Origin of the sequence: Kitasatospora aureofaciens (assembly GCF_001188955.3) — a bacterium.
GTDB lineage: Bacteria > Actinomycetota > Actinomycetes > Streptomycetales > Streptomycetaceae > Kitasatospora > Kitasatospora aureofaciens.
In genome coordinates this window covers 56,866-172,208 of sequence record NZ_JPRF03000012.1, presented here as the reverse complement: position 1 = coordinate 172,208, position 115,343 = coordinate 56,866, and the positions used below count along the sequence as shown (strand labels likewise).

At 72.4% G+C, this 115,343-nt stretch carries 97 protein-coding genes, 3 pseudogenes and 1 riboswitch (2 of these 101 only partly in view); of the genes and pseudogenes, 40 read left to right on the top strand and 60 right to left on the bottom strand.

Annotated elements, in window-relative coordinates; genetic code table 11:
- The 5 genes in view from HS99_RS05740 to HS99_RS05720 are tightly spaced (at most 58 nt apart) and all read left to right on the top strand, a layout consistent with a single transcriptional unit that may run on beyond the window.
- Nucleotides 1–2,435, top strand: partial view of a helicase-related protein gene (locus HS99_RS05740; RefSeq protein ID WP_030556364.1) — the 3' portion only. The gene continues 415 nt to the left of window position 1, outside the view; only the last 2,435 of its 2,850 coding nucleotides appear in the window; the start codon falls outside the window, past its left edge; the stop codon is at nucleotides 2,433–2,435.
- An 18-nt stretch (nucleotides 2,436–2,453) separates the two neighbouring features.
- Nucleotides 2,454–7,541: a hypothetical protein gene (locus tag HS99_RS05735; RefSeq protein ID WP_030556362.1), complete on the top strand. Its 5,088-nt coding sequence runs from the start codon at nucleotides 2,454–2,456 to the stop codon at nucleotides 7,539–7,541.
- Nucleotides 7,487–8,758, top strand: a complete 1,272-nt coding sequence (locus tag HS99_RS05730; RefSeq protein ID WP_141763673.1) for a DUF262 domain-containing protein — start codon at nucleotides 7,487–7,489, stop codon at nucleotides 8,756–8,758. The genes HS99_RS05735 and HS99_RS05730 overlap by 55 nt, the downstream gene beginning before the upstream one ends.
- On the top strand, nucleotides 8,751–9,884 hold the full coding sequence (locus HS99_RS05725) for a DUF3696 domain-containing protein (RefSeq protein WP_030556360.1): 1,134 nt from the start codon (nucleotides 8,751–8,753) through the stop codon (nucleotides 9,882–9,884). The genes HS99_RS05730 and HS99_RS05725 overlap by 8 nt, the downstream gene beginning before the upstream one ends.
- 58 nt (nucleotides 9,885–9,942) lie before the next feature.
- On the top strand, nucleotides 9,943–10,866 hold the full coding sequence (locus tag HS99_RS05720) for a hypothetical protein (RefSeq protein WP_030556356.1): 924 nt from the start codon (nucleotides 9,943–9,945) through the stop codon (nucleotides 10,864–10,866).
- Between the two features lie 15 nt (nucleotides 10,867–10,881).
- On the opposite strand, the gene HS99_RS05715 is transcribed toward HS99_RS05720, so the two are convergent.
- The 4 genes from HS99_RS05715 to HS99_RS05700 all read right to left on the bottom strand — a co-directional run bounded on the left by HS99_RS05715 (nucleotide 10,882) and on the right by HS99_RS05700 (nucleotide 14,563).
- Nucleotides 10,882–11,094: a DUF397 domain-containing protein gene (locus HS99_RS05715; RefSeq protein ID WP_030556353.1), complete on the bottom strand. Its 213-nt coding sequence runs from the start codon at nucleotides 11,092–11,094 to the stop codon at nucleotides 10,882–10,884.
- Nucleotides 11,091–11,903 carry a helix-turn-helix domain-containing protein gene (locus tag HS99_RS05710; RefSeq protein ID WP_030556351.1) on the bottom strand — a complete coding sequence of 271 codons (813 nt, stop codon included), beginning with the start codon at nucleotides 11,901–11,903 and terminating at the stop codon, nucleotides 11,091–11,093. The genes HS99_RS05715 and HS99_RS05710 overlap by 4 nt, the downstream gene beginning before the upstream one ends.
- Before the next feature lie 115 nt (nucleotides 11,904–12,018).
- Entirely contained in the window at nucleotides 12,019–12,903 is an 885-nt protein-coding gene (locus HS99_RS05705) for a helix-turn-helix domain-containing protein (RefSeq protein ID WP_050366898.1), read from the bottom strand.
- 127 nt (nucleotides 12,904–13,030) lie between these two features.
- Entirely contained in the window at nucleotides 13,031–14,563 is a 1,533-nt protein-coding gene (locus tag HS99_RS05700; protein WP_030556347.1) for a hypothetical protein, read from the bottom strand.
- A gap of 127 nt (nucleotides 14,564–14,690) precedes the next feature.
- Here HS99_RS05700 and HS99_RS05695 point away from each other — a divergent pair, with 127 nt between their 5' ends.
- The 6 genes from HS99_RS05695 (at nucleotide 14,691) to HS99_RS05670 (ending at nucleotide 26,565) form a co-directional block, all read left to right on the top strand.
- Entirely contained in the window at nucleotides 14,691–15,140 is a 450-nt protein-coding gene (locus HS99_RS05695) for an ATP-binding protein (RefSeq protein WP_072655536.1), read from the top strand.
- 165 nt (nucleotides 15,141–15,305) lie between these two features.
- Nucleotides 15,306–15,626: a type VII secretion target gene (locus tag HS99_RS05690; protein ID WP_030556343.1), complete on the top strand. Its 321-nt coding sequence runs from the start codon at nucleotides 15,306–15,308 to the stop codon at nucleotides 15,624–15,626.
- A 2-nt stretch (nucleotides 15,627–15,628) separates the two neighbouring features.
- Complete coding sequence (locus tag HS99_RS05685; RefSeq protein WP_030556341.1) at nucleotides 15,629–16,891, top strand: amidase domain-containing protein; 1,263 nt, start codon at nucleotides 15,629–15,631, stop codon at nucleotides 16,889–16,891.
- A 4-nt stretch (nucleotides 16,892–16,895) separates the two neighbouring features.
- Nucleotides 16,896–17,369 carry a hypothetical protein gene (locus HS99_RS05680; RefSeq protein ID WP_030556339.1) on the top strand — a complete coding sequence of 158 codons (474 nt, stop codon included), beginning with the start codon at nucleotides 16,896–16,898 and terminating at the stop codon, nucleotides 17,367–17,369.
- Nucleotides 17,370–17,440: 71 nt separating this feature from the next.
- The gene (locus HS99_RS05675) at nucleotides 17,441–24,322 is read left to right on the top strand and encodes a DEAD/DEAH box helicase family protein (RefSeq protein ID WP_030556336.1); all 6,882 of its coding nucleotides are present in this window, start codon (nucleotides 17,441–17,443) and stop codon (nucleotides 24,320–24,322) included.
- On the top strand, nucleotides 24,319–26,565 hold the full coding sequence (locus tag HS99_RS05670) for a UvrD-helicase domain-containing protein (protein ID WP_030556334.1): 2,247 nt from the start codon (nucleotides 24,319–24,321) through the stop codon (nucleotides 26,563–26,565). Before HS99_RS05675 ends, HS99_RS05670 begins: the two co-directional genes overlap by 4 nt.
- A 487-nt stretch (nucleotides 26,566–27,052) precedes the next feature.
- Here HS99_RS05670 and HS99_RS05665 read toward each other — a convergent pair whose 3' ends face one another.
- The 3 genes from HS99_RS05665 to HS99_RS05655 all read right to left on the bottom strand — a co-directional run bounded on the left by HS99_RS05665 (nucleotide 27,053) and on the right by HS99_RS05655 (nucleotide 30,475).
- A complete protein-coding gene (locus HS99_RS05665) occupies nucleotides 27,053–28,303 on the bottom strand; it encodes a ferredoxin reductase family protein (protein ID WP_232543298.1) in 1,251 nt (416 codons plus the stop codon).
- A 403-nt stretch (nucleotides 28,304–28,706) separates the two neighbouring features.
- The gene (locus HS99_RS42305) at nucleotides 28,707–29,603 is read right to left on the bottom strand and encodes a hypothetical protein (protein ID WP_030556331.1); all 897 of its coding nucleotides are present in this window, start codon (nucleotides 29,601–29,603) and stop codon (nucleotides 28,707–28,709) included.
- Between the two features lie 326 nt (nucleotides 29,604–29,929).
- On the bottom strand, nucleotides 29,930–30,475 hold the full coding sequence (locus tag HS99_RS05655; protein WP_030556329.1) for a hypothetical protein: 546 nt from the start codon (nucleotides 30,473–30,475) through the stop codon (nucleotides 29,930–29,932).
- A 79-nt stretch (nucleotides 30,476–30,554) separates the two neighbouring features.
- On the opposite strand from HS99_RS05655, the gene HS99_RS05650 reads away from it, so the two are divergent.
- Nucleotides 30,555–31,256: a response regulator transcription factor gene (locus HS99_RS05650; RefSeq protein WP_030556327.1), complete on the top strand. Its 702-nt coding sequence runs from the start codon at nucleotides 30,555–30,557 to the stop codon at nucleotides 31,254–31,256.
- 8 nt (nucleotides 31,257–31,264) lie between these two features.
- Nucleotides 31,265–32,626 carry a sensor histidine kinase gene (locus tag HS99_RS05645; RefSeq protein WP_240520904.1) on the top strand — a complete coding sequence of 454 codons (1,362 nt, stop codon included), beginning with the start codon at nucleotides 31,265–31,267 and terminating at the stop codon, nucleotides 32,624–32,626.
- Between the two features lie 177 nt (nucleotides 32,627–32,803).
- Here the strand turns inward: HS99_RS05645 and HS99_RS05640 are convergent, their stop codons facing one another.
- Complete coding sequence (locus HS99_RS05640) at nucleotides 32,804–33,934, bottom strand: lytic polysaccharide monooxygenase auxiliary activity family 9 protein (RefSeq protein ID WP_272868949.1); 1,131 nt, start codon at nucleotides 33,932–33,934, stop codon at nucleotides 32,804–32,806.
- A 619-nt stretch (nucleotides 33,935–34,553) separates the two neighbouring features.
- Between HS99_RS05640 and HS99_RS05635 the strand changes: the two genes are divergently transcribed.
- On the top strand, nucleotides 34,554–35,879 hold the full coding sequence (locus HS99_RS05635; protein WP_030556321.1) for a choice-of-anchor A family protein: 1,326 nt from the start codon (nucleotides 34,554–34,556) through the stop codon (nucleotides 35,877–35,879).
- A gap of 286 nt (nucleotides 35,880–36,165) precedes the next feature.
- On the opposite strand, the gene HS99_RS05630 is transcribed toward HS99_RS05635, so the two are convergent.
- Nucleotides 36,166–38,046 (bottom strand): AfsR/SARP family transcriptional regulator, encoded by a 1,881-nt coding sequence (locus HS99_RS05630; RefSeq protein ID WP_050366897.1) that lies wholly within the window; start codon nucleotides 38,044–38,046, stop codon nucleotides 36,166–36,168.
- Nucleotides 38,047–38,231: 185 nt separating this feature from the next.
- On the opposite strand from HS99_RS05630, the gene HS99_RS05625 reads away from it, so the two are divergent.
- Nucleotides 38,232–41,039: an AfsR/SARP family transcriptional regulator gene (locus tag HS99_RS05625; protein WP_063737787.1), complete on the top strand. Its 2,808-nt coding sequence runs from the start codon at nucleotides 38,232–38,234 to the stop codon at nucleotides 41,037–41,039.
- Here the strand turns inward: HS99_RS05625 and HS99_RS05620 are convergent.
- Nucleotides 40,967–43,864 (bottom strand): helix-turn-helix transcriptional regulator, encoded by a 2,898-nt coding sequence (locus HS99_RS05620; protein ID WP_030556315.1) that lies wholly within the window; start codon nucleotides 43,862–43,864, stop codon nucleotides 40,967–40,969. The genes HS99_RS05625 and HS99_RS05620 overlap by 73 nt on opposite strands.
- Before the next feature lie 609 nt (nucleotides 43,865–44,473).
- On the opposite strand from HS99_RS05620, the gene HS99_RS05615 reads away from it, so the two are divergent.
- The 3 genes from HS99_RS05615 to HS99_RS45755 are packed head-to-tail and all read left to right on the top strand — an operon-like array spanning nucleotide 44,474 to nucleotide 46,729.
- Entirely contained in the window at nucleotides 44,474–44,881 is a 408-nt protein-coding gene (locus HS99_RS05615; RefSeq protein ID WP_030556313.1) for a hypothetical protein, read from the top strand.
- The gene (locus HS99_RS05610) at nucleotides 44,878–45,663 is read left to right on the top strand and encodes a hypothetical protein (RefSeq protein WP_043389394.1); all 786 of its coding nucleotides are present in this window, start codon (nucleotides 44,878–44,880) and stop codon (nucleotides 45,661–45,663) included. The genes HS99_RS05615 and HS99_RS05610 overlap by 4 nt, the downstream gene beginning before the upstream one ends.
- Before the next feature lie 40 nt (nucleotides 45,664–45,703).
- Complete coding sequence (locus tag HS99_RS45755; protein ID WP_030556311.1) at nucleotides 45,704–46,729, top strand: AMP-binding protein; 1,026 nt, start codon at nucleotides 45,704–45,706, stop codon at nucleotides 46,727–46,729.
- Between the two features lie 234 nt (nucleotides 46,730–46,963).
- Here HS99_RS45755 and acs read toward each other — a convergent pair whose 3' ends face one another.
- The 3 genes from acs to HS99_RS44650 form a co-directional block, all read right to left on the bottom strand.
- On the bottom strand, nucleotides 46,964–48,913 hold the full coding sequence (gene acs, locus HS99_RS05600; protein WP_050366895.1) for an acetate--CoA ligase: 1,950 nt from the start codon (nucleotides 48,911–48,913) through the stop codon (nucleotides 46,964–46,966).
- Between the two features lie 79 nt (nucleotides 48,914–48,992).
- Nucleotides 48,993–50,627 carry a monocarboxylic acid transporter gene (locus HS99_RS05595; RefSeq protein ID WP_030557916.1) on the bottom strand — a complete coding sequence of 545 codons (1,635 nt, stop codon included), beginning with the start codon at nucleotides 50,625–50,627 and terminating at the stop codon, nucleotides 48,993–48,995.
- Entirely contained in the window at nucleotides 50,624–51,061 is a 438-nt protein-coding gene (locus HS99_RS44650; RefSeq protein ID WP_063737786.1) for a DUF485 domain-containing protein, read from the bottom strand. Before HS99_RS44650 ends, HS99_RS05595 begins: the two co-directional genes overlap by 4 nt.
- A gap of 327 nt (nucleotides 51,062–51,388) precedes the next feature.
- Between HS99_RS44650 and HS99_RS05585 the strand changes: the two genes are divergently transcribed.
- A complete protein-coding gene (locus HS99_RS05585; protein WP_078958728.1) occupies nucleotides 51,389–52,261 on the top strand; it encodes an AAA family ATPase in 873 nt (290 codons plus the stop codon).
- Here the strand turns inward: HS99_RS05585 and HS99_RS40720 are convergent.
- Together HS99_RS40720 and rpe are read right to left on the bottom strand one after the other, a co-directional pair.
- A pseudogene (locus HS99_RS40720) lies at nucleotides 52,217–52,796 on the bottom strand (pirin family protein); the annotation flags it as partial. The gene HS99_RS05585 and the pseudogene HS99_RS40720 overlap by 45 nt on opposite strands.
- A 130-nt stretch (nucleotides 52,797–52,926) precedes the next feature.
- The gene (gene rpe / locus HS99_RS05575) at nucleotides 52,927–53,610 is read right to left on the bottom strand and encodes a ribulose-phosphate 3-epimerase (RefSeq protein WP_030557910.1); all 684 of its coding nucleotides are present in this window, start codon (nucleotides 53,608–53,610) and stop codon (nucleotides 52,927–52,929) included.
- Between the two features lie 238 nt (nucleotides 53,611–53,848).
- On the opposite strand from rpe, the gene HS99_RS44645 reads away from it, so the two are divergent.
- Entirely contained in the window at nucleotides 53,849–54,793 is a 945-nt protein-coding gene (locus HS99_RS44645; protein ID WP_030557909.1) for an SCO6745 family protein, read from the top strand.
- 184 nt (nucleotides 54,794–54,977) lie between these two features.
- Nucleotides 54,978–55,829: an SCO6745 family protein gene (locus HS99_RS05565; protein WP_030557907.1), complete on the top strand. Its 852-nt coding sequence runs from the start codon at nucleotides 54,978–54,980 to the stop codon at nucleotides 55,827–55,829.
- A 120-nt stretch (nucleotides 55,830–55,949) separates the two neighbouring features.
- Here HS99_RS05565 and HS99_RS05560 read toward each other — a convergent pair whose 3' ends face one another.
- From HS99_RS05560 to HS99_RS05535, 6 genes and pseudogenes are all read right to left on the bottom strand, one after another.
- A complete protein-coding gene (locus HS99_RS05560; protein ID WP_305953098.1) occupies nucleotides 55,950–56,645 on the bottom strand; it encodes a C39 family peptidase in 696 nt (231 codons plus the stop codon).
- Nucleotides 56,646–56,776: 131 nt separating this feature from the next.
- Nucleotides 56,777–57,310, bottom strand: a pseudogene (locus HS99_RS05555) (DUF4188 domain-containing protein); the annotation flags it as partial.
- Nucleotides 57,311–57,405: 95 nt separating this feature from the next.
- Nucleotides 57,406–58,023, bottom strand: a complete 618-nt coding sequence (locus tag HS99_RS05550) for a TetR/AcrR family transcriptional regulator (protein WP_030557903.1) — start codon at nucleotides 58,021–58,023, stop codon at nucleotides 57,406–57,408.
- Nucleotides 58,024–58,112: 89 nt separating this feature from the next.
- Nucleotides 58,113–59,099 (bottom strand): aldo/keto reductase, encoded by a 987-nt coding sequence (locus HS99_RS05545; RefSeq protein WP_030287303.1) that lies wholly within the window; start codon nucleotides 59,097–59,099, stop codon nucleotides 58,113–58,115.
- 60 nt (nucleotides 59,100–59,159) lie between these two features.
- Nucleotides 59,160–59,981: an ABC transporter permease gene (locus HS99_RS05540; protein ID WP_030557901.1), complete on the bottom strand. Its 822-nt coding sequence runs from the start codon at nucleotides 59,979–59,981 to the stop codon at nucleotides 59,160–59,162.
- On the bottom strand, nucleotides 59,981–60,952 hold the full coding sequence (locus tag HS99_RS05535) for a daunorubicin resistance protein DrrA family ABC transporter ATP-binding protein (RefSeq protein WP_030557900.1): 972 nt from the start codon (nucleotides 60,950–60,952) through the stop codon (nucleotides 59,981–59,983). The genes HS99_RS05540 and HS99_RS05535 overlap by 1 nt, the downstream gene beginning before the upstream one ends.
- 179 nt (nucleotides 60,953–61,131) lie before the next feature.
- Between HS99_RS05535 and HS99_RS05530 the strand changes: the two genes are divergently transcribed.
- Nucleotides 61,132–61,824, top strand: coding sequence for a TetR/AcrR family transcriptional regulator (locus HS99_RS05530; RefSeq protein WP_030557898.1), 693 nt, complete (start codon nucleotides 61,132–61,134; stop codon nucleotides 61,822–61,824).
- 38 nt (nucleotides 61,825–61,862) lie between these two features.
- Here HS99_RS05530 and HS99_RS05525 read toward each other — a convergent pair whose 3' ends face one another.
- Complete coding sequence (locus HS99_RS05525) at nucleotides 61,863–63,248, bottom strand: pyridoxal-phosphate dependent enzyme (RefSeq protein ID WP_030557897.1); 1,386 nt, start codon at nucleotides 63,246–63,248, stop codon at nucleotides 61,863–61,865.
- A gap of 85 nt (nucleotides 63,249–63,333) precedes the next feature.
- Here HS99_RS05525 and HS99_RS44640 point away from each other — a divergent pair, with 85 nt between their 5' ends.
- The 4 genes from HS99_RS44640 (at nucleotide 63,334) to HS99_RS05510 (ending at nucleotide 66,114) form a co-directional block, all read left to right on the top strand.
- On the top strand, nucleotides 63,334–63,480 hold the full coding sequence (locus HS99_RS44640; protein ID WP_157846659.1) for a hypothetical protein: 147 nt from the start codon (nucleotides 63,334–63,336) through the stop codon (nucleotides 63,478–63,480).
- A gap of 213 nt (nucleotides 63,481–63,693) precedes the next feature.
- The gene (locus tag HS99_RS05520) at nucleotides 63,694–64,164 is read left to right on the top strand and encodes a hypothetical protein (protein ID WP_050366893.1); all 471 of its coding nucleotides are present in this window, start codon (nucleotides 63,694–63,696) and stop codon (nucleotides 64,162–64,164) included.
- Nucleotides 64,165–64,393: 229 nt separating this feature from the next.
- Entirely contained in the window at nucleotides 64,394–65,536 is a 1,143-nt protein-coding gene (locus tag HS99_RS05515; RefSeq protein WP_030287322.1) for a serine hydrolase domain-containing protein, read from the top strand.
- Complete coding sequence (locus HS99_RS05510) at nucleotides 65,533–66,114, top strand: hypothetical protein (RefSeq protein ID WP_050366892.1); 582 nt, start codon at nucleotides 65,533–65,535, stop codon at nucleotides 66,112–66,114. Before HS99_RS05515 ends, HS99_RS05510 begins: the two co-directional genes overlap by 4 nt.
- Before the next feature lie 92 nt (nucleotides 66,115–66,206).
- On the opposite strand, the gene HS99_RS05505 is transcribed toward HS99_RS05510, so the two are convergent.
- The 6 genes from HS99_RS05505 to HS99_RS05480 form a co-directional block, all read right to left on the bottom strand.
- Nucleotides 66,207–67,604: an alpha/beta fold hydrolase gene (locus tag HS99_RS05505; protein WP_094743075.1), complete on the bottom strand. Its 1,398-nt coding sequence runs from the start codon at nucleotides 67,602–67,604 to the stop codon at nucleotides 66,207–66,209.
- 382 nt (nucleotides 67,605–67,986) lie between these two features.
- Nucleotides 67,987–68,796, bottom strand: coding sequence for an alpha/beta fold hydrolase (locus HS99_RS05500; protein WP_030557893.1), 810 nt, complete (start codon nucleotides 68,794–68,796; stop codon nucleotides 67,987–67,989).
- 96 nt (nucleotides 68,797–68,892) lie between these two features.
- Complete coding sequence (locus HS99_RS05495) at nucleotides 68,893–70,392, bottom strand: outer membrane protein assembly factor BamB family protein (RefSeq protein ID WP_030557891.1); 1,500 nt, start codon at nucleotides 70,390–70,392, stop codon at nucleotides 68,893–68,895.
- A 142-nt stretch (nucleotides 70,393–70,534) separates the two neighbouring features.
- Nucleotides 70,535–71,104, bottom strand: a complete 570-nt coding sequence (locus HS99_RS05490) for a uridine kinase family protein (RefSeq protein WP_030287331.1) — start codon at nucleotides 71,102–71,104, stop codon at nucleotides 70,535–70,537.
- Between the two features lie 22 nt (nucleotides 71,105–71,126).
- Nucleotides 71,127–71,948 carry a DUF6215 domain-containing protein gene (locus tag HS99_RS05485; protein WP_141763671.1) on the bottom strand — a complete coding sequence of 274 codons (822 nt, stop codon included), beginning with the start codon at nucleotides 71,946–71,948 and terminating at the stop codon, nucleotides 71,127–71,129.
- A 94-nt stretch (nucleotides 71,949–72,042) separates the two neighbouring features.
- Nucleotides 72,043–72,414 (bottom strand): VOC family protein, encoded by a 372-nt coding sequence (locus HS99_RS05480; protein ID WP_030557888.1) that lies wholly within the window; start codon nucleotides 72,412–72,414, stop codon nucleotides 72,043–72,045.
- 168 nt (nucleotides 72,415–72,582) lie between these two features.
- Between HS99_RS05480 and HS99_RS05475 the strand changes: the two genes are divergently transcribed.
- From HS99_RS05475 to HS99_RS05430, 10 genes are all read left to right on the top strand, one after another.
- Nucleotides 72,583–72,900, top strand: a complete 318-nt coding sequence (locus HS99_RS05475) for an ArsR/SmtB family transcription factor (RefSeq protein ID WP_030287337.1) — start codon at nucleotides 72,583–72,585, stop codon at nucleotides 72,898–72,900.
- A gap of 274 nt (nucleotides 72,901–73,174) precedes the next feature.
- Complete coding sequence (locus tag HS99_RS05470) at nucleotides 73,175–73,504, top strand: SH3 domain-containing protein (RefSeq protein ID WP_030557887.1); 330 nt, start codon at nucleotides 73,175–73,177, stop codon at nucleotides 73,502–73,504.
- Nucleotides 73,505–73,553: 49 nt separating this feature from the next.
- Entirely contained in the window at nucleotides 73,554–74,243 is a 690-nt protein-coding gene (locus HS99_RS05465) for an alpha/beta hydrolase (protein ID WP_046386142.1), read from the top strand.
- A gap of 192 nt (nucleotides 74,244–74,435) precedes the next feature.
- Nucleotides 74,436–75,053 carry a hypothetical protein gene (locus tag HS99_RS05460; protein ID WP_030557883.1) on the top strand — a complete coding sequence of 206 codons (618 nt, stop codon included), beginning with the start codon at nucleotides 74,436–74,438 and terminating at the stop codon, nucleotides 75,051–75,053.
- 333 nt (nucleotides 75,054–75,386) lie between these two features.
- Entirely contained in the window at nucleotides 75,387–75,743 is a 357-nt protein-coding gene (locus tag HS99_RS05455) for a DUF6204 family protein (protein WP_030287345.1), read from the top strand.
- 70 nt (nucleotides 75,744–75,813) lie between these two features.
- Nucleotides 75,814–76,374: a MarR family winged helix-turn-helix transcriptional regulator gene (locus tag HS99_RS05450; protein WP_232543178.1), complete on the top strand. Its 561-nt coding sequence runs from the start codon at nucleotides 75,814–75,816 to the stop codon at nucleotides 76,372–76,374.
- 111 nt (nucleotides 76,375–76,485) lie between these two features.
- Nucleotides 76,486–76,827, top strand: coding sequence for a hypothetical protein (locus tag HS99_RS05445; RefSeq protein WP_030557882.1), 342 nt, complete (start codon nucleotides 76,486–76,488; stop codon nucleotides 76,825–76,827).
- Nucleotides 76,824–77,189, top strand: a complete 366-nt coding sequence (locus HS99_RS05440) for a sulfurtransferase TusA family protein (protein WP_063737785.1) — start codon at nucleotides 76,824–76,826, stop codon at nucleotides 77,187–77,189. The genes HS99_RS05445 and HS99_RS05440 overlap by 4 nt, the downstream gene beginning before the upstream one ends.
- Before the next feature lie 57 nt (nucleotides 77,190–77,246).
- Nucleotides 77,247–78,188, top strand: coding sequence for a polysaccharide deacetylase family protein (locus HS99_RS05435; protein ID WP_050366890.1), 942 nt, complete (start codon nucleotides 77,247–77,249; stop codon nucleotides 78,186–78,188).
- Between the two features lie 34 nt (nucleotides 78,189–78,222).
- Complete coding sequence (locus HS99_RS05430) at nucleotides 78,223–78,684, top strand: hypothetical protein (protein WP_084768256.1); 462 nt, start codon at nucleotides 78,223–78,225, stop codon at nucleotides 78,682–78,684.
- A gap of 33 nt (nucleotides 78,685–78,717) precedes the next feature.
- Here HS99_RS05430 and HS99_RS05425 read toward each other — a convergent pair whose 3' ends face one another.
- The 4 genes from HS99_RS05425 to def all read right to left on the bottom strand — a co-directional run bounded on the left by HS99_RS05425 (nucleotide 78,718) and on the right by def (nucleotide 82,880).
- Nucleotides 78,718–79,719: a MerR family transcriptional regulator gene (locus tag HS99_RS05425; protein ID WP_078938744.1), complete on the bottom strand. Its 1,002-nt coding sequence runs from the start codon at nucleotides 79,717–79,719 to the stop codon at nucleotides 78,718–78,720.
- Between the two features lie 46 nt (nucleotides 79,720–79,765).
- Nucleotides 79,766–81,253: an RsmB/NOP family class I SAM-dependent RNA methyltransferase gene (locus HS99_RS05420; protein WP_046386157.1), complete on the bottom strand. Its 1,488-nt coding sequence runs from the start codon at nucleotides 81,251–81,253 to the stop codon at nucleotides 79,766–79,768.
- 105 nt (nucleotides 81,254–81,358) lie between these two features.
- On the bottom strand, nucleotides 81,359–82,297 hold the full coding sequence (gene fmt / locus HS99_RS05415) for a methionyl-tRNA formyltransferase (RefSeq protein ID WP_030290285.1): 939 nt from the start codon (nucleotides 82,295–82,297) through the stop codon (nucleotides 81,359–81,361).
- Nucleotides 82,298–82,334: 37 nt separating this feature from the next.
- The gene (def, locus tag HS99_RS05410) at nucleotides 82,335–82,880 is read right to left on the bottom strand and encodes a peptide deformylase (protein WP_030553699.1); all 546 of its coding nucleotides are present in this window, start codon (nucleotides 82,878–82,880) and stop codon (nucleotides 82,335–82,337) included.
- A gap of 301 nt (nucleotides 82,881–83,181) precedes the next feature.
- Between def and HS99_RS46295 the strand changes: the two are divergent.
- Nucleotides 83,182–83,619: pseudogene (locus HS99_RS46295) on the top strand (hypothetical protein); the annotation flags it as partial.
- A gap of 261 nt (nucleotides 83,620–83,880) precedes the next feature.
- Here the strand turns inward: HS99_RS46295 and HS99_RS05400 are convergent.
- From HS99_RS05400 to pyrR, 14 genes are all read right to left on the bottom strand, one after another.
- Entirely contained in the window at nucleotides 83,881–85,965 is a 2,085-nt protein-coding gene (locus tag HS99_RS05400; RefSeq protein ID WP_030553697.1) for a primosomal protein N', read from the bottom strand.
- Between the two features lie 109 nt (nucleotides 85,966–86,074).
- Complete coding sequence (metK, locus tag HS99_RS05395; RefSeq protein ID WP_030290280.1) at nucleotides 86,075–87,283, bottom strand: methionine adenosyltransferase; 1,209 nt, start codon at nucleotides 87,281–87,283, stop codon at nucleotides 86,075–86,077.
- A 150-nt stretch (nucleotides 87,284–87,433) separates the two neighbouring features.
- Nucleotides 87,434–88,663 (bottom strand): bifunctional phosphopantothenoylcysteine decarboxylase/phosphopantothenate--cysteine ligase CoaBC, encoded by a 1,230-nt coding sequence (coaBC, locus tag HS99_RS05390; protein ID WP_030290274.1) that lies wholly within the window; start codon nucleotides 88,661–88,663, stop codon nucleotides 87,434–87,436.
- Between the two features lie 200 nt (nucleotides 88,664–88,863).
- Nucleotides 88,864–89,130, bottom strand: coding sequence for a DNA-directed RNA polymerase subunit omega (rpoZ, locus tag HS99_RS05385; protein ID WP_030240625.1), 267 nt, complete (start codon nucleotides 89,128–89,130; stop codon nucleotides 88,864–88,866).
- Nucleotides 89,131–89,167: 37 nt separating this feature from the next.
- Complete coding sequence (gene gmk, locus HS99_RS05380) at nucleotides 89,168–89,725, bottom strand: guanylate kinase (RefSeq protein WP_030290272.1); 558 nt, start codon at nucleotides 89,723–89,725, stop codon at nucleotides 89,168–89,170.
- A 49-nt stretch (nucleotides 89,726–89,774) separates the two neighbouring features.
- Nucleotides 89,775–90,101: an integration host factor, actinobacterial type gene (gene mihF, locus HS99_RS05375; protein WP_030290269.1), complete on the bottom strand. Its 327-nt coding sequence runs from the start codon at nucleotides 90,099–90,101 to the stop codon at nucleotides 89,775–89,777.
- Nucleotides 90,102–90,462: 361 nt separating this feature from the next.
- Nucleotides 90,463–91,296: an orotidine-5'-phosphate decarboxylase gene (pyrF, locus tag HS99_RS05370; protein ID WP_030553695.1), complete on the bottom strand. Its 834-nt coding sequence runs from the start codon at nucleotides 91,294–91,296 to the stop codon at nucleotides 90,463–90,465.
- Between the two features lie 65 nt (nucleotides 91,297–91,361).
- Nucleotides 91,362–92,465 carry a quinone-dependent dihydroorotate dehydrogenase gene (locus tag HS99_RS05365; protein ID WP_030553694.1) on the bottom strand — a complete coding sequence of 368 codons (1,104 nt, stop codon included), beginning with the start codon at nucleotides 92,463–92,465 and terminating at the stop codon, nucleotides 91,362–91,364.
- A 140-nt stretch (nucleotides 92,466–92,605) separates the two neighbouring features.
- A complete protein-coding gene (gene carB, locus HS99_RS05360) occupies nucleotides 92,606–95,914 on the bottom strand; it encodes a carbamoyl-phosphate synthase large subunit (protein WP_030553692.1) in 3,309 nt (1,102 codons plus the stop codon).
- On the bottom strand, nucleotides 95,907–97,064 hold the full coding sequence (carA, locus tag HS99_RS05355) for a glutamine-hydrolyzing carbamoyl-phosphate synthase small subunit (protein ID WP_030290264.1): 1,158 nt from the start codon (nucleotides 97,062–97,064) through the stop codon (nucleotides 95,907–95,909). The genes carB and carA overlap by 8 nt, the downstream gene beginning before the upstream one ends.
- Nucleotides 97,061–97,627 carry a PH-like domain-containing protein gene (locus HS99_RS05350; protein ID WP_030290263.1) on the bottom strand — a complete coding sequence of 189 codons (567 nt, stop codon included), beginning with the start codon at nucleotides 97,625–97,627 and terminating at the stop codon, nucleotides 97,061–97,063. Before HS99_RS05350 ends, carA begins: the two co-directional genes overlap by 4 nt.
- On the bottom strand, nucleotides 97,627–98,961 hold the full coding sequence (locus tag HS99_RS05345; protein ID WP_223886116.1) for a dihydroorotase: 1,335 nt from the start codon (nucleotides 98,959–98,961) through the stop codon (nucleotides 97,627–97,629). Before HS99_RS05345 ends, HS99_RS05350 begins: the two co-directional genes overlap by 1 nt.
- Nucleotides 98,958–99,950 carry an aspartate carbamoyltransferase catalytic subunit gene (locus HS99_RS05340; protein WP_030290261.1) on the bottom strand — a complete coding sequence of 331 codons (993 nt, stop codon included), beginning with the start codon at nucleotides 99,948–99,950 and terminating at the stop codon, nucleotides 98,958–98,960. Before HS99_RS05340 ends, HS99_RS05345 begins: the two co-directional genes overlap by 4 nt.
- Nucleotides 99,951–99,955: 5 nt before the next feature.
- Nucleotides 99,956–100,579: a bifunctional pyr operon transcriptional regulator/uracil phosphoribosyltransferase PyrR gene (gene pyrR, locus HS99_RS05335; protein WP_030290260.1), complete on the bottom strand. Its 624-nt coding sequence runs from the start codon at nucleotides 100,577–100,579 to the stop codon at nucleotides 99,956–99,958.
- A 334-nt stretch (nucleotides 100,580–100,913) separates the two neighbouring features.
- Between pyrR and bldD the strand changes: the two genes are divergently transcribed.
- Complete coding sequence (bldD, locus tag HS99_RS05330; RefSeq protein ID WP_030056198.1) at nucleotides 100,914–101,417, top strand: transcriptional regulator BldD; 504 nt, start codon at nucleotides 100,914–100,916, stop codon at nucleotides 101,415–101,417.
- A 92-nt stretch (nucleotides 101,418–101,509) separates the two neighbouring features.
- Here the strand turns inward: bldD and HS99_RS05325 are convergent, their stop codons facing one another.
- The 6 genes from HS99_RS05325 to HS99_RS05300 form a co-directional block, all read right to left on the bottom strand.
- Nucleotides 101,510–102,436, bottom strand: coding sequence for a DUF8829 domain-containing protein (locus tag HS99_RS05325; RefSeq protein WP_030290259.1), 927 nt, complete (start codon nucleotides 102,434–102,436; stop codon nucleotides 101,510–101,512).
- Between the two features lie 179 nt (nucleotides 102,437–102,615).
- Nucleotides 102,616–103,443 carry a thioesterase family protein gene (locus HS99_RS05320; protein WP_030553689.1) on the bottom strand — a complete coding sequence of 276 codons (828 nt, stop codon included), beginning with the start codon at nucleotides 103,441–103,443 and terminating at the stop codon, nucleotides 102,616–102,618.
- Nucleotides 103,444–103,566: 123 nt separating this feature from the next.
- Nucleotides 103,567–104,004, bottom strand: a complete 438-nt coding sequence (nusB, locus tag HS99_RS05315; RefSeq protein WP_030290257.1) for a transcription antitermination factor NusB — start codon at nucleotides 104,002–104,004, stop codon at nucleotides 103,567–103,569.
- A gap of 4 nt (nucleotides 104,005–104,008) precedes the next feature.
- Nucleotides 104,009–104,572, bottom strand: coding sequence for an elongation factor P (gene efp / locus HS99_RS05310; protein WP_030290256.1), 564 nt, complete (start codon nucleotides 104,570–104,572; stop codon nucleotides 104,009–104,011).
- Nucleotides 104,573–104,651: 79 nt separating this feature from the next.
- A complete protein-coding gene (locus HS99_RS05305) occupies nucleotides 104,652–105,758 on the bottom strand; it encodes a M24 family metallopeptidase (protein ID WP_030290254.1) in 1,107 nt (368 codons plus the stop codon).
- Nucleotides 105,759–106,006: 248 nt separating this feature from the next.
- Nucleotides 106,007–106,579, bottom strand: coding sequence for a helix-turn-helix domain-containing protein (locus HS99_RS05300; protein ID WP_030553687.1), 573 nt, complete (start codon nucleotides 106,577–106,579; stop codon nucleotides 106,007–106,009).
- Between the two features lie 178 nt (nucleotides 106,580–106,757).
- Between HS99_RS05300 and HS99_RS05295 the strand changes: the two genes are divergently transcribed.
- Entirely contained in the window at nucleotides 106,758–107,609 is an 852-nt protein-coding gene (locus HS99_RS05295; protein WP_030553685.1) for an EamA family transporter, read from the top strand.
- Between the two features lie 10 nt (nucleotides 107,610–107,619).
- Here HS99_RS05295 and nicT read toward each other — a convergent pair whose 3' ends face one another.
- Nucleotides 107,620–108,735 carry a Nickel transporter NicT gene (gene nicT, locus HS99_RS05290; protein ID WP_030290252.1) on the bottom strand — a complete coding sequence of 372 codons (1,116 nt, stop codon included), beginning with the start codon at nucleotides 108,733–108,735 and terminating at the stop codon, nucleotides 107,620–107,622.
- 32 nt (nucleotides 108,736–108,767) lie between these two features.
- Nucleotides 108,768–108,961: riboswitch (cobalamin riboswitch) on the bottom strand.
- 81 nt (nucleotides 108,962–109,042) lie between these two features.
- On the opposite strand from nicT, the gene HS99_RS05285 reads away from it, so the two are divergent.
- Nucleotides 109,043–109,426 carry an ArsR/SmtB family transcription factor gene (locus HS99_RS05285; RefSeq protein ID WP_046386961.1) on the top strand — a complete coding sequence of 128 codons (384 nt, stop codon included), beginning with the start codon at nucleotides 109,043–109,045 and terminating at the stop codon, nucleotides 109,424–109,426.
- A 424-nt stretch (nucleotides 109,427–109,850) separates the two neighbouring features.
- On the opposite strand, the gene HS99_RS05280 is transcribed toward HS99_RS05285, so the two are convergent.
- The 7 genes from HS99_RS05280 to HS99_RS05250 form a co-directional block, all read right to left on the bottom strand.
- Nucleotides 109,851–110,660, bottom strand: a complete 810-nt coding sequence (locus HS99_RS05280; RefSeq protein WP_030553683.1) for an Fpg/Nei family DNA glycosylase — start codon at nucleotides 110,658–110,660, stop codon at nucleotides 109,851–109,853.
- A 78-nt stretch (nucleotides 110,661–110,738) separates the two neighbouring features.
- On the bottom strand, nucleotides 110,739–111,437 hold the full coding sequence (locus HS99_RS05275; RefSeq protein ID WP_030290248.1) for an AAA family ATPase: 699 nt from the start codon (nucleotides 111,435–111,437) through the stop codon (nucleotides 110,739–110,741).
- Between the two features lie 351 nt (nucleotides 111,438–111,788).
- Complete coding sequence (gene aroQ / locus HS99_RS05270; protein WP_030553681.1) at nucleotides 111,789–112,217, bottom strand: type II 3-dehydroquinate dehydratase; 429 nt, start codon at nucleotides 112,215–112,217, stop codon at nucleotides 111,789–111,791.
- A gap of 8 nt (nucleotides 112,218–112,225) precedes the next feature.
- Nucleotides 112,226–113,317 carry a 3-dehydroquinate synthase gene (gene aroB, locus HS99_RS05265; RefSeq protein WP_030291270.1) on the bottom strand — a complete coding sequence of 364 codons (1,092 nt, stop codon included), beginning with the start codon at nucleotides 113,315–113,317 and terminating at the stop codon, nucleotides 112,226–112,228.
- Entirely contained in the window at nucleotides 113,310–113,831 is a 522-nt protein-coding gene (locus tag HS99_RS05260) for a shikimate kinase (protein WP_030553679.1), read from the bottom strand. Before HS99_RS05260 ends, aroB begins: the two co-directional genes overlap by 8 nt.
- Entirely contained in the window at nucleotides 113,828–115,012 is a 1,185-nt protein-coding gene (aroC, locus tag HS99_RS05255; protein WP_094742959.1) for a chorismate synthase, read from the bottom strand. The genes HS99_RS05260 and aroC overlap by 4 nt, the downstream gene beginning before the upstream one ends.
- Nucleotides 115,013–115,156: 144 nt before the next feature.
- On the bottom strand, nucleotides 115,157–115,343 hold the 3' portion of the coding sequence (locus tag HS99_RS05250) for a shikimate dehydrogenase (protein WP_030286396.1). Its footprint extends 674 nt past the window's final position; the window shows 187 of its 861 coding nt (coding positions 675–861); its start codon lies beyond the right edge, outside the window; its stop codon occupies nucleotides 115,157–115,159.

The window sequence follows — 115,343 nt, the reverse complement described above, 5'->3', positions numbered from 1 at the left end:
CCCGGATGCTGATCGCCGACGTGGTGGGCCTCGGCAAGACCCTGGAGATCGGGCTCACCCTCGCCGAGCTGATCCGGCGCGGACGCGGGGACCGCATCCTGGTCGTCACCCCGCAGCACGTGCTGGAGCAGTTCCAGCACGAGCTGTGGACACGCTTCGCGATCCCGCTGATCCGACTGGACTCGGTCGGCATCGAGCGGATCCAGCGCGAGATCCCGGCGGGCCGCAACCCCTTCACCTACTTCAAGCGCGTGATCGTCTCGATCGACACCCTGAAGAACACCGACCAGTACAAGCACCACCTGGAACGGATCAGCTGGGACGCGGTCGTCATCGACGAATCCCACAACCTGATCAACCGCGGCTCGCTCCGCAACCAGCTCGCCCAGATCCTGGCCCCGCGCACGGACGCCCTGATCCTAGCCTCCGCCACCCCGCACAACGGCGACGCGAAGTCCTTCGCCGAACTCATCGGCCTGCTCGACCCGGCGGCCATCCGCGACCCGGAGAACTACCGGGCCGAGGACATCGAGCACCTCTTCATCCGCCGCACCAAGATCAGCCAAGAGGTGCGCGAGCAGATGAAGGGGCAGTGGGCGGACCGCGGCCCCTCCCACTCGGTGCGCTGCGCGGCCACTCCGGCCGAGGAGAAGGTCTTCGAGGAGCTGGCCGAGGTCTGGCTGCCGTCCAACGGCCGGAAGTCGGTCAGCGATGTGCCGCTCTTCCCCTACACCCTGCTCAAGTCCTTCCTGTCCTCGCCGGCCGCGCTGAAGGCCACCGTCGAGACGCGGATCAAGACGCTGGAGAAGAAGGAAATCCAATCCGCCGTGGCGGCGGAGCGGGAGGCCCTGCTCCGGCTGCGCGACCTCGCGGGCGCCATGTCCGACACGGACTCGGCGAAGTTCTACGCGCTCGTCTCCGAGCTGCGGGCGATCGGGGTGGGGCCCGGCTCCGACACCCGCGTGGTCGTCTTCTCCGAGCGCGTGCAGACCTTGGAATGGCTGCACTCCGTCCTTCCCGCCGCCCTCGGCTTCAAGGGCCGGGCAGCCCAGGGCGCCGTCCGCCTCATGCACGGCGGCCTCAGTGACGAACAGCAGATGCAGTGCGTCGAGGACTTCGGCCTCGCCGACACCCCGGTGCGTGTGCTGCTCACCGGAGACGTCGCATCCGAAGGCGTCAACCTCCACCGCCAGTGCAACCAGCTGGTGCACTACGACGTGCCCTGGTCGCTGATCCGCATCGAGCAGCGCAACGGCCGCATCGACCGCTACGGCCAGGCCCGTTCCCCGGAGTTCCGCGCGCTGATCCTCACCAGCGAGGTCGAGGGCGCCAAGGACGACATCCTCGTCGCCGAGCGCCTGCTCGACCGCGAGCGCGAGGCCCACCAGAAGCTCGGCACGGCGGAGGCCGTCACCGGTCTCTACCGCGCGGAGGCCGAGGAGAAGTCGCTCATCCAGGACCTGCTGCGCGGCCGCACGGTGGAGGAGTCCCTGGAGGCGCACCGCCCGCAGGCCGACGGGCCCGACGGAGGCGGCGGCATGGACGACTTCCTCGCGGACTTCTTCGGCTCGGTCGGTGAAGAGCCCACTGGCGAGGACACCTCCGTGCCGCGCGCCGACGTGCCCCGCCTGTTCGCCTCCACCCGGGAGTTCCTCGACGAGGCCCTGCGGGAGGTCTTCCCGGATGCCCAGAGCACCCTGGAGATGGACCGCGACGAGACCTCCGGCCTGATCTCCTTCCGCCCGCCGGCCGACCTCGTCCACCGGCTCAAGGCGCTGCCCCTCGACTACGTGCGCGAACAGCGGCTTCGGGAAAGGCTGTTGGTCACCCTCAACCGGCGCCTCGCCGAGCACTCCCTGCAGCGCGCCCGCGAGTCCTCCACGTCCAGCTGGCCGGAGATCTCGCTGCTCACCGACCTCCACCCGGTGGTGGAGTGGCTCACCGACAAGGTGCTCGTGCGCCTCGGGCGCCAGGAGGCGCTGGTCATCACCGCGGACGTCGCCGAGCCCACGTACCTGATCCAGGGCGTCTACTCCAACGCCCTCGGCCGGCCCACGGTGGTCAAGTGGATGGCGGTCACCCGGGACGGTGCCGTCGACGACGACATGGTGGCGATACTCCGCCGCTCCGGTGTCGGGCCCACCATGGCCAACCCGCTGAAGCACTGGCCCGTCGACCGGCTGCAGGACGCCATCCCGGCCGCGCTGGAGCGGGCGGAGGCGTTCCTGGAGCACCACCGGGAGGCCTGGGACGAGCCGCTGCGCGAACCGATCGAGAACTACCGGCTCCGCCTCGGCGCCTGGGAGCAGCCGACCCTCGCGGGCGAACGCACCAAGGAGCGCCTAGCCGGCATCGCCGACTCGCTGCTCACCACCGGCCGCCCGCTGCTCCGCGTCCTCGCCGTGCTCGCCCCCACGCCGCCCCAGGCCGTCTGACCCCTGAGAGAAGCAGTTATGACGTACGACTCCCTGGTGAACCGCGGCGACTACTTCTCCGCCCACTACCTCGCCGAGGTGCTGCCCAAGGACCTCAAGTCCGGGCTGCTGGCCGTGTGGAAGGAGCGCGAGGAGGCGGCGAAGGCTGCCACTGTCGCTGACGACGCGGAGCAGGACCCGGACGCCCTGCCGGTCACCCCCCGGGCCGGCCTGCGCGCCCTGCGGCGGCCGTACTTCCGCTCGCGGGCCGGCTTCGCCCTGCCGGAGGCGGCGGAGGACGGTCGGACGTCGGCGGATGACGACACTGCCACCTACGGCTCCCCGGCCTGGTGCGAGCGGGTGCGGGCGCTCAACGCCCGGGTGCTGCTGGCCCTCGGCTACGACGCCAAGCCCGGCACCATCACGGTCGAGCGGGCCGACCAGGCGTACCAGGTGCGGGTCGCGCACAGCGAGAAGGGCCTGATCGCCCTGGACTGCGGCTGGGCCGCCGAGCCGGACGCCGCCCTGGACCCGGACGGCCCCGGGCGCCTGCTCGAACCGCTGGTGCTCGACGGGCAGCACTGTCTCGTGACCGGCTCCAAGCTCGCGTCGTTCCTCTTCGCGTGCGAGGACGCGCCCCGGTACGTCCTGCTGCTGGTGGGTGGCGTCGTCGTTCTCGCCGACCGGATGACCTGGGGCGAGGGCCGCTACCTCGCGGTGTCGCTGGACGGCGCGCTGGAGCGCAACGACACCAAGGTCGGCGGCGAACTCGACACGGTGGCGGCCCTGTTCGGCGCCGACTCGCTGCGCACGCCGGAGGCGGGCGGCGAGAACCCGCTCGCGGAACTCGTCGACAAGTCCACCAAGCACGCGGTCGGTGTGTCGAGCGACCTGCGCGACGGGCTGCGGCTGAGCGTCGAGCTGATCGCCAACGAGGTGCTGGACCGCATCCGCGAGAACGAAGGCGTCCGGCCCGAAGACATCATGGAACTCCCCGAGCTGGGAAAGCAGCTGACCCGGGAGTCGTTGCGGTATCTGTACCGGATCCTGTTCCTGTTGTACGCGGAGGCCCGGCCGGAGCTGGGCATCCTGCCCGCGGACTACCCCGAGTACCAGCAGGGGTACGGACTCGGACGGCTCGGTGAACTCGTCGCCGAGCGGGACCTGGTGGACGAGAAGTCGCGGCGTGGGTTCTACCTGTACGAGTCGCTGGACCTGCTGTTCGGCAAGGTCCAGGACGGCTACCGGCCGCGGCGAACGCATGGTGTGGTGGAGGAGAAGGCCTCGGAGGACGTGGGGCTGCGGTTCGAGCCGCTGCACTCCAAGCTGTTCGAGCCCGAGTCCATCAAGCTGATCGGCGCCTCTTCGGTACCCGATCCGCGCTTCGATGCGGACGAGACGGGCGAGGAGCGCTACCTCGACACCAGGCTTCGGAATGCGACGCTGTACAAGGTGCTGCGCCTGCTGATGCTCACCAAGGGGCGGAAGGGCGAGCGCGGTGGCTTCATCTCGTACGCGCAGCTGGGCATCAACCAGCTCGGTGCGGTGTACGAGGGGCTGATGTCGTACAGCGGCTTCGTGTCGGACAAGGAGCTGTGGGAGGTCGCCAAGGGTGGCGACCCGAAGGACGGCTCGTGGCTGATCCCGAAGTCGAAGGTCGACGAGTACCCGGACGACGTGTTCGTGCGGACCAGGGACGAGGACACCGGCGAGGAGGTGCCGGTCCGGCACAAGCCGGGCTCCTTCGTCTACCGGCTGTCGGGACGGGACCGGCAGACCTCGGCTTCCTACTACACCCCTGAGTCGCTGACCAAGGTCACCGTCCAGCTCACCCTCCAGCACCGCCTGGACCAGGACGGGACGGTGACGCCGGCCCGTGAACTGCTGGACTGGAAGATCTGCGAACCGGCCCTCGGGTCGGGCGCGTTCCTGAACGAGGCGATCAACCAGGTCGCGGCCGAGTACCTTCGGCGGCGGCAGGACGAGCTGGGCGTCGCTATCGACACCGAGAAGTACCCGGTCGAACTGCAGAAGGTGAAGGCGTACATCGCCCTGCACAACTCGTACGGGGTCGACCTCAACGAGACGGCGGTCGAACTGGCCGAGGTGTCGCTGTGGCTGAACACCATGCATCCGGGGATGGAAGCGCCCTGGTTCGGCCTGCACCTGCGGCGAGGGAACTCGCTGATCGGCGGACGGCGGGAGGTGTACCCCGCCGAGAAGCTGAAGAAGGGCGGATGGCTCGGGACGACGCCGGAACGGTTCCCCCTGGCAGACGCGGTGAACGGGGCTCCGCTGCCGGAGGGCGCGGTCCACCACTTCCTGCTGCCGGCGAAGGAGTGGGGCGCGGTCGCCGCCGAGAAGGAGGCCAAGGCGCTGGCGCCGGAGGAGGCGAAGGCGCTGGGCGCGTGGCGCCGGGCGCTCACCAAGTCCCCCGACGCCAAGCAGATCGCCCGTCTGCAAGGCCTTGCGCGGCGCGCCGAGTACCTGTGGAGCCTGGTCGTACGGCGCCTGGAGATCTCCGAGCGCGACATTTCACGTCGCATCGACGTGTGGGGCGCCGAGGAGGAATGGCTGCGCCGCCCCGAGGCCGCTGTGCAGCGAGAAGACGTTCTGGCGGATCTGCTCGCGGTCGACACCCCGTACTGGCGTCTCAAGACGCTGATGGACGCCTGGTGCGCGCTGTGGTTCTGGCCGGTCCAGGAGGCTGCGCTGCTGGACGGCAGCGCCGACCGGTACAAGCGCGTACAAGACAGTCCTGTCGCTGTGGCTGCCGAAGAGGACTCATCGCAGGTCCTCCTGTCCTGGCAGGCGGAAGACCTCTTCGGAGGCATCGGCGAGTCCGGCGAACTGACCAGGCAGGCGGTCGAGCGCCGCCGCAATACCGGCCGCCGCAAGGAGGCGATCCGCGAGGTACGGCGCTCGGTGATCGCCCTCACGTCTCTGGACGATTGGCTCGACTTCGCCGAGGCCCTGCTCGGCACCCACGAGGTGCCGGCCGAGTCCCTGGTGTCGGCCTTCGAGACCCTTGAGGAGCTGACCCCCTACGAGGACACCCTGCCCGACCTCATGGGCATGGACCGCGCCCACTGGCTGGAGTCCCGCTTCCCGTGGGCCTCGGTCGCACGGGATGTGGCGGAGGATCAGGGATTCTTCCACTGGGAGCTGGAATTCGCCCAGGTTTTTGCCCGAGCCGGCTACGACATCCAGGTGGGAAACCCGCCCTGGGTGCGCCCCCGCTGGCAGGAAGATACGGTTCTCGCGGAGAAGGATCCATGGTTCGTCCTTGACGACAAGCCGAGCCCTGCCGAATGGCAAATCCGAAAGAATGAGCTGTTCTCAAATCTCGGAACTTCCTATTACTTGGCCGAGCTTGCCTCGAACGTCGGCATAGTCTCCGTGTTGAGCAGCACAGCTGCTTATCCCATCCTTGTAGGCACTCAACCCGACCTATACAGGGCTTTCATGTGCCGCGCCTGGACAAACCAATCGTCACCAGCCGCAACGGGTCTCATTCATCCTGATACTCATTTCGGTGGATCCCGAGAAGCACAGCTTCGCGGCTCCGCATATCGCCATCTGCGAGTACACGCAAGCTTCATCAATGCTGCAAATTGGGCTTTTGAAGACCTCAGCCGAAACCAAGAGTTCGGCCTCCACATCTACGGTCCGCCGCGTGAAATTGAATTTCTACATCTGAGCGAGTTGTACGGGGCCGAGGTCGTCCCCGGCTCGCTTAAGCATGACGGAACAGGCGCCACTCCGGGGATCCGGCACGAGGGAGCCTGGGACATCAGACCTCATCGCGACCGAGTCATCCATGTTGACGCTCACCTGCTAACGAGCTGGCATCGTCTGTCAGGCGAATCTGGCGCGATCAGCCAGACGCCCCTCCTCTACCCAATCACTTCGCTTGAACAAGGAGCAATCGAGGCCATAGGGCGGGTCGGAACTCGGCTTGACGCTCAGGATCCACTAATCAGTGCAGGCTATCACGAGGCAAATGGAAAGAAGGACGGATACATCCGCTGGGAGAACCGTGAGGTCGACTCCCTAGATGAGGTGATCTTGCAGGGCCCCCACTTTGGAGGCGCAGTTCCGTTTGCCAAAGAGCCCAAGATTCCATGCCGCAACAATAACGACTGGATCCCGCTATCTCCATCCAATCTAGAGCAAGGTTTCATCCCTAAGACGAATTACGTCCGTGCATGCAGCATGGAGCGATATGAAGAGCGACAGGATTCATGGCGCGGGCGCAGGTACACCCGCTATTTCCGCCTAGCGTGGCGCGCAATGATTCCCTTCAATAGCGAGCGCAGCCTGTTTGCGTCGATCATCCCCCCGGGCCCAGCGCACATCCATGGCGTTCATTCGATGGCGCTCTCGGATAATTACCTCACTGTCCTAAACTCCGGATTTTGGTCAGCTCTCCCTCTCGACTATCTCCTACGCATTACAGGCCGCACCAACCTCATGGCAGGCGAAGCCCTGAAGATGCCTGCCGCCACAGCCGGGCACCCTCTCGCCACACCGCTCCTCATCCGCTCCCTGCGTCTGAATTGCCTTACTGACGCATATTCACCGCTCTGGGAGGAATTGTTCCACCCCGCCTGGCCAGAGTGCGAGAATTGGGCGTACGAGAAATGGCGGAACCTCCAGCCCCTCACCACACAACTCACGTCCACCTGGAAGTACGAGACCCCGCTCCGCAGCGAGGTCGAGCGCCGCGCCGCACTTGTCGAGCTTGACGCACTTGTTTCCGTCTGGCTGGGCATCACGGCTGACCAGCTCGTCGCAATCTACAAGTCCCGCTATCCGGTGCTCTCTGACTATGAAGCCAATATGTATTTCGATTCAGCCGGGCGCAAGATCGCCCGAAATCACAATACGTACGGCTATGGACAGACTAAGGATGCCTACCCGACCCTCCTTGATCATCTGGCTAGTCCCGCGACCGTCCCGCCATCGGAGGGCTACACCGCGCCGTTCTACAAGGCCGACCGCGAGACCGAGATGCGCGCTGCCCACGCGCACTTCCAGGCGCGCCTCGATGCGGAGATCGCTGCCGGCCGGTGGGCCCCACCGACGCCGACGTCCCCGCTGACGCCCGACGAGGATGGATCATGACCGACAGAAACAACCTCCCGGGCGGGAAGTCCAAGTACTCCGCGCCGGAGGCACTCTTCGCGCTCGATGAGCCCGGCACCCAACTTCCCGTCGAGTTCGACGACGGCGGCAAGAGTTCCGGCGTCGAGTCCGAGGACATCGGTGAGCGGATCGCCAGCCCCTTCGATCCCAGCAAGATCGAGGTGCAGACCCGGACCCCCACGGTCTCGCTCCTCATCAATCGCATCCGGCGCGACACCATCGACCTCGCCCCGGACTTTCAGCGCCGTGCCGGCATCTGGACGGCGCAGGCGCAGAGCCGGCTCATCGAGTCGCTGCTTCTGCGGATCACGCTTCCGACGCTCTATGCCGCCGAGGTGGACGAGGAGTCGTGGGCGATCGTGGACGGCGTTCAGCGCCTCACCACCATCGCGCGCTTCGTCGACGCCGCCGCCATCGGTGCCGAGCCCCTGGTCCTCACCGGCCTGGAATACCTCACCGAGTTCAACGGCTGCTCCTTCGCCGACCTCCCCGGACGCCTTCAGACCCGGATCGAGGAGACCGAACTCGTGGTCCTCCTCATCCGTCGCGGCACTCCGGAGGAGGTGAAGTTCAACATCTTCGCCCGCATCAACACGGGCGGCCGTCCCCTGACCCGTCAGGAACTCCGGCATGCACTCATCCCCGGCCGGGCCCGTACCTTCCTCTACGAGCTCGCCAATACCCGACCGTTCCTCAGTGCGACGTCCTACAGCGTCTCCCCCGAGCGGATGTCGGACCGCGAGATGTGCCTCCGCTTCCTGGCGTTCAGCCTCAACTCGCCGGATTCCTACGCCTCGCAGGACTTCGACGGCTTCCTCCGCTCGGCCATGCACACCATCAACACCTTGTCCCCCGAGGAGCTCTCCGATCTGGAGGGACGTTTCCTCCACGCCATGAGCGCAGCGGAACGCATCTTCGGTATCCACGCCTTCCGGAAGCGGTTCCCCGGCTACAACCGCCGTTCTCCCGTCAACAAGGCACTGTTCGAAACCGAATCGGCGTGCCTGGCCAACCGGACTCGCGCCGAGATCGACGCGCTCGCCGCCCGCCAGTCGGTCGTGGAGAAGAAGTTCATGGAGTTGATGGACGACCCCACCTTCGTCGGCGCGGTCTCGGCCGGCACCGGTGATGTCGGTAAGGTGAGGCTTCGTTTCCGCGAGATGGACCGGATCTTCCAGGAGACGCTTGATGCTTGAGCACATTGGCATCACCAACTTCAAGGCCTTCGCCCACCAGGACATTGCCCTGGCCCCGTTCACACTTCTCACCGGGCTGAACTCTTCCGGCAAGAGCACCGTTCTCCAGTCCCTCGCGCTCCTCCGCCAATCCCACGGGCTTCTCCATCTTTACGACGACAGCGGCGGTTTCCTCCTCAACGGTGAACTCGTCGAGCTCGGCACTGGTCAGGACGTGCGACACGACACGTACGTGCGACACGAGTCGGCCACCGGGGACGCTCGCAGCATCACGCTCGCCGTGACGTCCGACGGAACCCGCTACGCCTGGTCTGCCGCATACGGCCGTGAGGACGACCTACTGAGGATGACCGACTGCCCGATGGGTCCGGACGCCCACGACGCGGATGAGTGCTCGCTTTTCCAGCCCGGGTTCCAGTACCTCAAGGCCGACCGGATCGTCCCGGCCGTCAGTTACCCGCGTTCCCACCAGGCCGCCGTGGGCCGTGGATTCCTCGGCTCACGGGGCGAACACACCGTCAACTTCCTTCGGGCCCACCAGGACGACCTCGTCGCGGCCGGCCCGCTCCGGCTGGACGACACCCGTTCCGCTTCTCTCCTCTCCCAGACCGACGCGTGGATGCAGCGGCTCTGCCCGGGCGTCAACCTCCAAGCGGTGGGCATCGACGGCACGGACAGCGTGCGCCTCAGCTACGGTTTCGGCTCCGGGATCTCCGCCTCCAACCGCTACCGTCCGACCAACGTCGGCTTCGGGCTGACCTACGCCCTGCCGATCGTCGTCGCCTGCCTGTCGGCCCAGCCGGGTGCCCTGATCCTCCTGGAGAACCCGGAGGCGCACCTCCACCCGCAGGGGCAGACCTGGCTGGCGTACCTCGCGGTGGCCGCCGTCGCAGCCGGAGCCCAGGTGATCGTGGAGACCCACTCCGACCACGTCCTCAACGGGCTGCGCATCGCCGTGAAGGACGGGCGCATCCCGGCAGCGTCCACGGCCGTCCACTTCTTCCGGCGCCACGAGCAGACCGCCGAGGTGATCAGTCCTGTCATGGGCGAGGACGGCATGCTTTCGGAGTGGCCGACCGGGTTCTTCGACGAGTGGGAGAACTCCCTGGAGAAGCTTCTCGACTGACCTCCGGCACCCGCGCACGTCCTGACAGTCGATCCACAACAGAAACCCAGGGGTGGGAGTGTCACTGACACTGTTTCTCAACGAGCTGTCCTGCGAGTCCGAGTCCGGTCCGCGGGAGGTGGACACCGCGATGGCCGGCTTCGTGGACACGCTCCGCCACCTCAAGAGCTGGCAGAGCATCGCATTGGTCACCAAGAGCCCTCTGCCAGCCGCCGAGCTGGCTCGCGGGTACCTCTACCAGCAGTGGGTGAACGCGAGCGGGCAGAACCGCGACCGGCACCGCTACCTCCTCGCGCTGCGCAGCCGCTCGCCCTTCCGGGACGCCGTCCAGTTGACGCTCGACCCGGACGAGGTGGAGTACCAGCACGACGGCCGCACCGTCGAAGGCGTCGCCTTCGCGCACCTCACCGATGGCCTGGCCGTCAGTCTTCCGGTATCGGCGAAGTGGGCTACCGCGTGGCTGGACGTCGACATCCAGCACCTCACCGAGGACGGCATCGAAAGCAGCCGCGACCGTGCGCGGCACTGCTCAAGCCCGGACGAGGCCGACGCGCACAAGGCCTGGGCCCACGAGGCCGGTACGACCTCACTCACCACCCCTGCCGAAATCCTCGACGCCTGGGACGAGTTCTTCCCGCACCTCCAGAAGATCCCCCGTTTCGAGCGCTGCCTCCGCCGCCTCGACATGAAGTGGCACCGGCCGGTCCGCAAACTGCTGATCGACCTGGAGGCGACGGCCGCCGGCTGGGACCCGGCAACCTCGCCCGAGCCGAAATGGCAGCACCCGCACATCACCCCGGAGTCCCAGAGCCGGCAGCACCTGTGCACCTTCACCGACCTCGACGGCGAGAACCGCTGCTTCTCGTGGCACGGCCGCTTCACCCCGGGGAAGGGACGGCTGCACTTCCGTCTCGTCCCCGAGGAGCGGGCGATCCGTCTCGGCTACGTCGGCGACAAGCTCGGTAGTGACGCAGAGTCCTGAAAGGAGGCCGTCCGGTCAGATCCGACGCGCGGAGGCGAACCGGACGAACGCCGCCCAGTCAGCCGGCTCGATGCGCAGGACCGGCCCCTCCGGGTCCTTGGAATCACGGACGTGAACAACAGCTCCCGTCAGGGCCACTTCCACGCATTGACCGCCTTCCGCGCCACTGTGACTGCTCTTGAACCAGGCCAAGGCCTGCGATACTCCGGTGCTCTCGTCGGCGTTCATAGCTCTCCCAGCAACTTCTCGACGTACGCCAGCGACTCACGAGGGGTCAGCGCCTGTGCGCGGATGATCCCATGACGTGAGGCGAGGGCGCGGACTTCTTCGCGATCAGTGACCAGTGTGCTATGGCCCTGCGTCTCCATGTAACCGACCTGCTCACCACCCTTGCGGGTGAACAAGGTGAAGCCGCCGTCGATGCCCGCATTGTCCTCACGATCGAGGGGCATGACCTGCGCCTCCACGTTGCGACGTTGCCCAACGAGGAGGATCTGCTCCAACTGGCCACGCATCACCGCAGCACCGCCAAGCCGCCGCAGGAGCACGGACTCCTCCATGACGAAGCTCATCAGGGGGGAGATCCGGGCTGCGAACAACTCCTGTCGAGCCAATCGAGCAGCCACTCGTTGCTCAATGACGCTTTCTTCCAGCAGAGGTCTGCGCATCGCGAGCAGCGCCCGCATGTATTCCTCGGTCTGAAGCAGGCCGTTGACGACATGGGTGTCGTAGGACTGCAATTCGACCGCCTCCGCCTCCAGCTTGGCGGCATCCCGGAAGAACGCGGGGTACCGGGCCCGCGCGACTTCGTCCTTCATCGCGATCAGCACGCCGGCTGCGTTCAGCTCGTGATCCGCCCTGTCGATCAGTTCCGGCCGGGGGATTCGCCGCCCGAGCTCCACCGAGGCGATCAGGTCCTCGCCGTACCCCAATCGTGCGCCCAACTGGGCCCGGGACAGCCCGGCCCGCTCCCGCAGGAGCTTCAACTGCCGCCCGAAGGCACGCAGGAGGCCTACCCCGTCGTCCTGTTCCGCCATATCGACCACCTCCGGCCCACCACACCCACCTGGGGACACCCGCACACGATCAGCTGGCGGAACGATACGGAACGCGACCAGCCCGAGTGTCCGGAATCCAGCGAATTCACCCGCGCTACGCCGCCGCTGTAACCATCGCGCCACGCAGCAGGCTGCGTGCGCGTTCCGCGCCGCGACGATTGCGTTCGACGGCGGCCGTGTCAGGCCCGCCCTCAAGAGGTGCAACTCCCGTGCAGCGTCGGCAGACCACGCCGCCCCCCTCCACCGGATCCGCGCAACTCGCGCACTCCCGCATGCCACCGGCGGCTGCACCAGGCCCGGCGACGGCCTCCGGCATCCGCCGCTCCAGACGTGCCCGTACGAAGCCAGCCGGGGCCAGCACATGCGAGGGCAGGCCACCCAACAGTGCTTCCCGCAGCCGCCCCATGTCCGGATCCCGGGCGAGCCAGTCCGCCACCAGCGGTGCGAGATCCAGGACTTCGGCCGCCCCCAGCCGCAGGCGACGGTCCCGGGCGGTCAACCGGCCGAGCAGTCCGGCCGCCTCGCCCTCCGCTGCCCCCGCCACCGTCACCGTCGCCGCGCGGGAGGAGGTCTTTCCCTCGTTCTTCTCCCCCTTGGGGGAAGTGCCGGCCTCCCGACCCTCCCCCTCACCGAGTGCCGGGTTTCGGACCGAACCGCGCCAGGCCGTCTCGATCTCGTCCGGCTCTGTCAGCGGCACGCTGCTGACCAAGACGCGAGTCGTCCACGTCCCCTTCGTCGGGTGCTGGGACCGCCGGACGTGCAGGTAGCCCTCCTCGATCAGCTGGGCCCGCGCACGGGCGACCGCCGTGCGCCCTTCGGGCATCCGCTTGCCGATGGTGAGGATGGTGTCCCGGCTGCCGGGCGGCAGCGAGAGCGCCCACAACAGCAGCGTCTTCGCCGTGGCCCGCAGACGCGGGTGGCGGACGATCTCGTGTGACGCCCGTACGTAGCGTGCGGGCGCGATAAAGTGCACGTGCATGAGGAGGCCTTACTCCTTGTGCCTGACCCCGGGGTGTTCCAGCACCGCCGGGGTCACCTATTGATCTGTAGCCGGACGGTAGCACGCGGTGACCACTCCCCGCCTCCGAATCCGCGAAGCGCCCGCCTCAGCCCCCTGCACCACAGACGGCACCGGACTCCGCCGGTACCAGCCGCACCTGGCGCGCCGTCAGCTTGAGAGGCTCGCCCGCCGCCCGGTCCCAGAGCACGGCCATGCCCTGCGCGACGCCGAAGGAGAGGTACGGCCGCTTGGGGTCGAACCGGGGGCCCTCTCCCGAGAGCCGCTCCACCGGCTCAGCCGGTTCGACGCAGACCCACTTGGGCTCGACACCGAAGTAGGACGGAGTCTCCTCACCACGCGCCGCAGCGGCAATCGTGCGCTCGGCCGCGCGCCCCGCCGAGTGCAGCGCCAAGGTTGCGACACCGGCCAGGATCGCGATCAGCAGCAGGGCATAGATCGCCACGTTGAACCCCTCTCCCGTGCCCGCATAGCTGTGATGCCGGTGCCTGGCGAAGCCCCACCAGGCGGGGAGCACCAGCGCCAAGCTCAGGAAGGTCAGCAGTTTGACCGCCGAGACGACCTGCCAGATCGGTGGCACGTCCAGGTCCCCGGGGCTGAGCGACAGCCTGTCGGCGTACAAGGAGTGCAGCACCGAACCCGACGCCAGAAGCGTGGCACCGGCCAGCGACGCGACCAGCGGTACCACCCATGCCGCCCACTCCGCCCAGCTCCACTGCCGCATCAGGAGCCACAGCCCCGCGACCACCGCCATGATGCCTGTGGACACGAGCACCGGCTGCCCGCTCCAGCTCTGGTCCGCCGACTGCAAGGGGCCGAGCCCCAGCAGCAGCATCGCCCCGGCCGCAGCCGCAGCCATGCCGGCCCCGGCCGCCCGGCCCTCCCGGAACAGACGTGCCCCGGAGAGCACCGCGGCGACACCGGCCAGCGCTGCGAGCACGACCCAGAAGCCCCGAACGCCTCCGGTGGCCCCGGCCGCGAACACCGCGGCCATACCTACTGCCATGCTCCAGCCGATCACCCGGTCCTTGCGTCGTTCCGTCTCCTCCTCCGGCCAGTAGCGCACGGTGCCGCGCCACCGCCCGTCGAGCGGTCGAACCGAAACGGCGGTGGATGCAACGCCCCCTCCCGAGGTCGAGGGCATGCGCGCGAGGCCCGGCGCCTCCCCCCGCGTTCCGATGACGCGCACCCGGATGTCATGACGGCCCAGGCGGGACGCGAACCGCCGCACAGCGTGGCGCAGTCGGGGGAAGCGGGTGATCGACGGCGAGGACGCGTCGTACGCCTGCCATTCGGTCAGCATCTCGCGGTCCCGTACCAACGGCTCGGCCCGGCGCACATAGGTTTCCAGGCGCGCCCTCCGCAGCACCTTCTGCACTCTCCGGCTCGCCCCCCGCTCGCAGTTGTGGAGAGCGCCCGGCAGCCGCACCTCCACCTCGTACACGCGCGAGGACGGATCTGGATCCAGTACCCCCTGCAATGGCCCTTCCCCGCACACATGATGGCCGATCACCGGCCAGCCGTGCCCTTCGAAGACCTGCTCGGCCTCCGCCCAGTCCCGCGCACCACCGCGCACCTCGATCAGCGTCAGAACCCGCTGGTCGTACACCTTCGTTCCCATGCCGGCGGCCTACCCGCAAGGATCTTCTCGACACCCGTGTACACCGCCGCCCAACCGCCGTACACGGCTCGGCCGTACGCGCGTCGCCGCTGGTCACGGCCTCTCCGGGCCCGGCACGCTCCTGCCCATGACATCCCTGCGCAACCCGAACACTCCTGAAGCGATCGCTCCCCTCCGGGAGTTCGCCATGCGGTTCAGCTCCACCCCGCGCGGCGCCCGGCTCGCGCGCCGGCTCGTCTGCCACCGCCTCGACGAGTGGGGGTACGGCTACGACTCCCCGCTCAACGAGACCCTGACGCTGATCACCGCCGAGCTCGCCTCCAACGCCGTCCGCCACGGCCGCGTCCCCGGCCGGGACTTCGCCGTCCGGCTCGCCGAGTACCCCGACGCCCTGCGCATCGAGGTGTCCGACACCCGCACCGAACGGATGCCGCCGGCCGCCCTCCCCCGCCCTGCGGCCGATGCGGCGTCCGGCCGCGGCCTGCTCCTGGTCGCCGCCCTGGCCGACGGCTGGGGCACCTCCCCACACTCGGCGGCCCCGGGCAAGACCGTCTGGGCGGAGTGCCGCCCTCGGTGACGCTTCCTGCTGACCAGTCGGATTGCCTCGTGACGGATCGCACGCTCCCGCAAGGCCAAGGCACCGTCGATGAGTCCTTCCACCCTCCCGACCCAACCAACCAACCAGTAAGATGACCGTACGTACGCCGGTCGTCACGGGCGTATCAAGGGGGTAGGGGGACACATGAACGACATCCACATCCGTACGGACGTACTACGGCAGTCCGCAGCCGGCCTCCAGGCGGCCGCCGCGGCCGTCGGACCCGCCGGGCACTGGCTCGACACCAGCTTCACCGCTGCGGCCACCATGACCGCCTGGGAGTCCGGACCGGCGCTCAAGGACTGCGCGACCGCGTGGCAGACCCACATGAAGTCGGCGCTCGACCAGCTCCACGTCTATGCGGAACAGCTACGCAACTCGGCGCACTCGTACGACAAGGCCGAACAGGAGGCCGCCCGTCGCCTCACCGCTGCCGTCACCGATCTCCAGGGGACCGGGCAGTGAGCATGAACATCGCGGCACTGCGGGCCGCCCGCAGCATCGATGTGGACGCCGCCGCCAACTCCTGGCTCGCTCTCTCCAAGCAGGCCTGGCAGGCCGTCAACGACATCCATGCGAACGGAGTCGACCCGCTCAAGGAGAACTGGAAGGACCGCGTCGGCGAGGCCGCCGGCCGCAAACTCGAGGAGCACGCCCGGATCCTGGAGGCCGGCGCGGACATCATGCGCGGCGTCGTCATGGTCCTCGACGCCCTCAGCGCCACGATCACCCGGGCGAAGCTGACCATGAACTCGGCCCTCGACCTGGCCAAGCAGTACGGCCTGACCGTCGACGAGACCACCGGCACGGTCCGCTCCGCCTCCGGTGGCGCGGACGCCTCCACGGACAACGCGGTCCAGGAGATCAACGCGATGCTCCAGGAAGCCCTGCGCGAAGCGGCCCAGGCGGACAAGCTGGCAGCGGCGGAGCTCCGCAAGCTCGCTGCCGCCACCTGCGAGACCGACCCGCGCAAGGCGCTCGACGCCCTCCAGCGCGAGGCCTCCCAGACCGAACTGGCCATGTACACCGGCGGCATCCCCAGCGGTGAGGATCCGCGCCTGGTCGCCGACTGGTGGAAGGCGCTGACCGACAACCAGCGCAAGCAGCTGATGCTCTCCGACCCGGTCACGCTGGCCAACCTGCCCGGCATCCCCGACGACGTGAAGGTCGGCCTCCGCGGAGGCCCCAACGCCAAGTACGACCGCGTCAAGACGGTGCAGTGGGCACTGGACCACTGGGACGACACGAGCATCGACGTCTTCGGGGACAACTGCACCAACTTCGCCTCGGAGGCGCTGCGCCAAGGTGGCCTCCGTGCCAAGGGGGACGGGCTCTGGGGCTGGCGGGGAGACGACACCTGGGGGCGCAGCGAGGACGCCGGCGGTGACTGGCTGTCCCAGCGCGTCGACTACTCGAAGAGCTGGGCCGGCGCGCAGAACATGCACGACTTCCTGATGCGCCACGGCAGTGAGGAAGTTCCGCCGGATCAGGTCAAGCCCGGGGACATCGTCTACTACGAGGAGGACTCCGACCAGGACGACCAGGACAAGAAGGGGGCCGTGCACCACACCGCCGTCGTCACGGCCGTGACCCCGGACGGGGACATCCGGTACACCCAGCACAGCGGCGGCCAGAAGAACGCCAGCGTCGGCGGGCGGATCGACGCCTTTCAGGAACAGCGCGGCCACCAGAAGCTGCACTTCGTCCGCGTCAACCCGGACTGGTACTAGATCGATGTCGGACGAACAGCGCTCCCCCCACCGGTTCCGGGCCCGCGGCCCACTGCTTCTCGCCTGCGCGAGCTGGCTGTGCACCGTGCCCACGGTCATCGCGGACGGCGACGTCCATGCGCTCGTCAGCCGGTGCCACGACAGTCCCGGTGCCCCGGCCTACGTCCTGCCGCTGGCCTGGGCCGGCCTGGCGTTGGGAGTCGGCGCGCTCTGCTGGGGTGGTTGGCAGGTCTTCACTGCCGTGCGGCGGAAGGCACTGCGGCTCACCCTCGGGCACGGCCTGCTCTGCGTCCTCCTCCCGGCGGCGGCCATCGGCCTCCCGTTCCAGTACGCCCTTGCGCAGACCGCCGCCCACGACACCGGCCCGCAACGGAGCAGCTGCTTCGGGAGCGGTCCACTGACCGTCACGCTCTCCGACGAACCGCTCCGGCCGGTGGTCACGCTTGGGCAACCGGCTGGTGGGAACGGGCTCCGATAGGTCGGTGCCGCACTATACGGTGTGATCAAGTGATCCACGCTCCGTCAAAGCGCACGTCGAAGGAGTCCGCCGTGAGGCCCACCCTGGCCGCCGCGCAGCTGCGCGGCAGTCTCACGCAGTACCTCACGACGACCTACGCCCTCGCGGACGAGGACACCCGCGGCGCGCTCGAACGCTTCCTCGGCCACCCGGAGTCCGGCATCTTCCGCGGGCCCTACCTGCGCATCAGGACGCCGTTCCACCTCGCGGACGAGGGCTGGCAGCGGCACCTCGAGTGGCAGCCCGGCTTTCCGCCGTACCGGCACCAGGCCAAGGCGTGGGAGCGGCTGAGCACCCTGCACGGCCCGGCCCGTCCGACGCTGGTGACGACGGGCACCGGCTCGGGGAAGACCGAGTCGTTCCTCGTCCCCGTGCTCGACCACTGCCGGCGGGAGAAGGCCCGCGGTCGGCGCGGGGTCAAGGCCGTGCTGCTGTACCCGATGAACGCCCTGGCGACCGACCAGGCCGGACGCATCGGGGACTACCTGGCGCAGCCGGAGCTGGCGGAGGTCACGGCCGGGCTCTACATCGGCGACCGGCCGGACACCGACTTCCGGCGGGTGATGACGCGCCGTGAGGAGATGCGGGTCTCGCCGCCGGACGTGCTGATCACCAACTACAAGATGCTCGACCTGCTCCTCCAACGCGGCGAGGACCGCGCCCTGTGGGAGGGCGCCGAGATCACCCACGTGGTCCTGGACGAGTTCCACACCTACGACGGGGCACAGGGCACCGATGTCGCGATGCTGCTGCGCCGACTGGCCGCGGTCGTCGGCGCCACCCGCCCGGGCAGCCCGCTCGGGTCCATCTGCCCGGTGGCCACCTCGGCGACCCTCGGCGAAGGCCGCCCCGGTGCGCAGGCCGGCGGGATCCTGGACGTCGCCGCCCAGGTGTTCGGGATGCCCTTCACGCCGGACACCCTGGTCGGCGAGGAGCGGATGACCGCCGACGAGTTCACCGGCGCGGTGGACTACGAGCTCCCCGAGCCTCCGACTCCGCAGGAGGTCATCACGGCCTCCGGCGGTCCAGGCGTGGAGTCCAACCCCAAGTTGCTGGACCTGAACGGGCTCGCCTCCCGCATGCTGGGACGCTCGGGGCTGGACGCCTTCCAGATCGGACGGATGCTCCGGCGCCACGACTTCACCCACGGCGTCCTGACCCTGCTCAACGGCGAGCCGCTCGACGAGTGGGGCCTGCGGGACCGCCTGGCGCGCTTCGGCTACACGTGGGGCCGTACCGCGCGGGAGAACCCCCGGCTCGTGCTGCAGGCGCTCTCCCGCTTCGTCGCCCTGCTGTCCGCCGCACGGGACCCGGACTCCGACGAGCGACGACCACGCCCCCTGCTCCACGTGGAGGCCCACCTGTGGGTCCGGCCGGTGACCAGGGTGCTGCGCGGCCTCGGCGGCGCACCGGAGTTCCGCTGGTACGAGGACGACCGGACGGCCGCCCGCCGGAGTGCGGCCGCGGCCCTGCCGGTGGACAGCGAGGACGGCGAATCCCCGTCCGGCGGCTGGCCGTCGAGCGGATCGCAGCGGCCCGCAGCGCTGCCCGGCTCGGACACCGCCGTCCGCCCGGCCCAGGTGCACCTTCCGGCCGTCTACTGCCGCAACTGCGGGCGTTCAGGGTGGGCCGCGCTCTCCCCGGAAGCCGATCCGCAGCGGTTGGTGATGGCCCACGACAAGATCTGGCGGGCGGGCCTCGGGCGGGATAAGCGGCGCATCCGCTACTTCATCTCCGCCACCCGGGCGGAGAAGCAGGAAGCACTCGCCGCGCTCACCGGCTCCCGGCCTGCGAGCGGCGGGGTCGACCCGCTCTCCGTCGTCGTGCTCGACGGGGCGCAGGGCACCTACCGCATGCCGGTCGCCGCCGACGACGGCGACCTGCTGGACGCCTGGTTCGCCCTGGCCGTCCTGGACAAGAAGACCGCTGACAAGGCGGCCGTGGACGACCGTTGCCCTGCGTGCAACACCGACAACGGCATCCGCTTCCTCGGCACGGCTCTGGCAGCCCTCGCCTCGGCGACCGTCACCCAGCTGTTCACCGGCGGAGACATCGCCCTCGTCCCCGAAGAGCGCAAGACCCTGGTCTTCAACGACTCCACCCAGGACGCGGCCCACCGAGCCGGGTACATCGCCAACGCCTCCTACAAGTTCTCCCTCCGGTCGCTGCTGGCGCACAACCTGGAGGACTCCGGAGCACCGCTGCCGCTCAACGACCTGATCGGGAACGTCCTGGACTCGGTGGACGACCCCGGCACGCTCGTCGCCGTCGTCCCGCCCGACCTGCACGACGAGGCCGGCGTGGACCGGCTGCTGTCCGGACGCGGCACCGGTGACGCCCGCACCTGGAAGCTGATCGGCGAGCGGCTGGCGTTCGCCACCGTCATGGAGTTCGGCCTCCGCTCCAGGCTGGGGCGCACCCTGGAGCTCACCCGCACGGCCGCCGCCGAGGTCGTTCTTGAGGACCCCGAACGCGTCGCCGCTCTCGCCCGTGACCTGCACCTCGCCCTGCCCGGACAGCTGATCGCCGCCGACTCGATGCCGACCTCGGAGCGCTACGTCGCCTACGTGCGCGGCCTGCTGGAACGCCTGCGACAGCGCGGCGGGGTGCGGCACCGCTGGCTGGAGCCGTGGATGAAGGACGCGGGCGTCACCCGGTTCAAGATCTGGGGCGGCCGTCCCGACGGCATGCCGGCCTTCCCCGACGGGATGGCACCGCCCCGGTTCCTGCTCGACGGGCAGAAGGACAAGTCCCACTTCGACACGGTGTCGGGCCGCGGAGGCTGGTACCAGGACTGGACCAGGCGGTGCCTCGGGCTGGACTCCGCCGGTGCCACCGAGTACCTGCACCGCCTGCTTCCCGTGCTCGCCGACGAACAGGTCCTGGCCGTCCGCACGGCACAGGACCGCAGCACGCGTGTCTACGGACTGCAGCCGGGACACATCGAAGTCCGGCTGCTCAGCGACTCGATCGTCAACAAGGCCTTCGTCAGCTGCGATGACTGCGGCTGGCAGCAGGTCGTGCCGCCCGAGCGGCGCACCCGCTGGTACGGGCACCCGTGCCCGCGCTACCGCTGCAAGGGATTCCTGACCCCGCCCCGGTACGGCGCCTCCCGCACCGGTGGCACCACGTCCGGCTTCGGCGGCGTCCAGGAACGCGACTACACCGACGACTACTACCGGCGTCTGTACCTGACCGGCGGCACCTTCCGCGTGGTCACCGCCGAACACACCGGCATGCTCACCCGCCCCGAGCGGGAGCGGGTCGAGCGGGCGTTCCGCTCCGGCACGCACTACACCGACCCCAACGTGCTGTCCTGCACGCCGACACTCGAACTCGGCATCGACATCGGTGACCTGTCCGCCGTCCTGCTCGGCTCCCTGCCCGCCGGGCCGGCGAACTACGTCCAGCGGGCGGGCCGCGCGGGCAGGAAGACCGGCAACGCGCTCGTCGTCGCGTTCGGCGGCCGCAGGGCCCGCGACCTGTACTACCTCGACGATCCGCGCGAGATGATCGCCGGCGACATCGTGCCGCCGGGCTGCTACCTGTCGGCCGTCGAAATCCTCCGCCGCCAGTACACGGCACGGCTGCTCGACCTGGCCGCCGCCGGGAAGCTGACCACGGCCGACGGTGAGCAACTGCCGCCCGTGCCCAGGCTGGTGTCGGCACTGTTCGGCACCACCGGCTGGTGCCAGGACCTGGCCGACGCGGCGCTCACCCACGGAAAGGCCCTGGTGGAGGAGTTCCTGGCACTCTTCCCGCGCGGCACCGGCCGGGACGACGACGCCGGCGTATCCGACCATGCTGCCGATGAGTTGCGGTCCTACGCCACCGGTGGCATCGCCCGCTGCCTACAGGAGGCCGAGGAAGCCTGGGTCCTCCGCCGCGAGGAGCTGAAGCGACGCCTCGCGGCCATCAACACGGCCGTCGACGCCCTGGTACCGACCGACCCGGAACAGGACCGCGAACGGCGGGAACTGCGCGCCGAACTGCGCAGCACCGCCGATCTCCTGGGCACGCTGAACCGGGCGAGCGCCCACGGCACGCTGGTCGAGCTCGGACTCCTGCCGAACTACAGCCTCGCCGACACGACCACCAAGCTCGAAGCCACCCTCTACTGGCGGGAGGACCCGTCCGAGCCGGACGGGTCCACCGCGACCCCGGGGGACTCGGCGAACGGGACTCCCCGGGTCTACCGCAGCGAGGTCCGCAGCTACGACCGCTCCCGTCGGCTCGCCCTCACCGAACTCGCGCCCGGCAGCAGCTTCTACGTCAACGGCTACCGACACGTGGTGCGCGCCCTGGACATCGGCAGCCCCGAGCGACGGGCCTGGTCCGTCTGGCGGCTCTGCCCGTCCTGCGGATTCGTCCGCACCGAGAACGCGCTCACCGACACCGACCCGTGCCCGCGCTGCGGCAGCCGTGCGATCGCGGACGCCGGGTGCGTGCAGTACGTGCTGCAGCCGCGGCAGGTGGTGGCCCGCGACAAGCGGGACGACGCCCGGGTCCGCGACGACAGGGACGAGCGGGAGCGTCGACGCTACTCGGTCCTCACCGCCGTCGACATCGACCCGGACCAGCTCGCCCCCGGTTCGTGGCGCCACGACAAGGCGACCTTCGGGGTGGACTTCGCCCGCCGTGCCGTCGTGCGGACGCTCAACCTGGGCGTCGACCGCCAGGACGGCAGCAGCACCGTACCCGTCGCCGGTGAGGACGTCCGTCTCAACCCGTTCTTCGTCTGCACGAGTTGCGGAGGTGCGACGGCCGACGGCCGTCCCGTCGTCGACGCCCCGGCCGACGCCCTCACCCAGTCCCTGAGCGCTCCCTCCAGGGCCGGCGCCCATCACCTGCTCTGGTGCCCCCGCCGCAGGGCGCAGCAGCCCGCCGGATCCGGCCGGGCCGAGCCGCAGGACGTACCCCTGCTGCTCACCCACGAGTTGACCACCGAGGCCGTGCGGATCCTGCTGCCCGCGTCCGTGGCGCGTGCGAAGGAGCGCTTGGCGTCCTTCACCGCGGCGCTGTTCGTCGGCATAGCCGCACGCTACGGCGGCGATCCGGACCACATCGACATCGCGCCCGCCTCGATGCCCGACGGCAGTGACTCCGACTGGCCCCAGCGCTTCCTGGTCGTCTACGACCGCCTTCCGGGCGGTACCGGCTACCTGCACCGGCTGGCCTCGGCGGAAGGCTTCAAGGAGGTCCTGCTCAGGGCACGCGACGTCATCGAAAGCTGCCCCTGCCGGGAGAAGGGCCAGGACGGCTGTCACCGCTGCCTACTGCGCCGCGTGCCGGCCACGGACTACGACAAGGTCAGCCGGAGCGAGGTCCGACAGATGCTCGACGACCTGCTCGGTGCGGACGGGGAACGCTGGCAGACGTCGCCGGTCGCGACCACGCGCCACATCTCCCTGGAGCAGCAGGCCGAGAGCGATCTCGAGATCATGTTCGTCGACACCCTCAGGGACTGGGCACGGTTGCCCGAGTCACGAGCGAGCGCGGACGCCTACACGACCTCTGCCGGGACGTACTCCCTCGAACTCCGCCTGACCGGCGACGACGGCTCCACCGTGAGCTGGCGGGTCTCCCAGCAAAGGGCTCTGGACGGCACCCGCCCGGACGTCCTCTTCGAACGGCTCGACGCCCCGGGTCCACGCCTCGCGGTCTACCTCGACGGCTACGAGTACCACGCCGGCCCGCGGCACAACCGACTGGCGGACGACGCCGTGAAGCGCGCCCGGCTCCGGGCGGACGGCCTGCGCGTGTTCCAGCTCACCTACTTCGACGTCAAGGACTGGCGTCGCCGCGTCACCGACCACGGCCACGCCGGCGGCGGCCCGACCGCTCCGGTCCGGCGGCTCTACGGGTCGGGCGGTGACGGGGAGGAGAGGGCACGGAAGTACTACGCCAACGTTCGCGGCGGCCTCCCCGGTGAACTCTCCGAGACCGTGTGGATCAACCCGGCGAACCTGCTGCTCGCCTACCTGCGATCGCCGGATGCCACCCGGTGGCAGTGGCGCGCGGAGGCCGCCGCAGCAGGGCTTACCGGAGTCAAGGGGGCCCGCGCCGCAGCTCTGGCGGCCGATGCGGTCGGACCGCAGGTCCGTGCGGCCCTCGACGGCGGAGCACCTGCCGGTCCCCGGGGACCGGTGCAGGTCATCACCGTTCCGGACGGCTCGGGCCTCCGGCTGGTCCTGGTGGCCGACGGACGCCACAAGCCACCGGTCTGGAGCGCCCTCGCCGTCCTCGACGACGGCGCACGTGCGCACGATGACGAGGTGTCGCACAAGCAACGCTGGCGCTCCTGGCTGTTCTGGACCAACCTGCTGCAGTTCCTGGAGCACGGCGGCGGCGACAGCGTCCAGCTCACGACGAGCCTCCTCGGCGGTTTCTCCGTCGAAGTCCTCGCACCGGGCGGCGGCCAGGGATGGCTGGCGGCCACCCGACAGGCAGCCACAAAACAGGCACCGGGTACGGAGGTCGTCCCTGAGGGTCCGATTTCTGCGCCTCCAGCTCCCGTCCCGGCTGCCGAGCCCGATGCGGCATGGACCCGGGTGATCGAGTTCCTCGACCCGGACGAGGCCGGAATCGCCGAGCTCGCACACCTCCTCGCCGAGGCCGGCGCCCCTGCCCCGAAGGACGGCTACGAGCTCGACAGCAACGGCTGGCAGGCCGAACTCGCTTGGCCCGAACAGCGGATCGGCGTCGTCCTCGCCCCGCGCTCGGCTGGCGGAGAGCCGGACTACGAAGCCCAGGACCGCGACAAGGCCTTCCGCGCCGCAGGATGGGACGTCCGCCCCGCCGTGAGCTGGGATTCCCGGGATCTCGTCGAGCGGCTCGGCCCGCAGGGCGGCACCCTCACCGAGCCACAACACCGACGAGACGGAACGACCAACGACGGAGAGTCAGAACGATGAAGACGCCGGGAATCACCCTTCGCCTGCTGGACAAGGCGGACAAGGAGATCCTCAAACTCCCCCGCTCGGTCAAGGGCGCCCTCTACGACTTCCAGCACAAGTTCAAGGCGAACCCACACGCCACCGGCCTCAAACTCCAGCAGCTCAAGGGCGACAGCAGGCTCTGGTCCGCCCGGGTCAACGACGATCACCGTGCCCTGCTGCTACGCCTGGCCGACGACGACTGGCTGATCGTCGCTGTCAAGCACCGCAAGGACGTCTACGAGAACCTCGACCGGCTCGCCTACGGGATCAACCACATCACCGGTGGCATCGAGTACGTCGACCTCCAGGTAGTGGAGGAGAGCATCCTTCGCGGCTTGGCTCCGGGCCGGCCCCCGGCGGTTCCGCACACGGGCGAACCGACCGCGCCCCGGGGGCTCTTCGCGGAGTGGTCCGATGAACAGCTGAGCGACCTCGGGGTCGCCGCGCCGCTCCTCCCCGTCATCCGGACGCTCACGACCGAGGACCAGCTCCTCGGTCTCGTCGAATACGCCCCGCAGCTCACCGGTGAAGTGCTGCTGGCCATCATCGACGGCAAGGACTTCGACAGCATCCTCGACCAGGTCACGACGCCGGTCGCGGCTCCCGAACCGGTCGACCCGGAGGACTTCCAGGCCGCCGCCGAACGGCCGGCAACCATGGTCACCACCTCCGACGCGGCCCTGGAGGAGGTCCTCAGGGGCGGCGACTTCGGGCGGTGGAAGGTGTTCCTCCACCCGACCCAGTCCAAGCTGGTGGAACGCACCTACTCCGGGCCCGCCCGGGTGAGCGGCGGCCCTGGAACGGGAAAGACGATCGTCGCCCTCCACCGCGTCAAGCACCTGGTCGACCGGCTTCCTCCGGGCCACACCAAGCCCGTCCTCCTCACCACCTACAACAAGAACCTCGCCGCGGACCTGCGTTCGCGACTGCTCGAACTCGGTGGAGAGGATCTGCTGGCCAGGGTGGACATCAGCCACGTCGACCAGCTCGCCCTCCGGATCGTCCGGGAGGCCGAGCCCGGCAACTCCAAGCAGACGATCGACGACAACCAGGCCGTGCGGGAGTGGCAGGCGCTGCTGGACGAACTCGGAGAGACCGCGTGGGACGCCGAGTTCCTCCACGACGAGTGGACGCAGGTGATCCTCGGGCAGGTGATCGGATCGCGCGCGGACTACTTCAGGGCCCGCCGGGCCGGTCGGGGCAACATCGGCCGTGTCGAGCGCGCCGAAATCTGGCAGCTCGCCGAGCGGTTCACCCAGCGTTTGGACCGCTCCCGACGACAGACGTGGGACCAGGTGACCGAGCGGGCGGCGCGCCTGGAGGTGGAGCGCGAACAGCGGATCGCCGCGATCGAGGCTCATCGCACCGAGGTCGGCGGTCTGGACAACATCCATCTCCAGGACGGCTCCGCCGGCTGGTTGCGGCACCGATACCAGCACATCGTGGTCGACGAGGCACAGGACCTGCGACCGGCTCATTGGAAGATGCTCCGGGCGATGGTTCCGAGCGGCCAGGACGACATCTTCCTGGTCGGTGACACCCACCAGCGCATCTACCGGAACCAGGTGACCCTCGGAAGTCTGGGAATCCACATCCGAGGGCGCTCGTCGAAGCTCACTCTCAGCTACCGCACCACTCGCCAGATCCTGCGCTCGGCACTGGACGTCCTCACCGGGGAGTCCTTCGACGATCTCAACGGTGGTGAGGAGACCCTGGCCGGTTTCCGGTCCGTCCTCAACGGTGCCGCTCCGCGGCTGCACCCCTACGCCGACTGGAATGCGGAGCGGGTGGGCATCGCCGAGCACATCGCGGCCTGGAGCGCCCGCCCTGACGAACGGATCCCCCTCGAACAGATCGCCGTCTGCGTCCCCACCAACCAAATGGCGGGAGAGGTCGCCTACACCCTGGCGCAACACGGAATTGCCGCTGTGGAGATCGGCCCCGACGGCCCCAGGAACGGCAGCGGTGTCCACATCGGCACGATGTTCAGGTTCAAGGGCCTGGAGTACCAGCGGATGATCATCGCTGGCGTCCGCGACGGGTTGGTGCCGCGCGACAACGTGAACCGCCTCAAGGGGGCGGACCTCGCCAGGTACCGTCGGGAGATGCAGCGTGCCCGCTCGCTGCTCTTCGTCGCGGTGACCCGTGCCAGGGACAGCGTCGACATCTTCTGGCACGGCGAGCCGAGTCCCTTCCTGAAGCCCGTTCTCGCGTCCTGAGCCACCTCACGACGCCGGGCCGGTCGGCGGCTTCGCCCTCGGGGCCGCCGACCGGCCCGTCCGCCACCCAGGCACCCGGCCCCGCCACACGGCCGCGATCGGGAAGGCGCCCGGGACTGCCACTGTCAGGCGAAGGCGCAGAGCCCCTTGCCCCCCACGGTCAGGAACGCCGAGGGGTGACGCAAACGGACTGATGCGCCGTCGGGGCGGTTCGGTCCGGTGGGGGCGGCGCCGCCGGCCTCACCGTGAACAGGAGTGACCCGGTCAGCAGGCCCGCGCAGGCCAGGCCACAGGCGGTGTTCAACCTGTGCCGGCGGATCCGGAGCGGGCGAGGCGGCGCATGGAGTGCGGTGGCCGTCATGTGCGTGGGTTACCTTTCGGGCCCGGGCGTTCCGGCATCGGACCGGCTCGGGCGATGGAATTCGACGGGGATGGACGTCAGGAAGCGCGTACGGGCTGCCGCACCCCTCAGCGAACCGGCGCCGGATCAGAAGGCGAACGTCTCGGAGTGGATCCGGCTCTTCGGCACCCCGGCCTTCTGCAGAGCCGTGACTGCGGCCGTGGTCATGCCCGGTGGTCCGCAGAGGAAGACGTCACGTTCGGCCAGATCGGGCACGAGCCTGCTCAGCAGGGCGGGCGCGAGCGGGTTGTGTTCACCGAGCGAGGAGCCCAGCAGGTAGTGCAGGCCGGCCTGCCGCCCGACGGCGATCGCTTCGAGTTCGTGACGTAGCACCAGTTCGTCCGGGCTGTTGGCGCGGTAGAGGAGAACGATGTCACCCGGCCCGCCGGGCAGCGTCTCGAAGAGCGCTCGCATCGGGGTGATTCCGACCCCTCCCGCCAGGAGCAGCACCTTGCGACGGGTGCGCCGGTGAGCGGTCATCGCCCCGAACGGTCCGGTGGCGACGACACGTACCCCAGGGCGCAGCCGCCGCACGCGGCGGGTGTGGTCCCCCAACGCCTTGACCGTGATGCGCAGTGTGTCGGCCTGTGGGGAGGCGGACAGTGAGAACGGGAGTGCCGTGGCCCACAGTCGGCGGGTGAGGAAGCGCCATCGGAAGAACTGTCCTGCCTGCGCGTGGAGTTCGTTCACGCGGTCACCGGCGATCACCACCGAGACGACCCCGGGCCCCTCGGTGCGGATGTCCACCACTCGCAGGCGGTGCCGCAGCGTCTGGCGGATCGGCACCACGCAGCGGTACCACAGCAGCAGTACCACGACCTGGGCGTGGATCGACGACCAGAGCCAGGCGAGGATCGGCAAACCCGAGACGTCCGGACCGACCACCTCGTGAGCGAAGGCGAGGCTGGTCGCCAGGTAGGTCAGCAGGTGGACGGTCCGCCAGGTCTCGTGGCGGACCCGGTGGCGGACGATCCTGGCGGAGACCACGCCGACCAGGAGGAGCAGAAGGGTGCCCGCGGTGGCCGCGGCCAGTGCGGGGTAGCCGAGGACGGCTCTGCCGGCGGACACCACGTCGGTGCCGGTGTAGACCGTGAATCCCAGCAGGGCGAGCAGGACGTGCGCCCCGACGAGTGTGAGGACGTAACGGCCGCCGAGGGCGTGCCAACGGGCCAGCACGTCCGCGCCGACGCCGTGCTCGATGGCGGGCACCCGCGCCATCAGCAGCAACATCACCACCATGCCGTATCCCGCGAGCAGCCCGCTCAGGTGGGCGCCGGTGGCCAGCAGGGCGTCGAGCCGGGTGGACGGCATCGCCTGGACGGCCCACGCACCGGTCACGACGCAGGCACCGGTCAGGATGCCGCGGCCCAGTGCCCGTGGACTGAGACGTGGTGGAGCGGTCGCGCTCAGGGCCCGAGCGCGGTGCCGGGCCGCGTGATGGGCCGCGTGATGGGCTGCGCCCGTCGCGGGCGGCCGGGCAGGCGCGAGTGACGTGACGGGACCGGAAGTGCTCATCGGTGGGGCGCCTTTGGTGCGATGGGAGGGGTGGACGGTCGCCGGACCGCGGTGACGGGGGTGTGTTCTCGCCGCGCTGCGGCGCGCGGTCCTTCCAGGCGTCGGGTCGCGCCCGTGTCGGCGGCCGCAGCGAAGTCGGCCTTCGGGCCGTTCGAGGATGCTCACCCCCGGACGCCACCGGGGTCCACGCGACGGCGGCCGGACGGGTACGGTGCGCGGCGGTGCGCTACCGGAGGTGATCCGGGACGGCGGGCAGCCGGGAGTCGTGCGGGCGCGCAACCGCGAGGATCTCCAGGGCGTGCGAGGTCCAGCGGTCGACCTGTCCGAGCGCCTGTTGCGCCTCGGTGCGCGCCGCGTCGCGTTCAGCGGACAGCAGGGTCACGACGCCGCGCAGTTCCGCGACCATGACCTCCAACGCGGCAGCCTCCTGCTGGCACCTGGCGGCGTCGGCGCATGCTGCGTCCCGGGCGATATGGGTCTGGTGGGCCCACGCGAGAGCCGCCTGGGCGGCCTGTTCCGCTTGCTCTCGGTGTGCGAACAGCCGCGCCGCGCGAAGCTCCGCGTCGTCCCGGGCGCGTTCTGCCGCAGCCCGCAGGGCGTCCGCCCGCTCGGCCAGGTCCAGCGCCCGTTGCCGTTCGGCTTCGCTCGACCGCAGGTCCCGGCCGAGTTCGTCGTTCCGCTGTACGGCACGGGCCGTCTCCTGTCGCGACGCGTCCAGATCCGCCTGCACCCCGGCGAGACAGTCGCGCAGCCGGAATGCTTCCGACCGTGCCGTGCCGAGAGCGCGCCGGAGTTCGCCGATCTCGCCCGGGCCCGAGCCGGGCTGCTCCGGGGCGGCCCGGTGGCCCACCGGCTCCTGCTCGAGGCGATGCGGCCGGGTGGGGTGACCCGCCGGGACGGCGGGTACGGCGCGTTCCGGCTGGGGGCGCGCGTGGCCGAGATGACGTTCCGTCAGATCCGCCCCTGTCGGGGCGGCGTGCGGGGCCGGCGCCTGTCGATCCGTCTGGGCCTCGCGCAGGCGCAGTCGGGCCTCCCGCGCGGTGATCGTGACCGTGTTCACAGCCACCCGCTCAAGCAGGTGCGCCGGCGGTGTGGAGGCCTCGGTGCCGTGTTCGACGTACAACGCTGCTCCTGTCCTGAGTTCGTACGGCGCTTTCCGGGCAACGCCGGTGGCCGTATCGGCCCGGCGGACGCGGGGTCTCGCCGCGAAGCCCTGCGGCAGGCCGGCTGCCGTTCCCGCTCGTGGCATCGGAGTTCGACTCCGGGAAGTCGGAGCCGGCCGCACCGGCCGACACGACTCTAATCAGGCGGCTTTTCCGAGGGAAACCACGGAGATTAAGGAAGAACTAAGGAACGGTTATTCTTTCCGGGCCACCGGCCGGCACGCTCCGCGGCATCCGCGTTCGACGAAGGAACCTGTCGGCCGTCCCGCGGAGCGGGGGCCCGCGGTCAGGACTCGTAGGTCTGCACCATGGGCGGGTGCCCGTTCCAGGTCGCGAAGACCGACGAGGTGCTCCCGTCCTTGGTGAAGTCCACCCGCAGCCACCCCTGGGCCCGCCAGACCTTCACCGCGTAGCCGGACGCGGGCGTGGCCGACACGAGCGAGGCCGAGTCCGCGCCGAGTGCCAGTGCGACCTGTCCGCCGTGAACCGTGTAACCGCGGACGTCCGACGCGGCCGCGGCCGGAGAAGCCGCAGGTGGAGAAGGTGCGGATGTCGGAGCCGACGTCGTGGGCGCGGGCGTCGACGCCGATGCCGCGGGCGCGGGCGCGGCGGCGGTCCTCGGATTGGCCGGGGGGCTCGGGGGCCGAGTCGCCGTCGGCGGGTCGGCAGGCGGCGAGGGCGCAGGGTGAGCCCCGCCGCGGTCGGGCATCGCCATCGCCTGCGGCGGGCCGAAGATCGCCTCGCGCATCACCGTGCTGACGCCGAGCCAGCCCACGGCGGCGGCGGCCACGGTGGCGACGAGCCACGCTATTGCCAAGGTCCAGTTGCGCACGGCTCCATAATTGCCCGGCTTCGCGCATTGTCCCAACAGTGGCGGCTTGGCCCACGGGTGGCGTACGGTGACGGGCATTATGGCAAGCGTGCTCCTGGTCGAGGACGATCCGTTCGTCAAATGGGCCGTCATCCGCGATCTCACCAACTCCTCCCACACGGTCCGCAGTGTCGGCACGGCGCTGGAGGCCCTGCGCGAGGTCTCCCGGAACCCCCCGGACATCGTCGTCCTCGACCTGGGCCTGCCCGATCTGGACGGCGCCGAGGCGCTCAAGATGATGCGGAGCGTGTCCGACGTACCGGTCCTCATCGCCACCGCCCGCGACCAGGAGGCGGAAATCATCCAGCTGCTGCACGAGGGCGCCGACGACTACGTGACCAAGCCGTTCTCCGGCGAGTACCTCAACGCCCGGCTTGCCGCGCTGCTGCGCCGCACGAGTGGCGGCAAGCGCTCCGAGACGCTGGTGGTGGGTGGTCTCAGGGTCGACGTCCGACGCCGGGAGGCGAGCCTAAACGGCAGGCAACTGGAGCTTGCCCGCAGGGAGTTCGACATGCTCGCCTGCCTTGCGGCTCGGCCGGGAGAGGTCGTGACGCGTCGCGAGCTGCTGGCGCAGGTGTGGCAGCAGCCCTACGGCGAGGACCAGACCATCGACGTGCACCTGTCGTGGCTGCGGCGCAAGTTCGGTGAACGTGCCGCCTCGCCGCGCTACCTCCACACGGTGCGCGGCGTCGGGGTCATGCTGGAGGCACCGCCGGACCACTCCCCCGTCTCCCTGTCGTGAGAGGGGCGTTGGCGCGGTTCGCGTTCGCCGTCGCCACGATGGTCGCGCTCGCGTTCCTGATCCCGCTGGCCCTGACGGTTCGGGAGTTCGCCAGGGACCGGGCGTTCGCCGAGGCCGAGCGCCAGGCAGCCGCGATCGAGCCGGTCCTCGTGGTGACCACCGACCAGGTGGCACTGACCCGAGCCCTGGCCAGCACCCCGGTCGGCGCCGCCGGCCGGATCGCGGTGCACCTGCCGTCCGGAGCGGTGATCGGAACCGCTCACGCCGGCGGCGAACAGTTCGACACCGCCGTCCGGCAGGGCCGCGCCTTCACCGCTCGGGTGGCGGGCGGCTATGCGGTACTCCAGCCCGTGGTGCTCGACCCGGGGAGCGTCGCGGTGGTCGAGGTCTATCTGCTGGACGGCGACCTGCGCCGGGGGCTGGGTACCGTCTGGTCGGTACTGGGCGGAGTGGCCGTGGTCCTGATCACGCTCTCCTCCCTGGTGGCCGACCGGCTGGCGGCGCGGCTGGTCGGCGCGACCCGTCACCTGGCGGGGGCGGCACGCACGCTCGGCGCCGGGAACCTCGACGTGCGGGTCGACGCCCAAGGCCCCTACGAGTTGCGCGAGGTGGGCCTGGCCTTCAACGCCATGGCCGGGCGAATGGTGCAGATGATCACCGCCGAACGGGAGTTCGCGGCGGACCTGTCACACCGGCTGCGCACCCCGGTCACCGCGTTGCGGCTCAACGCCGCGGCGCTGGACGGCGGACCGGTCGCGGACCAGACCCGACAGGTGGTGGCCTGGCTGGAGCGGGAGGTGGATCTGGTCATCAACACGGCCCGGGCGGGAGGCGCGGGCCGGGAGGCGGCGGAGTGCGACGCCGCCGACGTGCTCGCCGAGCGCATGGCCTTCTGGTCCGCGCTCGCCGAGGACCAGGAGCGGCGCTGGCACTTCTCCGGGCCGGGCGAGCCCGTGCCGGTCCCCGTGGCACAGTCCGAGTTCGCCGCTGCGGTGGACGCCGCGCTCGGGAACGTCTTCCGTCACACCGGGGAGGGGACGGAGTTCTCGGTGACACTGCACGCGGGTAACGGCACCGCGGTCATTCTGGTGGCCGATGCCGGCCCCGGGATCTCGGCGCCGGAGGTCGCCCTGCGGCGCGGCCAGGGCACCAGGCGGGAGGGCTCCACCGGACTGGGCCTGGACATCGTGCGCCGGATGGCCGAGGGGGCCGGCGGCGGAATGCGGATCGAGCGCTCCGCGCTCGGCGGGGCGCAGGTTCACATCTGGCTTCCCAGTGGAGCGGGAGCCGCGCGGACGACCGGGACGAGCAGCGACGCGGCACCGGCCGCGCGGCGGCGCGGCGGCCGCCGCGCGGCACGGGGACGATGAGGCGGTCGCGACGACGGACCGAGCGCCCGACCGTCGCGCCCGGCGCGACGGCGCTGTTCCAGCACTGCGCGCATTGCGGGGTCGGGCGCCGACTGCGTTCGTAGCGGGGGCGGGCGCCGCTCGACCCCGCAACGGACGGGCTTCCGATGCCTCACCGCGGTGTCCGCGCGGTACGGCTCATCCCCGGCGGTGGCTCCGGCGGCGCCGGGCCAGGAACAACGTCGCACCACCCGCGCCGAGCACCGCGGTCGCGCCGACGGTCAGCGGCACGATGTTCGAGCCACCGGTGTGCGCCAGCTGGGTGCTGGAGTCGGTCGGGGTGGACCCGGCGGCAACTCCGGTCTGGCTGTCGGCCTGTGAGGTGTCCCCCGACTGGGCGGAGCCGCCGGCGGGCGAGGAGGTCGACCCGTGATCCATGCTCATGTCCATGTCGCTGTTCGAGCCGGCGGCCGACGGCTTCGCCGCACCGGCCCCCGCCCCCGTACCCGAGGTGCCGCCCGAGCCGGAGGCGGCACCGGCGGTGGAACCGGCCCCCTGGCCCGACCCCTTGCCCGGCGCCGTGCCGGCGCCCGGCGCGGTACCCGGATTCGACGCCGTACCCGGGGCGGTGCTCGAACCGGCCCCGCCGAAGACGACGTCGGAACAGGAGTAGAACGCCTCCGGACTGTCGGACCGCTGCCAGATCGCGTAGATCAGGTGCCGGCCCTGCTTCTTCGGCAGCTGCGCGGTCATCTGGTACGAACCGTCCACCAGGGACGGGTCCGTGGCCTTGTAGAACGGAGTCGGTTCCAGGTCGGACCACTTCAGCGGCTTCGTCGGGTCGTAGCCGTCCTTGGTGACGTAGAGCTCGAAGCTTCCCCGGTGCGGGGCGGTCCCGCGGTACCTGAAGGTGAAACTGCCGCTGGCCGGCAGGGACGTCGCGGCCCAGTCCGCGCGAGGCAGGTCGAGGCCCTTGTACTCGTCGTTGCCCGCGCTGCACAGCTTGCCGTCCGGAATGAGCTCGCGATGGCGGCCCGCCGCGTCGCCGATCCTCACCCCCATCCAGTCGTAGAACGCCTGGGTCCCGCTGGCCGCCACGGCGGCCTGGCAGGCGGCCGACTTGGGATGCTCCGGACCTTCCAGGTTGCAGCCGTAGACCCGGCTGATCGGGTTCTGCATGGAACCGTGGGCTTGGGCCTTGCCGGCCATGCCGAGAAGCAGCAGCGGCAGGGTGCCGCAGGCGACCGCCAGGACCCTGTTGCGTCGTGAATTGATGACAGTTCTCCTTCTGGAGTGGAGTTCGAAACCGCCGGACCCGGCGCGTCGCACATACGGATCCGAACCCGTTCCGGACCGCGAAACGGATATCCGGGAGAGGAATTCGGTGCGACGTTTCTGCCGCAGGAGCAGGTCGCGCCCGCTCGCCGCCGGCTCATGCTATCCGGGACTGCGGGGCCGAAACCGCCGAACAGGCGAGGATTTCGGCTTCTTGCGACATTCTTAAACATGACTTCAAGGTGTTTTATGGGGTGAGGGCGGAGTAGCCCCGGCCCTGGTTTCCGGGCTGCGCGCGGCGCGGGCGGCGGAGGCCCTGGGACGCGCTGCACAGGATCAGACCGGCGGTAACGCCCCGGCTGCCCACACCGGGCATCAAGGCCGCGAGCCGCAATCTCAGTGGCGGCCGGCCGGCTTCCCGGATCTGCGGATTTTCATGTCCGCACCGGCGTCCGGACCGTTGGTGTCCGGCTCGGGCTTGACCTTCCCGCCGGGGTGCCGTGTTCGGAGGAAACGAACGGGATTAAGGAAGGACTAAGGAACGGTTATTATTCGCCGCACCCTCAAGTGTGGCCTTGACTGTTCACCCGCCCGGCCGAAAGAATGCAGATTGGTCCATACTTTTTCCGGGCCGCTCCCACTCCTCACCCGCACGTAAGCGGAGATCCTGCACATGCGCATATTCACTTCCGCCGCCGCGCTCGCGGTCGGTGGCTCGCTCGCACTCGCCGGGCTGATCGCCCCGGCCGCCCAGGCCGTCGGTGCCGTCGGTGCCGATCAGGAGTGCCGCAGCCTCGGGGTCGCGAACCTCTACGGCGAGTTCATCGAGGGCGACGACACCCACACCCCCGACGCAGAGGGTGCCGTCGCCGTCGGCGGCAACGCGAACTTCACCGGCGGCTTCTCGGTCGGCCAGGAGCTCACCGCCGCCGAGGTCGACGCCCTGCCCGGCAAGAACGCGCTGGTCGTCGCCGGGAAGATCACCGGCAACAACACCCAGGTGATGAAGGGCAACGGCATCTACGGCTCCAAGGCCGACGGCGCGGTCGTCCAGGCCCACGCCGGCGCCGTCTCCCAGGGCGCCTCGCCGATCGACTTCGAGGCCGAGTTCGCGAAGCTGCGCTCCGCCGCCGCCGAGCTTGCCGCCGTGCCGCAGACCGCGGGCGCCACCGTCCAGGCGGACGGTCCCAAGCTGGCCTTCACCGGCGGCGACGCCAAGTACAACAGTTTCACCGTCGACGCGGTCACGCTCCAAGGTGCCAAGGAGATCTACCTCAAGGTGCCGGCCGGCGCGGTGACCGTCGTCAACGTGACCGGCGGCGCGTACGACATGGCCGCGGCCGGAACCACCGACTTCCACCTGTGGGACGAGGAGAAGTCGGCCTTCGTGCTGGACGACAAGCTGCGGAGCGCGGCGGGCGGCGCGATCCGGGCCAAGCTGCTCTGGAACTTCCCCAGCGCGACCAAGGTGGTCAAGAACAGCGCGGCCGCCTGGGCCGGGACGGTGCTCGCGCCCAACGCCGCCTTCGACCTCGGCAGCGGCGGTCCGGTCAACGGCTCGGTGATCGCCGCCTCGCTGACCGGCAAGGGCAGCGCGGAGACCCACCACTACCCGTTCACCGGCTGCCTGCCCGGCACCACGGTGCCGACCCCGACCGGTACGCCGACCGTCCCGCCGGTGACGCCGAGCGGCTCGCCCACCGCCCCGGTGACGCCGTCCGCCACGACCGGCCCGTCCGGTACCCCGGGCGTTCCGGGCACCGGCAAGCCGAGCACGAGTGCGAGTGCCTCGCCGGGTCCGTCGTCGTCCCGCTCCTCCGCCGCGCCGGCCGCGCCATCCGCGTCGGCCGGCCCGTCGGCGCCGTCGAGCACGGGCGACAGCCTGGCACACACCGGTTCCGGCCCGGTGCTGCCGCTGGCGATCGGCGGCGGCGTGGCCCTCGCGGCCGGCGGCGGGATCGTGCTGGCCGCCCGGCGGAGGGCGGCCAGGAAGGCCTGAGCGGCCGAACCGGCCCGCACGGCCCGAGTGTTCTCGGCTGCTCGCCGCGTCAGCCTCCGGTGATCGAACCCGGTCGCCGGAGGCTGACGCGGCTTCCGGGCTCCCCGCGCCCGACGCTCAGCAGTCCGGGACTGCTTGTCCGCGCTGCCGGTGAGGACGGTGCTAGCCGGGCCAGCTGAGCCCTCATCTCGAAGACCCGCCTCTTCACACGCCCCGAGTGGCCTTGTCGCAACCACCCCATGAGGGTGCGCGGAGCCGGCGGTCGCAGGTACTCGTCGGGAGCGCCCTACGCCCCGGCTCGGGCGAACAGCCGTACCACGTCATGGAAGCGGTAGCGGCCATGGACCGGGGGGTCGAGCATCCCCGCGTCAACGAGCCCTTCCAGGATTCCGCCGACGGAGTCCTCCGCCAGGCCGAGCACGGCGGCCGCCGCCGGGATCGAGCAGTCGGGCAGGACGGCGAGCCGCAGGAAGGCGTCGGCGAGCTCGGCCGGCAACTGCTGACAGGCGAGACGGAGCTCCGTCTCGACGGCGAGATCGCCGACGCGCAACTCGCTCAGCCGGCGGTTCTCGTCCCGCAGCCGGGCGGCGAAGGCGGCGATGCTCCAAGCGGGCCGGGCCACGATCCTGGTGGCCGCGATGCGCAGCGCGAGCGGGAGACAACCGCACGCCGCCGCGACGTCGTCGGCTGCGGCCGGCTCGGCGGCGATCCGGGAGCGGCCCGCGACGGCGGACAGGAACTCCACCGCCTCCTGCGGGGCCAAGCGGCCGAGGTGAACCGCGAGCGACGGGCCGAGCCCGGTCAGGCGGGCGCGGCTGGTGACGAGTACGGCGCAGGAGGAGCCACCCGGCAGGAGGGGGCGCACCTGCTCCTCGTCCCGGGCGCCGTCGAGCACGACCAGGATGCGCCGCCCGGCGAGGACGGCGCGGTAGAGCTCCGCACGTTCCACCGACTGCTCCGGGATCGCCTGCGCGGGCACGCCGAGCGCGCGCAGGAAGCCTGCCAGCACGTCGGCGGGCTCACCCGCCTCGCTCCGCGTGCCGTGTAGATCCGCGTAGAGCTGGCCGTCGGCGAAGGCGGCGCGAACGGTCCGGGCGGCCCGCACGGCCAGGGTGGTCTTGCCGACACCCACGAGGCCCGAGACCGCCACCACCGCCGCGCCTGACGGGATGTCGCCGGTGAGACCGCTCACGATCAGCTCGACCTCGGCGCCGCGACCGGTGAAGTCCCCAGCCCCAGCGGGAAGTTGGGCCGGCACCGCCATCGCCCCGGCCCTCGGCAACGGCTCGTGCGCGGTCCCGGTGGCAGGCGGCCCGGCGGCAGTGGAAAGCGGGGCGAGTTCGGGATCGGCGCACAGGATGCGCCGCTGCAACCGCCGCAGATCGGGGCCTGGCTGGACACCCAGCTCGTCGGCCAGGACACGGCGGGCGTCGGCGAAGGCCTCAAGCGCCTCCGCCTGCCGGCCGGTGCGGTACAGGGCGGTCATCAGCAGCCCCCGCAGGCTCTCGCGCAACGGGTACTCGGCGCACAGCGCGGTCAGCTCCTCCACCACCCGCGCGTGCCCGCCCAGGCCGAGTTCGAGTTCCAGGCAGCTTTCGAGAACGGTCAGACGTCGCCCGGTGAGACGCTCGCGTTGCCGCTCCGCGTTCGGGCCCGGAACGCCGGAAAGGGCGGTGCCCGTCCACAGCGCCAGCGCCTCGCGGTACCGCCCGACGGCGGCGGCCGCCTCCCCGCGGCCCCGGTGACGAGCCGCCGCGTCCGCCAGCAGGTCGAACTCCGCGGCGTCCAGATCCAGGTCCGCGAGCTCCAGGGCGTAGCCGCCGGCCCGGGACACCAGGACCCCGTCGGCTCCGATCGCGGCCCGCAGGCGTGAGATGTGGTTGCGCACCACCGCGCCGACGGAGGGCGGCGCGCTCTCCCCCCAGACCAGTCGGGCCAGTTCATCGCCCGTGACGACCTGCCGCGCCCGCAGGGCCAGGACCGCCAGTACGGCCTGTCGCTGCGGGGATCCGGCGGCGACTTCCTGATCACCGCACCGGATCCGCACCGGACCGAGCAGCGAGATCCGCAGCCCTTCCACGCCCCGCCCTCCGACCGGCACCGCCTCCTGCCGGCCCCGTCCGGTGCCGGTTACGGGGATCAGCGCCACGCCGCCGTGGTGCGTCACCGCGGCCGTCCGCGCCCGCCCCTCCTCCTCGGTCCGGGCGTGCCCCGTGCGGGCGGCTTCGGATGGATTGTCCCATGCCGGACGGGTGCACTGTTCGGAGTCGGGACCCGCCAGCGGCTAGGTTGGGCCGTCCCGCCGCGGCAGGCCCGTCCGGCGCGACGACCCGGAAGGATGAACGGAAGACAGTGACGGACGTACGAATAGCGCTGCTGGGCCCCGTGCGGGCGTGGCGGGACGGCGAGGAACTCGCGCTCGGCCCTGCCCAGCGGCGCGCGGTGCTGGCCATTCTCGCGGCGGCCGTTGGATGTGCGGTCACCACGGAGGAACTGGTCGACGGACTGTGGGGCGACGCGCCACCGAACCAGGCCGTCGCCGCGATCCGCAACCACATCTCGAACTTGCGCGCGGTGTTGGAGCGGGACCGTGCCGCGCCGCAGGTGCTGGTCTCGGCCGGCGGCGGGTACGCCCTCCGGCTGCCCCCCGACGCGACGGATCTCGCCGTCTTCCAGAACCTGACACAGGAGGCGGCCCGGCTGCGGGCCGAGGGAGACCTCGCGGAAGCGGCCGAGAGACTGCGGCGGGCGCTGGAACTTCAGACGGGTGTGCCGTTGGAGGGCGTTCCCGGTGCCCACGCCGAGCGGCAGCGCGAGCGGCTCGCCCAGCGCCGGTTCGCCGTCGTGCACGAGCGGCTCGACGTCGACCTGGCGCTGGGGCGGCACGTCGAGGTGATGGAGGAACTCTCCTCACTGGTACGCGAGTTCCCACTACACGAAGGGCTCGCGGCCCTTCTGATGACCGCGCTGTACCGCAGCGGTCGACGGTCCGAGGCCCTGGCGGCGTTTGCCGACACCTGCCGGACTCTGGACGCCGAGCTGGGGGTCGAGCCGACCCTTCCGCTGCGCGACCTGCACCAGCGCATCCTGCGACGCGACCCCGGCCTGTCCGCACCGACCGCACCCGGCGCCGGCCAGGAGCGGCCGAGCCGTCCGCGCCCGGCGCAACTGCCCGCCGATGCGTCGGAGTTCACGGGGCGCCGGGAGCTGGTCGAATCCCTGGTGCTGCTGGTGGAGGAGCCGTCGGCGGTCGCCCCCACGGTCATCGCGGTGGCCGGCATGGGAGGCGTCGGCAAGACGGCGCTGGCCGTCCATGTCGCCCAGCGGGCGCGCAGCCGTTTCACCGACGGGCAGCTGTACGTCAACCTGCGCGGTGGCCGCCCCGATCCGATGGAGCCGGGCGCGGTGCTGGTCCACTTCCTGCGCTCGCTGGGCGTGGCCGAGAGCGCCATCCCCGAGCAGATCGACGAGCGTTCGGCGATGTACCGGTCACTGCTCGCCGAACGCCGGGTCCTGGTCGTGCTGGACGACGCCCGCGACCTCGCCCAGCTGCGCCCGCTGCTGCCGGGGTCCGAGCGCGGTGCCGTCCTGGTCACCAGCCGGACCAGCCTGCTCGGTCTGGCTCCCACCCGGCACGTGGACCTGGACGTCCTGGAACCGGACGAGGCGCTCGAACTGTTCGCCCGGATCGCCGGGCCGCGACGGGTCCACGCCGAACCCGACGCCGCCCGCGAGCTGCTTGACGCCTGCTGCCACCTCCCGCTGGCCATCCGGATCATCGCCGCCCGTAGCGCCGCCCGCCAGGACTGGTCGCTCGCCGCGGTCCGCGACCGCCTGGCCGACCGGCGGCAGCGGCTGGCGGAGCTGAGCCTGCACGATCTGGCCGTCGAGGCGTGCTTCCAGCTCAGCTATGACCAACTGCCTCCGCTCGCCGCGCGCGCCTTCCGGCTGCTCGCCGTCCCGCAGACGGCCGACCTGTCGCTGCCGGCCGCCGCCGCGGCCCTGGAACTGGCGGAACAGCCAGCCCTCGACGTCCTGGACGCCCTGGTCCACGCCGGTCTCCTGGAATCCCCGGCCCCCGACCGGTACCGGTACCACGATCTGCTGCGGCTGTTCGCCCAGGGCCGGGCCGAGCAGCTCGACCCGGAGGAGGAGCGGGCCGCGCTCGTCCTCAGGATGGTCGACCAGGCCGTGGCAACGGCGGCCAACGCGTACCGCGCGGTACGGCCGGGCCACGCCGTGCCGGACGTCCTCACCCGAGTGACGGTGCCCGGGCTGCCGGTGGCCGACCGAGCCGACGGCCGCCACTGGCTGGACGAGGAGGGCGGCAACCTGCTGGCCCTGGCCGGACAGGCACTCGACCTCACCGGCGCCCATGTCATGGTCGCCGACCTGCTGCTCGCGCTCGACCCCTACCTGGAGAGCGGCTTCCTGTGGCGCGAACTCATCGGCGTCTGCCGCCGCACCGTGCAACTGGCCGCCGCTCACGGGGACACGCGCGCCGAGGGCCGGGCCGGCTACATGCTCGGCGGCGGCCTCTTGCAACTGGCGGAGTTGGACGAGGCCGAGACCGTCTCCGGCCGGGCTGCCGAACAGGCCGGCGTCTGCCGGGACCTTCCGGTGCTGGCCGAGATCACCAACGTCCGCGCCATGATCGCCAACCGGCAGCAGCGCCCCCGGGAGGCACTCGCCCTCCACGACGAGACGATCCGCCTCGCGGACGACTGCGGCAGCGCGTGGACCAAGGCCAACGCCCTGGCCACCAGCGTCATCTGGCATCTCGTCTGCGGCGAAACCGAGGCCGCGGGACGCGCCGCCGAGCAGAGCCTGACGCTGTTCCGAGCCCTCGGGGATCCGCTCGGCGAGCTCTACGCGCTGCACTCGGTCGGCCGAACGGCACGCGGCATGGGCGACCCCGAGCGCGCGCTCCCCCTGCACGAGCAGGTGCTGACGCTGGCCCGAGCCCAGGGCTTGCCCGCGTTCGAGCCCGGGGCCCTGATCCACATCGCCGAGTGCCATCTCGACAGCGGCCGCCCGGCCGAGGCCGTGCACTGGGCCGAGCAGGCCGTGGCCGCGAGCCGGCGGCTTCACGACCCGGGCGCGGAGCCCGTCGCTCTCGGCACCCTCGCCCGCAGCCGCGCCGCACTGAACGGGGACTGAATCCCGGTTGCCGACAGCGCCTCGGCCAGGCCCCGGCGCCCGTCGATGCCGAGCTTGCCGTAGGCGTTCGTCAGGTGCACCTCGACGGTGCGCAGGCCGACGAACAGGTGCTGGGCGATCTCCCGGTTGGTCATCCCCTTCGCGGCCAGGCCCGCCACCCGGTGCTCGGTAGGAGTGAGGGCGCCCACCCCCTGGAACGTGCGCGTACGGGGGCGGTCTCCGGCGGCCCGGAGTTCATCCAGGGCGCGATCGGCCACCAGTGCGGCGCCGTGCGGGTGGGCCGCGGTGACCGCCTCCTTCAGGCACTCGCGGGCCTCCGCCGTCCGGCCGGCCCGGCGCAGCTGGGCGCCCAGGTCGCCCAGGGCCTGCGCATGCCGGAACCGGGCGGGCGTGCCCGCCAGCGTCCGGGCGGCCTCGCGCAGCAGGTCGAGCCCCTGCGAGCCGCCGGTGGCGAGGGCCAGCGCGCGCAGGGCCGCGCCGACGGCCTCGGGGACGCCCCAGCGCCGGGCGAGCGCCAGCTCCTCCGCCGCCAGCACCCGGGCCTCCCCGTGCTCGCCGAGCGCCGCCCGGGCGAGGGCGGCCTCGGAGCGCCAGGGGTAGATCCACGGGCAGCGCATGCCACGGGCCTCGGTGCGCCGGCCACACTCCTGGAAGTCCGTGAGTGCCTCCGCCAGCCGTCCCTGTGCCGCCCGCAGCTGACCTCGGACCAGATGGACGTAGTCGTTGACCCAGTGTCCGTCCAGGTCGGCGGTCAGGGCGACGCGTTCCAGGAGCGACTGCGCCTCGTCGAGTCGACCCTGCTTGACGAGCGCGTCCGTCAGCGCGGCCGTTGCCAGGACGCTGTGGCTGTGGTGCGGGTCGACACCGATCTCCCCGAGCTTCACCAGGGCGGCCTCCGCGTCCGCCTGGCAGTCCAGCACCCGGCCAAGCTGGCCGTACACGTGGGCTCGGATGATCCGGCTGTGCGCAAGAGTGAAGGCGGAGCCACGGGTTCGGGCCTCTTCGACCGCCGCGTCAGCGTAGCCGAGTGCCTGGTCGGTCTCGCCTGCGGTACCGAGGAAGAGCACGGTGCCCGAGTAGACGAAGGACTCGTCGTCCGCCGGATTCATCCCGTGGGTGAGGGCCTGCCGCGCGAGGGCCACGGCCGCGGCCGGCGACTCGCCGAGCACGATCGCGCGCAGGGCGAGCAGGGCCGCCAGCGGGCGTTCGGCCGGGGTGCCGACGGCGTCGGAGATCCGCAGGTCCATCAGGCGGGGCAACACGCCGGGTGCCGACGCCGCGTCGTGCAGACCGGCGTAGACCAGGTCGATCTCCAAGCGCAGCGCGAGGGCGGCGTCGCTCTCGCGCAGGGAGTCGGCGGTGCGCTCGAGCACGTCCAGCCCCTCCGGGTAGCGGTCGAGGGCGAACAGCGCACCGGCCAGGCGGCGCGCCGCGCAGGCCCGCTCCCCCGGCTCGCGGGACAGGTCGAGTCCCCGCCGCAGGTCGAGGGCAGCCTCCGCCACGCTGGTGGCGAGGCCGGCCTCGCCCAGTCCGATCAGCAGGGTGGCGCGGACATCGTCCGCGAGCGGTTCGCGTAGCGCGCGGCGCAGCAGCACGACCGCGCGGTCGGCGGCGCCCTTGCGCACCGTCTCTGCGGCGGCCCGGCGCAGCACGTCGGGCACCCACACGAGGCCCAGCGGCGCATGGAGGGCGTGCACCGCCACCTGTTCCGCGGGCATGCCGTGGCCGAGCATCAGCTCTGCCGCACGGACGTGCACCTCCTGCCGCACGCTGGGCAGGACGTCGTTGGCGAGCGCGACCCTGATCACCGGACAGACGAAGGCCGCAGTGTGCCCGGTCCGGCGCATCAGCCCGGCTCGCTCCAGCGCGTGCACCGCGTCCTGGACGGCCGGCTCCGGCAGGCCGGTCGCGCCGGCGACCAGGTCGAGGGCCGGTGTGCCGCCGAGGACGGCGACCGCCTGGGCCACGGACTGCGCGTGCGGACCGGCGGCCTGGACGTGCAGGTGGAGGGCCCGACCCACGTCGGCCGGCACGAACCGGGTGATCCGCGCGGCGGCCTCGGTGTCGGGCCCGTTCCCGGACGCCTTGATCGTACGAAGGAGAGCGTGCAGGAGGAACGGGTTGCCGCCTGTCGCGGTGTGGACGGCGTCGCGGAAGTGCACGTCCCCGGGCGCGCCGAGGACCTCCTCGGTGACTGCGGTGACGGCCGCGCCGTCGAGGGCGGTCAGGGCGATCCGGTGCCGGAACAGCGGCGCCAGCTGACCCAGGACGTCCCGGTCAGCCGGGGCCTGTGCGGGACCGACGGTGGCGACGACGGTCACCGGCAGGTCTCCGGCCCGGCGCAGGAGGCACCGGAGCCAGAGCAGAGAGGCCCGGTCGGCCCACTGCAGGTCGTCGATGCCGATGACGAGGCGCCTGCGGGCGGCGAGTTGGGCTGCCAGCCAGTACAGCCCGGTCAGCGTCGCGGTGGTGGGGCCCTCGGCGGACTCGGACAGCGACGCGGACACGGACGCGTCGGAGCACAACACCTCCGTGGCTCGCGCCGCGGGCCCGGCCAGCAGGGATTCGGCTCCGTCCGTGGCACCGAGGACCAACGGCTGGAAGAGCTGGCACACGACGCCGAACTCCGCGCCGGTCTCCGACGGGTCCGCCCAGGCGGACACGACGGTGTCCCCGTTCTGCCGGGCCCACCCGAGCACTTCCCGGAGGAGCGCGGTCTTGCCGGTGCGGAACTCGCCTTGGATCAGGACGAAGGCCCCCTGCGCAGCGTCCTGCCGCAACAGCTCGGCCAGCGCGTCGAGTTCGCGATCCCGTCCGATCAGCATGGGGTCGTCGGACCGGCGGCGGTGGACGGAACCGGGGCCGCCGGCTCGGCGCGTGCGCGGAGTGGACTTCAGGGCAGAGAGATCAGACATCGGTGCTCAAGGGTGCTGGTCGGTGATCCGGCCCGAACCGGGGCCGGCTGGCGAGCCGGGTACCCGGGCTGGTCAGCGACCACCCGATCCGGCCGGACCCGATCCTGCCGACCGCGTGTAACCGTCCGCTAAGTTTCCCCGTGAGCCGCCTACGGGCAGCCGGACGACCAGCGACGCCACCTCGGGCAGGCCATGGAGGAGCGGGCGGCCCGAGGTGTCGCCTGGCGTGCTGCCGGCGAGCCGCTGGTGAGGCGGTTCCACCGCGCCTGCGCGCGGGCCCGCATCCCGGGGCGTACCCGTGCCCGTGCCCGCTCCACCGAACGGCACCGGCTGAACGACGGGCCGAAACACCGTCAACCCGGCAAATCCTTCGGTTCCGACCGGCATCCCCGAGGCCACCGCCGCCGCCTACGGTGACGAAGGGCCGGGACCGATACCTGCGGTCCCGCCGGGCGGCCACTGCCCGGGCCGAAGACACAGCCGCCCCACCGGGGGCGGCACGGCAAGGAGCTACGACAGATGGTGCCGCGCACGAACCAGACCGATCGGGTGACGGAACCCGGCGATCCGGGCGGCCGCACGCTCGCCACCCTACGGGTGGCGCCGGGCTGGAACCCATGGCTCAGCCGGCTGGTCATCGACGTCTTCGGCACCGTCGACGAGTATGAGATGACCCTGACCGAACACGTGCTGCGCGTTCACGAGCTGACCCCGGTGTTCGGCGATCCCGGACGGCAGGTCTACGCGATACCCCGGAAGGAGGCGGCGCAGCGGTTGGTCAGGGTGAAGCATGACACGCGGATGAGCGTCTTCTGGTTCCTGGAGCCGGGCCGTGGCAAGCCGACCCGGATGAGCGTCCGGCACCAGTGGCGGCACGGATTCGACGCCTTCACGGCCGCGTTGGGCGCTCAGGCCGGTCCGCGGTGACCGCCACCCACCGCCCGCTGCCGCGCGCAGCGGGCATCGCAGCCGTTCTCAGCCTGCTACCGGGCGCCTTGCTGGTCACCGGGTGCACCGTCGACCACGGGATTTCGGCGGTCCCGGACCCGTCGAGCACCCTCACCGCCGCCCGGGTGCCGAGTTCCCCGCCCGGCGCCTCGAAGCCGGCCGACGGCCGCGTGCCTCCGGGCAGCCTCGGCGACCCGGCCGACGCGCCGAGCGATCCACCGGTGTTCGGCACGACCGGGCCGCGCACCGCCTCGTACTCGGGGCTGGGGACGCTGTCCTCCTGCGCCTCGGGGCGGCGCATCGCCGCTCTGAACGCTCCGCTCTCCGACGTGCCGGACGGCACCCGGGTCGGTGCGACGGCCGCCACCGGCGCCAACAGCGAGGAGTGGCTCGTCTGGGCCGAGCCCGACGGCGGCCTGGCGCTGCAGGCCCTGCTCTCCAGCGGCGCGCCCGTGCCGCAGCTGATCACCGCGGACCGGGCCGGCGCTGTGTACCTGAGGGCTGACGTCACCGCGGGCGACGACGTCACGGCGGGCACCGTCGACGTCTCCGCGCAGCGCTGGCAGCTCACCGACCGCCGGCCGTTTCCGGGGTCCGCCGCGACCGACTCCACCACGGACGGTTGTCTGCGGATCAGGACCCAGGACGGCGGCGGCTGTCTGCTCGACAACGGCTCCGATGTGCCCCTGGTGGTCGGCGACTGCTCGTCGCGCGCCGCCTGGTGGGGCGCCCAGGGGCTGAGCGGTCACACCGATGACTGACCGGCCCGACCGGTTCCGAACCCGACCGAGCGGAGACGCCGTGCTACGGACCACACTTGCCACCTGCCCGACGCCCACCGTCCCGGACGACCAGGTGGCGCTCTACGCCGTCGACAGCGCGGGCGCCGCACGGACCGTCACCCGCCATCAGCTGGCCGAGCAGGTGGACCGGGCCGCCGCGGTGATGCGCAGGCTCGGTGTGCAGGCGGGCGACCAGGTCGCTTTGCACCTGCCGGTGATCCCGGAGGCGGCGGTTGCCCTGCTGGCGTGCACCCGGATCGGCGCCGTTCCCACGACCCTCGACACATGGCCGACGCCGCGCCCGCACCCGCACCCGCACCCGCACCCGCACCCGCACCCGCACCCGCACCCGCACCCGGGCGACGAACTCGCACGGCGCCGCCGCCGACACGTCCGCCTGGTGGTGACAGCTGACGGCGGCTGCCACCAGGGCGCACCGCAGGACTGGCTGGCGACCGTCGACCAGGCCTTCGACCGGGCAGGAGCGGCCACACCGACGGCTCCGCCGATCCTGGTGGTGCAGTACGGCAGCCGACCGACACAGCGGCGGGCGGACCATCACCGCTGGTGGCACCGGGCACTGGCGGGGGCGGCGATCGGCACCGACCTGACCGGACCAACCGGCGGTGAACTGGCCGCCGGCCTCCGGCTCGGCCTGCACAGCACCGACGTGTACTGGTGCGCCGCCAGCCTCGAATGGCTGGTGCGCCACCCGACGGCGGTGTCCGGGCCGTTGGCGGTCGGTGCCGCCCAGGTGCTGTGCGAGGACGGCGACTGGTGGGCGCGGACCGGGCGGCTGTGGGAGACCGTCCACGACCGTGGGGTGAGCGTGCTGCACGCCGGCCCCGATGCGCTGCGCGATGTCCTGAGCAGGTCCGGCACGGACGGCCGGCAGGGTCAGGACGCACTCGACCTGCGTCGGGTCGCCGTGATCGGCGGCGCCGACGAGTCCGAACTCTGGTACTGGCAGCGCGAACGCAGCTCCGCCACCACCGCCACGCCCTGGGAACTGCGCGTCGGCAGCAGCCCCTGGGCCGGCCCATGAGGGCGGGCCGCAACCCTCAACGGTCCCCCACCGCATCGTGCGGCGGGGGACCGTCGATGTCTTCCGACCCGCCCTCATGGGGTGGATTGCCGTAGGAGCATGGATAACTGCTGATACGGCGGCGAAAGACTCCGCCGCCCCGCAAGTCGACATCCTGTCTGAGCCGCTCCGGACAGGAGAACGCGCCGGCCTCCTTCCTCGGGTGGAAGGAGGCCGACGCGGTTCGGGGGTCGGTCAGTCCCGGCTGCCGGTGTTCGACAGCTGGATGAGGTTCATCACGGAGGAGTCGGCGAGGGTGGTGGTGTCACCGACCTCGCGGCCCTCGGCGATGTCGCGCAGCAGGCGACGCATGATCTTGCCGGAGCGGGTCTTCGGCAGCTCGCCGACCACCTTGATCTGCTTCGGCTTGGCGATCGGGCCGAGCGTGCGGCCGACGTGCGCCCGCAGCTCCTCGACCAGCTCGGGGCTCTCGGTGACGCCGCCGCGCAGGATCACGAAGGCGACGATGGCCTGGCCGGTGGTGACGTCAGCGGCGCCGACCACGGCGGACTCGGCCACGGACGGGTGGCCGACCAGGGCCGACTCGACCTCGGTGGTGGAGATGTTGTGGCCCGAGACCAGCATGACGTCGTCCACCCGGCCGAGCAGCCAGATGTCGCCGTCCTCGTCCTTCTTGGCGCCGTCACCGGCGAAGTAACGGCCCTGGAAGCGCGACCAGTAGGTGTCGATGTAGCGCTGGTCGTCGCCCCAGATGGTGCGGAGCATGGACGGCCACGGCTCGGTGAGCACGAGGTAGCCGCCGGAGCCGTTGGGGACCTCGTTGGCCTCGTCGTCCACCACGGTGGCCGCGATGCCCGGCAGGGCGCGCTGGGCCGAGCCCGGCTTGGTCTCGGTGACGCCCGGAAGCGGGCTGATCATGACGGCGCCGGTCTCGGTCTGCCACCAGGTGTCCACGATCGGGCACTTGCCGCCGCCGATGTGCTCGCGGTACCAGATCCACGCCTCGGGGTTGATCGGCTCGCCGACGCTGCCCAGCACCCGCAGCGAGGACAGGTCGAACTTCGCGGGGATGTCGTCACCCCACTTCATGAAGGTACGGATCGCGGTCGGTGCGGTGTAGAGGATCGTCACTCCGTACTTCTGGACGATCTCCCAGAACCGGCCCTGGTGCGGGGTGTCCGGGGTGCCCTCGTAGATGACCTGGGTGGCGCCGTTGGAGAGCGGGCCGTAGACGATGTACGAGTGGCCGGTGACCCAGCCGATGTCGGCGGTGCACCAGTAGACGTCGGTCTCCGGCTTGAGGTCGAAGACCGCGTGGTGGGTGTAGCTGGTCTGGGTGAGGTAGCCGCCCGAGGTGTGCAGGATGCCCTTGGGCTTACCGGTGGTGCCCGAGGTGTAGAGGATGAACAGCGGGTGCTCGGCCTCGTGCGCCTCGGGGGTGTGCTCGGTGGACTGGCGCGCGGTGATCTCGTGCCACCAGACGTCGCGGCCCTCGGTCCAGGGGATCTCCTGCTCGGTGCGGCGGATCACCAGGACGTGGTCGACGCCCTCGACCTTGGTGAGCGCCTCGTCGATGGCCGGCTTGAGGGCGGAGGGCTTGCCGCGCCGGTAGCCGCCGTCGGCGGTGATGACGAGCTTGGCCTGGGCGTCCTGGATGCGGGAGGCGACGGCGTCGGAGGAGAAGCCGCCGAAGACCACCGAGTGGGTGGCGCCGATCCGGGCGCAGGCGAGCATCGCGACGACCGCCTCGGCGATCATCGGCAGGTAGACCGCCACCCGGTCGCCCTTGCGGACGCCGAGCTCCAGCAGCGCGTTGGCGGCCTGCGAGACCTCGTCCTTGAGCTGGGCGTAGGTGATCGAGCGGCTGTCGCCGGGCTCGCCCTCGAAGTGGATGGCGACCCGGTCGCCGAGGCCGTTCTCGACGTGGCGGTCCACGCAGTTGTAGGCCACGTTGAGCTTGCCGTCGGCGAACCACTTGGCGAAGGGCGGGTTGGACCAGTCGAGCGTCTCGGTCGGCTCGACAGCCCAGCTGAGGCGGCGGGCCTGCTCGGCCCAGAAGCCCAGCCGGTCGGCGGCCGCCCGCTCGTGGTCGGCAGTTGTGGCGTTGGCGTTCGCGGCCAGTACGGCCGGCGGCTCGAAGCGCCGCTCCTCCCTGAGGAGGTTCGCCAGGGTCTCACTACTCAAGACATGCTCCTTGGTGTGTGCCTGTCCGGTCTCGGCCGGACACGGTTCAGCGTGGGCACCGCAGTGCCCGCAGGGGGTGTCAGTGGGCTCCGGCGCCGGTGAGTGAACGGACCTCCAGCTCCGCGTACTTGGCCGGATCCACCGTCTCGCGTGACACGCGGCTTCCCAGCCAGCCGAGCAGGAAGCCGATCGGGATGGAGACGAGGCCGGGGTTCTCCAGCGGGAACCAGTGGAAGTCGCTATGGGGCAGCAGGGATGCCGGAGTGCCCGAGACGACCGGGGAGAAGACCACCAGCAGTACGGAGGAGAGCAGGCCGCCGTACATGCTGCACAGGGCGCCGGTGGTGTTGAACCGCTTCCAGAAGAGGCTGTACAGGATCGTCGGCAGGTTGGCCGAGGCCGCGATGGCGAAGGCCAGCGCCACCAGCGCCGCGGTATTGAGCTTGTCCGCGAACATGCTCAGTACGACGGCCAGTGCGCCGATCCCGATGGCGGCGAGCCGTGCCACCCTGACCTCCTGCACCTCGCTCACCCTGCCCTTGCGCATGGCCTGGGCGAAGAGGTCATGAGCGAACGAGGCCGACGACGTGAGGGTGAGCCCGGCCACCACCGCGAGGATCGTGGCGAAGGCCACCGCCGAGATCAGCGCCAGCAACGTGGCGCCCATGGTCGAACCGGGGCCGCCGCCGAGCATCTCGGCCAGCATGGGAACGGCAGTGGTGCCCGCCGGGTTGGCCGCCTTGATCGCCGTGTGGCCCACCAGCGCCGCGGCGCCGAAGCCCAGCGCGAGCGTCATCAGGTAGAAGACACCGATGATGCCGATCGCCCAGTTGACCGAGGTCCGCGCGGCCTTGGCGGTCCGCACCGTGTAGAAGCGGACCAGGATGTGCGGCAGGCCGGCGGTCCCGAGCACCAGCGCGACGCCGAGGCTGATGAAGTCCAGCCGGGTGGTGGAGCTGGCTCCGTACTTCAGGCCGGGTTCGAGGAACGCCTGCCCCTTGCCGCTGGCCTGGGCGGCCGCGCCCAGCAGGGCCGAGAGGTTCCAACCGAACCTGCTCATCACCAGGACGGTCAGCACAAGCGTTCCGGCCATCAGAAGACCGGCCTTGATGATCTGCACCCAGGTCGTGCCCTTCATGCCGCCGATGACGACGTAGAGGATCATCAGCACGCCCACGCCGAAGACGATCCACTTCTTGGCGGTGTCGCCGGAGACGCCGAGCAACAGGGCCACCAGCGAGCCCGCGCCGACCATCTGGGCCAGGAGGTAGACGACGGAGACGACGATGGTCGAGATGCCCGCGGCGATGCGCACCGGCCCCTGGCGCAGGCGGAACGCCAGCACGTCGGCCATGGTGAAGCGCCCCGTGTTGCGCAGCGGTTCGGCCACCAGCACGAGTGCCAGGACCCATGCGACCAGGAATCCCACGGAGTACAGGAAACCGTCGTACCCGAAGAGGGCGATGGTGCCGGTGACTCCCAGGAACGAGGCGGCCGACATGTAGTCGCCGGAGATGGCGAGACCGTTCTGGAATCCCGAGAACGACCGCCCGCCGGTGTAGAAGTCGGTGGTTCCCTTGCCCTGCCTGCTGGCCCAGAGCGTGACGCCCAGCGTGGCCGCCACCACCACGAGGAAGAGGCCGACTGTCAGCGAACGGTCCCCGTGGCTTCCGGCACCCGCCGCCAGCGCCACCTGTCCGGTACGAGCGGTCACGCGGACACCCCCGTGGTCTGGCCGGACCCGTACGAGCCGGCCACCAGCACCCGCTCGATGTCCTGCCGGACCTGTTCCGCGACGGGGTCGCGCCGCCTGTCGGCGTGGCGCGTGTACAGCCACGCGGTCAGGAAGGTGGCGCCGAACTGTGCCAGACCGAGGAAGAACGCGACGTTCAGCCGGCCGACGACCCTGGCGTCCATGAGGTCCCGCGCGTAGCTGGACAGCAAGACGTACAGAAGGTACAGGCTGAGGACGGCGATCGTCGCCAGGGTGGCGAACGTGCGCTGAGAACGCCGGAGCCGGCCGAAGGACGGGCTGCTCTGCGCCTCCTCGAAGACCGCGGAGGCCGTGTCCCGGCGGACCGCGTCTGTTCCGGCTCTGCCGGACTGGTCGGCCGGGGAGCTGCCGTTGGGAGAAGTGGGACTGTTCATGAGTCTTTCCGTGGAGGGGACCGGCGCCGCCCGCCCACGGTCGATCTGACCTGGAGGCGGGCGGGGCACCGGAGCGAGGTGGTGGCGGAGCGGCCTCCCCGGCCGGTGGGCGGGGAGGCGGAAGGCGGACGCGGGCCAACTCGGAGCGCGGGACCTTGACGTCTCACCACGTCCACCGCACGGCCCTGTCGCGCCGAATCTACGCGCGTTCCGGCCAGCGGACATGACGGTGGGGACCGAAGAGTCAGCCGTGCGCCACCGAAGGCGAAAGGTGGCGCAGAAGCCCATTACCGGATACTTGCGCGCAAGTTACGCAGGTAGCGAAGAATGCGGACCGAGGCGGCCCGCGCCCTACCGCGGACTCCGCCGGTTGCCGCCCCCGGCCGCACCTGCCGCCGGCTCCCCACCGCGGTCCCGCCCCCCCCGGGGGGTGAGGTCGCCCGTCGACAGCAGTGGTGTGACATGCCAGCCAACCCAGCCGTGACCGCTTCCCACGGCGCGGGAACCGGTCCCGTCCTGAGCGGACGCCACCGCGAGTCGAAAGCCCTCGAACGGGTGCTGGCCACTCCAGGAGGCGGCTGCGTCTCCGGGCTCGTCCAGGGCGGCTGGGGCAGCGGGAAGACCTCGGTGCTGCGGGCCGCCCGGGCCGGGGCCCGCGAGAACGCGGCCACCCGCGTCGTGTCCGCGTCGGCGGACCCACTCGAATGCGGCCTCCGCCACGCGGTGGTCCGGCAGCTCTTCGAACGCCTGCTTGCGGATGGTGCGGACTCGCCGTACGGCGGGCGGACCCCGGGCAGCGCCCGGCGTCCCGCTCCCTGGGCGCCCCAGCCGAGCGGCCCGTCGGACCCGATGGCCGGACAGGATGCGGCCGCGCTCCGCGACCTGTATCAGCTGGCCACACAACTCACGGCGCAGGGAAGCCTGTTGGTGGCCGTCGACGACCTCCAGTGGTCGGACACCACCTCCCTGCGCTGGCTGCGCCACCTGCTGCACCGGGCTGACGACCTGCCTCTGGCCGACATCGCCACTCTCGGCCCCGAGGACGCGCGCTCGAACTCGGCGGGCATCGCCGCCGCCGTTCCGCTGTTCCAGCACCGCCTGACGCTGGGAGGCCTCTCCGACGAAGCCGTCGGTTCCCTGGCGGAGGAGGTGCTGGGCGAGGTCGGCGCCGACCAGCGGGGTGTGGTTGGTGCCGGGTGAGGTGGCGGTGTCCAGGGTGCCGAGGATGACGGTGGCGCGCAGGCCCCCGGCGGTGACCACGGGCAGGTCGGGGTGGTGCTCGAAGGCGGGCTCGGTGTGCCGGTGGGCGCCCGGGAGGGCGACCCAGAGCTGGGCGCCATGCAGGTAGCGGGCGTGCGGGCGGGGGACTCCTCGGAGTGGGAGATCGCCCGGCCGGAGGTCATCAGGCCCAGTTCGTACGGGCGCACGGTCTGCAGGCTGCCGAGGCTGTCGCGGTGCAGCACCTCGCCCTGGTGGAGCCAGCTGACCGTCTGAAGGCCCATGTGGGGGTGCGGCGGGACCTGTATGCCGGGCTCGTCGGCGATGTCGTCCGGGCCGTAGTGGTCCACGAAGCAAAGGCCCCGACCATCCGGCGGCCCAGGTTGGGGAGCAGTCGGCGCACCACCGTGCTTTCGCCGAGCGTGACTTGACGGACCGTCAGCAACTCCTTCACCGGGCCGCCGCTGGCCTCGCGGCCGCAGCTGGTCGGGGCGGGCCTGAGGTCGAGGTTGCTCATCGCGCTTCCACCACGGAGGGAGAGGGCCGGGCGGAGGCCCGGAGGACGACGTCGTCACCGATCATCCGCCACGGTGCGACGTTCCCCCGCCCGTGCCCGGCCATCCGAACGGACCGCGCGAGCGGGCGCCTCAGTGCTCGCAGGCCCACCAGGCGTCCGCCGAGGCCTTGTCGGCGAGCTCGCGCAGGTTGCGGACGGCCTGGGCCCGGTCCTCGGCGCCGTACACGGCCGAACCGGCCACGAACACGTCCGCGCCGGCCTCGGCGCAGCGCTCGATGGTGGCCGCGGAGACGCCGCCGTCGACCTGCAGCCAGAGCTCCAGGTCGTGCTTGGCGATCAGCTCCCGGGTGCGGCGGATCTTCGGCAGCATGATGTCCAGGAAGGCCTGGCCGCCGAAGCCGGGCTCGACCGTCATGATCAGCAGCATGTCGAGCTCGGGCAGCAGGTCCTCGTACGGCTCGATCGGGGTGCCCGGCTTGAGCGCCATCGAGGCGCGGGCGCCCTTGGCACGGATCTCGCGGGCCAGCCGCACGGGCGCGGCGGCGGCCTCGACGTGGAAGGTGATCGAGCCGGCCCCGGCCTCGACGTACTGCGGGGCCCAGCGGTCCGGGTCCTCGATCATCAGGTGGCAGTCGAGCGGGATGTCGGTGGCCCGGGCGAGCGACTCGACCACCGGGATGCCCAGGGTCAGGTTCGGCACGAAGTGGTTGTCCATGACGTCCACGTGCAGCCAGTCGGAACCCCGGACGGCCTCGGCCTCGTCGGCGAGCCGGGCGAAGTCCGCGGACAGGATGCTGGGGTTGATCTGGGCCATGACCGACTACCTTCGTAGGGGGGCTTGCGAGGGCTGGGCACCCGGAGGCGGGCACCTCGTCCCATCATCTCGCGCCGCGCCACCGGCGGTCGCACCCCGGGAGCCCCGCGTGACCGTGATCACACCCCGCCCGGGGTTGCCGGGGCCGCCGTCGTGGCCATCAGCAGACGAGCGGCCCGCACTGCCCGTCGGGCCGCCCCGTCCAGCCCGGCCGGCTGCCCCGAGGAGGGTCTTCCCGATGTCCGATCCCGCTCCCGTTCACCCCGCCCGCGCGCTGTGGCGGCTCTTCGAGCCGGTGTACGCCGTCACCTTCCTCCAGCCCGAGAGCCGGGCGGCCTTCGAGGCGGCCGGGCTGGACGGCGGCTGGCGCGGCTACTTCGCCGGCCGCTCGGCCCCGCTGGGCGCGGTGGACGCCCCGCCGGTGATCGCCGCGTTCTTCAGCTTCGCCCCGGCGACGGTCGAGCGCGCCCTGCCTCAGGTGTGGACGCATGCGAGCCCCGAGCGGGTGCTGACCGCCCGGACGGAGGGCTCGTCGGCGGCGCTGGCCCGACTGCTGGCAGCGGTGGAGCCCGGGCGGATCGAGGCGGCGGCGGACGCGCTGGAGGGGGCGGTGGACCGGCTGGACTGTGCCGGCCGGGTGCTGGCCGCCGCCAACGCCGCGCTCCCCCGACCCGCGGACGTGCACGGGCGGCTCTGGCAGGCCGCGGCCGTGCTGCGCGAGCACCGCGGGGACGGCCACGTGGCCGCACTGGTCGCGGCCGGGCTCGACGGCTGCGAGGCGCCGGTGCTCCACTGCGCGCTGGACGCCGACCGGGAGGTGCTCCAGCCGATGCGCGGCTGGACGGACGAGGAGTGGGAGGCCGCCGCGGCGCGGCTGGTCGAGCGGGGCTGGCTCACGGCGCGGGGAGCGGTCACCGAGCTCGGCCGGAGCCGGCACCGGTCCGTCGAGGCCGCCACCGACCTGGCCGCGGGCCGGGCCTGGGAGGGCCTGCCGGACGGCGAACTCGACCGCCTGACGGCCGCCTTGAGGCCGATCGCGGCGATCTGCCGCGAGCGGATGCCGGTCAACCCGCTGGCGATGCCGCTGGTCAGCCCTCTGTCGGTTCCACCGGTGGAGCCGGTGGCGGTGCCGCCGGTCAGCCCGCCGGCGATGGCACCGGCAGATCCGCGAAACCAGCGCTGATGTGGCCTCCGTCACACGCCGCCGAGGATTACCGGGGCCGCCCCCGTGGTCATCAGCACTTGAACGGCCCGCGCGCCCGCCCGGGCGGCCCCGGTACCCCGCCGCCCCCGCGACCGTCGTGAGCCGTGCCGACCAGTCGAGCTCCCCGCGCCCGCCCGGAGCCCCGTCCGAGGAAGGTCTCCCGATGGCCGATCTCGTCCATCCCGCCCGCGCGCTCTGGTGGCTCTTCGAGCCCGTGCACGCGGTCACCTACTTCCAGCCCGAGTGTCGCGACGCCTTCGAGGAGGCCGGGCTGCGCGGTTTCTGGCGCGGTTACTTCGGTGGCCGCTCCGCCCCGCTGGGCGCGGTGGACGCCCCGCCGGTGATCGCCGCGTTCTTCAACTTCGCCCCGGCGATGGTCGAACGGGCCCTGCCCGCACTGTGGTCGCTGGCCAGTCCGGAGGAGGCACTGGCCGCCCGCGGCAAGGGGGCGGGCGCGGCGCTGGCCCGGCTGCTGGAACACGTGGACCGGGAGCAGGTCGAGCAGGCCGTCGAGACGCTGGAGCAGGCCGCCGCCCGGCTGGACTGCGCCGGCCGGGTGCTGGCCGCCGCCAACGCCGCGCTCCCGACGCCGACCGGACTGTACGAGCGGCTCTGGCGGGCCGCCACCGTGATGCGCGAGCACCGCGGGGACGGGCATGTGGCCACGCTGGTGGCCTCCGGGCTGGACGGCTGCGAGGCCCTGGTGATCCGCTGCGCGATGGACATGCGGCGCGAGCAGCTCCAGCCGGTGCGCGGCTGGACGGACGAGCAGTGGGACGCGGCCGCGGAGCGGCTGGTCGAGCGCGGCTGGCTGACCGCGGCCGGCACGGTGACCGAACTCGGCCGGATCCGCCACCAGGGCCTGGAGGCGGCCACCGACCTGGCGGCCGCCCGGGTCTGGGAGGACTACCCGCGGGCCGAACTCGACCGGCTGGCCGCAGCGTTGAAGCCGATCTCGGCGCTCTGCCGCAGCAGTCTGCCGTTCTACCCGGTGGGGCTGCCGGACAACTCCTGAGTGTCGTTCCGGGCGGGGCAGCCGTGCGGGCCGGTCCGGCCGGGCAGCCGAGCCACCGTTCGGGGCCGTTCCAGGCGGGCGGGCGGCCAGGCGGGCGGGCGGCCAGGCGGGCCGGCCCCGCTACTGCTCGCCGCCGGGCGGGCCGAGTACGATCCCCCGCCCGGCGTAGAACGGCCCGAACGAACGCCGCGGGACGCGCGCGAAGGCCTGTGACTCCCCCGGGAAGCCGGAGGGGTTGTGGATCAGCAGCGCCGTCTCCGTGGCGCCCACCGCCAGCACCAGGTGCCCCCCGCGCCGGACCGGCTCCGGCCCGTTCGGCTCCCGGATCGACGGGTGCACCGACACCATCACCAGCCGCCCGTCCGCCACCTCGGCCGCCACCTCTGCGGGCGTCAGCTCCGCGGCGCGGGCGGTCAGTCCCCAGCGCCGCCGGACGTACTCCGCGAACGGCGTGTGGACCAGCCCGCGCAGGCTCTCGCCGTCCCGGACGTACGCGCCGGCCGCCACGCACTCGCCCGCCAGCGCCATCGCCGTCGGGGTCACGCCCCACCAGTGCTCCAGCGCCATCCGCAGGCAGGCCACCCCGCACAGCCGCCAGGACCACCAGGAGTACTCCTCCGGGGTGGCCGCCCCGGACTGGCCCCAGCGCGGGTCCCGCGCCGCGTCCAGTCGCCCGTCCACGATGTCCCGCACCAGCTCCGGGGACTCCCACTGCGCCCGGTACGGCACCTCGTGCACCACCCGCGCCGGCCGCGCGGCGCCGCCCTGATCGACCATCCCCCGACGCTCCCACACCCGGGCGGTCCGACGACTCACGACACTCCTGGAGTGTCCGCCCGGGCGTCGACGCCGTCCGCCGTGCCCTCCGTCGTGCCCGCGCTCTCCCCCGCGCTCTCCCCCGTGCTCGCCCCCACGGATTCCCCCACGCTCTCCCTCGCGCTCTCCCCCGACCCCGCCCCCGAGCGGAAGGCCAGCCGCTGGGCGGCGTGCCGGCCGCGCTCCTCCACCGGCACCTGACCGGTGGCGCCGGCCAGGCCGAAGGCCGGCATGTCGAAGTAGATCGACTCGTAGCCGCCCTCGGGGACGACGTACGTCTCGTGCCAGAGTCCGACGTGCCCCCGGGTCCGGCCCTCCCGCACCTTCCGGTTGGCGATGCCCCACACGGTGTGGTGGAAGCCGTCCGGTGCGGTGGAGTAGCGGTACAGCGCCTCCTTCGACTCCCAGTACTGGACGACGTAGTAGGTGCGCGGCGAGGCGGTGAGCAGGATGCGCCCGCGCAGGCCGCGTTCGGGGCTGCGGCGCAGCTCGTGCAGCATCCGGAACATCGCGTACATCACCGGGCCCCAGTGGTGGACGGCCCAGAAGCGGTTGATCCGCATGCCGATCAGCAGCACCACGGTGTCGCCGGTCGCGGCGGCGGTGGTGTACCCCGGCCGCGGCCTGGCGAACACCGATCGGACGAACGTGCTCCCCTTGGACATTCCCGGCCTCCCCGGAACCGACCCGCACCCCATGTAATCGGTGATTACATCAAGGCCCCTGAGGGCGGTCAAGGCTCGCGGCGGCCACAATCCGCCTACTGCCCGGGCCCGTTGGCGATTCCGCGGCGGAAGGTGTCCAGTACCTGGACGGCCAGCTGCTCCGCCCGGTCCGCGGGCAGGAAGCCGTCCACGATCATCTGCGCCAGCCCGTAGACCAGCGCCTGCCCGGCCAGCAGCACCTGTCCCGGATCGCCGGGTCCCAGGCGCCCGGCCCGCTGGTCCGCCAGGATCAGTTCGGTGAACGCCCGGTCGATGTGGTCCAGTTGCTCCCGCAGCTCCGGATCCCGGGCGGCCGTGAACACCCGCGAGCGCACCAGCTCGAACCGCCGCGGGTGGCGCAGCGCGTACCGGACGAACCCCAGCCCCAGCGCCCGCATCGCCGACCCGCCGACCGCCTCGGCGGCAGCCACCTCCGCCTCCTGCCAGTGGTAGAAGTCCGTCAGCACCCGGTCCGCCACCGCCGTCAACAGCGCCCGCCGGTCGGCGAAGTGGCGGAACGGCGCCCCCGCCGACACCCCCGCCCGGCGCGCCACCTCCCGCACGCTCACCTTCTCCTGGCCCTGCTCGTCCAGCACCTCGAACGCCGCCGCCACCAGCGCCTCCGGCAGCGCCCCGTGGTGGTAGGCCCCGCGCTCTCCGATCCGCTCCGTCATGCCTGCCTTGCTACCACAGCGGCCCGGGCCGCCGGGGAAGGCTCCTCGCCTCGGCCGGGTGGCCGGGGCGAGGAGTGGGCGGGCCGGTCCTACCAGGCGTAGTCCTCCGGGGCGGGCCGGTGGCCGGGGAAGAGCTCGTCGAGGCGGTCCAGCGCCTTCTGGTCGAGCGTGACGTCGAGCGCCGCGAGGGCGCCGTCGAGGTGGGCGGGGGTGCGGGGGCCGATGATCGGGGCGGTGACGGCCGGGCGGGAGAGCAGCCAGGCGAGGGCAAGGTCGGCCGGGTCGGTGCCGAGTTCGGCGGCGAAGTCCTCGTAGGCCTGGAGTCGCTCGCGGTGCTTCTCCAGCACCGCGTCCGCGTAGCCCAGGGCGCCGCGCACCCGGGTGCCCTCCCGCTCCTTGCGCAGGACGCCGCCGAGCAGGCCGCTGCGCAGCGGGGACCACGGCAGCAGGCCGAGGCCGTAGTGCTGGAGGGCGGGAACGACCTCCAGTTCGACGGTGCGGTCGAGCAGGTTGTAGAGCGACTGCTCGCTGACCAGGCCGAGGAAGTGCCGGGAGCGGGCGGACTCCTGGGCCTGGGCGATGTGCCACCCCGCGAAGTTGCTGGAGCCGACGTAGATGATCTTGCCCTGGGCGACCAGGACCTCCATCGCCTGCCAGATCTCCTCCCAGGGCGTGTCCCGGTCGATGTGGTGCATCTGGTAGAGGTCGATGTGGTCGGTCTGCAGCCGCCGCAGGCTGGCCTCGACGGCCTTGCGGATGGCCAGCGCGGACAGCCGGCCCTCGTTGGGCCAGTCGCCCATGGGGGCGTAGGCCTTGGTGGCGAGCACGGTGCGCTCGCGGCGGCCGCCGCCCCGGGCGAACCAGCGGCCGATGATCTCCTCGGTGCGGCCCTTGAGGTTGCCCTCCGGGTCGCGGCCGTAGGAGTTGGCGGTGTCGAAGAAGTTGATGCCGCGCTCGTGGGCGGTGTCCATGAGGCGGTGGGCCTCGGCCTCCTCGGTGTGGGGGCCGAAGTTCATGGTGCCGAGGCAGAGTCGGGAGACGGTCAGGCCGGTGCGGCCGAGGTGGGTGTACTCCATGGCGCCCCACCTAAAGCCACACCGGCCACGGTGTCCAGCACATTCACCGGACCAGGCGGTTCACCGCCCGTGGGTGGCGAACTTCCGCACGGCCAGCGGCCCGCAGAACAGGAGCAGTACGGCGCTCCAGAGCAGCGTGGCCGTGACGGCGTGCTGCATCGGCCAGGCGGTGCCGGGCGCCGCCGGGTTGCCGAAGAGCTCACGGGCGGCCTCGACCACGGAGCTGATCGGGTTCCAGTCGGCGACCACCCGCAGCCAGCCGGGCATCCCGCCGGTGGGCACGTACGCGTTGGTCACCATCGCCAACGGGAAGACCACGACGGAGAGTTGGCCGGCGGCCTCCTCCTTGCCGACGAGCAGGCCGAGCAGGGTGCCGACCCAGGTCATCACGAACCGGAAGAGCAGCAGCAGCGCGAACGCCTCCAGCGCGCCGGCCGCGCCGTGCCGGGCGCGCCAGCCGGCGGCCAGCCCGACCAGTGCCAGCAGCGCCAGCACGACGAGGCTGACCAGCAGGTCGGCGAGGGTCTGTCCGAGCAGCAGTCCGGTGCGGGAGACGGGCATCGAGCGCAGCCGGTCGGTGACACCGCGGCCGATGTCGCGGGCGGCGCCGACCATGGTGGGCATGATGCCGTTGGTGGCGACCATGGCGAACAGCCCCGGCATCAGGAACTCCCGGTAGTCCCCGCCGCCGGGCACCTGGATGGCGCTGCCGAAGACGTACCCGAAGACCACCACCATGACCACCGGCACGCCCAGCGAGGCGGCCAACAGCCCCGGTGAGTGACGGTAGTTGAGCAGGATGCGGAGCATCGAGGTCCCGGTGTCGGAGACCAGCCGGGCCCCGGCGGACGGACGTGGAGCGGTGTGGGCGACGGCGGACATCAGGCGGCCCTCCCCAGGGTGGCGGCGGCCTCGCCGGTGAGCGTGAGGAACACGTCGTCGAGCGAGGGCGTGCGGACCGCGACGTCCTCGGCGACGACGCCGACCGCGTCCAACTCCCTCACCAGCGAGGGCAACAGGACGTCGCGTCCGGGCCGGGTCAGCACCGTGACCACCCGCTCGGCCACGTCCACCTGGGCGTCGCCCCCGGACAGGCTCGACAACACCACTGCCGCGGAGCCGAGTTGCCCCGGGTCGGCCAGGGTGACGGAGACCTGGCTGCCGATCGCGGCCTTGAGCCGGGAGGGCGGTCCGGTGGCGATCGCGGCGCCGTGGTCGACCACCACGATGTCGTCGGCGAGGCGGTCGGCCTCCTCCAGGTACTGGGTGGTGAGCAGCACGGTGGTACCGCCGTCGGCCAGCTCCTTGACGGTGGCCCAGATCTCCTGGCGGCTGCGCGGGTCGAGCCCGGTGGTGGGCTCGTCCAGGAAGAGCACCGGCGGGCTGGTGACCAGGCTGGCGATCAGGTCGAGACGCCGGCGCATGCCGCCGGAGTAGGTGCGGACCAGCCGGTCGCCGGCCTCGGCGAGGTCGAAGCGGGTCAGCAGTTCGTCGGCGCGCGCCCGGGCCCGGCGGGCACCGAGGCGGTGCAGCCGGCCGAACAGGTGGAGGTTGTCGCGGCCGGTGATGCCCTCGTCCAGCGCGGCGTGCTGTCCGGCGAGTCCGATCGCCCGCCGGACCTCCTCGGCGTTGCGGACGGCGTCGTGCCCGGCGACCCGGACGGTGCCCCGGTCGGGGGCGACCAGGGTGGCGAGAACACGTACGGCGGTGGTCTTGCCGGCGCCGTTGGGGCCGAGGAGGCCGCAGACGGTGCCGACCGGGACGGTCAGGTCGAGGCCGCGCAGGGCCTCGGTGGCCCCGAATCGTTTCTCCACGCCCGCCATCTCGATGGCGGGCCGGGTGGCGTCGGACATGGCTCTGCCTTTCTCTAGGTACAGCGTACGTAGAAGTGCGCGCGGCCGCAATCGTACTACGTACGCCGTACGTATCTAAGATGGGTGAGCGAGGTGATCTTCCAGTGCCGTCCAGCAACACCCCCAGCAGTCCAGCGGGCCCCACCGGCCCCCGGAGCACGGAGCAGCCCGGCAGGCCGATGCCCCCCGAGGCCCCCGAACTGATCTGGCTGCGACCCGAACGCACCGGGCGCGGCCCCCGGCCGGCCCACAGCCGCGACTCGATCGCTGCGGCCGCCATCGTCATCGCCGACGCCGAGGGCCTGGAAGCCGTCTCGATGCGGCGGGTCGCGGCCGCGCTCGGCGCGGGCACCATGTCGCTCTACAACTACGTGCCGAAGAAGGAGCACCTGCTCGACCTGATGCTCGACGCGGCCTGCGCCGAGTACCGGCTGGCGCCCGGGCCGAGCGGCGACGTCCGGGCCGACCTGACCCGGCTCGGGCACGAGCAGCTCACCATCTTCCGCCGCCACCCCTGGCTGCCCGCCCTGGTCGTCGCCCGCCCGGGCATCGGCCCGAACGCGCTGCGCTACACCGACCACTTCCTCGCCGTCACCGCCCCCACCGGCCTGCCGGGCGGCGCGCGGATGGAGGCGATGGCGATGTTCAACGGCTTCATCTGCCAGTTCGCCCAGTACGAGCAGACGGCGGCCGCAGGCGCCAAGTGGCAGGCGGAGATGGTCGGTTACCTCACCCAGGCGGCGATGAGCGGCGACTATCCCCACCTGGCCCAGGCCTTCGCCACCTCGGGGCCCCCGGCCGACCCGGACCAGGCCTTCGACCGCGCCCTGGACCGGGTCATCCTCGCCGTCCTGGCGTCCGTGGCGGGATAGGGCTCGTCCGGCGGATCTCTGCCGGCAGGCCCCATCGGCTACCGGAGGAGCGCGGCCCGGGTCAGCACCCCGGCCGCCCTCCCGTCCACCAGCACCACCACCCCCGCCTGCCCGCCCGCCATCAGCGCCGCCCGCGCCTCGGCGGCCGGCTGCCCGACCCCGAACGTCGGCAGGGCCGGCCCGAGCAGCGGGCGCACCGGATCGTCGCGCTTGACGTCGCCGTTCGCGATCGCCACCTGCAGGACCTTCCGGGACACCGAGCCGAGCACCTCCGCGGCGGCCACCCCGTACGGCCGCGCCGCCCGCGGCAGTACGACCGGAGCGACCGCGCCGGGCGCGCCCCGCAGCGCCTCCAGTGCCTCGCCGACGGTCGCGTCCGCGTCGACCGTCACCAGCGGGCCGGCTGTCGCCAGTGCGGCGCGCAGTTCCGTCTCCCCCGGCTCCTCCAGGAAGCCCCACTCCCGCATCCACACGTCGCTGTGCACTTTGGACAGGTACGAGCGGCCGGAGTCCGGCAGCAGCACCACGACCAGGTCGCCCGGCCCCAGCCGGCGCGCCACCCGCAGCGCCGCCGCCACCGCCGTGCCGGAGGACGGGCCGGCCAGGATGCCCTCCTCGCGGGCGAGCCGGCGGGCCGTCAGCAGTGACTCGCGGTCCGGGATGCGTTCGAAGGAGTCGATCACCTCCGAGCGGTAGGCCTGGGGCCACCGGTCCTCGACGGTCTCCGGGTGGAGGAAGTGCCCGATGCTCTCGACGAACCACGGGCTGCCGTCCCCGCCGCCGTAGGAGGAGGACTCCGGGTCCGCGCCGACCACGGTCACCGCCCCGCCGGACACCTGCTTCAGGTATCCGCCGGTGCCGGTGACGGTGCCTCCGGTGCCGACGCCCGCGACGAAGTGGGTCACCCTGCCGCCGGTCTGCTCCCAGACCTCCGGGCCGGTGGTCCGGACATGGGCGTCGGGATTGGCCAGGTTGTCGTACTGGTTGGCGAGCCAGGCCCCGGGGATCTCCTCCGTCAGCCGCCGGACCACGTTGAACAGGTGCCGCGGGTCCTCCTGCGGGACCGAGGTCGTCGCGAGCACCACCTCGGCGCCGTACGCCCGCAGGATGTCCGCCTTCTCGGCCGAGGCCTTGTCCGACACCCCGGCGATCACCCGGTACCCACGCTGCCGCCCGACGATGGCCAGCCCGATCCCCGTGTTGCCCGAGGTCGCCTCGATGATCGTCCCGCCCGGCGCCAGCAGGCCCTCCCGCTCGGCGGCCAGCACCATGGACAGCGCGGCGCGGTCCTTGACGCTGCCGCCGATGTTGAGGAACTCGGCCTTGGCGTAGATCGGCGCGGCGATCCCGGCGCCCAGCCTGGCCAGGCGGAACAGCGGCGTCCCGCCGATCGCGTCGAGGACGGATTCGTGCACCGCGGTCATCAACAGCTCCTCACTGCCTGCGTTGCGTGTCCGACCGAGCCTGCCCAGACCGGCGGCCCGTCAGACCCCGGGCATTCGCCACCGGGTGCTCGACAACCGGAGCGGCGGCACCGGGGCCGAGCCGTGCGACGGCTGCAACGGCACCGGCAACTGCCACGACCACATGCCGGCCCGGAACGGCGTGTACGCCAACCTGACGCCGGTCAACCCCATCGCGCTCCTCCGTCCGTGACATGACGGCGGCGGGCGCGGGCCGACGGGTCCGCACCCGCTTCAGCGCTACCGGGCCGGCAGGGGCGCGCAGCCATCTGCGTGCGCCCCGCAGCCCCCACCCCGCCTCCTCCTCCCGATCCCCCGCCCGGGGGAGCCCACCCCTCCCCGCGCAGGACGCCCGCCGAGGCCCGCTCCCCGAGTCTGGGACCACCGACGAAGAGGAGTGCGCACCATGACCCGCCGCCACCGACACCTGGTCGCCCTGGCCTCCGGCCTCGCCCTGCCCTACATCGCGCTGAAGGCCTACTGGGCGGCGGGCGGCCGGGCCGGGATGGCCGACGGCTTCGACATGGCGGACGAGTTCCGGCGCAACGGCGCCCCCGCCGCCCTGGTCTGGCTGGAACGGCACGGCATCGACTTCACCTCCGTGCTGGCACTGACGGGCGTGGCCCTCGCCCTGGTGCTCACCCACCGCCCGCCGACCCGCCCGCCGGCCCGCCGCCTGCTGCTCGCCCCCGCCTGGGCGGGCACCCTGCTGATCCCGTACGGCCTGCTCACCGGCCTGGTCGGGGCGCTCGGCAGCGGCGCCGCCGACGCTCCGCTGACCGGCTGGGTGGGCCCGGCCGGCGCGGCGGCCTTCGTCGGCATCGGCACCGCGCTCGGTCTCAGCGCCTGGCCGCACCGGCGTCGGCACGGCGGGTGAGGTGCAGCGGGACGCCGCCGTACGAGCCGCCGCCCGGCCCCCGGGTCCGACCTCGTGTGCGACCCGGCCGTCGGCTGAACCCGGGGCCGGCTCCGTCACATCCGTCCCACCCGTCGCGGGCCGGCCAAAACCGCTCGTCACGGACTCCCGGGCCCCGTACCGTGGTCCGGTCGACGATCTTGGCGGACGCCGTGCGCGGACGCCGCGCGAACAGAACGGGGCACCACGCATGCAGCAGTACCAGGGCTGGGCCGACGAACGCTACGGCGCCGTCGCGGACGCCTTCGCCGCCAACTTCGCCGACTTCCCCGAACTCGGCGCCGCCGTTACCGTGTTCGTCGACGGCCGCAAGGTGGTCGAGCTCTGGGGCGGCACCGCCGACCAGAACACCGGCCGGGCCTGGACCGAGGACACCCTGGTCCCGGTGTTCTCCTGCGCCAAGGGCGCGGTCGGCATCAGCGCCCTGCTGCTCGCCCAGCGCGGCCTGCTCGACCTGGACGCCCCGATCGCCCGCTACTGGCCCGGGTTCGCCCGCCACGGCAAGCAGTCCGTCACCACCCGGATGATCCTCGGCCACCGGGCCGGCATCCCGGCCCTGGACGCGGCGCTCTCCTTCGAGCAGATCGCCGCCTGGCAGCCGGTGGTCCGCGCGATCGAGGAGCAGCAGCCGCTCTGGGAGCCCGGAACGACCTACGAGTACCACGGCCATGTGCTCGGCTTCGCGGTCGGCGAGGTGATCCGCCGGATCACCGGCCTGACCCCGGGTGCCTTCCTGCGCAAGGAGATCGCCGAGCCGCTCGGCCTGCCGCTGTGGATCGGCCTGCCGGAGAGCGAACTCCCGCACCTGGCCCGGCTGGTGGAGGCCGAGGGCCGTCGCCCGATGCCCGGCCCGGAGCACCTGCTCACCCGGATCGTCACCATGAACGGCGCCCTGGTCTTCCCCGGCCTGGACGTGCCGCACGGCTGGAACGACCCGGCCCTGCACGCGATCGAGCTGCCCGGCGCGGGCGCCGTCGCCTCCGCCACCGGACTGGCCGGCCTCTACGCGGCCGCGGCCACCGGCCTGGACGGCGCCCCCCGGCTGCTCTCGCACGACACCGTGACCGACGCGGTCCGCGAACTCTCCTCCGGCCAGGGCTTCCTGGGCTTCGACATGGGCGCCCGCTGGGGCTCCGGCCTGCTGCTGGACTCCCCCGCGTTCCGTCCGCTGCTCGGCGCGCGCAGCTTCGGCAACGACGGCGCGGGCGGCCAGTTCGCCTTCGGCGACGACGAGTTCGGCGTCGGCTTCGGGTACGTGGCGAACCGGATGATCGGCCACGGCGACGCCCGCGCCAACCGGCTGATCGAGGCGGTGCGCTCGTGCCTGGGGTGACCTCGCAGGCGCCCTCCGACGCGGCCGACTTCCTGGCCCTGCTGACCGGACTCGCCGCCACCGCCGACCTCGGCGGCCTGCGGTACGACGCGTCGCTTCCGCTGCTCGCCACCCGCTTCGGCGACCCGTACGACTCCGGCCGCGTCCACAGGCAGACCCGCTGGCCGCACGCCTTCGGCTGGGGCGACGCCTGGACGGTCTTCTGCCGCTGCCGCCGGTTGCGCTCCTTCTCCCTGCCGACCTGGCACGGCGAGCTGGAACTCCCGGTGGACGGCGGCGGGTTGCGGACGTACGGCACCCGCGTCACCGAGTCCGCGCTGACCGCAGCGCTGGCCGCCGCCGGGTGCTCCTGGGAGTCCGTGACCTACCAGAACATCCCCGACCAGCGGACCCTGGAGGTCGCACCGGCCGAGGAGGTCCGGGTCGGCTTCGTCCTGGTCGACCGGCTCGACCAGGACCAACCGCCCTTGGCGGACTGGCTGCTGCACAAGGTGAGCCTCTGGGGCTACGACCACCCCGACTGCCCCGAGCCGGACCGCACCCTGCCCGACGACGGCTGGGGCGCGGCCGAACTGTGATCCGGCGGCGGCCCGTTCCGACCCCTGTACGGAACGGACCACCGCCGAACGGCCGCCTGCGCGGCAACGGGCTGGTCGGATCCGCAGACCGGCTACTTGAGCAGGAAGTCGTAGACCGCCTGCCGCCCGGCCGGATCGGCGGCCCGGGTCTGCACCGAGTGCGCCGCCCCCGGGACGATCACGATCTGGGGGTCGTGGGTCAGCGCCGCCTGCTGGTACAGCCACTCGTACGGCGTGGAGAGGTCCCGGTCCCCGCCGAGCAGCAGCACCGGCACGTTGGGCAGCTTGCGGTGCGCCGGCGGCAGCGGCGGCACCTGCTCGCGCGGCCAGTCCTGGCAGACCAGCAGGCTGCCCAGCCCGGTCGCGGTCGCCGCGTCGTACGGCCAGGTCTGCTCGGCGGTCAGGTCCTGCCGGGTCCGCGCCAGTGCGTCCGCCCGGCCGTCGACCGGGGTGTCCGAGGAGCCCCACGGGTAGCGCCCGTCGGCGCACAGGGTGGCGGCGTGCAGACCCTGGCTGAGCGCCTCGGCCGGCGCGGCATCGCCCTTGTGCACCTGGTCGATGAAGGCCTGGAGCTTCTCCGGGTGCCCGCCGGCGGCTTCGTGCAGGGCTTCCGGCACCCCGCCGTAGTTGGGGTCGGCGAACTCGTAGCTGGTGAGCGCGTCCAGGATCTGCGTCCCGTTGCCGTACGTGCGGACGGTGGCGGCCAGATCCTCGGCCGGGTCGGTGGTGCAGCCGGTGGCCCGGCAGGCGGTGCGCAGCACCCGGGCGGTGGCGGGCAGCGCGACCAGGTCCATCGGGTCGTAACCGCCCTGCGGCACCACGGAGTCGAGCACCAGCCGGGCCACGTGCGCGGGGTGGGCGAGGGCGTAGCGCTCGGCGACGAAGGTGCCGTACGAGACGCCGTCGAGGGTCAGCCGGTGATCGCCGAGGGCCTGGCGCAGCAGATCGATGTCGCCGACGGTGTCCGCGGTGCTGTAGAAGCGGGCGTTCGGGCCGAGCGCGGTGGCGCAGTCGGCGATGGACTGCTTGCGCGGCACGGCGAGGTCGGAGGAGCCCATGTCCTCCTGGAGGCCGGGGCACCGGAGGGCGCGCTCGCCGGTGCCGCGCTGGTCGTACATCACCAGTCGGTAGTCCTTCAGCACCGGCGCGATCTTGCTCGCGATCCGGCGCATCAGCGGCACGCCGGGCTGGCCGGGGCCGCCGGTGAGGAACAGCAGGTCGCCCTTGGGGGCGTCGGCGTTGCCGGTCACCGCCACGTCGAGCTGGAGGTTTCCCGGGGTCCGTCCGCTGTGGTCCAGCGGCACGGTGACGGTCCCGCAGGTGAATTCGGGCGCTCCCTGGCAGGGGGCCTGGCCGGTGATCCCGCCGCCCTGCCGGTGCGCGTCGACCGACCGGTCCGGCGCCGCGGCGGCGGGGGTGGCCAGCGTGGTGCCGGCGACCACCGCCACGGCGCCCAGCAGGGCGGCGATGCGGCCGCGCGTGCTCGTCATGTTCGTCCTTCCGCTCGCGCCGCGTCCGAACTGACGCGGTCACGGAAGTAGCTTGTGCCCGGTGCGACTTCGAACGCGAGCATTCGTGCCAGGATTCGACCAGGGTCGAAGAGTCGCGGTCCGAAAGGGTGACGAATCCGCCTGTTCCGGCACCTGGATCTGCAGCTTTCGAACAGTCCGACAGGGGGAGGACGGCATGATCCGGCTCACCATCGACTCGGCCGGGCTCGCCCGCACCCGTTTCGTGGTCTCACCGCTGCACGAGGCGGTCAACAAGCTGGGACACTACTGGGAGCTGGCCCTCGCGCCGTACTGGCCGGACGCCCGGGCGGTGCTGGACGCCGAGATCGACCCCGCGGCTTTCACGCCCCTCGGGTCCGTCTCACGCCAATGCGCGCGGGAGCACCACCCGCACCCACTCCTCCGGCTGCGACAGGTGCGGAGCGTGACCGGCACCGGTGTACAGGTGCCGCTCCGCCTTCGGCAGGGCGAGGTCGATCAGGTCCAGCACCTCGCCGAACATCGGCGCGCTGTCGTCGCTCTGGGTGAGCAGCGCGGGCTCGGTGAACCGGGCCAGCCCGGCGAGGTCGAGGTCCAGCGCGTCCGGGTCGCGCAGCTCGTCCAGGTAGGTCGGCGCATTGCGGATGTAGGCGTGCCGGACCGGCGCCGGCAGCTGCTCCCAGGCGCCCGGCCCGAAGGCCAGGCTGTCCACGTACAGCTCGGCGGCCGCGGCGGACTCGGCCTGGCTCAGCAGCTCCCGGACGGCGGCGATCCGGTCCGCGAAGGCGGTGCCGATCGGTCGCAGGTCCGGATCGGTGAGCAGGATGCCGCTGCCGGGCGGCTCGTGCACCGCGATGCCGCGCAACAGGTCGGGGCGGGCGGCGGCGAGCCGCAGGGTGATCAGGGCGCCGTACGAGTCCCCATAGACGAAGGCGGGCGCCAGGCCGAGCCCCTGGACCAGCCCGGCGAGGTCGGCCGCGTCCTCGTGCACCGAACCCTGGGTGAGCAGGTCCTCACTGCGGCTGTGGCCCCGGCGGTCGTACGCGACGGCGGTGGTGGACTCGGCCAGTCCCGGCAGCACCCGCTCCCAGGTGTCCGCGTCGCTCCACGAACCGTGCACCAGGACGACGCCGGGCCCCTCGCCACGGGCCTCGTAGTGCAGTGAGATCCCGTTCACCCTGATTTCGGCCATTACGAGCCTCCCGACGCTCGGCGGTGCTCCCCCACCAGCCTGACACACCCACCTGGAACGCTCAGCCCGCGCCGTGCGCCGCCCCCGAAGACCCGCTCAGCTCATCCCCCGGACCGGCGGCTCGTCCCCGGTCCCGTCCTCCGCGACGACCGTGAACCGCTCCCGGCCCGCCATCGTCAGGTCCACCGGGTACAGCGAGGCGGTGTCGTTGACGTCCAGCTCGCGGCTGCGGCGGCCGGTCGCCGCGTCGACCCGGGTCAGCTTGTCGCGGGTCATCGCCCAGACCGAGCCGCCGTCCACCAGCACGCCCGTCACCTGGTCGTCCAGCCCGGCCGTCCACCGCTTGCCGCCGTCCGCCAGCGAGTACGCGACCAGCCGTCCGGTGGCCGTGCGGCCCGGGTGGGTGCCACCGCTGATGCCGACGTCGCCGGGCTTCTCACCCGGGACGATGAACAGGTCGCCGACGACCACGCCGCCGAACAGCGGCCGGGCGGTGAACTCGTCGAAGGCGTGCACCCCGCCGAGCATCACGTCCAGGTCGTACTCGTCGCCGGAGACCGGTATCGAGGCGCGCTGCTTCCCGGACCGGTCGTAGCTGAGCACCGCGTGGGTGCCGCGGTCGGCCTGGGCGTCGACCCAGACCGCGAGCGGCTCGACCGACACCACCATGAGGTTCTTGACCCCGCCGTCCACCGGCAGGTCCACCCGCGTCCGCCCCGTTCCGTCCCCGGGTGCCAGCGAGCGGAGGACCGCCGCGCCGTCGCCGCACTGTGCGGCCGTCACCACGTCCTGCTCCCCGCCCGCGACCTCCAGCGGCGTGCACCCGGCGTCGGGTGCGCTGCGCCACAGCTCCCGGCCGTCCGCCAGCCGTACCGCCCGCCAGCCGTCGGTGCCCTGCAGCACGGCCCGGGTGCCCACCACCGCGACGAGGTCCGAGTCCGCGCTGTCCCCGTCCCGGGCCGGCGCCTCCACGGTGTCGGTCCAACTCTCCTTGCCGTCCGCGAGGTTGAGCGCCGTCACGGCGGAACAGGGCTTGCCGTGCGGCGAGTGGCCGACCAGGCCGACGCCGCCCGCTCCGATCCCCCGGCTCATCGTGCACACGGAGTCCTCGCCGGGCGGCGTCCACCGCCAGGCCACCGACCCGCCGCCGCTGCGGTAGGCCACCACCTGGTCGGGGCGGACCCGCACCACCAGGTCTCCGCTGGTCCAGCTGCCGACCGCGCGGACGGTCGCCGGGTGGTCCGGCGGGGCCTTCCAGGAGTCGTTGAGACCGTCGCCCGCGAAGCAGAGGAAGATCGCCAGCCCCAGCACGGTGCCGACGGCCGCCGCGGGGAGCCCGCGCCGGGGGTGGATCAGCGCCCAGACGAAGCCCGCGCCGCAGGGCAGCAGCCCGAGGATGCTGATGGCGCCCATGTAGCCGAGGCTGTCGCCGCCGAAACCGTTCGCGGGGCCGAGGAGCACCGCCAGCCCCATGCTCGCGAACACGGCCCCCAGGACGCCGCCTGAGACGACCATCCAGGCCTCCCGGTGCATGACGAACCTGGCGCGCCACTCCATCCGTGCCCGGACGACACTGTCCTCGGGCCACTCGGCCATGCCGGTCTCTCCCCTGCGAAGCGCCGCCCCCGCAGTAGGGCGACGATCATCGGATCGTCGCAGAGCAGGGCAAGATCCTAAACAAAGAGCAGGGAAAACCCCGTCCTACCCTGGACATAGGAGGCCCTGACCGGCCGGAACGTTAGGAAACGCGGCCCTGCCCGTCCCTGGCGGCAGCCGCCGCCCACACCTGCCCGGCCAGCGCCTCCGGAGCCAGCGCGCCGTCGACCACCAGATCGCACCGCGCCCGCAGCGGCTCGACATGGCGCTCGTGAGCGGCCCGCCGGTGGCCGACGTAGTTCCGCAGCAGCACCGCCAGCGGGAAGCCGCCGGCGACGCACTTGCGCTCGATCTTGCGCGCCAGCCGAAGGTCGGCCGGCAGGTCGACGAAGACGTCGAGACGGGCGCAGGGGCGGCGCGGGGCGACGGTACGGGCGAACAGTCCGTCCACGACCACCACCCGGGCCTCCCCGAGCGCGGCGTCGATGTCGTCCGCGAGCCGCCCGGCGTCCACCGAGCGCGGATCCCCCACGTCAAGCCGCGGCACCCCGGCCTCGTCCGGCGCCCAGACGCCGCCACGCCCGGGCTCGGCGTAGTAGTAGTCGTCGCCGTGCAGCACCCGCACCCGGCCGCCCGGCCCGGCGGCTGCCGCCAGGGCGGCGGCCAGTGTCGTCTTGCCCGCGCCGGCGCCACCGGTCAGCGTCACCAGCACGTGCGCCCCCTCGCCCTGTCGGTCAGCCCGTCGTCGGGCGGCCCGTCGGGCTTCCGGCCGTCGGGCTTCCGGCCGTCGGACTTCCGCCCGTCGGAGTTCCGCCCACCGTTTCGCCCGCCCAGCCCTGCAGACCCGGCAGCACCGCCTCGGCCACCCGGTAGAGGGTCGCGTCGTCGATCGGCCCGGAGTCCTTGCGCCAGATGCTGACCTCGAAGGTACCGCCGGTCCCGTCCTGGTTCTTCGCCACGGCCAGGGAGTGGGCCGCGGAGCCGGTGCCGGTGGTGGACTTCCCGCCGCCGAGCGGGATCGAGAACGAGATCGTGGGCGAGCGGTAGACCAGCGCCTGGTGCCCGAGCACCGGCGTGCGCGCGATCGTCGGGTCGCCGGGTGAAGGGAAGTCCGCCACGTCGACGTCCCCGTGGTCGGCGAGCTCGACGTACAGCTCCCTGAACTGCACCTCCGCCGAGCCGTAGTCCTCCTTGGTCAGACCCGGACCGAGGGCCGCCGACAGCCCGGGCTGGGCCACCAGCACCCGCTCCTCCGGCACCCCCACGAGCACCGGCTGGTCGGGCCGGTTGAGCGCGGCGCACAGCGCCGGGTACTTCGGCGAGTCCTTCTCCGTCGCCGCAGTGCACTTCGCCGGTGCGACGCCGTCGCGCTCCCTCCCGGCCAGGACCCAGAGCCCCGCGAACAGCACCCCCACCGGTACGACCGCCGCGCCCACCTGGAGCCCCACCCGCGGTGTGGCCCCGCCACCGTCGGGCTCGGCGGCCGTCTCCGTGCCCGCGGCGGTTCCGGCCCCCTCGGCGCCGGTCTCCACCGTTCCCCCACGATCATCAGTCACCGGCGGACCCTATCCCGGCTCACGCCCCACCCGCGTCCCAATTCCCCGGGCGCCCGAGGCCGGCTCCCGAGCCTCCTCCGGACATGGCTAACCGTCACTTCGCGAACGCAGGACGGTCCTTCGCGAACTCGACGTACTCGAACACCGCCCCGCCCGGATGGCGGGCGGTGGCATTGCGCCCGGTCGGCACCTGGTTGGGGCCGTCCAGCAGCTCCCCACCCTGAGCCCGCAACAGCTCCCCGAGGCCGTCCAGGTCGTCGACCAGCAGGGTGGCCTGCACCCTGCGGAAGGGCGCCACCGCCTTCTCCGTACCCGCGACGACCAGCAGGCCGCCGATCCGCGCGACCTCCACTCCGGCGTACGGGAAGCGCAACCCCGACTCCTCACCGGTGAGTTCGCGCAGCGTGGGCAGGGCGGCGTCCAGATCGTCCACGTACACCCGGGCCAGCGCCGTCAGCACCTTCATCGTTCCCCTCGCCTCCATCGCACGGTCCGCGCTCCCGGAACGGCCCGGCGCACCTGCGGTCGCGCAGCCACTCCAGATCATTTCGACTTTCCCGAACTATCGAAATGAGATACTAGACTGCTGCCAGGCCCGCCACCAGAGCCCGCCACCGCCCAGCCGAGGAACCCGATGCGGACCCTGCCCCAGCCCCACCCCGAGGACTTCGACCTCGCCGCCGTCCTGCACGCCCTCGGCGACCCGGTCCGCCTCGAACTCGTCCGCCGCCTCGCCGAGGAGGGTGAGACCACCTGCAGCCCCGAGGGCCTCACCGTTCCGCGCTCGACCCTCTCCAACCACTGGCGGATCCTCCGCGAGGCCGGTGTCGTCGCCGTCCGCACCAGCGGCAAGACCCGCCTGGTCACCCTGCGCCGGAACGACCTCGACACCCGCCTCCCCGGCCTGCTCGCCGCCGTCCTGGAAGAGCTGACCGGCGGCCTCGACGGGTGACCGAGGGGCGGCGGACGCGGCCCGGGCCGGATACTCGAAGCCACTCCCTGCGACCGGAACTCGGCTCGCCCGCCCGTCAGTTGGCGACGTAGCAACCTTGGACCGTCGCTGTACCACCCGCCGCGCGCTCAGCCGAACGGGTGAGCATCGGCGCGCGACGGTACGTGCACGACGGGAGGCTCGTTCTGCTGTACATGACCCCCGCGCTCCCGCTGTCCACAGCTCCCGCACGCCCCGGGCGCAGCGCCGGCCCGAGGGCCCGGCTCCGGGCACCGTGGCGGTGATCGGCCGGGCGGCGGCGGGGGTGGTCTCCCTCGCCATCCTGCTGGCACCGGTGGCCGTCACCGCCGGTGACCAGCAGGCTCCCCCGGTCGGGACCGGGCGGTGGGAGGTCTCCGCGAGCGCCGCCAACGTCCGGGTCGACCACTTCGGCGACGGCACCGTGATCGGGCAGGCCCAGGCCGGAGACCGGGTCGAGGTCGTGGACACCTGGACCTCGCCGCTCGGCACCCGCTGGGCGAAGGTCCTGGTCAGCCGCACCGGGGTCACCGGCTGGGTCCTGTGGGTGCTCCTGACACACAGTGACCCGCCGCCGGAACCGTAGAATCCGCCTGTCCACCCCCAGGCACCACCGTCCCCCCGGAAGGACCGGCGTGTTCCGAGCGCAGCCTCCGCGCACCGCACAACTCACCCCGTGGGAGGGCGACGGCCCGGTCTCCGGCGTCGCCCTGCTGCTGCCCGGCGGATTCATCCGCAGCCGGCGCGGACCGTTGCGGATCGCCGAACTCGGCCTGCGGGGGCTCGCCGCCGAACTCACCGGCCGCGGCCGCCCGCACGGCCTCGCGGTGCACCTGCTGCGCTACCGCTACAGCGGCTGGAACGGCGCCGACGCCGACACCGCCGTCGACACCCGGTGGGCGCTCGACGAACTCGAACGCCACTACCCCGGCGCACCGGTGGTGCTCATCGGCAACTCGCTCGGCGGGCGGGCCGCGTTCTGGTGCGCGGGGCACCCGAACGTCGCCGCGGTCGCCGGAATCGCCCCCTGGCTGCCCAGCGGCGACAAGGTGGAACACCTCGCCGGCCGCCGGGTGCTGATCGTGCACGGCACGGCCGACCGCAGCGCGGCGAGCGCCACCCAGTCCCTGGAGTACGCACTGCGCGCCCGGCAGGTCACACCGGAGCTCGCGCGCTACGAGGTGCCCGGCGGCAGCCACTACCTGGTCCGGCAGAGCGCCGCCGTCAACGCGCTGACCACGGACTTCACGCTCGCCGCGCTGGGTGCCGGCACGGCGCCGACCGCGACGGGTGCGGTCTGCACCCGGCTCCCGGCGCGGGCGTAGCGCCCCGGTGCGGCGGGGACGCGCCTCACCCACTCGCTTCCGGGAACCGACCCTGCCGATCGGCAGGGCCACCCAGCGAACCCCGTGATCGCTTTATGCCGATCGGCACATGTGCGGAGGGGGTGTCAGCGACCAGCCTTGGAGTCACCGAGACGGCGGCCACCGGGGCCGCCGGAGAAGGGAGTCTCCACCATGTTCCGCACCACCCGCACCGCCCGTAGCACCCGCACCGCCGTGGCCGCCGCCCTCGGGGCCCTCGCCCTCACGGCACTCACCGCCGCTGCCCCAGCTGGCGCGACCCCCTCCACCGAGACCACCGCGGCCGCCCGGGTCAACGGATCCGCCCGGATCCACTACGCGCCCAGCCCCAACGACGACATCCGGTTCACCATCGACGCCGAGGGCGTGCCCTACACCCACCCCGTCCCCGGCTTGCCCACGGGCCTCCCCACCGATGCCCGGGGCACCGTCCACTTCTCCCACCGCACGGCTTCCGGGGACTTCCGCGAGGCCGACGCGACGGTCGACTGCCTCGCCACCGGCGGGCCCGTAGCCACCCTGTCCGCCGTGATCACCAAGTCGAACGGCATACCGGTCGGCGAGCGCATAGGCCTGAGCATCTACGACGCCCACGGCCACGGCAGGGACCGCCTGGGCTTCTCCTGGGGCGTGGCGAACATGGACCTGGACAAGGACGGCAACCCCTACCAGCCCGTCGTCGGCACCTGCATGGCGCCGGCCCCCTTCGCCCCGGTCACCCGCGGCACCTTCACCGTCCACTCCGTCGAGCTGACCGACGCCCCTAGCTGAAGTCCCCTGACCGGGGCCCGAGCACAGCAACCGGCCCGGAAACACGAGGCGAACCATGACCCCCACACATCGGCCCAGCACTCATCAGGCCCTCACCCCCGAGGTCGGCTCCTCCACCGTCGACACCTGCTGGAACCGGCTCTCCCCACGGAGTCGCGGAACTGATTCGACGTCACACCGGTGTTCTCCCCCGAGGCCCCTTCCGCACGCGTCCGAGCCTCCGCCCTCGGAGACCACACGCCCATCACCAAGACCGCCGCCCTCGACCTTGGGCGCGCCCCGCCCACGAAATCGCATTGGCGGTCCGCCGCTCCTCCTGCCTATCGTCTGGGCATGACCACCCGAACCTTCCGCATCATGGTGCGCGGCGTCTTCGACGGCCTCACCGACGAGCAGCGCGCCGAGCTCCTCGCGGCCGCGCCCGAACACGACGTACTGCACGCCACCTTCACCCGCGAGGGCCACCTCAGCTACGACCTCAACGCCCGCGCGGCCTTCACCTTCCGCTTCCTCGACGAAGGCGAGGCGGAGGAGGACATCCTGGAGGCCGCCGAGCGGGCCGAACAGGCGGCGCAGTCCTGGCTGACCGACCGCGGCTACGGCTACAAGAACCTCCGCTCCCAAACCGAGGACCTCTCCCAGGCCCCCCTCGGCAAGCGGCAGCGCCGCGCCGCCAACGGCACCCGCTGACCGACCCCCCCTCCGCCACCTCCTTGACGGCTCCGCACGTGCATATACTTGAGCAGTCAAGGAGGTGGCAATGACAAGCCCAGCAGACGCAGCGGACCCGACGGCCCCCACGAGCCCGATGACCGGCCCCGGCCCCGACCCCGCAACCGGCCCCAATCCCATGACCGACTCCCGCCCCGACCCACTCGACACCGCCCTGCGCCTCGTCCGGGCCCAGACGGCCGTGGTCAAGCGCTTCGACTCGAGCCTCAGCGGCCTGCACGGCGTGAGCCTGTCCGACTTCACCCTGCTGCTGCACCTCGCCCAGGCCCCCGGCGGCCGGATGCGCCGGGTCGACCTCGCGGAGGCCCTCGGCCTCACCGCCTCCGGCGTCACCCGAGGCCTCGCTCCGCTGGAGCGGATCGGCCTGGTGACCCGCGAGGCGGCTGCCCGTGACGCCCGGGTCGCCTATGCCGCTCTCACCCCGACCGGTCGCGAACGGCTGGCCGAGATGCTGCACACCGCCCGACAGGTCGCCGCCGAGCACTTCGCCCCCGAGCAGTGGAGCGCCGAGGGCCTGACCCAGCTGTCCGCCCTGCTCACCCGACTCGGCGGCACCGCCCCCGAACACCGCCACATCCCGAGGCCGTGACCGGGCCCCACCCCACCCGACCCCCCGTCCTGCCCCCGCCCTAGGCTGAACCGGTACCAGCACTACCACCCGCACCACCCGCACCACGGCACATCCCGCGAAGGCAGCACCATGACCCGCACCCCCGGCACGTCGCTCCGCCGGGAGCCCACCCTCGCGGACGCCCGACACAGGCACCGGCGGCAGACCCACCGGGCCGGCCCCGGCAGGTACGGCGCGCAGCCGTCCGACCCCGCACCGTACGCCGCCCGTGCCTTCGCCGCCGCCGGCACTGGCACCGACACCGGCCACGGGGACGACCGCTGGGAACACGGCGGCTTCGCCGTCCGCTTCTTCCCCACGAGCTGGTGGACCGGCTGGCCGAGGGCTGGCACCTCGCCGACGTCCGCCCGTTCGAGGAGAGCGAACCGCCTCGCCGCCTCCGGCGCACCACCCCAGGAGACCCCCCGATGACCGCCCCCAACAGCGTCACCCCCGACCTCACCGTCGACGGCACCGGTCTGCTCTGCGTCCAGCTCCTGCTCCGCCTGCGCGCACAGATCGCCGACCTCCCGGCCGGCGCGGTGGTCCACATCCACACCACCGACCCCGCCGCCCCGCTCGACCTGCCCGCCTGGTGCCACCTGACCGGCCACGAGTACCTCGGCCCGGTCCCTTCCCCGGCGCCGGACCGCGAGGTGTACGCCCTCCGCCTCACCTCCGCCCCCGTCCGGACCCGCCCCGGCCGCCCCTGGCACCCGGACCCCACCCCCACCCCCACCCCCGCGCCCACCACGACGCCGCCCACCCCCACGCCCACCGAAGACGCCAACTGAGCCCGCCCACCGGGAAATCCCCGCGCGCCCGCCGCCTCCCCGGTGAAGACTGCCCCCATGCCCACCGCAGGCCCCGCCCCGGAAGGCCCCCGCGCCAACCACCTCCTCGGCCACCCGCCCGACGCCCGCCTCCTGCTCCTCAACTGCGACGACCTCGGCCTGGACGAGTCCGTCAACCTGGCCGTCATCGAGTCGGTCCAGCAGGGCATCGCCGCCTCCTGCAGTCTGATGACCCCCTGCCACGCCGCCCCGCACGCGCTCCGGCTCCTGCGCCGCCACCCGGAGATCCCCTTCGGCATCCACCTCACCCTGGTCTGTGAGACGCCGCACCTGCGCTGGGGCCCGCTCACCGCGCTCGACCGGGTGGCCTCCCTCCTCGACCCCACCGGCGAGCTCTACGCCCCCACCCCCGCCGGCCGCGCCGCGCTGGCCACCCGCGCCCGACTCGACCACGTGGAGCGCGAGTTCCGCGCCCAGATCGAAGCGGTCACGGCGAGCGGCCTCAGCCCGACCCACCTCGACTTCCACTGCCTCGCCGACGGCGGCCGCGAGGACATCCTCGACCTCGCCCTCGCCCTCGGTGCCGAGTACGGCCTCGCCGTCCGGGTCTGGCTGCCGCCCGCCCTGGCCCGGCTGCGCGAGCGCGGACTGCCCGTCGTCGACCACGGCTTCCTCGACAGCTTCGCCGTCCCGCTGGAGGACAAGCCGGCCCACTACGCCCGCCTGCTCGCCGCCCTCCCGCCGGGCCTGACCGAGTGGGCCGTCCACCCCGGCCTGGCCACCGGCCCGCACCCTCGCATCCCGAGGAGCAGCCCGACCGACGACGGCTGGCGCGTCCGCCGCACCGACTACGAGTTCCTCGTCTCCCCCGAGGCCCGCCGCCTGCTCGCCGAACACGGCGTCACCGTGCTCGGCTACCGTCCGCTGCAGGAAGCCTGGCGAGCCGCCCGAGGCCGGGTCACGCCGGGCTCCCCGCACCCGCCGGTTGTGCCACGATGAGGAGAAAGCGTAACGGCCGGACTACGCAGGGAGGTTGACCACCATGGATCCGATGCTCAGTTGCCGCTGGCGCGATCAGGACGGCGAGTGGGAACTGTCCGTCCGCCACAACGGTTCCGACTGGGAGTTGTTCGCCGCCGCACCGCTCTGGTCGGAGTCGCTCCCCTTCGCCGGGCCGGACGAGGTCCGCCGACTGGCTCAGGCACTGCTCGACCTGCCCGCCGATCCGGAGCCGTACGAGTTCGAATGGGAGCTCTCCCGGACGGAGTTCGCGCGCACCGAGAAGGAGCGCACCCACTTCGCGACCTTCGCCGTCGGGCTGGATCCGACCGACGACCACCGTCCGTACCTCGCCTACCAGTCGTACCACCAGCTGGGGCAGGCCACCGGGCTCGGTCTGGAGGTGATCTGCGAGGACCCTCCGGTCGACCACCTCCGCGCCCAGGCCCACGCCTTCCTCACCAACTGCCCCGGCCCGCCGCCCCTCCGGCAGTGAACCCCCGGCAGCGGGCCGGACCACCGGACGCCCTCAGCCGAGGGCCCGCACGGCCCAGTCCATCACCTCGGCCGAACTCTCCGGCGCCGCCCATCCGTTGACCACCGCCAGCAGCTCGAGGTAGCGCTCCCGTCGCGGGTCCGCCATGGCCCTCAACCGCTCCACCAACCGCTCCCTCAACCGGGCCCGCAGCACCGGCCCGTCCAGCCCGTCCGCACCCACCAGCCGGGCGTACCGCTCCAGCAGCAGGTCGCCCACCCGCGCCGCCTCCGCCGCATCGGGCGCCACCCCGCCCGCAACCGCCGGACCGGCCAACTCCCTCACCAGCACCGCCAGTCCAGGTCGAGGAACGGCTCCCGCACCGACCGCCGCCGCTTCCGCGGCCTCCTCCGCCGCCAATCCGCGCAGCAGCTCACGGAATCCGGCGTCCTCGGCCAGCAGCGCCAGCTCCACCCAGGCCTCGACCTGTTCGGCCGACGCCTCCTCCGGCAGCTCCGGAGTCAACGACCGCGCGGCCCCTTCGAAACGACCGTCCCGGGAAGCACCTGCGCCGAACACCTCGGCCAGGAACTCCCCGACCAGGCGCCCCCGTTCGTCCTGCGTCAACCGGGCCAAGCGGTGCACGAGCGTCAACTCCTCTGCGGTGGCCCCGCGCGCGGCCACCGTCCGCAACACCGCCTGCCGCAGCCGCAGCACCCGGATCCGGACGTCGAGCGCCGCCGCGTGCGCCGCCGCGACCTCGGGCAGCCCGTGCTCGCGCTCCATCACCTGCCGGACCTCGGGCAGTCCGAGCCCGAGTTCGCGCAGGGTGCGCACCAGATCCAGGCGCGCGACGGCGTCCGCGCCGTACCGCCGGTGGCCGGCCGGGTTGCGGTCGGCCGGCGACACGATTCCCTGGTCCGAGTAGAACCGGACGGTCTTCACCGTCAGCCCGGTCCGCCGGGCCAGCTCGCCAATGGTGAGGAGCGGGCCGGTCGTTGGAAGCGGGCCAGTGGTCGGAAGCGGGCCAGTGGTGAGGAGCGCATCGCCGTTCATGCCCACCACCCTGCCGCCTCCCCCTACAGGAGCCGCAAGCCCGCCCTCAGGAAGTACGCCGCAGCAGCGCCAGGTACATCGCGTCCGTCCCGTGCAGGTGCGGCCACAGCTGCACGTCCGGCCCGTCCCCGAGCGCTGGCACGCCGGGCAGCAGCGGCCGCGCGTCGACCCACTCGACCCGGCCGCCCTCCCCTCGCAGCACGTCGTCGACGACCGCCCGGGTCTCCGCGAGGTGCGGCGAACAGGTCGCGTAGCCGACCACGCCGCCGACCCGGGTGGCCTCGATCGCCGAACGCAGCAGGTCCCGCTGGAGCGGTCCGAAGGCCGCCACATCGGCCGGCCGACGCCGCCAGCGCGCCTCCGGACGACGCCGCAGCGCGCCCAGGCCGGAGCACGGCACGTCGACCAGCACCCGGTCGAAGCCGCCGGAGCGCCAGGCCGGGCGCGTCCCGTCGGCGGCGATCACCGTGTACGGGCCGGGGTTGCCCTCCAGTGCCCGCGCCACCAGCCGGGCCCGGTGCGGCTGCTTCTCGCTCGCGACCAGCGCCGCGCCCCGCTCGGCGGCCAGCGCGCCGAGCAGCGCGGCCTTGCCGCCCGGTCCGGCGCAGCCGTCCAGCCAGAGCCGGTCCGGTCCCTCCAGCGGCGCCGCGGCCAGCGCCAGCGCGACCAGCTGGCTGCCCTCGTCCTGCACGCCCGCCCGGTTCTCCCGCACGGCGGTCAGCGTGCCCGGGTCGCCGCCCTCGGCGAGCCGCAGCGCGAACGGGGACCAGCGCCCCGGCGTGGCCTCCGGCAGGGCGTCGGCCAGCTCGCCGACGGTGGCCCGGCCGGGCCGGGCGACCAGGGTGACCTCGGGCCGCTCGTTGTCGGCCCGCAGCAGTTCCTCCACCGCGGTGCGCCCGGAGGCGTCCGGCTGCCAGCGGCCGAGCGAGTCCCAGAGCGCGGAGACCACCCAGCGCGGGTGGGAGTGCACGACTGCGAGGTGGTCCTCGGCGTCCTTGTCGTACGGCGGGGCGACCTGCTCGATCCAGCCGTCCAGGTCGTGGGCACTGATCCGGCGCAGCACGGCGTTGACGAACTTGGCCTTGCCGTCGCCGAGCACCACCCGGGCCAGCTCGACGGTCGCCGAGACGGCCGCGTGGCTGGGGATGCGGGTAGTGAGCAGCTGGTGGGCGCCGAGCGAGAGGACGTCCAGCACCGGCGGGTCGACCTTGCTCAGCGGCCGGTCGATGCAGGCCGCGATGATCGCGTCGTAGGTGCCCTGCAGGCGCAGGGTGCCGTACACGAGCTCGGTGGCGAGGGCGGCGTCGCGCCGGTCCATGCCCTTCTGCTCGGCCTCGCGCAGCAGGGACGGCAGGATCAGGTTGGCGTACGCGTCGCGCTCGTCGACGGCGCGAAGGGCGCGGAACGCGACGATCCGGGCCGGGTCCTTCTTCGGCCGGCGGTGCGGCCGGGGCGCGCGCCCGGCGCCGGAGTTGCCGGGCCGACCGGAGCTGCCGGGGGTGCCGGAGTTGCCGCGGGAACTGGGGGTGCTCACAAGTGCCTCAAAGTGCTGCGATGGTTATCAGAAGATCTCGAACGAACAGTAACGCCAAACCCGGCGGTCAGCCCCATGGGGCGCCCCGGGGCCCGCGAACGGCGCTCAGGCCCCGAAGCGCTCCCCCGCCTCCAGCCGCGCCCCGCGCGCCCAGTCGGCCGCCCGCATCTCCTTCTTCCCCTGCGGACGCACCTCCCCCAGCTCGATGTCGTGGCTCCCGGTGCCGACCCGCACGCTGTTCTTGCCGACCATCGCGACCTCGCCCGGCGCCAGCTCGGCGGTGTCCGGCAGCAGCTTGACCGGCCCGGTGACCTTCAGCCGCTCGCCCCGGAACTCCGTCCACGCGCCCGGCGCCGGCGCGCAGCCGCGCACCACCCGGTCGATCCGCAGGGCCGGGTGGTTCCACTCGATCCGCGCATCCTCGACGCTGATCTTCGGCGCGAGGGTGACGCCTTCGGCCGGCTGCGGCACGGCGTACAGCGAGCCGTCCTCGATCCCGTCCATGGTGGCGGCCAGCAGCCGGGCGCCCGAGTGCGAGAGCCGGGTGAGCAGTTCGCCGCTGGTGTCGCTCGGGCGGATCTCCTCGGTGATCACACCGTAGACCGGGCCGGAGTCCAGGCCCTGCTCGATCAGGAAGGTGGACGCACCGGTGACCTCGTCGCCGGCCAGCACCGCGTGCTGGACCGGGGCCGCGCCGCGCCAGGCGGGCAGCAGCGAGAAGTGCAGGTTGACCCAGCCGTGGACGGGGATCTCCAGGGTGCCGGGGCGCAACAGCGCGCCGTAGGCGACCACCGGGCAGCAGTCGGGGGCGAGTTCGGTGAGGCGGGCGACGAAGTCGGGGTCGCTGGGCTTCGCCGGCTTGAGGACCTCGATCCCGGCCTCCTCGGCGCGCTGGGCGACGGGGCTGGCGACCAGCTTGCGCCCGCGCCCGGCGGGGGCGTCGGGGCGGGTGACCACCGCGACGACCTCGTGCCGGTCGGAGGCGAGCAGCGCGTCCAGGGCGGGAACGGCGACCTCGGGGGTGCCGGCGAAGACGAGACGCATCAAGTGCCTTTCTGGAAAAGGAGATTGGAGGACGAACTCAGCGCGCCGAGCCGAAGGTGCTGTGCGGCGATATCTTGACGACCGGCGCCGGACCGGCGCCCCAGTCGCTCTCCCGGATCGCCTTGAGCGCGGCCTTTCGCTGCTCCCGGTCGAGTCGGTCGATGAAGATGATGCCGTCCAGGTGGTCGGTCTCGTGCTGGATGCACCGGGCGAGCAGCTGGGTGCCCTCCACCGTGACCGGGTCGCCGTACATGTTGAAGCCCCTGGCGACCACGCCGTGGGCGCGCCTGGTGTCGTAGCGCAGTCCGGGCAGCGAGAGGCAGCCCTCCGGGCCCTCCTGCTCCTCCTCGCTGAGCGACAGGTCCGGGTTGATCAGGTGCCCGGTGACACCGTCCACGTGGTACGTGAACACCCGCAGCGAGACGCCGAGTTGGGGCGCGGCGAGGCCTGCGCCGGGGGCGTCGAGCATGGTGTCGGTGAGGTCGCTGACCAGGTTGCGCAGTTCCTTGTCGAAGGTGGTCACCGGCTGGGCGGTGGCCCGCAGGACGGGGTCTCCGAAGAGACGGATCGGCTGGATCGCCACGGGGTACGGGCTCCTGTCCGCGAGGGCACGGGCTTTCGGGCAACGGCTGGTTCACCGCAAGTCTATGCAACTCCCCCGGCCGCTCCGACGGGCCGTCCTCGGACGCCCGCACCCTCCTGCCCACAACACCCGCACCCTCCTTCCCACGACGCCCGCACCCGCTTCTGGCATATCCCGAGTCGCCGAGCGGCGTTACCCCGGCCCCCGCTTCGGCGTTGGTCAAGAGAGATTGACCGGGGCCGGGCGCACGGGACACCGAGCCCCGGCCGAGCTGAACCGTACGGAAGGTGGCACGTAGGCCATGGCCGAGCAGATCAACCACGACGCCCGGGCGCGGGCGAGCCTGCACCTGCTGGTGCGGGACATCGAGCGGGTGAGGCGCCAGGTCGACGCGCTGCGGACGCTCACCGCCCAGCTGGGCAACGTGTACCGACCGCGCCGACCGAGCACCTCGGCCGGCTTCGTGGTGTACGGACGGGCGCCCGCGCCGACCGTGCGCCTGGCGCAGGAGCTGCGGGAGAGCGTGGAGACCCTGGTGGCGGCGGCGGTCGAGTTCGACCGCGCGCTGGGCTTCTCCTGGGACTCGGTGGGCTCCGCCCTCGGGGTCACCAAGCAGGCCGTGCACCGCCGCTACGGTATGCGCCGCCCCACCAGCGAACTCCTCGCCGCCAGCGGCGCGGTCCCGGGCCCCGGCCGCCCGGACCGCTCCGAGGAGCTCCCCGCCGCACCCACCGAGCGCGGCGGCCTGGCCGCCACGGTCCCCGCCGCCCGCCAGGGCGGTCTGGACCGCACCGCCCTGGAGCGCAACGCCCTCGACCGCACCCCGATCGACCGCGCCCCGATCGACCGAAGCACCATCGACCGAAGCACCATCGACCGATCCGGCATCGAGCGCCCGCAGCCCGACCGCACCAACATCCCCCTCCGCGGCTGACCGACGCCGTCACGACAACCGGGCCGTCCGGGGCGGGGTGGCCCACTCACCCCGCCCCCAGCGACCTCAGCCGATGTCCGTCGGATCCACCCGCACCCGCACCGCCTCCGCCGTCCGCAGCGCGATCCGGGCGATCTGCGCCGCCTTGAGCGCCGCCGCCAGGGCGGCCCCCTGCCCGGGCGCCACCCGCAGCAGCGCCCGTTCCTGCTCCTCCCCGCGCAGCGCGGGCACCGGCACCGGCCCGAGCACGTCCGCGCCCTCCGGCAGCCGGATCAGGTTCAGCAGGTCGGCGACGGCCGCCGGGCTGCCGCTCACCGAGGCCATCCGCGACACCGGCGGGAAGTGCAGCTGCGCCCGCTCGTCCCGTTCCAGTCCGGCGTGCCCGAGCGGGTCCCAGCGCACCAGCGCCTGCACCGGTCGGGCCGACGGCTCGGCGACCACCACCACCGTCCCGCCCTCCCCGGACGGCCGAGCGAGCGCGGCCGCCGCCAGCCAGAGCCGCAGCGCCTCCTCCCCGGCCCGCAGGTCGGGCCGGCTGAGCAGCGCCCAGCCGTCCAGCAGCAGTACGGCTCCGTACCCGCCGCCGCCCTCGACCACCGGCTCGGCGCCCGGGGTGGAGATCACCAGCGAGGGCTCGTCGGGCACGGTGTCCAGCACCGCGTCGCGCCCCGAGGTCCGCACCGGGATCCGCGGAAAGGCCTTGCCGAGTTCCTCCGCCGTGCGGCGGGCGCCGACCACCTGCGCCCGCAGCCGGAAGGAGCCGCACTCGGGGCAGTGCCAGTCGTTCTCCGCCTCCCCGCACCAGCCGCACCGCAGCGGGGCATCCGCCGAGGGCGCCTCCAGCGGGCCCTCGCAGCGCCGGCAGCGGGCGGGGGTGCGGCAGCGCCCGCAGGCCAGCCGGGGGACGTAGCCGCGCCGGGGCACCTGGATGAGCACCGGATGCCCGGCCGCCAGCGATTCCCGGGCGGCCTCCCAGGCCACCGAGGGCAGCCGGGCCGCCTGGGCGGCGGCGTCCCGGTGCTGGTCCTGGTCGGTGACGGTGCGCACCCTGGGGGCGACCTGCCGGACGGTCTCCCGGTCGGCGACCAGCGGCCGCGCCCAGCCGGTGCTGACCAGTTGCGCGCCCTCCACGGTCACCGCATGCCCGCCGAGCAGCACCGCCGCGCCCTCGTCGGCGGCGCGCAGCAGCGCGACCTCGCGCACGTGCGGGTGCGGGGCGCGCGGGTCGCTGTGGCTGCCGTCGCCGTCGGACCAGACCACGACCAGACCGAGGTCGCACACCGGCGCGAACATGGTGGCCCTGGTGCCGATTGCGGCGTGCACCGAGCCGCGGCTGACCGCGAGCCAGCGCCGGTAGCGCTCGCGCGGGCCGAGTTCGGCCTCCAGCGCCACGTGCAGCCCCGGTCCGAGCAGTTCGGTCAGCGCCTGGTCGACCCGGGCCACCGACCGCCGGTCGGGCAGCACGACCAGCGCGCCGCGCCCGCCCGCGAGCGTCGCCGCCACGGCCCGGGCGATCTCGTACGGCCAGCCGGGCCCGGGCAGCGCCGCCCACACCGCGCGCGGCGAGCCGCCGCCGGCCAGCGCGGCGAGGAAGTCCGGTCCGGCCGGGTAGCGCTGCCACCCGCCGGCTGCCGGGGGCTGGGGGCGAGGCAGCGGTGGCGGCGAGGGCTCCGCCTCGGCCTTGGCGTGCCGGGGCGGGACGGCCAGTTGCAGCACGTCGGCGAGGGTCCCGGCGTACCGGTCGGCGACGGTGCGGCACAGTCGCAGCAGCTCCGGGGAGAGCACCGGCTCGGGCGAGAGCACCTGGGCGAGCGGGGCGAGCGGGCCCGCGAAATCGCTCTTCTCCAGCCGGGCGACGATGAACCCGTCGTGCAGTTCCCCGCCCTCGCGCTGGCCCTTCACCACCCGCGCCCCGAAGCGCACCCGCACCCGGGCGCCCGGTCGGGCCTCCTCGGCCATGGCGGCGGGCACCTCGTAGTCGAAGAACTTGTCGATGGTGAGCACGCCCTTGTCCACCACGACCCGGGCCACCGGCAGGTGCTCCGCCCGCTTTGCACCCTTCCACGTCCGGGGTTTGGCCCGTTTGACCGTCTCCCGGATGAACGCCAGCTGCTCCGGCTCGGCGGCCCCGTTCTCCCCTGTGCTGCTCATCGCTCCCAAGTACTACCAGGTCACACCGACACCGCGCACAGAACCGACACCGCGCACACAGCGGAGCGGCGCCCACCCCCGAAAGGGTGGGCGCCGCTCACACACCAGGTCAGTCCCGGACGGCAGCCTTCAGCTGCTCGACCCGGTCGGTGCGCTCCCAGGTGAAGTCCGGCAGCTCACGGCCGAAGTGGCCGTAGGCGGCGGTCTGGGAGTAGATGGGGCGCAGCAGGTCCAGGTCGCGGATGATCGCGGCCGGACGCAGGTCGAAGACCTCGGAGACGGCCTTCTGGATGGTGAGGACCGGCACGGTCTCGGTGCCGAAGGTCTCCACGAACAGGCCGACCGGCTCGGCCTTGCCGATCGCGTACGCGACCTGCACCTCGGCGCGGCTGGCGAGGCCGGCGGCGACGATGTTCTTCGCCACCCAGCGCATCGCGTACGCGGCCGAGCGGTCCACCTTGGACGGGTCCTTGCCCGAGAAGGCGCCGCCACCGTGGCGGGCCATGCCGCCGTAGGTGTCGATGATGATCTTGCGGCCGGTGAGGCCGGCGTCGCCCATCGGGCCGCCGATCTCGAAGCGGCCGGTCGGGTTGACCAGCAGGCGGTAGCCGTCGGTGTTCAGCTTGATGCCCTGCTCGGCCAGCGCCTTCAGCTCCGGCTCCACGACGAACTCGCGGATGTCCGGGGTCAGCAGCGACTCCAGGTCGATGTCACTGGCGTGCTGGGTGGAGACGACCACCGTGTCGAGGCGGACGGCCTTGTCGCCGTCGTACTCGATGGTGACCTGGGTCTTGCCGTCGGGGCGCAGGTACGGGATGGTCCCGTTCTTGCGGACCTCGGTGAGGCGGCGGGAGAGGCGGTGCGCCAGGGTGATCGGCAGCGGCATCAGCTCGGGCGTCTCGTCGGACGCGTAGCCGAACATCAGGCCCTGGTCGCCGGCACCCTGCTTGTCCAGGTCGTCCTCGTCACCCTCGACCCGGGCCTCGTACGCGGTGTCGACACCCTGCGCGATGTCGGGCGACTGGGCACCGATGGACACCGAGACACCACAGGAGGCGCCGTCGAAGCCCTTCTTGGAGCTGTCATAACCGATCTCCAGGATCTTGTCCCGGACGAGCTGGGCGATCGGCGCGTACGCCTTGGTGGTCACCTCGCCGGCCACGTGCACCTGGCCGGTCGTGATGAGCGTCTCCACGGCGACCCGGGACGTCGGGTCCTCCCGCAGGAGAGCGTCAAGGATGGTGTCGCTGATCTGGTCAGCGATCTTGTCGGGGTGTCCCTCGGTCACGGACTCCGAGGTGAACAGGCGGCGAGACACAGCGCTCCCTGGGGTTGCAGCGGCTGCTGACTGAAGGCCCCCGGCGAACCGGGGACATCCGGAAAGACTTGATTCCTGGAGTCTAACCGGCTGGTTCCGTCGAACGTCACCTGCTTCCGGAAATCAAGAGCGTTCTCGATCGGGACTCGATCAGTTCCGACCCGGTTCCCACCGCTTTGCGACCAGATCCCAGACGACGTCCGCGAGCGCCTCCTTCGGCCCCACCGGTACGGGGGTCTCACTGCCGTCCGAGCCGAGCACCACGGCCTCGTTGACGTCCTGACCGAAGGCCTTGCCGTTGCCGACCTCGTTGACCACCAGCAGGTCGCAGCCCTTGCGCGCGAGCTTGGCGCGGCCGTTGGCGAGCACGTCGTCGGTCTCCGCCGCGAAACCCACCACGAGTTGACCCGAACGGGGGCGGTGCGCCGACAGCTCGGCCAGCACGTCGGGATTGCGGACCAGCGCGACGGGCGCCGGCTCGACCCCCTCGACCTTCTTGATCTTGCCGGTCGCGTACTCGGCGGGCCGGAAGTCCGCCACCGCCGCGGCCATCACCACGGCGTCCGCGTCCTCGGCCGCCTTCAGCGCCGCCTCGCGCAGCTCCAGCGCGGTCGAGACGTGCACCACGTCCACCCCGGCCGGATCGGGCAGCTCCGCGTTGGCCGAGAGCAGGGTCACCCGCGCCCCGCGCGCCGCGGCGGTCACGGCGAGCGCGTACCCCTGCTTGCCGGAGGAGCGGTTGCCGAGGAAGCGGACCGGGTCCAGCGGCTCCCGGGTGCCGCCGGCCGAGATCACCACGTGCCGCCCGGCCAGGTCGGTGGGCACCGGCCCGCCGCGGCGCAGCACGGCCCGGCAGGCGTCGAAGATCGCGGCGGGCTCGGGCAGCCGCCCCTTGCCGGTGTCCTTGCCGGTGAGCCGCCCGACGGCCGGCTCCAGCACGATCACGCCCCGGCGGCGCAGCGTGGCGACGTTCTCCCGGGTGGCCGGGTGCTCCCACATCTCGGTGTGCATCGCGGGCGCCAGGACGACCGGGCAGCCGGCGGTGAGCAGGGTGTTGGTCAGCAGGTCGTCGGCGAGCCCGTGGGCGGCCTTGGCCATCAGGTCGGCGGTGGCGGGGGCGACCACCACCAGGTCGGCCTGCCGCCCGATCCGCACGTGCGGCACCTCGTGCACGTCCTCCCAGGTCTCGGTGGCGGCCGGGCGGCCGGACAGCGCGGCCCAGGTGGCCTCGCCGACGAAGTGCAGCGCGGCCGCGGTGGGCACCACGGTGACCTCGTGGCCGGACTCGGTGAACCGGCGCAGCAGCTCGCACGCCTTGTAGGCGGCGATCCCGCCGCTGACGCCGAGGACCACGCGGGGGGCGTCCGCACTCGCGCTCATCTACCGACCTTTCTCCGCAGCTCGAACCCGCCCACCCTACGACCCCTCAGCTGCCACCCGCACCGTGCCCCACAGCACACCACCGGAGGGCCCGGCGACCCCGGCCCGGAACACCGCAGGCCCGGCAGCTCGGACACAGAACACCGGAGGGCCCGGCGGAATGATTCCGCCGGGCCCTCCGGTGAAGGTACGGGCCTGCCTCAGGCAGCCTCGATCGCCTCGGCCGTCAGCATGCCCGCGTTGATCTCGCGCAGCGCGATCGACAGCGGCTTCTCGTGCACGTGGGTGTCGACCAGCGGGCCGACGTACTCCAGCAGGCCCTCGCCGAGCTGGGAGTAGTACGCGTTGATCTGGCGCGCGCGCTTGGCGGCGTAGATCACGAGGCTGTACTTCGAGTCGGTGGCCTCAAGCAGCTCGTCGATCGGCGGGTTGATGATGCCCTCGGGCGCGGTCATGGAAGAGGACACGCGAAAACCTTCCGAAAGGGTGGAAAAGACTGGCAGGTCAGGCTACACCGAGCAAGGCTAGCAGTTCGGCCGCTACCTGCTCGACGGAGGTGTTGACAAGGGTCGTGTCGAACTCGCGCTCGGCCGCGAGCTCGACCTTGGCCGCCTCCAGCCGCCGCTTGATCACGTCCTGCGGCTCGGTGCCGCGGCCGGTCAGCCGGCGGACCAGCTCGTCCCAGCTCGGCGGGGCCAGGAAGACCAGCTGGGCCTCCGGCATCGACTCGCGCACCTGGCGGGCGCCCTGCAGGTCGATCTCCAGCAGGACGGGCTCGCCGCGCTCCAGCTTCTCCAGCACGGCCGCGCGCGGGGTGCCGTAGCGGTTCCCGGCGAACTCGGCCCACTCCAGCAGCTCGCCGTTGGCGACCAGCTTGTCGAACTCGTCGTTGTCGACGAAGTGGTACTGAACCCCGTTCTTCTCGCCCGGCCTCGGGTGCCGGGTGGTGGCCGACACCGAGAGCCAGACCTCGGGGTGCATCTTCCTCATATGAGCGACGACCGTGCTCTTGCCGACCCCCGAGGGGCCGGAGAGCACGGTCAGCCGCGGACGCTCACTCATGCACCGATTATCCCGGATCGCGGACGATCCCGGGACCACGGGGGCACGGTCAGGCGGCGCCACCGCCGAACTCCCGCTCCAGGGAGGCGATCTGGTTCGTGCCGAGACCGCGGACACGGCGGCTCTCGCTGATGCCGAGGCGCTCCATGATCTGCTTGGCACGGACCTTGCCGACGCCCGGAAGGGACTCCAGCAGGGCCGACACCTTCATCTTGCCGATGACGTCGTTGTCGTTCTTGCCGGCCTTGATCACCTCGTGCAGGGAGGCGCCGGAGTGCTTGAGCCGGTTCTTGACCTCGGCGCGCTCCCGGCGAGCCTCGGCGGCCTTGGCGAGCGCGGCGGTGCGCTGTTCAGGGGTAAGGGGCGGAAGAGCCACGCCGTTCACCTCAGGGTATGGAAGGAAGGGATTGAGCTATGACTGGTTCGGTACCTAGGACACCGTCCGCAAGAGGAGCCCAATGGGGAACCACAGGGCCCTGACCTGCGGGAGCTACGGGTTCGCGGCTCGCCGATGACCTATCGCCGGACACTACCCGCATTGCGGCGCCACGTCAGGAAAAGAACACGAAAAGTCCTGGTCAGCCACGGCCGACCAGGACTTTCCGGGGCAAAATGACCGCGATTGCGAAACTTTGACGGCGTCGATGTGACGGCGCTCACGTCAACTCCGGTGCCGCGCCGCCGTCCTGCGGACACTGCGCACGGTCACCGGGCGGCTACCGGCCGGATGCCTTCCGCTACTTGACGGCTTCCGCGAACTCCCCGACGAAGCGCTCCGCCGCCTCCCGCAGGGCCGGCACGGACGGACCGTGCCTGAGCACGTCCCGGCTGACGCTCGGCACCACGTTGATGACCGAGGCGCCGAACACCCGCGGCAGGTCCGCCATGGTCGCACCCTGGGCGCCGATCCCGGGGGCCAGCAGCGGGCCGTTGATGGCCAGGTCCACGCCCGCGTCGGCCAGCGTCGCGCCGACCACCGCGCCGAAGGAGCCCAGCGGCGCCGCGCCCGCGTTCTCGGCCGCCAACTGCCGCAGCACCGAGGCCGCGACCGGCTCGCCGTCCGCGCCGACGGCGCGCTGCACCTCGGCGCCCTCCGGGTTGGAGGTGAGCGCCAGGGCGAACACCCCGCAGCCCTGCTCGCGGGCCAGGTCCAGCGCCGGGCGCAGCGAGCCGAAGCCCAGGTACGGGCTGACCGTGACGGCGTCCGAGAACAGCGGACCGGCGGGCGACAGGAAGGCCTCCGCGTAGGCGGCCATGGTGGAGCCGATGTCACCGCGCTTGGCGTCCATCAGGACGAGCGCGCCGGCCGCCCGGGCCTCCTCGACGCTCTTCTCCAGCACCGCGACGCCCTTGCTGCCGAAGCGCTCGAAGAAGGCGGCCTGCGGCTTGAGCACGGCCACCCGGTCGGCCAGGGCCTCCACCACGGTGCGGCTGAAGGTCTCCAGCCCGGCGAGGTCGTCGCCGAGGCCCCAGGCGGAGAGCAGGGAGGCGTGCGGGTCGATGCCGACGCAGAGCTGGCCGCGGGTGTCGAGGGCCTGGCGCAACCGGGCGCCGAACGGGGCGAGGGTCATGTCGTCCTTCCGAGGGTCGTGCGGGCGTGCCGCAGGTCGTGCGGGCGGTGCGGGCGGTTCAGGGGCTAGGAGCCGCGGACGGCGCTGCCGACGGCCGCCGCGAGGTCGCGGAAGCCCCCGGCGCGGACCCGGGCGGACAGGCCCCGGTGGATCCGGCGGCACCAGAACGGGCCCTCGTAGATGAAGGCGCTGTAGCCCTGCACGAGGTCGGCGCCGTGGATGATCCGCTGCCAGGCGTCCTCGGCGGTCTCCACGCCGCCGACCGAGACCAGCGTCAGCCGGCCCCCGGTGCGGGCGCGCAGCCGCTGCAGCACCTCCAGGGCCCGGGCCTTGAGCGGGGCGCCGGACAGGCCGCCCATGCCGATCTCCTCGACCCGCTTCGCGTCGGCCCGCAGGCCCTCGCGGCCGATCGTGGTGTTGGTGGCGATGATGCCGTCCAGGCCCAGCTCCAGGGCGAGGTCGGCGACCGCGTCGACGTCCTCGTCGGCCAGGTCGGGGGCGATCTTGACCAGCAGCGGCACGTGGTGCGCGGTGGTGCGGTCGGCGGCCTCGCGGACGGCGGCGAGCAGCGGGCGCAGGTGGTCGACGGCCTGGAGGTTGCGCAGCCCGGGGGTGTTCGGCGAGCTGACGTTGACCACCAGGTAGTCGGCGTACTTGGCCAGCCGCTCGGTCGACTTGACGTAGTCGGCGACGGCGTCGGCCTCCTCGACCACCTTGGTCTTGCCGATGTTGACACCGATCACCGGGGTGGAGCTGGTGTGCGGGCGGGCGGCCAGCCGGGCCGCGACCCGGGCCGAGCCCTGGTTGTTGAAGCCCATCCGGTTGATCAGCGCGCGGTCCTCGACCAGGCGGAACAGCCGGGGCGCCGGGTTGCCGGGCTGGGGCTCCCCGGTGACGGTGCCGATCTCGACGTAGTCGAAGCCGAGCATCGCCAGGCCGTCGATGCCGACGCCGTTCTTGTCGAAGCCGGCGGCGAGGCCGAACGGGCCGGGCAGGTCCAGGCCGAGGGCCCGGGTCCGCAGCGCCCGGTCGCGCGGGACGAGGACCAGCCGCACCAGGGTGCGCAGGCCGGGGACGGAGGAGGCGAGCCGGATCCAGAAGAAGGCGAGGTGGTGGGCCTTCTCCGGGTCCATCCTCTTGAAGACGAGATCGAACAGAAGCTTGTACAAAGTGGGGTCAACTCCCGCAGCGAGAACCGTAATTAAGGGCCCGGGCGCAGCCCGTCGACAGAAGGGTGGTGGTGGGCGACGGGCGGGCATACGAGTGGGGGGCACCAAATTCGACTCCGGTGCCCCCCACTGCGGTGGTGCTACTTGCGGCCGGCGTTGATCAGCTCGGCGTGCTCCTGGAGCGACATCACTCCGACCTCGTCGCGCAGCAGCGCGTCCATGCCCTGGACGGCCGCGCCCATCGCCTGGACGGTGGTCAGGCACGGCACCCCGCGGGAGACCGCGGCGGTGCGGATCTCGTAGCCGTCGAGGCGACCGCCGGTGCCGTACGGCGTGTTGATGATCAGGTCGACCTCGCCGTCGTGGATCAGCTGGACGATCGTCTTCTCGCCGTTCGGGCCCTCGCCCTCGCTGTGCTTGCGCACCAGCGTGGACGGGATGCCGCCGCGGTGCAGCACCTCGGCGGTGCCGGCGGTGGCGAGCACCTCGAAGCCGAGGCCGACCAGCGCCCGGGCCGGGAAGACCAGGTTGCGCTTGTCCCGGTTGGCGACCGAGACGAAGACCTTGCCCCGGGTCGGCAGCGCGCCGTACGCGCCGGCCTGCGCCTTGGCGTACGCCGTGCCGAAGACCTTGTCGATGCCCATGACCTCGCCGGTCGAGCGCATCTCCGGGCCGAGCACGGTGTCCACGCCGCGGCCGTGGATGTCGCGGAAGCGGCTCCACGGCATCACGGCCTCCTTGACCGCGATCGGGGCGTCGGCCGGCAGCGTGCCGCCGTCGCCCTCGGCCGGGAGCAGGCCCTCGGCGCGCAGCTCGGCGATGGTGGCGCCGAGCGAGATCCGGGCGGCGGCCTTGGCCAGCGGCACCGCGGTCGCCTTGGAGGTGAACGGGACGGTGCGGGAGGCGCGCGGGTTGGCCTCCAGCACGTAGAGGATGTCCCCGGCCAGCGCGAACTGGATGTTGATCAGACCGCGGACGCCGACACCGCGCGCGATGGCCTCGGTGGAGGTGCGCAGGCGCTTGATGTCGTAGCCGCCGAGGGTGATCGGGGGCAGCGCGCAGGCGGAGTCGCCGGAGTGGATGCCGGCCTCCTCGATGTGCTCCATGACGCCGCCGAGGTAGAGCTCGGTGCCGTCGTAGAGCGCGTCGACGTCGATCTCCACCGCGTCGTCCAGGAAGCGGTCGATCAGCACCGGGTGCTCGGAGATCAGACCGGCGTGCCGCTCCAGGTAGGAGGCGAGCGAGACCTCGTCGTAGACGATCTCCATGCCGCGGCCGCCGAGCACGTAGGACGGGCGGGCGAGCACCGGGTAGCCGATCTCGTCGGCGATCGCCTTGGCCTCCTCGAAGGAGAAGGCGGTGCCGTGCTTGGGGGCGGGCAGGCCGGCGTCGCGCAGCACGCGGCCGAAGGCGCCGCGCTCCTCGGCGAGGTCGATCGCCTCGGGCTGGGTGCCGACGATCGGCACGCCGTTGTCCTTGAGCGCCTGGGCCAGGCCCAGCGGGGTCTGGCCGCCGAGCTGGACGATCACGCCCGCCAGCGGACCGGCCTGCTGCTCGGCGTGGACGATCTCCAGCACGTCCTCCAGGGTGAGCGGCTCGAAGTAGAGCCGGTCGGAGGTGTCGTAGTCGGTGGAGACGGTCTCCGGGTTGCAGTTGACCATGACGGTCTCGTACCCGGCGTCGGCCAGCGCGAAGGAGGCGTGCACGCAGGAGTAGTCGAACTCGATGCCCTGGCCGATGCGGTTCGGGCCCGAGCCGAGGATGACCACGGCCGGCTTGGTGCGCGGGGCGACCTCGCTCTCCTCGTCGTACGAGGAGTAGAAGTACGGGGTCTTGGCGGCGAACTCGGCGGCGCAGGTGTCGACGGTCTTGAAGACCGGGCGGATGCCGAGCGCGTGGCGCACCTCGCGGACGACGTCCGGCTTCAGGCCGCGGATCTCGCCGATCTGCTGGTCGGAGAAGCCGTGCCGCTTGGCGTGGCGCAGCAGCTCGGGGGTGAGCTCGTCGGCCTCGGCCAGCTCGCCGGCGATCTCGTCCAGCAGGAAGAGCTGGTCGACGAACCACGGGTCGATCTTGGTGGCCTCGAACACCTCCTCCGGGGTGGCGCCGGCCCGGATGGCGTCCATCACGGTGTTGATCCGGCCGTCGGTCGGCACGACAGCCTTGGCCAGCAGCTCGGCCTTGTCACCGAGCGGGCCGGTCCAGCTGAACTGGGAGCCCTTCTTCTCCAGCGAGCGCAGCGCCTTCTGCAGCGCCTCGGGGAAGTTGCGGCCGAGCGCCATGGCCTCACCGACGGACTTCATGGTGGTGGTCAGCGTCGCGTCGGCGCTCGGGAACTTCTCGAACGCGAACCGCGGCACCTTGACCACGACGTAGTCGAGGGTCGGCTCGAAGGAGGCCGGGGTCTCCTCGGTGATGTCGTTGGGGATCTCGTCCAGGGTGTAGCCGACGGCCAGCTTGGCGGCGATCTTGGCGATCGGGAAGCCGGTGGCCTTGGAGGCGAGCGCCGAGGAGCGGGAGACGCGCGGGTTCATCTCGATGACGATGACCCGGCCGTCGTCGGGGTTGACGGCGAACTGGATGTTGCAGCCGCCGGTGTCGACGCCGACCTCGCGGATGACGGCGATGCCGATGTCGCGCAGGATCTGGTACTCGCGGTCGGTGAGCGTCATCGCCGGGGCGACGGTGATCGAGTCACCGGTGTGCACGCCCATCGGGTCGAAGTTCTCGATCGAGCAGACGACCACGACGTTGTCGTTCTTGTCGCGCATCAGCTCCAGCTCGTACTCCTTCCAGCCGAGGATGGACTCCTCCAGGAGCACCTCGGTGGTCGGCGAGAGGGCCAGGCCCTGACCGGCGATGCGGCGCAGGTCCTCCTCGTTGTGCGCGAAGCCGGAGCCGGCGCCGCCCATGGTGAAGGAGGGGCGCACCACGACCGGGTAGCCGCCGAGCTCGTCGACGCCGGCCAGCACGTCGTCCATGGTGTGGCAGATGACCGAGCGGGCGGACTCGCCGTACCCGATCTTCGCCTTGACGGCCTCGACGACGCCCTTGAACAGGTCGCGGTCCTCGCCCTTGTTGATCGCCACGACGTCGGCGCCGATCAGCTCGACGCCGTACTTCTCCAGCGTGCCCGCCTCGTGCAGCGAGATCGCGGTGTTGAGCGCGGTCTGGCCGCCCAGGGTCGGCAGCAGCGCGTCGGGGCGCTCCTTGGCGATGATCCTCTCGACGAACTCGGGGGTGATCGGCTCGACGTAGGTGGCGTCGGCGATCTCCGGGTCGGTCATGATCGTGGCCGGGTTGGAGTTGACCAGCACGACCCGCAGGCCCTCGGCCTTGAGAACGCGGCAGGCCTGGGTGCCGGAGTAGTCGAACTCGGCGGCCTGGCCGATGACGATCGGGCCGGACCCGATCACCAGGACGGACTTGATGTCAGTGCGCTTAGGCACGCTGGCCCTCCATGAGCTTCACGAAGCGGTCGAACAGGTAGGCGGCGTCGTGCGGGCCGGCGGCCGCTTCGGGGTGGTACTGCACGCTGAAGGCGGGCACGTCGAGTGCCTGGAGGCCCTCGACCACGTCGTCGTTGAGGCAGACGTGGGAGACCTCGACCCGCCCGTAGGGGGTGTCGCTCACCTGGTCCAGCGGCGCGTTCACGGCGAAGCCGTGGTTGTGGGCGGTCACCTCGACCTTGCCGGTGGTGCGGTCCTGCACCGGCTGGTTGATGCCGCGGTGGCCGTACTTGAGCTTGTAGGTGCCGAAGCCCAGGGCCCGGCCGAGGATCTGGTTGCCGAAGCAGATCCCGAAGAACGGGGTGCGGCGCTCCAGCACGCCCTGCGCGACGGCGACCTGGTGGTCGGCGGTGGCCGGGTCGCCCGGCCCGTTGGAGAAGAACACGCCGTCGGGGTTGACCGCGTAGACGTCCTCCAGGGTGGAGTTGGCCGGCAGCACGTGCACCTCGATGCCGCGCTCGGCCATCCGCTGCGGGGTCATCGCCTTGATGCCGAGGTCCAGCGCGGCGACGGTGAACTTCTTCTCACCGACGGCGGGGACGACGTAAGGCTCGGTGGTGGCCACCTCGGCGCACAGGTCGGCGCCCTTCATCTCGGGCGACTGCTGCACCCGGGCGAGCAGGGCGGCCGGGTCGGCCAGCGCCTCGCCGGAGAAGATGCCGCAGCGCATCGCGCCGCGCTCGCGCAGGTGGCGGGTCAGCGCGCGGGTGTCGATGCCGCTGATGCCGACGATGCCCTGGCGGGCGAGCTCCTCGTCCAGCGAGCGGCGGGAGCGCCAGTTGGACGCCACCCGGGCGGGGTCGCGCACGACGTAGCCGGCGACCCAGATCTGCTTGGACTCGTCGTCCTCGTCGTTCCAGCCGGTGTTGCCGATCTGCGGGGCGGTCATCACGACCACCTGGCGGTGGTACGACGGGTCGGTCAGGGTCTCCTGGTAGCCGGACATGCCGGTGTTGAAGACCGCCTCGCCGAAGGTCTCGCCGGTCGCGCCGTAGGCCTGGCCGCCGAAGGTCCGGCCGTCCTCCAGGACGAGCACGGCCGGGATGCGCTCCCGCCGTTGGCGCTGCGTGGTGGGGGCAGGTGCGGTCATTGCGCGGCCTCTTCCGTCTTCTTCGTCTTCGTACGTGTTGCGAGCTGGGTGATCGCCTCGACCCAGGCGGTGTGCTCGTCGGGGTGGTCGGCGCGGAAGCCGGAGTCCAGTTCGGTGCCCTCGTGCGTCCAGGTGACGACGAGCAGACCGGCGGGGACGACCTTGCCGGCGATCCCGGAGTCCGTGCGGGCACCGGTCAGGTGCTCGGCCGGGATCCAGAGGTCGACGTCGCCGGGGCGCTGCACCAGCAGGCCGTCCTCGCCCAGGGTCAGGTCGGCCCGGCTGCGGGTCCCCAGGCCGTGCGCGACGACCCGGTCGAGCCAGTTCCCGGCGGTGGTGGTGCCGTGGTAACGCCCGCTGGTCTCCAGGATGGTCCGGCCGGCGCGGGCCGGCACGGCGGGCAGCGGGGGGATCCCGGACTGCAGGGTGCGCCGCCAGTTCCAGCCCTGGCGCATCAGCCAGTAGACCAGGCCGATGATGATCAGCAGCCCGATCGACCAGCCGATGTAGGCCGGCCAGTCGGTGACCTTCGCCTGCTCCCTGGCGAGCGTGGCGTAGTCCATCACTCCGGGCCGCCCTGCTCGGCCAGCTCGCCGGCCAACACGGTGGCGCGCCCGCGCAGGAACGTGGCGTGCACCCGTCCGGGCAGGTCCATGCCCTTGTAGGGGGTGTTGCGGCTGCGGGTGGCGAAGCTGTCGGGGTTCACGGCACCACGGTACGCGGGATCGAAGAGCACCAGGTTGGCGGGCTCACCCACCGAGACCGGCCGGCCGTGGCCGCTGAGACGGCCGATCCGGGCCGGGCGGTGGGACATCCGGTCCGCGACGCCCTCCCAGTTCAGCAGGCCGGTGTCGACCATGGTCTGCTGCACGACCGACAGCGCGGTCTCCAGGCCGACCATGCCCATCGCGGCCACGGCCCACTCACAGTCCTTGTCCTCGGCCGGGTGCGGCGCGTGGTCGGTGGCGACGGCGTCGATGGTGCCGTCGGCCAGCGCCTTGCGCAGCGCCTGGACGTCCTCGGCGGTGCGCAGCGGCGGGTTCACCTTGTACACCGGGTCGTAGGAGCGGACCATCTCGTCGGTGAGCAGCAGGTGGTGCGGGGTGACCTCGGCGGTGACGTCCCAGCCCTTGGACTTGGCCCAGCGGACGATCTCGACCGAGCCGGCCGTGGAGAGGTGGCAGACGTGCAGCCGCGAGCCGACGTGCGCGGCGAGCAGCACGTCGCGGGCGATGATCGACTCCTCGGCGACGGCCGGCCAACCGCCGAGCCCGAGCTCGCCGGAGACCTGGCCCTCGTTCATCTGGGCGCCCTCGGTCAGCCGCGGCTCCTGGGCGTGCTGGGCGACGACGCCGTCGAAGGCCTTCACGTACTCCAGGGCGCGGCGCATCAGCACCGCGTCGTCCACGCACTTGCCGTCGTCGGAGAAGACCCGGACGTTCGCGGCGGACTCGTGCATCGCGCCGAGCTCGGCGAGCTTCTTGCCCTCCAGGCCGACGGTGACGGCGCCGACCGGCTGCACGTCGCAGTAGCCGGCCTCCTGGCCGAGCCGCCAGACCTGCTCGACCACGCCGGCGGTGTCGGCCACCGGGGTGGTGTTGGCCATCGCGTGCACGGCGGTGAAGCCGCCCATCGCCGCGGCCTGGGTGCCGGTGAGCACGGTCTCGGCGTCCTCGCGGCCGGGTTCGCGCAGGTGGGTGTGCAGGTCGACCAGGCCGGGCAGGACGATCATGCCGGTGGCGTCGATCTCGATGTCGGCCTCGACCGCCAGGCCGGTGCCGATCGCCCGGATGACGCCGTCGGCGAGGTGGAGGTCCTGCGGGGCGCCGCCCAGGATCTTGGCGTTGCGGATCAGGTAGCTGACCGTGTCGCTGGTTCGCTCACTGCGCTCGTTCACTGGGCGTTCTCCACGGAGTCGGTGCGGGGGGCGGTGTCGGCGGGGCCGTCGGCGAACACGGCTCCCCCGAGCAGCAGGTACAGGACGGCCATCCGGACGGAGACGCCGTTGGCGACCTGCTCGACCACGGTGCAGCGCGGCGAGTCGGCGACCTCGGCGGTGATCTCCATGCCGCGGACCATCGGGCCGGGGTGCATCACGATGGCGTGCTCGGGCAGCTGGGCCATCCGGATGCCGTTCATCCCGTAGCGGCGGCTGTACTCGCGCTCGGTCGGGAAGAACGCGGCGTTCATCCGCTCGCGCTGCACCCGCAGCATCATCAGGGCGTCGGTCTTGGGCAGGACGCTGTCCAGGTCGTAGCTGACCTCGCAGGGCCAGTTCTCGATGCCGATGGGCAGCAGGGTCGGCGGGGCGACGAAGGTCACCTGGGCGCCGAGGGTGGTCAGCAGGTGCACGTTGGAGCGGGCGACCCGACTGTGCAGGACGTCACCGACGATCGTCACCCGGCGACCGGCCAGGTCGTTGCCGGCCCCGGCGTTGAGGTGGCGGCGCATGGTGAAGGCGTCGAGCAGCGCCTGGGTGGGGTGCTCGTGGGTGCCGTCACCGGCGTTGATCACACTGCCGTGCAGCCAGTCGGACTGGGCCAGCCGGGCCGGCGCGCCCGAGGCGTGGTGGCGGATGACGACCGCGTCGGCCCCCATCGCCTGCAGGGTCAGCGCGGTGTCCTTGAGGCTCTCGCCCTTGGAGACCGACGAGCCCTTGGCGGAGAAGTTGATGACGTCCGCGGACAGCCGCTTCTCGGCGACCTCGAAGGAGGTCTTGGTGCGGGTGGAGTCCTCGAAGAACAGGTTGACGACGGTGCGGCCGCGCAGCGTGGGCAGCTTCTTGACGGCCCGCCCGGAGAGCTGGGCCAGCTCCTCGGCGGTGTCCAGGATCAGCAGCGCGTCGTCGCGGCTGAGATCGGCGGCGGAGACGAGGTGGCGCTTCACGCGGGTTACTCCGGGAGGTGCGGTTCGGTGGGCTGGGAGGCCAGGGCCTGCGAGCTGCGGGCGGTGTAGTCGCGGTCACCGACCAGGACGGCGTCAACGCCGTCGGTGTCGGAGAGGCGGACCTGCACGGCCTCGCGCAGCGAGGTGGGGAGGTTCTTGCCCACGTAGTCGGCCCGGATCGGCAGCTCCCGGTGGCCGCGGTCGACCAGGACGGCGAGCTGCACGGCGCGCGGCCGGCCGATGTCGTTCAGCGCGTCGAGCGCGGCGCGGATGGTGCGGCCGGAGAAGAGCACGTCGTCGACGAGGATGACGAGCTTGCCGTCGATGCCGCCGGGCGGGATCTCGGTGTGCTCCAGGGCCCGGGCGGGCTTCAGCCGCAGGTCGTCCCGGTACATGGTGATGTCCAGGGTGCCCAGCGGGATCTCGCTCCCGGTGATCTGGGCCAGCCGGCCGTGCAGGCGGCGGGCGAGGTGGACGCCCCTGGTGTGGATGCCGAGCAGCACGACGTCCTCCGCGCCCTTGGCGCGCTCGACGATCTCGTGCGCTATCCGGGTGACGACCCGGGCGATGTCCGTGCCGTCCAGCACCTGGTGCGGCGGCCGCGGCGTCGTTTCGTGGTGTGTGGTCATGCCGAAGCGGACCTCCTTCCCCGCCTCACGGGACGGGCCTTAAAGGATGTCTGGGAATCTGCCCCCGCCGACCGGGCGTGGGCTTCGGGTCATCCTACCAGCGCCCCGGAGTGGCAAACGGGCCTCCATCATTCCGCTTCGCCGGGTTAACGCCCCGGACGCGCCGACGATGCGGGCCATTCGCACGACTGCCCCATTCGGCTTGACGCAACTACCTTACTCTACGTAACCTCACAGTGAGTTACGAGACGGGTGTCGAACCCACCGGTAGCGACGTCGACAATCGCCCGTGACCCACCACTGAACGCGTTAGCAATCTCGTCCGGGGAGATCAATGTCCAGCGACTACGCGAAGCAGCTCGGAGGCAAGCTCCGAGCGATCCGCACTCAGCAGGGGCTCTCCCTGCACGGTGTCGAGGAGAAGTCCCAGGGGCGCTGGAAGGCAGTCGTCGTCGGCTCGTACGAGCGCGGCGACCGTGCGGTCACCGTGCAGCGGCTGGCCGAGCTCGCCGAGTTCTACGGCGTTCCGGTGCAGGAACTCCTGCCCGGCGGCACCCCGGGCGGCGCGGCCGAGCCGCCGCCGCGCCTGGTCCTCGACCTGGAGAGACTGACCCAGGTCCCCTCCGAGAAGGCCGGCCCGCTGCAGCGCTACGCGGCCACCATCCAGAGCCAGCGCGGTGACTACAACGGCAAGGTCCTCTCGATCCGCCAGGACGACCTTCGCACTCTGGCCGTGATCTACGACCAGTCGCCGTCGATCCTCACCGAGCAGCTGATCTCCTGGGGCGTGCTCAACCCCGACGCGCGCCGTGCGGTGCGCGAGGAGGACGCGAGCTGAGGCTCGCCGACCAGCGACAGCAGGCAGAAACGTCACGGCGCGGTCCCGGCCTCCGGGGCCGCGCCGCGGCGTTTCCGAAGCTGGGCGCACGTTCAGCAGACCGTGCCCAGGCTGTAGCCCGGCTGCGCCGCCACCCCGTCCAGCCGCACCGGCCGGGCGGCCGGCGCCCAGTCCGGGCCGCCGCTCGACCAGGCCCAGGCGGCCGGCAGGTACTCCCCGCAGGAAGCCGCCGAGCCCTGGGAGCCGTGCAGCACCGCGACGGCCGGCAGCTCCAGCGCCAGCCCGGCGCACAGCACCGCGCAGACCAGTTCCAGCTCCTCGTCGTTGATCCGCACCACGCCGTCCTCCCACTGGAGTACCCGGGCCGCCGCGGTCAGCCGCCCGCCCGGCGCGTCCACCCGCAGCCGCAGCTCGTACACCCCGGCGCCCGCGCCGACCAGCATCCGCCGGAACACCTCGCTCCCGCGCTGGTGGGCGGCGCGCACCCAGCACGCGTGCTCCTCGTCCGCCTCCGCCGGGCCGGCGCTCCCGAGCAGCGCGCCGTCCAGCAGCAGGTCGGCGTGGCGGAGCGTCAGCCCGTTCTCCCGGGCCCGGACCAGCCGCGGCACGAAGTCCCCGGCCAGCTCCTCGCCCTGATAGACCAGCAGCTGGGTCCGCAGGGGCGGGTTGACCAGGTAGCGGTCCCGGGCGGCGGGCTCGGCCGGGTCCAGGCCGTGCAGCACGCAGAACTCCTCGAAGTCCTGCGGGTGGAACATCCGAGCCCGGACGGTCTCGAAGCGCTCCAGCGCGTCGGCCAGCAGCTCGGCGGTGTCGGCGAGGTAGCGCTCGTGGTCGGGGGCATCGCTGACCCCCCAGGCGCGGGCCCGCGCGAAGTCCGCGGCGCTGGTGAGCACCCCGATGACGAACGCCTGCTCGACCCCTTCGTGCCGCCGCGACCGGTGCGGTGCCCGCAGCGCGGGGCGCAGGCCACCGGCGGTGCAGTCGGAGTTGCGGCGGGAACGGCCCTTGCGGCTGGTCATCGGAGGCTCCTGGCGTCGGCGGGCGGCCGTCGGGCGGTGACGGTCAGCGGCGGGGCTCGCCGCTGACCGTGTTACTCCCCAGTTCCGCGCGCCACACACGTACGGCGTGTCACAGGAATGTAACCACCGGTAATAGGGCTCGGCCGCCACCGCACCTCGGGGCGCTCCCGGCAGCGAACTCAGGCCGGGCGCGGCGCCCGGGCCAGCTGGCGGGACTGGGCGACCAGGCGGCCGGCCGAGTCCCAGACCTCGGCGTCCTCCTCGAAGTAGCCGCCGGCCAGGTTGCGGGTGGAGTGGACGACCCGGAGCCACCCGGGGGCCGGCTTGGCCCGCAGGTGGACGGTCAGCTCGACGGTCGGGGCCCAGCCGGGCAGCCCGAGGTCGAAGGTGACCGGCGGCAGCGCGTCGGCGACCAGCAGGAGCAGCAGCGGGTCGGGCTCGCGGCCGTCGGCGAGCCGGAACCAGCCCTGGATCCGGCCCTGGCCGGAGGGCTGCCCGAGCGCCCAGCCGACGGTGGCCGGGTCGAGCCGCAGGTCGAAGCGCTCCAGCAGGGCGGCCTGCTCGATCAGCTCCTTCGGCGCGTGCTCGACGCCGATGCACTGGTCCGGCGGCGGCAGCTGCGGCGGGGTGGCACTGGTGCGCACCTCGCCGTCGACCGTGCCGAGGTCGCCGTGGCTGGCCACCACCCGCAGGCGTTCGACGCCGTCCTGGCTGAGCGAGGCGGTGCCGGTGGAGAGGCCGCGGCCGGTGCGCAGCACCTCGGTGCGGACGGTGGCCGGACCGGGGGTGGAGGCGGACAGGTAGTAACCGCTGATCGACACCGGGTCCGGGTGCTGCCCGTGCTCCAGCGACAGCGCGTGTCCGGCGACGGCAAGCAGCAGCCCGCCGTTGACCCCGCCGCCGATCTGCCAGCCGGCGCCGAGCTCGGCCTCGTAGCGGCCGGCCTCCTCCGGATGTCCGGTCAGGGCGATGCCCAGGTCGAACTCGCTGCGGATCGCGGTGGTCATGGAGGTGCCTGCCCTTCAAGTTACTGGCGAGTAGGACCCCACACTACGCCTGCCCGACGGAACGCGGAATGGCCGTCGGATCCGAGATCTCGGATCCGACGGCCATTGCGCAGGGCGTCGCCGCTACCGGCGGATGCTCGGCTTCAGCTCCAGGAAACGGGCGAGCATACCGTTGACGAAGGCCGGGGAGTCGTCCGTGGAGAACTCCTTGGCGATCTCGACGGCCTCGTCCAGGACGACCGCGTCCGGGACGCCGTCCTCCCAGATCAGCTCGTAGGCGCCGAGCCGCAGGACGTTGCGGTCCACGATCGGCATCCGGTCGAGGGTCCAGCCCACCGCGTACTGCTCGATGAGGTCGTCGATGCGACGGGCGTGCTGGACGTACCCCTCGATCAGCTCCATCGTGTACTCGCCGACCTGCGGGGTGCCCTCGTCGGGCTTCGGCTCGCGGGCGCGGGCCACCCAGTCGGCGAGGACCTGCTGCGGGTCGACCCCGCGGTGGTCGGCCTCGAAGAGGATCTGGAAGGCCCGGGTACGGGCCTTGCTACGTGCGGCCGACACGGACTTACTTCACCCGGCCGAGGTAGCTGCCGTCGCGGGTGTCGACCTTGACCTTCTCACCGGTGGTGATGAAGAGCGGCACCTGGATCTCCGCGCCGGTCTCCAGGGTGGCCGGCTTGGTGCCACCGGTGGAGCGGTCGCCCTGCACGCCCGGCTCGGTCTCGGCGATCAGCAGCTCGACGGAGGTCGGGAGCTCGATGTAGAGCACCACGCCCTCGTTGGTGGCGACCAGGGCCTCGAAGCCCTCGAGCAGGTAGTTGGCGGCGTCACCGACGACGGCCGGCTCGATCGTGATCTGGTCGTAGGTGTCCATGTCCATGAACACGAAGTTCTCGCCGTCCTTGTACGAGAACTGCATGCCGCGCTTGTCGACGTTGGCGGTCTCGACCTTGGTGCCGGCGTTGAACGTCTTGTCGACGACCTTGCCCGTCAGGACCTCCTTGAGCTTCGTACGCACGAAGGCCGGGCCCTTGCCGGGCTTGACGTGCTGGAACTCGACGACGGACCAGAGCTTGCCGCCCTCCAGCTTGAGGACCATGCCGTTCTTGAGATCGTTCGTGGAAGCCACGGGCGCACTTACTCCTGGATATAGCTGTCAAGGAACCAAGGTTTTCGCGTCCTGCCGCCGTCGGCCTCCGGGGCCGCCGTCACAGGGCGAGGAGCTCCTTGGTGGTGATGGTGAGCAGCTCGGGCCCGCCCTCTGCGAGGGGGCGCACGACGAGCGTGTCCTCGATCCGGACCCCGCCCTTGCCCGGGAGGTGGACCCCAGGACCGACGGTGACCGGCACGCGGCTGTCCAGTTTACCCATGTCCGACGGACCGAGGCGCGGCGCCTCCCGGATCTCCAGCCCGATGCCGTGGCCCACCGGGCGCGGCGAGGCCTCGGTGTGGCCGGCCGCCTCCAGGACCTGCCGGGCCACCCGGTCGGGCACGCACTGCTCGACGCCCGGACCGAGCGCCTCCCGGCCGGCCCGCTGCGCGCGGAAGACCAGCCGGTGCAGCTCGACCTGCCAGGGCGCGGGAGGGGCACCGATCACGAAGGTCCGGGCGGTCGAGACCCGGTAGCCGCGGTACTGGGCGCCCATCACCACGGTGAGGAAGTCGCCCTCCTCCACCCGGCGGTCGGTCGGCTGGTGGGCGGGCCGGCCGGAGTGGCTGCCGGTGCCGACCGAGACCGGGAAGGCCGCCCGGTCGGCGCCGTGGTCGATCATCCGGCGCTCCAGCTCCATCGCCAGGTGCCGTTCGGTGCGGCCGACCAGGATCGACTCCAGCAGCTCGCCGAGCGCCTGGTCGGCGATCTCGGCGGCGATCCGCAGGTCGGCGATCTCGTGCTCGTCCTTCACCACCCGCAGCCGCTCCACCACCTGGCCGAGGTCCGCCAACCGGGCCCCCTCCACCAGGTCCGCGACCGCCCGGTGCCGGGTGACGGTCAGATCGTGCTCCTCCACCGCGAGGTCCCGCACCCCCAGCCGCCCGACCGCGGCCGCCGCGGCCAGCGCGGTGTCCGCCCCGGCGGGCACCGGCACCTGGGTGACCTCCCCGTCGATCAGGTGCTCCCCGGAGTCGTCCGGCGGCAGATCGTCCGGCAGCGACAGCAGCGCCCGCTCCCGGGTCAGCAGCAGAGCCGCCCCGCACGGCGCGCAGCCCGTCAGGTACCGCACGTTCGCCGCCCGGGTGACCAGCGCGGCATCGGCTCCGGCCGCGCTGCAGTGCTCCCTCACCCGCTCCCGCCGACCCGCGTACGCATCCACCATGCGTCGAGCCTACGAACCCCCGGCCCGAACCGCCCGCCGAGCGCCCCCCGCCCGATGCCCCGCGTCCTCACGGAGCCTGGCGAACCCCGCCGGACCAGGAGAAGTTCCCCGCACAGCCGTAGCCGCCCGCCTGAGCGGCTGGAGCGGCTACGGCCATCCCGATGGTCGTGAGTCCGAGGACCGTGAGGGATGAGACGACTCGCTTCGCACGCGCAGAAAGGATCCCGTATCGGTCGTCAGAAGGGGGTTCAGCGCGGCGGCGGGACCGACACCACCATGGTCAGCCGCAGCTCCCGCTCCCCCGCGTTGCGGTAGACGTGCGCGTGGGAGGCATCGAAGGAGACCGTGCTGCCGGCCGGCACCGCGTGCACCCTCCCCCCGTGCACCAGGGCCAGTTCGCCCTCGACGACCCGCAGGATCTCCACCGTTCCGGCCGGGTGCGGCTCGGCCGAGTACTCCTCCCCCGGCGCCATCCGCCAGTCCCACAGCTCCAGCGGACCGGGCGCCTCGATTCCGTGCAGCAGGGTGCCGGTGCCGCCCTTCGGCCCCGTCCAGAGCGGGACGGCCTGGTCGCCGGGCACGACCCGGACGTCCGGGCCCTCCTCGTAGTCGAGCAGCGTGGCGATCGAGACGCCGAGAGCGTCGCCGATCCGCACCACCGTGGCCACGCTCGGATTGGTGCGGCCCTGTTCGATCTGGACGATCATGCCGCGGCTCACCCCGGAACGGGCGGCGAGGGCGTCCAGGGTGTGGCCGCGCTCAGTGCGCAGCCGCTTGACGTTCCGGGCGAGTGCCCGGGAGACGAGGTCGGGGTCCGGCACGCGGGCAGTCCTCCGGTGTCCACCGTACGAGACGTACAGAATATTGTTCGGCCGAGTTCAGTTCAGTGCACTACGCTGCGGTTCCGGCAACGAGTCCATCCGACTGTACTTCGGAGTGCATTGTGCTGTCCTCCACCCCGTCCCCGCTCCCCGGGGCCCCGATCTTCGGGCTCCTCCCGTGACCGTCCTGCTCGCCCTGTCCGCCAGCCTGCTCACCGGCCTGGGCGACTTCGGCGGCGGCGTCCTCACCCGCCGACTGCCCGCGCTCGCCGTCGTGGTCGTCTCCCAGGCCGCAGCCACCGTCGCCCTCCTCCTCGCGGCACTGGCCACGGGCGGCTGGGCCGACGCCTCCCCCGCGCTCTGGTACGCCGTCGCCGCCGGGGTGATCGGCCCGTTCGCGATGCTCGCCTTCTACCGGGCGCTCGCACTCGGGCCGATGGGCGTGGTGTCCCCGCTGGCCACCGTCGGCGTCGTGGTGCCGGTCGGCGTCGGGCTCGCGCTCGGCGAGCGGCCGGGCTTCGGTCAGCTGGCCGGGATCGCGGTGGCGGTCGCCGGCGTGGTGCTGGCCGGCGGCCCGGAACGCGGCGGGCCGTCCGCCGCCCGCACGGCACTGCTGCTCACCCTGGCCGCCGCGTTCGGCTTCGGCGCCAACATGTCCCTGCTCTCGCAGGCCTCAGCCGGCGGGGGGCTGCTGCTCGTGCTGTGCGTCCAGCGGCTCGTCAACGTCCTCGTCGGCGGTGCCGCGCTGCTGACCGGCCCGCGCGGCACCGACACCCGCGGACTGCTGCCGGAGCTGCGCTCCCGGCTGCCCCTGCTCACCGGCGTCGGGCTGGTCGACGTGGCCGGCAACGCCACCTACGCCCTGGCCTCGCACAGCGGCCCGGCGGCGGTGGCCGCCGTGCTCGCCTCGCTCTACCCCGTGGTCACCGCACTGCTGGCGCGCGGGGTGCTCAAGGAGCGGCTGCGCCCGGTCCAGGTGGTCGGCGCCGGGCTCGCCGTCGCGGGCACGCTGCTGCTCGCCGCGGCGTGACCGCCGCCCGTCACCCCTGCTTCGTCGGCGTCCAGCGCTTCTCGACGCCCGCCAGCTTCCAGTAGGCGATGGCGATCGCCCAGACCACCACGAACAGCCCCGCGATCGCGTAGCCGACGTTGTCCAGCGAGATGTCCGCGATGAACCCGGTCACCGGGTCGGTCAGGTCGAGCTTCTCGTGCAGCACGCCGACCAGCTCGATGGTGCCGATGATGAAGGCCACTGCGATGGACAGCCCGGTGATGGTCAGGTTGTAGTACACCTTGCGCACCGGGTTGGAGAAGGCCCACTGGTACGCGAAGTTCATGAACGTCCCGTCCAGGGTGTCGAACAGGCTCATCCCCGCCGCGAACAGCAGCGGCAGGCAGACGATCGCGTACCAGGGCAGCCCGGCCGCCGCGCCCGAACCGGCCATCACCATGAGCGTCACCTCGGTCGCGGTGTCGAAGCCCAGGCCCAGCACCATGCCGACCGGGAACATCTGCCCGGGCCGGGTGATCGAACGGGTCGCCCGGTTCAGGATCCGGGCCATGAAGCCGCGCGAGTCGAGGTGTTCCTCCAGCTCGGCCTCGTCGAACTCCCCGGCCCGCATCGAGCGGAACACCTTGAGGATGCCGAGCAGCGCCGCCAGGTTGAGCGCGCCGATCAGGTAGAGGAAGGCGCCGGAGGCCGTGGTGCCGACCAGCCCGAGCCACTTGTGGGTGGCCGAGTCGTCGTCCATCAGCGTGTTCGCCAGCTGGGCGCCGCCCGCCACCAGGGCGGCCATCAGGACCACCATCGAGGAGTGGCCGAGCGCGAACCAGAAGCCTACCGAGACCGGCCGCTTGCCGTCCGCCATCAGCTTGCGGGTGGTGTTGTCGATCACCGCGATGTGGTCGGCGTCGAAGGCGTGCCGCATGCCCAGGGTGTACGCGGTGATGCCGAGGCCGACCCCGAACACCTGGGTGCCGACCGCGTAGTTGTGCGGGGCGACCAGGAAGACGAGCGTCCCGAACGCCACCACGTGCATGGCCAGGATCACCCCCATCAGCCCGGCGGTACGGATGGTGTCCTGGCGCTTCCACCGGAAGGTGGGCAGGACGGAGGGGGCCGCCTCGGCGGGAGTGGCGGTTTCGGGCAGGGTCATCTGCGGATCACGCTCCAGCACCTCGTGGAATGACTTCGTGAGATGCCGTGGCCGGTCTCCTGGCTTACGGGGCTTCCGGACCCGCCTTCCCAGGCGCACTAGGCGCCCAGTGGCACGTGGGTCCGGACAACTCTCCCCCGATCACAGTGGCGAGGGCCGCTCCGGACTGGGACCTGTTGATGGTCCGTCACCGGTCTTCCCGAACACCACGGCGGGGAACACCGTAGGGGCAGGACACCACCCTCGCAAGGTTGCGCACCTGTGCAGGTGTCCAGGATCACAGGTCGTGAGCTGCCAGAATGTCCGCATGCATCTCGTACCGGCCGACCGCGCGGGCCACCGCACCATCGACGGACACCGGGTCTGCGAAGCCATCGCCGCCATCGGTGACACCGAGCACGTCCGCTCCTGGGCCGAACGGTTCTCCCTGCTCGCCGACCCCGGACGGCTCGCCCTGCTGCTCGCCCTCCACCGGGCCGGCCCGCTCGCCGTCAGCGACCTGGCAGTGGCCACCGGCATGCGCGACCCCGCCGTCTCCCAGGCCCTGCGCCTGCTCCGCACCGCGGGCGTGGTCACCGGCGACAAGGACGGACGCGTGGTGCGCTACCGGCTCGTCGACGACGGCATGCGCCCCCTCCTCGACGAGTGCGCCGCCGCCGACCACGAGGAGCCCACCGCGGCCGCGGGCTGACCCGTCGCCTGCGCCCTCCACGCCTCCCTGCACAGACTGGACGCCCGCCTGGTCGTCCTGCCGCACGCCGCCGGCTAAAACCGCCTGGTCACCGACTCCACCGGCGACACGGTCAGCGCCGCCGGCCTCTCCCGCCACGCACACCACGATCGCCGTGCCGCCGCCGCCGGACCGGGCCAACGCGGCCGTGAGCGCGGCGAGTTCGCGCTCCCGGTTGACGAAACTCGCCCGGGGCGGACGCACCTGGTGCGGGCTCCGGTGCTTCGGCGGCAGATGGACCGTGACGTTCCGCCCCTGGAGCCCGTGCCCGTGCACCGCGCCCGACACGCTGTCGGACATCTCGTCGCCGTCCACCCGTCCGCTTCCCCCGACCGGCCCGGGCCCCGGCCCACGGCGTGGCTCGGGTGCCGGGGCCGAATCCGCCTCAGGCCGCCTGGCAGGTCGGGCACCAGAACAGGTTGCGCGCGGCGTGCTCCTCCGTCCGCACCTCGGTGCCGCAGACCAGGCAGGGCATCGCGGCGCGGCGGTAGACGTACACCTCGCCGCCGTGGTCGTCGACGCGGGGCGGGCGGCCCATCGCCTCGGGGGTGTGCTCGGGGCGGACGGTGTCGATCCGGCCGGCGGCGACGCCCTCGTGCATCAGGGCGACCAGATCGGCCCAGATCGCGTCCCACTCGCGGCGGGTCAGGTCGCGGCCGGCCCGGTGCGGATCGACATTGTGGCGGAACAGCACCTCGGCGCGGTAGACGTTGCCCACCCCGGCCAGCACCTTCTGGTCCATCAGCAGCGCGGCGACCGTCGTCCGGCTGCCGGATATCCGGCGCCAGGCGGTCTCCGGGTCGGCGTCGGTGCGCAGCGGGTCGGGGCCGAGCCGGGCCGCGACGGCGGCCTTCTCGGCGTCGGTGACCAGGGCGCAGGTGTTGGGGCCGCGCAGGTCGGCGTAGCCGTCGTCGTTGGCCAGCCGCAGCCGGACCAGGCCGACGGGCTCGGGCGCGGGGCCGGTGCCGAAGCTGAAGCCGCCGTAGAGGCCGAGGTGGACGTGCACCCAGGCGCCCTCCTCGAAGCCGAGGAAGAGGTGCTTGCCGGTGGCCTCCGCGCCCGTGAGCAGCTGCCCGTCGATCGTCCTGGCCTCGTCGGCGAAGCGGCCCTGCGGGCTGGAGACCTGCACCGGGCGGCCGCCGAAGGCCGCGCGGTTCTGGCCGGCGAGGCGGTGGATGATGTGGCCTTCCGGCACGGGCGTCAGCTCCCCGAGTGGTTCTGGCGGGACCGGTCCATCATCGCAGCCGCCACTGACAGGTCGAAGAGCCGCAGGTCAGCGGACCGGCATCCCCATCAGCCGGGCCAGGATGACCCGGTCCAGCTCGGCGGCCGTACCGGCGACGTCCAGGTACGAGTTGTCGATGATCGGCAGCCCGGAGTTGTACCAGCCGGCCATCCGGCCGTGGATGCGCGCCACCTCCTCGTCTCCGAGCCGCCGGGTGCCGCTGCGGCGGGCGTTGCGGCGCAGCACCGAGTCCAGGCTGGGCAGCAGCACGACCGGGATCATGCCCGGGCCGATGTGCCGCTTCCAGCCGCCGAGGCCGATCGCCGGGCGGTCCGGGAAGACGGCGTCGTCGATGATGCAGGAGATGCCGTTGGCCAGGTAGTTGCGGCAGGCGAAGCCGCAGGTGCGGCGGGCCAGCCGGTACTGGGCCTCGGAGGCGTTGTTCCAGCCGGACTGCGGGTTGGCGAAGCCGGACTGCACCCACTCCCGGACGTCGTCCAGGCTGATGTGGGCGGTCGGGGTGGCCCGCCGCTCGGCCCAGTACCGGGCGACGGTGGTCTTGCCCGCCCCGGCCGGGCCGATCAGCAGGACGGCGATCGGCCCGGCGGGCGCGTGCCGCTGCGGCGGGTGGGCGGGGAGCTGGACGGGCGTGCCGGCGGGCAGCACGAAGTGCCCGGTGCCGCCGGCCGGTACGGGCGCGGTGGGCGCGGTGGGCGCGGGCGGCTGCGGGACGGCACGGGCGGGCACGGGCGCCGGAGCCGAAGCGGGTGCAGGTGCCGCAGCAGGTGCAGGTGCCGGAGCGGGCGCCGGAGGAGCAGCGGGTGCCGATGCCGGCACGGACGCCGGAGCGGGCGGCACAACGGCGGGTGTGCCCGCCGGCCGGACCGTCGGCGGCGGCGAGGGCGGCGGAACCGGCGCCCCCCGACGGGGCCACCCCTGTACCGCCCCCCGGCGGCACCGGCGGGGCGGCGGGACGCGGCGGGACCTGCCCACCTGCGGCGTACTGCGTCACGGCACCTCCCGACCACGCTCTCACCGGGGACACTACACGGCGGCCCGGCAGCGGGCACAGTCCGCCGCCGGGCCGCTGACCAGCAGTCAGCGCGAGGTGAGCTGCTCCGCCAGCGCCCGCAGCGCCAGCTCGTACGACCCGATCCCGAAGCCCGCGATGGTCCCGGAGGCCACCGCGGCGATGACCGAGGTGTGCCGGAAGGTCTCCCGTGCGTACGGGTTGGAGATGTGCACCTCGATCAGCGGCGCCGTGCGCTGGGCCGCGGCGTCCCGCATCGCGTACGAGTAGTGGGTGAACGCGCCCGGGTTGATCACCACGGGCACCTTCCCGTCGGCCGCCTCGTGCAGCCACTCCACCATCTGCTGCTCGGAGTTGGTCTCGTGCACCTCGACCTCGAAGCCGAACTCCTTGCCCAGCGCGGTGCAGCGCTCGACCAGTCCGGTGTACGAGGTGGCGCCGTAGACGTCCGGCTCCCGGCTGCCCAGCCGGCCGAGGTTGGGGCCGTTGAGCACCATCACCCGGGTCACGCCGAGACCTCCGCGTAGGCGGCGACCAGCAGGGACGGGTCCGGGCCCTCCAGCACGGAGGTCTTGCCGAGGCCGTCCAGGACGATGAAGCGGATCAGGTCGCCGCGCGACTTCTTGTCGATCTTCATCGCGTCCAGCAGCTTCGGCCAGGCGTCCGCCCGGTAGCTCAGCGGCAGGCCGACCGACGCCAGCACGGTGCGGTGCCGGTCGGCCGTCTCGTCGTCCAACCGCCCCGCCAGGCGGCCGAGTTCGGCCGCGAAGACCATGCCGATGGAGATCGCCGCGCCGTGCCGCCACTTGTAGCGCTCGTTGCGCTCGATGGCGTGGCCCAAGGTGTGGCCGTAGTTGAGGATCTCGCGCCGGCCGGACTCCTTGAGGTCCCCGGAGACGACGTCGGCCTTGACCTGGATGGCCCGGCGGATCAGCTCGACGGTGTGCGGGCCGGCCGGCGACTTGGCGCCCTCCGGGTCCGCCTCGATCAGGTCGAGGATGGCCGGGTCGGCGATGAAGCCGCACTTGATGACCTCGGCGAGGCCGGAGACGTAGTCGTGCCTGGGCACGGTCTCCAGGGTGCCCAGGTCGGCGAGCACGCCCACCGGCGGGTGGAAGGCGCCGACCATGTTCTTGCCCTCGGCGATGTTGATGCCGGTCTTGCCGCCGACGGCCGCGTCGACCATGCCGAGCAGCGTGGTGGGCATGGAGATCCAGCGCACCCCGCGCAGCCAGGTGGCCGCCACGAAGCCCGCCAGGTCGGTGGTGGCGCCGCCGCCGAGACCGACCACGACGTCGCTGCGGGTGAACCCGGTCTGCCCGAGCACCGACCAGCAGTACGCGGCGACCTCGGCGCTCTTCGCCTCCTCGGCGTTGGGCACCTGGAGGGCGATCGCCTCGTACCCCTCGCCGGCCAGGTCCTCGCGGATGGCGTCGGCGGTGGCGGCCAGCGCCTCCGGGTGGATGATCGCGACCCGCTTGGCCCGCGTCCCGATCAGCGGCGCCAGCTCGCCGAGCAACTGGTGCCCGATCAGCACGTCGTACGGGTCGTGGCCGGCGCTGCCGCCGACGTGGATCCTGACGGTGGTGTCAGTCATGGGGGGTCTTCAGCTCCAGTGCTTCCAGTACGGCGTCCGCGACCTGCCCGGGGGTGCGGTCGGCGGTGTCGACGACGGCGGTGGCCACCTCCAGGTAGAGGGGGCGGCGGGCCTCCATCAGCTCGCGCCAGCGGGCCCGCGGGTTGACGGCCAGCAGCGGGCGCGGGGCGTCCAGGCCGACCCGCTTGACCGCGTCGCCGAGCGGGACCTCCAGGAAGACCACCGGCAGCTCGCGCAGCAGCTCACGGGTGGCCTCGGCCATCACCGCGCCGCCGCCGAGCGCCAGCACTCCGCCGTGTCCCTCGGCGGCCGCGCGCACGGCGCGGACCTCCAGCTCGCGGAAGTGCGGCTCGCCCTCGTCGATGAAGATCTCCGGGATGGGCTTGCCGGCCAGCGCCTCGATGTCGGCGTCGGTGTCCCGGAAGCCGACGCCCAGGCGCTCGGCCAGGGCCCGCCCGACGGTGGACTTGCCACTGCCGGGCGGGCCGACCAGCACCACGATCGGCGATGTCATCGGATGATCAGGTTGTCGAGGTAGCCCTGCACGTTGCGCCGGGTCTCGGAGACGTGGTCGCCACCGAACTTCTCGCTCACCGCGTCGGCCAGCACCAGCGCGACCATCGCCTCGGCGACGATGCCGGCGGCCGGCACCGCGCAGACGTCCGAGCGCTGGTGGTGCGCCTTGGCCGGCTCGCCGGTGCGCACGTCCAGGGTCTGCAGCGCCCGCGGCACGGTGGCGATCGGCTTCATCGCGGCGCGCACCCGCAGCACCTCGCCGGTGGTCAGGCCGCCCTCGGTGCCGCCGGAGCGGCCGGAGGTGCGCTTGACGCCCTCGGGGGTCGGGACGATCTCGTCGTGCGCCTTCGACCCCGGCACCCGGGCCAGCTCGAAGCCGTCGCCGACCTCGACGCCCTTGATCGCCTGGATGCCCATCAGCGCGGCGGCCAGCCGGGCGTCCAGCCGGCGGTCCCAGTGCACGTGCGAGCCGAGGCCCACCGGCACGCCGTACGCGAGCACCTCGACCACGCCGCCGAGGGTGTCGCCGTCCTTGTGGGCCTGGTCGATCTCGGCGACCATCGCCTTCGAGGCGTCCGCGTCCAGGCAGCGCACCGGGTCGGCGTCCAGCCGGGCCTCGTCCGAGGGCAGCGGCACGACGCCTGCCGGCGCCTTGGCGGCGGCCAGCTCGACCACGTGGCTGACGATCTCGATCCCGGCCACCTCACGGAGGTACGCGCGGGCGACGGCGCCCAGCGCGACCCGGGCGGCCGTCTCGCGGGCGCTGGCGCGCTCCAGGATCGGCCGGGCCTCGTCGATCGAGTACTTCTGCATGCCGGCCAGGTCGGCGTGGCCGGGCCGGGGGCGGGTCAGCGCCTCGTTGCGGGCCAGGCCCGCCAGCACCTCGGGGTCGACCGGGTCGGCCGACATGACCTGCTCCCACTTCGGCCACTCGGTGTTGCCGACCATGACCGCGACCGGGCTGCCCATCGTCAGACCGTGCCGGACGCCACCGAGGAAGGTCACCTCGTCCTGTTCGAACTTCATCCGCGCCCCGCGGCCGTAACCGAGCCGGCGGCGCGCCAGCGCGTCGGCCACCACGTCGGTGGTGACCGGTACACCGGCGGGCAGGCCTTCCAGCGTCGCGACGAGTGCGGGGCCGTGCGACTCTCCCGCCGTCAGCCAGCGCAACGTACCCAACGGAGCTCCTTCATCAGCGGACCGGCCCACGGCACCGCCGCGGCCCGCCCGAGCGTGCCTTCTGTCCGAATCCTTTCACGACCCGGCGGCACCCGGGGGCACAGTCCGCGTGACGGACGGCAACCGGTCACCCAACGAAACGATCTAGCCGCGGCGAGATCCGCCGGACCGGCCCCAACGGTCGGCGAGCGCCTTCTCTCCCGCCTCGCGCATCGCCGCCAGCGGCCCGGGCACGCACCCGGTGAAGGCCTCGCTCTGCAGCACCGCCTGGTGCACCAGCAGGTCCAGGCCCCCCAGGACGGTCGCCCCGCGCTCGGCACAGGCGGCGGCC

Coding starts and splice junctions, on each gene's coding strand:
- HS99_RS05615 (WP_030556313.1), top strand. CDS start 44,474: ATGGTGCCGCGCACGAACCAGACCGATCGGGTGACGGAACCCGGCGAT.
- HS99_RS44650 (WP_063737786.1), bottom strand. CDS start 51,061: ATGAACAGTCCCACTTCTCCCAACGGCAGCTCCCCGGCCGACCAGTCC.
- HS99_RS05550 (WP_030557903.1), bottom strand. CDS start 58,023: ATGACGGAGCGGATCGGAGAGCGCGGGGCCTACCACCACGGGGCGCTG.
- HS99_RS05460 (WP_030557883.1), top strand. CDS start 74,436: ATGTTCCGCACCACCCGCACCGCCCGTAGCACCCGCACCGCCGTGGCC.
- HS99_RS05690 (WP_030556343.1), top strand. CDS start 15,306: ATGAACGACATCCACATCCGTACGGACGTACTACGGCAGTCCGCAGCC.
- HS99_RS05320 (WP_030553689.1), bottom strand. CDS start 103,443: ATGACCACCGCGATCCGCAGCGAGTTCGACCTGGGCATCGCCCTGACC.
- HS99_RS05685 (WP_030556341.1), top strand. CDS start 15,629: ATGAACATCGCGGCACTGCGGGCCGCCCGCAGCATCGATGTGGACGCC.
- HS99_RS05425 (WP_078938744.1), bottom strand. CDS start 79,719: ATGAACGGCGATGCGCTCCTCACCACTGGCCCGCTTCCGACCACTGGC.
- HS99_RS05620 (WP_030556315.1), bottom strand. CDS start 43,864: ATGCTGATCGGACGGGATCGCGAACTCGACGCGCTGGCCGAGCTGTTG.
- HS99_RS05635 (WP_030556321.1), top strand. CDS start 34,554: ATGCGCATATTCACTTCCGCCGCCGCGCTCGCGGTCGGTGGCTCGCTC.
- HS99_RS05565 (WP_030557907.1), top strand. CDS start 54,978: ATGGCCGATCTCGTCCATCCCGCCCGCGCGCTCTGGTGGCTCTTCGAG.
- HS99_RS05525 (WP_030557897.1), bottom strand. CDS start 63,248: ATGACCGCGGTGCACGAATCCGTCCTCGACGCGATCGGCGGGACGCCG.
- HS99_RS05700 (WP_030556347.1), bottom strand. CDS start 14,563: ATGGGAACGAAGGTGTACGACCAGCGGGTTCTGACGCTGATCGAGGTG.
- pyrR (WP_030290260.1), bottom strand. CDS start 100,579: ATGACCACACACCACGAAACGACGCCGCGGCCGCCGCACCAGGTGCTG.
- carA (WP_030290264.1), bottom strand. CDS start 97,064: ATGACCGCACCTGCCCCCACCACGCAGCGCCAACGGCGGGAGCGCATC.
- HS99_RS05715 (WP_030556353.1), bottom strand. CDS start 11,094: ATGAACGCCGACGAGAGCACCGGAGTATCGCAGGCCTTGGCCTGGTTC.
- HS99_RS05350 (WP_030290263.1), bottom strand. CDS start 97,627: ATGGACTACGCCACGCTCGCCAGGGAGCAGGCGAAGGTCACCGACTGG.
- HS99_RS05500 (WP_030557893.1), bottom strand. CDS start 68,796: ATGGCCGAAATCAGGGTGAACGGGATCTCACTGCACTACGAGGCCCGT.
- pyrF (WP_030553695.1), bottom strand. CDS start 91,296: ATGACCCTCGCCCCGTTCGGCGCCCGGTTGCGCCAGGCCCTCGACACC.
- HS99_RS05545 (WP_030287303.1), bottom strand. CDS start 59,099: ATGGAGTACACCCACCTCGGCCGCACCGGCCTGACCGTCTCCCGACTC.
- bldD (WP_030056198.1), top strand. CDS start 100,914: ATGTCCAGCGACTACGCGAAGCAGCTCGGAGGCAAGCTCCGAGCGATC.
- fmt (WP_030290285.1), bottom strand. CDS start 82,297: ATGCGTCTCGTCTTCGCCGGCACCCCCGAGGTCGCCGTTCCCGCCCTG.
- HS99_RS05725 (WP_030556360.1), top strand. CDS start 8,751: ATGCTTGAGCACATTGGCATCACCAACTTCAAGGCCTTCGCCCACCAG.
- HS99_RS05515 (WP_030287322.1), top strand. CDS start 64,394: ATGCAGCAGTACCAGGGCTGGGCCGACGAACGCTACGGCGCCGTCGCG.
- HS99_RS05440 (WP_063737785.1), top strand. CDS start 76,824: ATGACCGCCCCCAACAGCGTCACCCCCGACCTCACCGTCGACGGCACC.
- HS99_RS05535 (WP_030557900.1), bottom strand. CDS start 60,952: ATGTCCGACGCCACCCGGCCCGCCATCGAGATGGCGGGCGTGGAGAAA.
- HS99_RS05705 (WP_050366898.1), bottom strand. CDS start 12,903: ATGCACGTGCACTTTATCGCGCCCGCACGCTACGTACGGGCGTCACAC.
- HS99_RS05445 (WP_030557882.1), top strand. CDS start 76,486: ATGACCCGCACCCCCGGCACGTCGCTCCGCCGGGAGCCCACCCTCGCG.
- aroB (WP_030291270.1), bottom strand. CDS start 113,317: ATGACTGACACCACCGTCAGGATCCACGTCGGCGGCAGCGCCGGCCAC.
- coaBC (WP_030290274.1), bottom strand. CDS start 88,663: ATGAGCGCGAGTGCGGACGCCCCCCGCGTGGTCCTCGGCGTCAGCGGC.
- HS99_RS05540 (WP_030557901.1), bottom strand. CDS start 59,981: ATGTCCGCCGTCGCCCACACCGCTCCACGTCCGTCCGCCGGGGCCCGG.
- HS99_RS05695 (WP_072655536.1), top strand. CDS start 14,691: ATGACATCCCTGCGCAACCCGAACACTCCTGAAGCGATCGCTCCCCTC.
- HS99_RS05520 (WP_050366893.1), top strand. CDS start 63,694: ATGACCCGCCGCCACCGACACCTGGTCGCCCTGGCCTCCGGCCTCGCC.
- HS99_RS05670 (WP_030556334.1), top strand. CDS start 24,319: ATGAAGACGCCGGGAATCACCCTTCGCCTGCTGGACAAGGCGGACAAG.
- HS99_RS05530 (WP_030557898.1), top strand. CDS start 61,132: ATGCCCCCCGAGGCCCCCGAACTGATCTGGCTGCGACCCGAACGCACC.
- HS99_RS05400 (WP_030553697.1), bottom strand. CDS start 85,965: ATGAGCAGCACAGGGGAGAACGGGGCCGCCGAGCCGGAGCAGCTGGCG.
- HS99_RS44645 (WP_030557909.1), top strand. CDS start 53,849: ATGTCCGATCCCGCTCCCGTTCACCCCGCCCGCGCGCTGTGGCGGCTC.
- HS99_RS05480 (WP_030557888.1), bottom strand. CDS start 72,414: ATGAAGGTGCTGACGGCGCTGGCCCGGGTGTACGTGGACGATCTGGAC.
- HS99_RS05450 (WP_232543178.1), top strand. CDS start 75,814: ATGACAAGCCCAGCAGACGCAGCGGACCCGACGGCCCCCACGAGCCCG.
- HS99_RS05285 (WP_046386961.1), top strand. CDS start 109,043: ATGCATCTCGTACCGGCCGACCGCGCGGGCCACCGCACCATCGACGGA.
- HS99_RS05680 (WP_030556339.1), top strand. CDS start 16,896: ATGTCGGACGAACAGCGCTCCCCCCACCGGTTCCGGGCCCGCGGCCCA.
- HS99_RS05475 (WP_030287337.1), top strand. CDS start 72,583: ATGCGGACCCTGCCCCAGCCCCACCCCGAGGACTTCGACCTCGCCGCC.
- HS99_RS05650 (WP_030556327.1), top strand. CDS start 30,555: ATGGCAAGCGTGCTCCTGGTCGAGGACGATCCGTTCGTCAAATGGGCC.
- rpe (WP_030557910.1), bottom strand. CDS start 53,610: ATGGCCCAGATCAACCCCAGCATCCTGTCCGCGGACTTCGCCCGGCTC.
- nicT (WP_030290252.1), bottom strand. CDS start 108,735: ATGACCCTGCCCGAAACCGCCACTCCCGCCGAGGCGGCCCCCTCCGTC.
- HS99_RS05305 (WP_030290254.1), bottom strand. CDS start 105,758: ATGGTGGATGCGTACGCGGGTCGGCGGGAGCGGGTGAGGGAGCACTGC.
- HS99_RS05585 (WP_078958728.1), top strand. CDS start 51,389: ATGCGGACCGAGGCGGCCCGCGCCCTACCGCGGACTCCGCCGGTTGCC.
- HS99_RS05260 (WP_030553679.1), bottom strand. CDS start 113,831: ATGACATCGCCGATCGTGGTGCTGGTCGGCCCGCCCGGCAGTGGCAAG.
- HS99_RS05505 (WP_094743075.1), bottom strand. CDS start 67,604: ATGACGAGCACGCGCGGCCGCATCGCCGCCCTGCTGGGCGCCGTGGCG.
- HS99_RS05735 (WP_030556362.1), top strand. CDS start 2,454: ATGACGTACGACTCCCTGGTGAACCGCGGCGACTACTTCTCCGCCCAC.
- HS99_RS05455 (WP_030287345.1), top strand. CDS start 75,387: ATGACCACCCGAACCTTCCGCATCATGGTGCGCGGCGTCTTCGACGGC.
- HS99_RS05495 (WP_030557891.1), bottom strand. CDS start 70,392: ATGGCCGAGTGGCCCGAGGACAGTGTCGTCCGGGCACGGATGGAGTGG.
- gmk (WP_030290272.1), bottom strand. CDS start 89,725: ATGAGTGAGCGTCCGCGGCTGACCGTGCTCTCCGGCCCCTCGGGGGTC.
- HS99_RS05435 (WP_050366890.1), top strand. CDS start 77,247: ATGCCCACCGCAGGCCCCGCCCCGGAAGGCCCCCGCGCCAACCACCTC.
- HS99_RS05325 (WP_030290259.1), bottom strand. CDS start 102,436: ATGACCAGCCGCAAGGGCCGTTCCCGCCGCAACTCCGACTGCACCGCC.
- HS99_RS05710 (WP_030556351.1), bottom strand. CDS start 11,903: ATGGCGGAACAGGACGACGGGGTAGGCCTCCTGCGTGCCTTCGGGCGG.
- aroQ (WP_030553681.1), bottom strand. CDS start 112,217: ATGGTGCTCAACGGCCCCAACCTCGGCCGGCTGGGCAGCCGGGAGCCG.